The 114607-nt window shown below is 40.9% G+C and carries 114 protein-coding genes (2 of these 114 running past the window's edge); 49 read left to right on the forward strand and 65 right to left on the reverse strand.

Annotated features, from left to right (window positions below; all coding sequences use genetic code 11):
- Positions 1 to 684, reverse strand: the 5' portion of a protein-coding gene (locus tag DYH63_RS02925; protein WP_116787374.1) for a sensor histidine kinase. Its footprint begins 345 nt before the window's first position; only the first 684 of its 1029 coding nucleotides appear in the window; it begins with the start codon at positions 682 to 684; its stop codon lies off the left edge, out of view.
- Positions 685 to 835: 151 nt separating this feature from the next.
- Here DYH63_RS02925 and DYH63_RS02930 point away from each other — a divergent pair, with 151 nt between their 5' ends.
- From DYH63_RS02930 to DYH63_RS02940, 3 genes are read left to right on the forward strand one after another with little or no spacing between them, the layout of a single operon-like run.
- On the forward strand, positions 836 to 2215 hold the full coding sequence (locus tag DYH63_RS02930; RefSeq protein WP_116787375.1) for a TolC family protein: 1380 nt from the start codon (positions 836 to 838) through the stop codon (positions 2213 to 2215).
- Positions 2216 to 2227: 12 nt separating this feature from the next.
- Positions 2228 to 5461 (forward strand): efflux RND transporter permease subunit, encoded by a 3234-nt coding sequence (locus DYH63_RS02935; protein WP_116787376.1) that lies wholly within the window; start codon positions 2228 to 2230, stop codon positions 5459 to 5461.
- Between the two features lies 1 nt (position 5462).
- Positions 5463 to 6548, forward strand: coding sequence for an efflux RND transporter periplasmic adaptor subunit (locus DYH63_RS02940; protein WP_116787377.1), 1086 nt, complete (start codon positions 5463 to 5465; stop codon positions 6546 to 6548).
- Between the two features lie 261 nt (positions 6549 to 6809).
- On the opposite strand, the gene DYH63_RS02945 is transcribed toward DYH63_RS02940, so the two are convergent.
- The 5 genes from DYH63_RS02945 to DYH63_RS02965 all read right to left on the reverse strand — a co-directional run bounded on the left by DYH63_RS02945 (position 6810) and on the right by DYH63_RS02965 (position 11446).
- Entirely contained in the window at positions 6810 to 7196 is a 387-nt protein-coding gene (locus DYH63_RS02945; protein ID WP_116787378.1) for a hypothetical protein, read from the reverse strand.
- A 1-nt stretch (position 7197) separates the two neighbouring features.
- A complete protein-coding gene (locus DYH63_RS02950; protein WP_116787379.1) occupies positions 7198 to 9468 on the reverse strand; it encodes a cation:proton antiporter in 2271 nt (756 codons plus the stop codon).
- A 138-nt stretch (positions 9469 to 9606) separates the two neighbouring features.
- A complete protein-coding gene (locus DYH63_RS02955; RefSeq protein ID WP_116787380.1) occupies positions 9607 to 10338 on the reverse strand; it encodes a LytR/AlgR family response regulator transcription factor in 732 nt (243 codons plus the stop codon).
- Positions 10307 to 11056: a histidine kinase gene (locus tag DYH63_RS02960; protein ID WP_116787381.1), complete on the reverse strand. Its 750-nt coding sequence runs from the start codon at positions 11054 to 11056 to the stop codon at positions 10307 to 10309. The genes DYH63_RS02955 and DYH63_RS02960 overlap by 32 nt, the downstream gene beginning before the upstream one ends.
- A 3-nt stretch (positions 11057 to 11059) precedes the next feature.
- Positions 11060 to 11446, reverse strand: coding sequence for a rhodanese-like domain-containing protein (locus DYH63_RS02965; protein ID WP_116787382.1), 387 nt, complete (start codon positions 11444 to 11446; stop codon positions 11060 to 11062).
- Positions 11447 to 11610: 164 nt separating this feature from the next.
- On the opposite strand from DYH63_RS02965, the gene DYH63_RS02970 reads away from it, so the two are divergent.
- Complete coding sequence (locus tag DYH63_RS02970) at positions 11611 to 12042, forward strand: response regulator (RefSeq protein ID WP_116787383.1); 432 nt, start codon at positions 11611 to 11613, stop codon at positions 12040 to 12042.
- A gap of 27 nt (positions 12043 to 12069) precedes the next feature.
- Here DYH63_RS02970 and DYH63_RS02975 read toward each other — a convergent pair whose 3' ends face one another.
- The 5 genes from DYH63_RS02975 to DYH63_RS02995 form a co-directional block, all read right to left on the reverse strand.
- Positions 12070 to 12861, reverse strand: coding sequence for an alpha/beta hydrolase (locus DYH63_RS02975; RefSeq protein ID WP_116787384.1), 792 nt, complete (start codon positions 12859 to 12861; stop codon positions 12070 to 12072).
- Between the two features lie 30 nt (positions 12862 to 12891).
- On the reverse strand, positions 12892 to 13173 hold the full coding sequence (locus DYH63_RS02980; protein WP_116787385.1) for a GNAT family N-acetyltransferase: 282 nt from the start codon (positions 13171 to 13173) through the stop codon (positions 12892 to 12894).
- Between the two features lie 3 nt (positions 13174 to 13176).
- Complete coding sequence (locus DYH63_RS02985) at positions 13177 to 14073, reverse strand: pirin family protein (protein WP_116787386.1); 897 nt, start codon at positions 14071 to 14073, stop codon at positions 13177 to 13179.
- Positions 14074 to 14268: 195 nt separating this feature from the next.
- A complete protein-coding gene (locus DYH63_RS02990; protein ID WP_116787387.1) occupies positions 14269 to 15204 on the reverse strand; it encodes a ring-cleaving dioxygenase in 936 nt (311 codons plus the stop codon).
- Between the two features lie 86 nt (positions 15205 to 15290).
- Positions 15291 to 15602, reverse strand: a complete 312-nt coding sequence (locus DYH63_RS02995) for a hypothetical protein (protein ID WP_116787388.1) — start codon at positions 15600 to 15602, stop codon at positions 15291 to 15293.
- Positions 15603 to 15722: 120 nt separating this feature from the next.
- Between DYH63_RS02995 and DYH63_RS03000 the strand changes: the two genes are divergently transcribed.
- The 5 genes from DYH63_RS03000 (at position 15723) to DYH63_RS03020 (ending at position 18311) form a co-directional block, all read left to right on the forward strand.
- Positions 15723 to 16292 (forward strand): Crp/Fnr family transcriptional regulator, encoded by a 570-nt coding sequence (locus DYH63_RS03000; RefSeq protein ID WP_116787389.1) that lies wholly within the window; start codon positions 15723 to 15725, stop codon positions 16290 to 16292.
- A 222-nt stretch (positions 16293 to 16514) separates the two neighbouring features.
- Positions 16515 to 17255 (forward strand): SDR family oxidoreductase, encoded by a 741-nt coding sequence (locus tag DYH63_RS03005; RefSeq protein ID WP_116787390.1) that lies wholly within the window; start codon positions 16515 to 16517, stop codon positions 17253 to 17255.
- A gap of 138 nt (positions 17256 to 17393) precedes the next feature.
- The gene (locus DYH63_RS03010) at positions 17394 to 17624 is read left to right on the forward strand and encodes a hypothetical protein (RefSeq protein ID WP_116787391.1); all 231 of its coding nucleotides are present in this window, start codon (positions 17394 to 17396) and stop codon (positions 17622 to 17624) included.
- Positions 17625 to 17716: 92 nt separating this feature from the next.
- Positions 17717 to 17914 (forward strand): hypothetical protein, encoded by a 198-nt coding sequence (locus tag DYH63_RS03015; protein ID WP_116787392.1) that lies wholly within the window; start codon positions 17717 to 17719, stop codon positions 17912 to 17914.
- Positions 17915 to 18050: 136 nt separating this feature from the next.
- Positions 18051 to 18311 carry a hypothetical protein gene (locus tag DYH63_RS03020; RefSeq protein ID WP_116787393.1) on the forward strand — a complete coding sequence of 87 codons (261 nt, stop codon included), beginning with the start codon at positions 18051 to 18053 and terminating at the stop codon, positions 18309 to 18311.
- 72 nt (positions 18312 to 18383) lie between these two features.
- Here the strand turns inward: DYH63_RS03020 and DYH63_RS03025 are convergent, their stop codons facing one another.
- The 5 genes from DYH63_RS03025 to DYH63_RS03045 all read right to left on the reverse strand — a co-directional run bounded on the left by DYH63_RS03025 (position 18384) and on the right by DYH63_RS03045 (position 22888).
- A complete protein-coding gene (locus DYH63_RS03025) occupies positions 18384 to 19064 on the reverse strand; it encodes a carboxypeptidase-like regulatory domain-containing protein (RefSeq protein WP_116787394.1) in 681 nt (226 codons plus the stop codon).
- The gene (locus tag DYH63_RS03030) at positions 19061 to 19738 is read right to left on the reverse strand and encodes a carboxypeptidase-like regulatory domain-containing protein (protein ID WP_116787395.1); all 678 of its coding nucleotides are present in this window, start codon (positions 19736 to 19738) and stop codon (positions 19061 to 19063) included. The genes DYH63_RS03025 and DYH63_RS03030 overlap by 4 nt, the downstream gene beginning before the upstream one ends.
- A gap of 65 nt (positions 19739 to 19803) precedes the next feature.
- On the reverse strand, positions 19804 to 20655 hold the full coding sequence (locus DYH63_RS03035; protein ID WP_162926903.1) for an alpha/beta hydrolase: 852 nt from the start codon (positions 20653 to 20655) through the stop codon (positions 19804 to 19806).
- A 61-nt stretch (positions 20656 to 20716) separates the two neighbouring features.
- Entirely contained in the window at positions 20717 to 21478 is a 762-nt protein-coding gene (locus tag DYH63_RS03040; RefSeq protein WP_116787397.1) for a C40 family peptidase, read from the reverse strand.
- 231 nt (positions 21479 to 21709) lie between these two features.
- Positions 21710 to 22888, reverse strand: coding sequence for an acetyl-CoA C-acyltransferase (locus DYH63_RS03045; RefSeq protein WP_116787398.1), 1179 nt, complete (start codon positions 22886 to 22888; stop codon positions 21710 to 21712).
- A 193-nt stretch (positions 22889 to 23081) separates the two neighbouring features.
- Here DYH63_RS03045 and DYH63_RS03050 point away from each other — a divergent pair, with 193 nt between their 5' ends.
- Both DYH63_RS03050 and DYH63_RS03055 read left to right on the forward strand, forming a co-directional pair.
- The gene (locus tag DYH63_RS03050; RefSeq protein ID WP_116787399.1) at positions 23082 to 23444 is read left to right on the forward strand and encodes a hypothetical protein; all 363 of its coding nucleotides are present in this window, start codon (positions 23082 to 23084) and stop codon (positions 23442 to 23444) included.
- Between the two features lie 19 nt (positions 23445 to 23463).
- Positions 23464 to 23811, forward strand: coding sequence for a hypothetical protein (locus DYH63_RS03055; protein WP_116787400.1), 348 nt, complete (start codon positions 23464 to 23466; stop codon positions 23809 to 23811).
- Positions 23812 to 23915: 104 nt separating this feature from the next.
- Here DYH63_RS03055 and DYH63_RS03060 read toward each other — a convergent pair whose 3' ends face one another.
- From DYH63_RS03060 to DYH63_RS03095, 8 genes are all read right to left on the reverse strand, one after another.
- Entirely contained in the window at positions 23916 to 25406 is a 1491-nt protein-coding gene (locus DYH63_RS03060) for a GyrI-like domain-containing protein (protein ID WP_116787401.1), read from the reverse strand.
- A gap of 77 nt (positions 25407 to 25483) precedes the next feature.
- Positions 25484 to 25855 (reverse strand): hypothetical protein, encoded by a 372-nt coding sequence (locus DYH63_RS03065; protein WP_116787402.1) that lies wholly within the window; start codon positions 25853 to 25855, stop codon positions 25484 to 25486.
- 3 nt (positions 25856 to 25858) lie between these two features.
- Complete coding sequence (locus DYH63_RS03070) at positions 25859 to 27715, reverse strand: COG3014 family protein (protein WP_116787403.1); 1857 nt, start codon at positions 27713 to 27715, stop codon at positions 25859 to 25861.
- A gap of 23 nt (positions 27716 to 27738) precedes the next feature.
- The gene (locus tag DYH63_RS03075) at positions 27739 to 28329 is read right to left on the reverse strand and encodes a penicillin-binding protein activator LpoB (protein ID WP_116787404.1); all 591 of its coding nucleotides are present in this window, start codon (positions 28327 to 28329) and stop codon (positions 27739 to 27741) included.
- Between the two features lie 264 nt (positions 28330 to 28593).
- Complete coding sequence (locus DYH63_RS03080) at positions 28594 to 29205, reverse strand: response regulator (RefSeq protein WP_116787405.1); 612 nt, start codon at positions 29203 to 29205, stop codon at positions 28594 to 28596.
- The gene (locus tag DYH63_RS03085; protein ID WP_162926904.1) at positions 29202 to 30983 is read right to left on the reverse strand and encodes a sensor histidine kinase; all 1782 of its coding nucleotides are present in this window, start codon (positions 30981 to 30983) and stop codon (positions 29202 to 29204) included. The genes DYH63_RS03080 and DYH63_RS03085 overlap by 4 nt, the downstream gene beginning before the upstream one ends.
- A gap of 48 nt (positions 30984 to 31031) precedes the next feature.
- Positions 31032 to 31526, reverse strand: coding sequence for a hypothetical protein (locus DYH63_RS03090; RefSeq protein ID WP_116787407.1), 495 nt, complete (start codon positions 31524 to 31526; stop codon positions 31032 to 31034).
- Positions 31527 to 31623: 97 nt separating this feature from the next.
- The gene (locus DYH63_RS03095; RefSeq protein ID WP_116787408.1) at positions 31624 to 31821 is read right to left on the reverse strand and encodes a hypothetical protein; all 198 of its coding nucleotides are present in this window, start codon (positions 31819 to 31821) and stop codon (positions 31624 to 31626) included.
- A gap of 75 nt (positions 31822 to 31896) precedes the next feature.
- Between DYH63_RS03095 and DYH63_RS03100 the strand changes: the two genes are divergently transcribed.
- On the forward strand, positions 31897 to 32280 hold the full coding sequence (locus tag DYH63_RS03100; protein ID WP_116787409.1) for a pyrophosphohydrolase domain-containing protein: 384 nt from the start codon (positions 31897 to 31899) through the stop codon (positions 32278 to 32280).
- Between the two features lie 80 nt (positions 32281 to 32360).
- Here the strand turns inward: DYH63_RS03100 and DYH63_RS03105 are convergent, their stop codons facing one another.
- Positions 32361 to 33428 (reverse strand): branched-chain amino acid aminotransferase, encoded by a 1068-nt coding sequence (locus tag DYH63_RS03105; RefSeq protein WP_116787410.1) that lies wholly within the window; start codon positions 33426 to 33428, stop codon positions 32361 to 32363.
- Positions 33429 to 33624: 196 nt separating this feature from the next.
- Between DYH63_RS03105 and DYH63_RS03110 the strand changes: the two genes are divergently transcribed.
- The 4 genes from DYH63_RS03110 (at position 33625) to DYH63_RS03125 (ending at position 35771) form a co-directional block, all read left to right on the forward strand.
- Positions 33625 to 34305, forward strand: coding sequence for a DUF4920 domain-containing protein (locus tag DYH63_RS03110; RefSeq protein ID WP_240409056.1), 681 nt, complete (start codon positions 33625 to 33627; stop codon positions 34303 to 34305).
- Entirely contained in the window at positions 34305 to 34769 is a 465-nt protein-coding gene (locus tag DYH63_RS03115) for a hypothetical protein (RefSeq protein ID WP_116787411.1), read from the forward strand. Before DYH63_RS03110 ends, DYH63_RS03115 begins: the two co-directional genes overlap by 1 nt.
- 2 nt (positions 34770 to 34771) lie before the next feature.
- Positions 34772 to 35437 carry a tRNA (5-methylaminomethyl-2-thiouridine)(34)-methyltransferase MnmC2 gene (gene mnmC2, locus DYH63_RS03120; RefSeq protein WP_116787412.1) on the forward strand — a complete coding sequence of 222 codons (666 nt, stop codon included), beginning with the start codon at positions 34772 to 34774 and terminating at the stop codon, positions 35435 to 35437.
- Between the two features lie 130 nt (positions 35438 to 35567).
- Complete coding sequence (locus DYH63_RS03125) at positions 35568 to 35771, forward strand: hypothetical protein (protein WP_116787413.1); 204 nt, start codon at positions 35568 to 35570, stop codon at positions 35769 to 35771.
- A 74-nt stretch (positions 35772 to 35845) separates the two neighbouring features.
- Here DYH63_RS03125 and DYH63_RS03130 read toward each other — a convergent pair whose 3' ends face one another.
- Entirely contained in the window at positions 35846 to 36265 is a 420-nt protein-coding gene (locus tag DYH63_RS03130; protein WP_116787414.1) for an OsmC family protein, read from the reverse strand.
- 128 nt (positions 36266 to 36393) lie between these two features.
- Positions 36394 to 37422 (reverse strand): alpha/beta hydrolase, encoded by a 1029-nt coding sequence (locus DYH63_RS03135; protein ID WP_116787415.1) that lies wholly within the window; start codon positions 37420 to 37422, stop codon positions 36394 to 36396.
- Between the two features lie 132 nt (positions 37423 to 37554).
- On the opposite strand from DYH63_RS03135, the gene DYH63_RS03140 reads away from it, so the two are divergent.
- Positions 37555 to 38535 carry a hydrogen peroxide-inducible genes activator gene (locus tag DYH63_RS03140; protein ID WP_116787416.1) on the forward strand — a complete coding sequence of 327 codons (981 nt, stop codon included), beginning with the start codon at positions 37555 to 37557 and terminating at the stop codon, positions 38533 to 38535.
- Between the two features lie 82 nt (positions 38536 to 38617).
- On the opposite strand, the gene DYH63_RS03145 is transcribed toward DYH63_RS03140, so the two are convergent.
- A complete protein-coding gene (locus tag DYH63_RS03145) occupies positions 38618 to 39085 on the reverse strand; it encodes a DUF6495 family protein (RefSeq protein ID WP_116787417.1) in 468 nt (155 codons plus the stop codon).
- A gap of 221 nt (positions 39086 to 39306) precedes the next feature.
- On the opposite strand from DYH63_RS03145, the gene priA reads away from it, so the two are divergent.
- The gene (priA, locus tag DYH63_RS03150) at positions 39307 to 41760 is read left to right on the forward strand and encodes a replication restart helicase PriA (RefSeq protein ID WP_116787418.1); all 2454 of its coding nucleotides are present in this window, start codon (positions 39307 to 39309) and stop codon (positions 41758 to 41760) included.
- Positions 41761 to 41945: 185 nt separating this feature from the next.
- Here the strand turns inward: priA and DYH63_RS03155 are convergent, their stop codons facing one another.
- Positions 41946 to 42644, reverse strand: a complete 699-nt coding sequence (locus tag DYH63_RS03155; protein WP_116787419.1) for a LytR/AlgR family response regulator transcription factor — start codon at positions 42642 to 42644, stop codon at positions 41946 to 41948.
- Positions 42645 to 42821: 177 nt separating this feature from the next.
- Between DYH63_RS03155 and rpsF the strand changes: the two genes are divergently transcribed.
- From rpsF to rplI, 3 genes are read left to right on the forward strand one after another with little or no spacing between them, the layout of a single operon-like run.
- Positions 42822 to 43163, forward strand: a complete 342-nt coding sequence (gene rpsF / locus DYH63_RS03160; RefSeq protein WP_116790728.1) for a 30S ribosomal protein S6 — start codon at positions 42822 to 42824, stop codon at positions 43161 to 43163.
- Between the two features lie 3 nt (positions 43164 to 43166).
- On the forward strand, positions 43167 to 43463 hold the full coding sequence (gene rpsR / locus DYH63_RS03165; RefSeq protein WP_116787420.1) for a 30S ribosomal protein S18: 297 nt from the start codon (positions 43167 to 43169) through the stop codon (positions 43461 to 43463).
- Positions 43464 to 43478: 15 nt separating this feature from the next.
- Positions 43479 to 43937: a 50S ribosomal protein L9 gene (gene rplI, locus DYH63_RS03170; RefSeq protein WP_116787421.1), complete on the forward strand. Its 459-nt coding sequence runs from the start codon at positions 43479 to 43481 to the stop codon at positions 43935 to 43937.
- 339 nt (positions 43938 to 44276) lie between these two features.
- On the opposite strand, the gene prfB is transcribed toward rplI, so the two are convergent.
- Positions 44277 to 45375 (reverse strand): peptide chain release factor 2 gene (gene prfB, locus DYH63_RS03175; protein WP_116787422.1). Its coding sequence is split into 2 segments (ribosomal slippage): positions 44277 to 45311 and positions 45313 to 45375, totalling 1098 coding nucleotides; the frame shifts between segments, so codons are not numbered across the junction.
- A 55-nt stretch (positions 45376 to 45430) separates the two neighbouring features.
- On the opposite strand from prfB, the gene DYH63_RS03180 reads away from it, so the two are divergent.
- A complete protein-coding gene (locus DYH63_RS03180) occupies positions 45431 to 46453 on the forward strand; it encodes a threonine aldolase family protein (RefSeq protein WP_116787423.1) in 1023 nt (340 codons plus the stop codon).
- A gap of 65 nt (positions 46454 to 46518) precedes the next feature.
- Here the strand turns inward: DYH63_RS03180 and DYH63_RS03185 are convergent, their stop codons facing one another.
- From DYH63_RS03185 to DYH63_RS03200, 4 genes are all read right to left on the reverse strand, one after another.
- Positions 46519 to 47076 (reverse strand): hypothetical protein, encoded by a 558-nt coding sequence (locus tag DYH63_RS03185; RefSeq protein WP_116787424.1) that lies wholly within the window; start codon positions 47074 to 47076, stop codon positions 46519 to 46521.
- A gap of 58 nt (positions 47077 to 47134) precedes the next feature.
- Complete coding sequence (gene trmD / locus DYH63_RS03190; RefSeq protein ID WP_116787425.1) at positions 47135 to 47809, reverse strand: tRNA (guanosine(37)-N1)-methyltransferase TrmD; 675 nt, start codon at positions 47807 to 47809, stop codon at positions 47135 to 47137.
- A gap of 248 nt (positions 47810 to 48057) precedes the next feature.
- The gene (locus tag DYH63_RS03195; RefSeq protein ID WP_116787426.1) at positions 48058 to 48510 is read right to left on the reverse strand and encodes a DUF1569 domain-containing protein; all 453 of its coding nucleotides are present in this window, start codon (positions 48508 to 48510) and stop codon (positions 48058 to 48060) included.
- 104 nt (positions 48511 to 48614) lie between these two features.
- The gene (locus DYH63_RS03200) at positions 48615 to 49415 is read right to left on the reverse strand and encodes a class I SAM-dependent methyltransferase (RefSeq protein WP_116787427.1); all 801 of its coding nucleotides are present in this window, start codon (positions 49413 to 49415) and stop codon (positions 48615 to 48617) included.
- Between the two features lie 98 nt (positions 49416 to 49513).
- On the opposite strand from DYH63_RS03200, the gene DYH63_RS03205 reads away from it, so the two are divergent.
- Complete coding sequence (locus DYH63_RS03205; protein ID WP_116787428.1) at positions 49514 to 50446, forward strand: peptidylprolyl isomerase; 933 nt, start codon at positions 49514 to 49516, stop codon at positions 50444 to 50446.
- Positions 50447 to 50703: 257 nt separating this feature from the next.
- On the opposite strand, the gene DYH63_RS03210 is transcribed toward DYH63_RS03205, so the two are convergent.
- The 6 genes from DYH63_RS03210 to thrA form a co-directional block, all read right to left on the reverse strand.
- Entirely contained in the window at positions 50704 to 52833 is a 2130-nt protein-coding gene (locus DYH63_RS03210; RefSeq protein WP_116787429.1) for an RICIN domain-containing protein, read from the reverse strand.
- 318 nt (positions 52834 to 53151) lie between these two features.
- A complete protein-coding gene (gene thrC, locus DYH63_RS03215; RefSeq protein WP_116787430.1) occupies positions 53152 to 54441 on the reverse strand; it encodes a threonine synthase in 1290 nt (429 codons plus the stop codon).
- Between the two features lie 13 nt (positions 54442 to 54454).
- Positions 54455 to 54868, reverse strand: coding sequence for a type II toxin-antitoxin system VapC family toxin (locus DYH63_RS03220; protein WP_116787431.1), 414 nt, complete (start codon positions 54866 to 54868; stop codon positions 54455 to 54457).
- A complete protein-coding gene (locus DYH63_RS03225) occupies positions 54865 to 55122 on the reverse strand; it encodes a DUF6364 family protein (RefSeq protein WP_116787432.1) in 258 nt (85 codons plus the stop codon). The genes DYH63_RS03220 and DYH63_RS03225 overlap by 4 nt, the downstream gene beginning before the upstream one ends.
- Before the next feature lie 67 nt (positions 55123 to 55189).
- On the reverse strand, positions 55190 to 56116 hold the full coding sequence (locus tag DYH63_RS03230) for a homoserine kinase (protein WP_116790729.1): 927 nt from the start codon (positions 56114 to 56116) through the stop codon (positions 55190 to 55192).
- Between the two features lie 282 nt (positions 56117 to 56398).
- Positions 56399 to 58849, reverse strand: a complete 2451-nt coding sequence (gene thrA / locus DYH63_RS03235; protein ID WP_116787433.1) for a bifunctional aspartate kinase/homoserine dehydrogenase I — start codon at positions 58847 to 58849, stop codon at positions 56399 to 56401.
- Positions 58850 to 59136: 287 nt separating this feature from the next.
- Here thrA and DYH63_RS03240 point away from each other — a divergent pair, with 287 nt between their 5' ends.
- Positions 59137 to 60636 carry an NAD(P)H-hydrate dehydratase gene (locus DYH63_RS03240; RefSeq protein WP_116787434.1) on the forward strand — a complete coding sequence of 500 codons (1500 nt, stop codon included), beginning with the start codon at positions 59137 to 59139 and terminating at the stop codon, positions 60634 to 60636.
- A gap of 68 nt (positions 60637 to 60704) precedes the next feature.
- Positions 60705 to 62213, forward strand: coding sequence for a histidine ammonia-lyase (gene hutH, locus DYH63_RS03245; RefSeq protein WP_116787435.1), 1509 nt, complete (start codon positions 60705 to 60707; stop codon positions 62211 to 62213).
- A gap of 154 nt (positions 62214 to 62367) precedes the next feature.
- On the opposite strand, the gene DYH63_RS03250 is transcribed toward hutH, so the two are convergent.
- The 4 genes from DYH63_RS03250 to DYH63_RS03265 form a co-directional block, all read right to left on the reverse strand.
- Positions 62368 to 63459, reverse strand: a complete 1092-nt coding sequence (locus tag DYH63_RS03250; protein ID WP_116787436.1) for an alkene reductase — start codon at positions 63457 to 63459, stop codon at positions 62368 to 62370.
- Positions 63460 to 63550: 91 nt separating this feature from the next.
- Positions 63551 to 64237 (reverse strand): hypothetical protein, encoded by a 687-nt coding sequence (locus tag DYH63_RS03255; RefSeq protein WP_116787437.1) that lies wholly within the window; start codon positions 64235 to 64237, stop codon positions 63551 to 63553.
- A 44-nt stretch (positions 64238 to 64281) separates the two neighbouring features.
- Positions 64282 to 64761 (reverse strand): hypothetical protein, encoded by a 480-nt coding sequence (locus tag DYH63_RS03260; RefSeq protein ID WP_162926905.1) that lies wholly within the window; start codon positions 64759 to 64761, stop codon positions 64282 to 64284.
- An 86-nt stretch (positions 64762 to 64847) separates the two neighbouring features.
- Positions 64848 to 66317, reverse strand: coding sequence for a TonB-dependent receptor (locus tag DYH63_RS03265; protein ID WP_116787439.1), 1470 nt, complete (start codon positions 66315 to 66317; stop codon positions 64848 to 64850).
- Between the two features lie 86 nt (positions 66318 to 66403).
- Here DYH63_RS03265 and DYH63_RS03270 point away from each other — a divergent pair, with 86 nt between their 5' ends.
- From DYH63_RS03270 to DYH63_RS03280, 3 genes are read left to right on the forward strand one after another with little or no spacing between them, the layout of a single operon-like run.
- Positions 66404 to 67168 carry an MBL fold metallo-hydrolase gene (locus DYH63_RS03270; protein WP_116787440.1) on the forward strand — a complete coding sequence of 255 codons (765 nt, stop codon included), beginning with the start codon at positions 66404 to 66406 and terminating at the stop codon, positions 67166 to 67168.
- 12 nt (positions 67169 to 67180) lie between these two features.
- A complete protein-coding gene (locus DYH63_RS03275) occupies positions 67181 to 67678 on the forward strand; it encodes a PilN family protein (protein ID WP_116787441.1) in 498 nt (165 codons plus the stop codon).
- 38 nt (positions 67679 to 67716) lie between these two features.
- Positions 67717 to 68208, forward strand: coding sequence for a hypothetical protein (locus DYH63_RS03280; protein WP_116787442.1), 492 nt, complete (start codon positions 67717 to 67719; stop codon positions 68206 to 68208).
- Between the two features lie 83 nt (positions 68209 to 68291).
- On the opposite strand, the gene DYH63_RS03285 is transcribed toward DYH63_RS03280, so the two are convergent.
- A complete protein-coding gene (locus DYH63_RS03285) occupies positions 68292 to 69299 on the reverse strand; it encodes a membrane lipoprotein lipid attachment site-containing protein (RefSeq protein ID WP_116787443.1) in 1008 nt (335 codons plus the stop codon).
- A 254-nt stretch (positions 69300 to 69553) separates the two neighbouring features.
- Between DYH63_RS03285 and DYH63_RS03290 the strand changes: the two genes are divergently transcribed.
- Together DYH63_RS03290 and DYH63_RS03295 are read left to right on the forward strand one after the other, a co-directional pair.
- Complete coding sequence (locus tag DYH63_RS03290) at positions 69554 to 70687, forward strand: cysteine desulfurase family protein (protein WP_116787444.1); 1134 nt, start codon at positions 69554 to 69556, stop codon at positions 70685 to 70687.
- 22 nt (positions 70688 to 70709) lie between these two features.
- The gene (locus DYH63_RS03295; protein ID WP_162926906.1) at positions 70710 to 71327 is read left to right on the forward strand and encodes a porin family protein; all 618 of its coding nucleotides are present in this window, start codon (positions 70710 to 70712) and stop codon (positions 71325 to 71327) included.
- Between the two features lie 61 nt (positions 71328 to 71388).
- On the opposite strand, the gene DYH63_RS03300 is transcribed toward DYH63_RS03295, so the two are convergent.
- On the reverse strand, positions 71389 to 72075 hold the full coding sequence (locus tag DYH63_RS03300) for an OmpW/AlkL family protein (protein WP_116787446.1): 687 nt from the start codon (positions 72073 to 72075) through the stop codon (positions 71389 to 71391).
- Between the two features lie 95 nt (positions 72076 to 72170).
- On the reverse strand, positions 72171 to 72422 hold the full coding sequence (locus DYH63_RS03305; RefSeq protein WP_116790730.1) for a hypothetical protein: 252 nt from the start codon (positions 72420 to 72422) through the stop codon (positions 72171 to 72173).
- Positions 72423 to 72614: 192 nt separating this feature from the next.
- Here DYH63_RS03305 and DYH63_RS03310 point away from each other — a divergent pair, with 192 nt between their 5' ends.
- Both DYH63_RS03310 and DYH63_RS03315 read left to right on the forward strand, forming a co-directional pair.
- Positions 72615 to 75110: a M14 family zinc carboxypeptidase gene (locus tag DYH63_RS03310; protein ID WP_116787447.1), complete on the forward strand. Its 2496-nt coding sequence runs from the start codon at positions 72615 to 72617 to the stop codon at positions 75108 to 75110.
- Positions 75111 to 75382: 272 nt separating this feature from the next.
- Positions 75383 to 75898, forward strand: a complete 516-nt coding sequence (locus tag DYH63_RS03315) for an O-acetyl-ADP-ribose deacetylase (RefSeq protein ID WP_116787448.1) — start codon at positions 75383 to 75385, stop codon at positions 75896 to 75898.
- A gap of 72 nt (positions 75899 to 75970) precedes the next feature.
- Here the strand turns inward: DYH63_RS03315 and DYH63_RS03320 are convergent, their stop codons facing one another.
- The 7 genes from DYH63_RS03320 to DYH63_RS03350 all read right to left on the reverse strand — a co-directional run bounded on the left by DYH63_RS03320 (position 75971) and on the right by DYH63_RS03350 (position 81336).
- Positions 75971 to 76759, reverse strand: a complete 789-nt coding sequence (locus tag DYH63_RS03320; protein WP_162926907.1) for a M23 family metallopeptidase — start codon at positions 76757 to 76759, stop codon at positions 75971 to 75973.
- A gap of 36 nt (positions 76760 to 76795) precedes the next feature.
- Positions 76796 to 77194, reverse strand: a complete 399-nt coding sequence (locus tag DYH63_RS03325) for a hypothetical protein (RefSeq protein ID WP_116787450.1) — start codon at positions 77192 to 77194, stop codon at positions 76796 to 76798.
- 4 nt (positions 77195 to 77198) lie between these two features.
- Positions 77199 to 77396 carry a GldL-related protein gene (locus tag DYH63_RS03330; RefSeq protein WP_162926908.1) on the reverse strand — a complete coding sequence of 66 codons (198 nt, stop codon included), beginning with the start codon at positions 77394 to 77396 and terminating at the stop codon, positions 77199 to 77201.
- An 84-nt stretch (positions 77397 to 77480) separates the two neighbouring features.
- Positions 77481 to 78851 carry a 30S ribosomal protein S6--L-glutamate ligase gene (gene rimK / locus DYH63_RS03335; protein WP_116787452.1) on the reverse strand — a complete coding sequence of 457 codons (1371 nt, stop codon included), beginning with the start codon at positions 78849 to 78851 and terminating at the stop codon, positions 77481 to 77483.
- A 181-nt stretch (positions 78852 to 79032) separates the two neighbouring features.
- Positions 79033 to 79536 (reverse strand): hypothetical protein, encoded by a 504-nt coding sequence (locus DYH63_RS03340; protein ID WP_116787453.1) that lies wholly within the window; start codon positions 79534 to 79536, stop codon positions 79033 to 79035.
- 130 nt (positions 79537 to 79666) lie between these two features.
- Positions 79667 to 80449, reverse strand: coding sequence for a hypothetical protein (locus DYH63_RS03345; protein ID WP_116787454.1), 783 nt, complete (start codon positions 80447 to 80449; stop codon positions 79667 to 79669).
- A 56-nt stretch (positions 80450 to 80505) separates the two neighbouring features.
- Positions 80506 to 81336, reverse strand: coding sequence for a UDP-2,3-diacylglucosamine diphosphatase (locus DYH63_RS03350; protein ID WP_116787455.1), 831 nt, complete (start codon positions 81334 to 81336; stop codon positions 80506 to 80508).
- Between the two features lie 161 nt (positions 81337 to 81497).
- On the opposite strand from DYH63_RS03350, the gene aroC reads away from it, so the two are divergent.
- The 6 genes from aroC (at position 81498) to DYH63_RS03380 (ending at position 88567) form a co-directional block, all read left to right on the forward strand.
- Positions 81498 to 82562, forward strand: a complete 1065-nt coding sequence (gene aroC, locus DYH63_RS03355) for a chorismate synthase (RefSeq protein WP_116787456.1) — start codon at positions 81498 to 81500, stop codon at positions 82560 to 82562.
- Between the two features lie 123 nt (positions 82563 to 82685).
- A complete protein-coding gene (locus tag DYH63_RS03360) occupies positions 82686 to 84275 on the forward strand; it encodes a T9SS-dependent choice-of-anchor J family protein (protein ID WP_116787457.1) in 1590 nt (529 codons plus the stop codon).
- A gap of 240 nt (positions 84276 to 84515) precedes the next feature.
- Positions 84516 to 85829, forward strand: coding sequence for a T9SS type A sorting domain-containing protein (locus DYH63_RS03365; RefSeq protein WP_116787458.1), 1314 nt, complete (start codon positions 84516 to 84518; stop codon positions 85827 to 85829).
- A gap of 174 nt (positions 85830 to 86003) precedes the next feature.
- Entirely contained in the window at positions 86004 to 86993 is a 990-nt protein-coding gene (locus DYH63_RS03370) for a T9SS type A sorting domain-containing protein (protein WP_116787459.1), read from the forward strand.
- Positions 86994 to 87088: 95 nt separating this feature from the next.
- Entirely contained in the window at positions 87089 to 87625 is a 537-nt protein-coding gene (locus DYH63_RS03375; RefSeq protein WP_116787460.1) for a C40 family peptidase, read from the forward strand.
- Between the two features lie 54 nt (positions 87626 to 87679).
- Positions 87680 to 88567 (forward strand): OmpA family protein, encoded by an 888-nt coding sequence (locus DYH63_RS03380; RefSeq protein WP_116787461.1) that lies wholly within the window; start codon positions 87680 to 87682, stop codon positions 88565 to 88567.
- 31 nt (positions 88568 to 88598) lie between these two features.
- On the opposite strand, the gene DYH63_RS03385 is transcribed toward DYH63_RS03380, so the two are convergent.
- The 3 genes from DYH63_RS03385 to DYH63_RS03390 are packed head-to-tail and all read right to left on the reverse strand — an operon-like array spanning position 88599 to position 89851.
- Positions 88599 to 88838, reverse strand: a complete 240-nt coding sequence (locus DYH63_RS03385) for a VOC family protein (RefSeq protein ID WP_116787462.1) — start codon at positions 88836 to 88838, stop codon at positions 88599 to 88601.
- Between the two features lie 3 nt (positions 88839 to 88841).
- Positions 88842 to 88970 (reverse strand): hypothetical protein, encoded by a 129-nt coding sequence (locus tag DYH63_RS21675; protein WP_256386726.1) that lies wholly within the window; start codon positions 88968 to 88970, stop codon positions 88842 to 88844.
- Positions 88970 to 89851: an AraC family transcriptional regulator gene (locus DYH63_RS03390; RefSeq protein ID WP_116787463.1), complete on the reverse strand. Its 882-nt coding sequence runs from the start codon at positions 89849 to 89851 to the stop codon at positions 88970 to 88972. The genes DYH63_RS21675 and DYH63_RS03390 overlap by 1 nt, the downstream gene beginning before the upstream one ends.
- 95 nt (positions 89852 to 89946) lie before the next feature.
- Between DYH63_RS03390 and DYH63_RS03395 the strand changes: the two genes are divergently transcribed.
- Positions 89947 to 90306: a DUF983 domain-containing protein gene (locus DYH63_RS03395; protein ID WP_116787464.1), complete on the forward strand. Its 360-nt coding sequence runs from the start codon at positions 89947 to 89949 to the stop codon at positions 90304 to 90306.
- Positions 90307 to 90474: 168 nt separating this feature from the next.
- On the forward strand, positions 90475 to 92127 hold the full coding sequence (recN, locus tag DYH63_RS03400) for a DNA repair protein RecN (RefSeq protein ID WP_116787465.1): 1653 nt from the start codon (positions 90475 to 90477) through the stop codon (positions 92125 to 92127).
- Here recN and DYH63_RS03405 read toward each other — a convergent pair.
- Positions 92119 to 92595, reverse strand: coding sequence for a hypothetical protein (locus tag DYH63_RS03405; protein ID WP_116787466.1), 477 nt, complete (start codon positions 92593 to 92595; stop codon positions 92119 to 92121). The two genes, recN and DYH63_RS03405, sit on opposite strands and share 9 nt — an antisense overlap.
- Positions 92596 to 92697: 102 nt before the next feature.
- On the opposite strand from DYH63_RS03405, the gene fabV reads away from it, so the two are divergent.
- The 6 genes from fabV to DYH63_RS03435 all read left to right on the forward strand — a co-directional run bounded on the left by fabV (position 92698) and on the right by DYH63_RS03435 (position 103767).
- The gene (gene fabV / locus DYH63_RS03410) at positions 92698 to 93894 is read left to right on the forward strand and encodes an enoyl-ACP reductase FabV (RefSeq protein ID WP_116787467.1); all 1197 of its coding nucleotides are present in this window, start codon (positions 92698 to 92700) and stop codon (positions 93892 to 93894) included.
- Between the two features lie 288 nt (positions 93895 to 94182).
- Positions 94183 to 99765 (forward strand): beta strand repeat-containing protein, encoded by a 5583-nt coding sequence (locus DYH63_RS03415; protein WP_116787468.1) that lies wholly within the window; start codon positions 94183 to 94185, stop codon positions 99763 to 99765.
- 104 nt (positions 99766 to 99869) lie between these two features.
- Positions 99870 to 100862 carry a glycosyltransferase family 2 protein gene (locus DYH63_RS03420; RefSeq protein ID WP_116787469.1) on the forward strand — a complete coding sequence of 331 codons (993 nt, stop codon included), beginning with the start codon at positions 99870 to 99872 and terminating at the stop codon, positions 100860 to 100862.
- On the forward strand, positions 100859 to 101446 hold the full coding sequence (coaE, locus tag DYH63_RS03425; protein ID WP_116787470.1) for a dephospho-CoA kinase: 588 nt from the start codon (positions 100859 to 100861) through the stop codon (positions 101444 to 101446). The genes DYH63_RS03420 and coaE overlap by 4 nt, the downstream gene beginning before the upstream one ends.
- A gap of 71 nt (positions 101447 to 101517) precedes the next feature.
- Complete coding sequence (locus DYH63_RS03430) at positions 101518 to 103038, forward strand: sensor histidine kinase (protein ID WP_116787471.1); 1521 nt, start codon at positions 101518 to 101520, stop codon at positions 103036 to 103038.
- A 6-nt stretch (positions 103039 to 103044) separates the two neighbouring features.
- Positions 103045 to 103767: a response regulator transcription factor gene (locus DYH63_RS03435; RefSeq protein WP_116787472.1), complete on the forward strand. Its 723-nt coding sequence runs from the start codon at positions 103045 to 103047 to the stop codon at positions 103765 to 103767.
- A 99-nt stretch (positions 103768 to 103866) separates the two neighbouring features.
- Here the strand turns inward: DYH63_RS03435 and DYH63_RS03440 are convergent, their stop codons facing one another.
- The 4 genes from DYH63_RS03440 to DYH63_RS03455 all read right to left on the reverse strand — a co-directional run bounded on the left by DYH63_RS03440 (position 103867) and on the right by DYH63_RS03455 (position 108136).
- Complete coding sequence (locus tag DYH63_RS03440; RefSeq protein ID WP_116787473.1) at positions 103867 to 104448, reverse strand: YdeI/OmpD-associated family protein; 582 nt, start codon at positions 104446 to 104448, stop codon at positions 103867 to 103869.
- 149 nt (positions 104449 to 104597) lie between these two features.
- The gene (pepT, locus tag DYH63_RS03445; RefSeq protein ID WP_116787474.1) at positions 104598 to 105839 is read right to left on the reverse strand and encodes a peptidase T; all 1242 of its coding nucleotides are present in this window, start codon (positions 105837 to 105839) and stop codon (positions 104598 to 104600) included.
- Positions 105840 to 105908: 69 nt separating this feature from the next.
- Positions 105909 to 107468, reverse strand: a complete 1560-nt coding sequence (locus DYH63_RS03450; protein WP_116787475.1) for a PAS domain-containing sensor histidine kinase — start codon at positions 107466 to 107468, stop codon at positions 105909 to 105911.
- 44 nt (positions 107469 to 107512) lie between these two features.
- A complete protein-coding gene (locus tag DYH63_RS03455) occupies positions 107513 to 108136 on the reverse strand; it encodes an HD domain-containing protein (RefSeq protein WP_116787476.1) in 624 nt (207 codons plus the stop codon).
- 150 nt (positions 108137 to 108286) lie between these two features.
- Between DYH63_RS03455 and DYH63_RS03460 the strand changes: the two genes are divergently transcribed.
- Complete coding sequence (locus tag DYH63_RS03460) at positions 108287 to 109330, forward strand: quinone-dependent dihydroorotate dehydrogenase (protein WP_116787477.1); 1044 nt, start codon at positions 108287 to 108289, stop codon at positions 109328 to 109330.
- A 69-nt stretch (positions 109331 to 109399) separates the two neighbouring features.
- A complete protein-coding gene (locus DYH63_RS03465; RefSeq protein ID WP_116787478.1) occupies positions 109400 to 110224 on the forward strand; it encodes a hydroxymethylglutaryl-CoA lyase-like TIM-barrel protein in 825 nt (274 codons plus the stop codon).
- Here the strand turns inward: DYH63_RS03465 and DYH63_RS03470 are convergent.
- Complete coding sequence (locus DYH63_RS03470) at positions 110221 to 111135, reverse strand: hypothetical protein (RefSeq protein WP_116787479.1); 915 nt, start codon at positions 111133 to 111135, stop codon at positions 110221 to 110223. The genes DYH63_RS03465 and DYH63_RS03470 overlap by 4 nt on opposite strands.
- 170 nt (positions 111136 to 111305) lie before the next feature.
- Between DYH63_RS03470 and guaB the strand changes: the two genes are divergently transcribed.
- The gene (guaB, locus tag DYH63_RS03475; RefSeq protein ID WP_116787480.1) at positions 111306 to 112778 is read left to right on the forward strand and encodes an IMP dehydrogenase; all 1473 of its coding nucleotides are present in this window, start codon (positions 111306 to 111308) and stop codon (positions 112776 to 112778) included.
- Positions 112779 to 113014: 236 nt separating this feature from the next.
- Here the strand turns inward: guaB and DYH63_RS03480 are convergent, their stop codons facing one another.
- Positions 113015 to 114133, reverse strand: a complete 1119-nt coding sequence (locus tag DYH63_RS03480) for a GTP cyclohydrolase (protein ID WP_116787481.1) — start codon at positions 114131 to 114133, stop codon at positions 113015 to 113017.
- A 3-nt stretch (positions 114134 to 114136) separates the two neighbouring features.
- On the reverse strand, positions 114137 to 114607 hold the 3' portion of the coding sequence (locus tag DYH63_RS03485) for a transporter (protein ID WP_116787482.1). 528 nt of this gene lie beyond the right edge of the window; only the last 471 of its 999 coding nucleotides appear in the window; its start codon lies off the right edge, out of view; it ends in the stop codon at positions 114137 to 114139.

Here is a 114607-nt window from a genome sequence, read left to right on the forward strand (position 1 = left end):
TACACGCTCTTTTTCAAGTTCTACATAGCTGCTTAAAAAGTTAACCTCATCTTCCAGGGGTACACATTGCCGTTCATTACTTTCCAGCTGGTAGCGCATAAGTTGCGATACGTGCATTATCAGCTCTGGTGTGCGCTGCGGAAATTGCAGGCTTATACCATATAATGTATTAAAAGTATTAAATAAAAAGTGAGGGTTAAGCTGCTCCTTAAGCGAGTTAAGCTGTGCCTGGTTATAGAGCAGTTTTTCGCTGTCGAGCTTTTTACGGTCCCTGTAAAATTTAAAAATAATGAGTACAGATAGTATGCAGATAAGTGTTGCTACAAGCGTTGCCGCCTGAAAAAGGTAGCTTTGCTGCTCGCTTGATTTGTAAAGGAAACAGTTTTTATAGATCCAGGCGTTTGTAACCTTATACATGACTATGGAAAATACAAACACTAAAGCGCCCGATGCCAGCGCATAAATAACAGGTTTATGTTTTTTTAGCAATATGGGCAGCAGCAGCCAGCGGTTAAGCTGGGCATGGCTGTATAATAAAAGAAAGTAGAAAAAGCCACTCCATACACCCTTCCACGACTTTATTAATATCCAGTCGTTAAGGGTAAAGAGGATAAAGCTGAATACAAGTATCAGCAGCTCCTGCCACCATTTGTTTTCTATGATATTTTTAAAGGTACGCTTCATTTACAGTTTTAAAACTTTACAAAGAAACTATATATTGTTATAACTGTAATAATTTCTCTGACGAATTAAATACGTCATTTTAAACAGTTGTTTAAATATTTGCTGCCTTACATTTGTGCCCACATTAATATCTTACTATAAAACCCATCACATGCACAAAAAATCAACAATGCTGCTGATGTTGCTGTTTGTCCTTCAGGGCTATAGCCAAAATCTCTCACTCAGGGATGCTATAGATACCGGTATGGCAAACTACGGCCTTGTAAAAGCCAAAGGCAAATATGCCGAGGCTGCGCAGGAAACCGTTAAACAAACGCGGCGTGACTATCTGCCTAACCTAAACCTTTCTGCACAGCAGGACTACGGTACCGTAAACGGCCAGAACGGCCCGCTTTATGGTTTTGGAGGTCTTGGTGTAGCCTCTTCAGGATTGCCGCTTGCCGAACAAAACTGGAATGCCGCCTTTGGTGCCCTGTACCTTGCTAACGTTAACTGGGACTTCTTTACCTTCGGGCGGATGAAGCAGCGCATTACCCTGGCTAAAGCCGATGCCGAGCGCCAGCAAAAAGACTTTGAGCAGGAGCAGTTTCAGCAAAAAGTTCGTATAGCGGGTGCTTACCTTAACCTGCTTGCCAGTCAGCGACTTGTAATTTCACAAAAGAAAAACCTTGACCGTACAACGGTAGTGTTAAACAATGCTGCGGTTCGTGTTAAAAATGGCCTGTTGCCCGGGGTAGACTCTACACTGGCATCTGCCGAAGTATCAAGGGCTAAGATAGCACTTAACCAGCTTAAAGAGCAGGTAAAGATGCAAAATGCCGAGCTAATACGACTTATGGGGGTAGAACCCAAAGATTTTGCGGCCGATACCACACTCGTAGCACGCATACCTAAAGCGGCGATTACTGCTGAGGTTAACGACAGCCTTAACCCAATACGCCTTTTTTACCAGAGCAGGGTTAACTACAGTAACCAGCAGGAAAAGCTTTTCCGTCGCGAGTACTGGCCTACGTTCAGCCTGTTTGGTGTGTTCCAGACAAGGGGATCGGGTTTTAACTCTAATTATGCTACAGACCAGACATCGTTTACCCAAAACTATGGCGATGGCATAAGCCCTACGCGCCAAAACTACCTTATGGGTGTAGGCGTTACCTGGAACCTTACCACCATAGCACGTTCGTCTAAAAAAGTAAGTGCGCAGAAGTTAATATCTGAAGGACTAAAAGAAGAATATAAAGCAATTGATACGCAATTAAAAGCACAGCTTGATGCTGCCAATGCCCGCATGGGCTTTGCACTCGAAAATTATCGCGAGGCACCACGCCAGGTTAGCGCTGCACAGCAGGCTTACCTGCAACGCACTACGCTTTACAAGAACGGGCTTACCAATCTTGTAGATGTTACCCAGGCGCTATACACGCTAAACCGTGCAGAGACAGACCGCGATGTTATTTATACCAATGTGTGGCAGGCCCTGCTGATGAAGGCTGCTGCGGTAGGCGACTTTAACCTGTTTATCAACGAATTTTAATCACCACTCAACATGAATTTAATACGTTTTGCGCTTCGCAAACCTATATCGATACTGGTGCTAGTTGCCGGGCTCTTTTTCTTCGGAATCGGGGCTATAAGGGACATTAAGGTAGACATCCTGCCAAAGATGAACCTGCCGGTTATTTACCTGGCCCACCCCTTTAGCGGTTATACGCCAGACCAGATGGAGTCGTATTTCGCAAAGAACTACGTAAACATCATGCTTTTTGCCAATGGTGTAAAAAGCATAGAAACTAAAAACATACAGGGTCTTACCCTGATGAAGATAAGCTACTACGAAGATACGAACATGGCACAGGCCGCCGCAGAAATGAGCGCCCTGAGCAACAGGATACAGGCTGCCTTCCCACCGGGGTCGCAACCGCCGTTTATTATCCGTTTTGATGCTTCGTCACTTCCGGTAGGGCAGTTGGTACTGAGCAGTAAAACGCGCAGTAATAACGAGCTTCAGGATTTGGCTAACGTATATGTGCGTGCCTCGTTTACTAATATTCCCGGTTTGCTTTCGCCACCACCTTTTGGAGGTAGCCCCCGCACGATCGAAATAAACGTAGACCCTGCAAGGCTAAACAGCTTTAACCTTACACCAGACCAGGTGGTAGAAGCCATAAGGCTTAATAACCAGACGGCTCCATCGGGTAACGTAAGGGTAGGAGACAAGAACTACCTGACACCTACAAACAACACCATACATGAAATTAAGGACTTTGAGAAGATCCCTATTTTTAAGGGTGGTGTGCAAAACCTTTATCTTAGCGACGTAGCTACGGTTAAAGACGGAGCTGACGTTACTAATGGTTATGCCCTTGTAAACGGTAAACGATCTGTATATGTAAGTATTGCAAAAGCAGGTGATGCCTCTACTTGGGATGTGGTTAAAAACCTTAAGGCTAACCTGCCTAAAATACAAAGCACCCTGCCGCCGGACGTTTCTATTTCGTATGAATTTGACCAGTCGGTATATGTAATCAACTCGGTTAAGAGCCTTATTACTGAAGGGGTTATTGGGGCGGTTCTTACCGGGCTTATGGTAATACTTTTTCTTGGAGATAAAAGGGCTGCGTTTATTGTTATCCTTACCATACCTATCTCTGTAATATCGGGTGTATTATTCCTTAAATTATTTGGGCAAACCATCAACCTGATGTCGCTTTCCGGCCTTGCGCTTGCTATCGGTATCCTTGTCGACGAAAGTACGGTTACGATAGAAAACATTCACCAGCACCTCGACATGGGTAAACCCAAAGCACTCGCTATTTGGGATGCGTGTAAGGAAATAGCACTGCCTAAATTGCTTATCCTTTTATGTATCCTTGCTGTATTTGCGCCGGCCTTTACCATGGTAGGCATACCGGGGGCACTGTTCCTGCCGCTTGCTATGGCCATTGGTTTCTCTATGATTGTGTCGTTCCTGCTTTCGCAGACGTTTGTACCGGTTATGGCAAACTGGGTAATGAAATCGCACCATGACGATAAGCAACATGGCGAACTTACCACTCCGGCAGAAGAAGTATATGTACATAGGGATGCTTTTGCTGACCGCGAAGATTATAACAACGACGGTAAGATGAGCCGTTTCGAAAAGTTTAGGGTTGGCTTTATGAAGCTTATCGACAGGCTGCTGCCAAAGCGTAAGTTTATTGGTATTGCTTATCTTTTAGTTATTACCGGGCTTGCGGTACTTTTCCTTAATGTAATAGGGCAGGATGTATTCCCGAGGATAAACAGCAGCCAGTTCCAGCTCCGCATCCGTGCGCCGTTTGGTACCCGTATGGAACGTACCGAAGAAAAAACGCTGAAGGTTCTTAAAGAAATAGAAAATACTGTAGGTAAAGAACACATAGGTATATCATCGGTTTATGTAGGTATGCACCCGTCATTGTATTCGGTTTCGCCTATCTACTTATTTATGTCAGGCCCTCATGAAGCGGTGTTCCAGATCGCGCTTAAAGACTACCACCATGACATGGACGACTTTAAAGATGAGCTCCGCAAGCGCATTGCCAAAATAGAGCCGGACCTTAAGGTGTCTTTTGAGCCGATAGAGCTTACCGATAAGGTATTGAGCCAGGGTTCGCCTACGCCAATAGAGATACGTTTTGCAGGCAAGAACAAAAAGATAAATGAGCAATATGCCAATAAGGTAATTGCACAGCTTAATAAAATCGATTACTACCGTGATGTGCAGATAGCACAGCCCATACACTACCCGGCACTCAATATTGAAATAGACAGGGTACGCGCCGCGCAGCTTGGGGTAGACATGAGCGATATTTCGCGCTCGCTTATAGCCAGTACATCATCATCGCGTTATACCGATAAAAATACCTGGATAGACGAGAAGGCAGGCCTGTCTTATAACGTGCAGGTACAGGTACCGCTGGATAAGATGCAAACCGAGCAGGATATTGCTAATATCCCGTTATTGCGCAACTCGGTACGTCCAGTATTGGGCGATGTTGCCACTATTACCCACGTAGATACACGTGGCGAAAACGACAACCTGGGTGCTATGCCATATATATCGGTAACGGCAAACGTAAACCATACCGACCTTGGTACAGCGAGTAAAGACGTGAATAAGATAATTGCCGGATTGGGCGAACTGCCACGTGGCCTTTTTGTAGAGCCTATAGGCCTTAGTAAAGTACTTAGTGAAACTATGAAAAGCCTTGAAACCGGACTGTTAATAGCAGTTGTTGTTATCTTCCTTATGCTAGCGGCTAACTTCCAGTCGTTCCGGGTGTCGCTGGTTATCCTTACGGCTGTTCCGGCGGTGGTACTGGGCTCGCTGCTGTTGCTGCTTGCCACAGGTTCTACGCTAAACTTACAATCGTATATGGGTATCATCATGTCCGTCGGGGTATCTATTGCTAACGCCGTACTGCTTGTTACCAATGCCGAACACCTCCGTAAGGAGAATGGGGGAGACGCACTCAAGGCAGCACGTGAGGCAGCTTCTACGCGACTTCGCCCCATCATTATGACCTCTGTAGCCATGATTGCCGGTATGCTGCCTATGGCTATTGGCCACGGCGAAAGCGGCGAGCAGGTATCGCCACTGGGCCGTGCCGTAATTGGCGGATTATTGTTCTCTACCATTACCGTACTGGTTATTTTGCCTGTTATCTTTGCATGGGCACAGGGCAAGGCAACCATACAGTCGCCATCATTAGATCCTGAAGATGAAGAAAGCAAACATTATGTACCCTCACACCAATAATATGAAAAAGATCACCCTACTATCATCAGCAGCCTTATCCCTGCTGTTACTATACAGCTGCGGCGAAGAAAAGAAAGAAGCGCCTGCAGCACCCGAAACTAAAACAGAAACGTTTGACCTGCAAAAGCAAAAAATGTCGAGCGAGATACGCCTTCCGGCAGAATTGCAGGGCTTTAAGCAAACAGATATTTATGCTAAAGTAAGCAGCTTTGTAAAAGAACTTAAGGTAGACATAGGCAGCCAGGTAAAAGCCGGTCAGTTGCTTATTGTGCTTGAGGCACCCGAGATAAGCTCGCAGCTTGCAGCTGCCGAAAGCCGCCTGCACAGTGCCGAGGCTGTTTATATGGCTACAAACGCTACTTACAACCGAATACTGGAAACCAGTAAGGTAGAAGGTACAATTTCTAAGAACGACCTTGACATAGCGCTTTCGCGCAAAAGCAGCGATTATGCACAGCTACAGGCTGCTAAAGCTGCACACCGCGAAATACAGGTTATGCAAAGCTACCTGCAAATACACGCTCCGTTTGATGGGGTTATATCTGCCCGTAACGTAAATACCGGTGCTTATGTAGGCCCTGCAGGAGCAGGCAGCACCCTGCCGTTATTTACCATACAGGACCAGCAAAAGCTTAGGCTTGCCGTATCGGTACCTGAGCTATATACTGCTTACCTGGGCGATGCTGAGGAAATATCTTTTAAAGTGACGCCGTTACCTAATGATAAGTTTACCGCTAAGATTGCCCGCCGCAGTGGTGCGCTGGATACCCGCCTGCGTAGCGAAAGGGTAGAGATGGATGTGGTTAATACGAACAAGAAACTGCTTCCGGGTATGGTGGCTGAGGTTATACTGCCGCTAAATGCTAAAGACAGTACGTATGTAGTGCCTAAAACAGCCGTGGTAAGCAGTGCCGAACGTATTTATGTAGTAACCGTGCAGGACAATAAATTTAAGCGTACCGGTATTGTTAAAGGCCGTGAGTATGGCGATAATATAGAAATATACAGCGATAGCCTTAAAGTGAACCAAAAACTTGTAAAGGCTGCTAACGAAGAAATGCGAAACGGCGACCCCGCCAATAACTAAGGTATTACTATCCATCATAGTAATTTTTGTTTGGTTTTGAAGCCCTGTTCTTTTTAAAGAGCGGGGCTTCTTTTTTTTAATATTGAAGATTTAAAATTGAAGATATAAGATTTGGAAATTGGGATTTGAAGATTGAAATTTGAGATTTGGAAATTGGGATTTGGAAATTGGGATTTGGTACTTCAAAAAAAAAGGGCCACCATTTACGGCAGCCCCTGACTAAACTCAGAAAGTAAGATAATTATAGTGGTTATTGGATGTCTATATAAACTTGTAGCCTACACCAAACGTCCAGATGGCCTTATCATTGGCATTAAAGCCGTAGTATGGCGTTATGAACATCCAGTTGGTATATTCTATAATGGGCGATACCGCCAGCTTGGGAGTGGCCTTACTGTCTACAATAATAAGTGACGGAAAAGCACCTACACCTACTTTAAACTTTTTAGTAAACTTGTATTTAAGGCTTGGCCCACCCACATTGATGCCTAATGTTTCGGTGCCATAAGATACGGCTATCATACCGTCAAAACCGGCTTCAAACTTTTTCTCGGTAACAGGTAGCGTGGCAGTTGTAGCGGTTACTTCCTGTGCGGTTACATTGCCATACAGCATCAAAGCTGAGGCTAAAAATAAAATGCTCTTCATATTACTTTTTAAGGATAAGCAATGATGGCGTATTGTTTAACCACGGGCTGCGCGATTCCAACAGCTTTTTCCAGCTTTCTACGCTTATTATCATCAAATCCTGGCTTTGCAGGAATTCTTTCTCCAGTTTTTTCTGGCTCAGCAGTTGTATGTGGTTAGGTACTACCTGCTCTACACTGCGTATACTTTCTTTAATATGCGGGTTGTTTTTTACAAATCCGTCAGCATCCAGTATGGTTACCTGGCTGCCTACGTTTGCTATAAGCTTATGCGCATATTCTATAAGAAAAGCATCTTCCTCATCAAATATAGAAACGAATATCTTATCAGTACCCTTAAATTCCTTATCTACCAGTATGCCCACAGGTGTATGGGTCTTGGTAAGTATCTGCTGTGTCTTTTCGTCGAAAGGCGAATTTTCAAACAACTTTTCTTTACCGGTAAAAGTGTTCAGCAGGCTTTCAGGGTTAATGATGCGGGTTGTAAAACCAAGTATCTTACCCAGTAATGTACCCTCAAATATCGACTGGCCTATATCAATAAGCACAAGGTCAAATTCACCTTTATTGGCAACCGTAGGGATATCGCTGTCTACATCGCTGGTGGCTTTAAACAACGTCGTAACCTTTTGCCCTAATACTTCGGCTTCTGCAAGCACCGGTTTAAAGCTTTCTTTTTCGTATTCCTGAAGGTTAAAGGTGTGTATCTCGCTACTTGGTGATACGTGCATAGCGGTAACCATAGCATTGCCGTTCATTTTTGCTACAAAAGCATTTGCAAGGCGCAACAAGGTTTTACCACCATCGGGACTGTCAAAAGAAACAAGTACTTTATAACGGCTTGCCTGGCGTATCTCGGCCGGAATATAGTTTTTCTTGCGGTTAAATATAAACCCAATCAGGTCGAGCGCAGGGCCGGTCATAAATGTAGTGGCTAGTGCCATAATAACCATCATAGAAAATACCTCAGTAGAGAGTACTCCCAGCTCAAGGCCTATGTTAAGTACTATAAGTTCCATAAGGCCACGGGTATTCATCAGGGCACCTATGGTAAGGCTGTCGCGCCAGTTTTGGCCTACAAATTTTGCGGTAATGGCGCTGCCAATAAACTTTCCGGTAACGGCTACAACAATAATAAGTCCGCAAACCTGCCACATATATGGGTCATTCAGCAAACCTATTTGTGTTTTTAACCCGGTAAACACAAAGAATAAAGGCAGTAGCATAACCTGTGCTACATCTTCTACCTTCTCTATAAAAATACTGCGGAAACGCATGTTTTCTGGCATGATGGCACCTGCCATGAAAGCCCCGAATAGTGCGTGTATTCCAATGATTTCTGTTGTGTAAGCAGAAATTAAAAGTGTAAGGAAAAATATGGCTACTACGGGTTTTGTAATGTTCTCTTTATTAGAATACAAGTCGCCAATGCGCTTAAGGAAAGGGCGCACAACCCCAAGCATAAGGCCTACATATAGTATTGATAATCCTATGATATACAATGAACTAACAAACGATCCTGCTTTTACAATGGCAATAACGGCAGCAAGGATACACCATGCGGTAATATCATCTGCGGCGGCGCAGGTAATAACCATAGCACCTATGCGGGTGCGGTGAAGGCCACGCTCCTGAACGATGCGTGCCAGTACAGGAAAGGCCGTAATACTCATGGCAATACCCATAAACAACCCGAATGAGCTAAAGGCAACATCGGCCGGGGCAAACTGGTCGTATATGAAATATGCTAAACCAAGCCCCATGGTAAATGGTATGATAATACTGGCGTGGCTAATAATTACAGCATCTTTAGCCTTGTTTTTTAATACGCTAAGGTCAAGCTCCATACCCACTACATACATAAAGAGTATAAGGCCTACCTGGCTAAAATATTTAAGGTTAGGTAATGATGCTGCCGGGAAAAGCATACCCGAATACTCAGGGAAATAAGTACCTACTAATGATGGCCCTAATACAATACCGGCTATCATTTCGCCTACTACTGATGGTTGCCCAATTTTGCGGCATATCCAACCAAAAAGGCGGGCTACAAATAAAATGGTAATAATCTGCACGAGCAGTAATGCCAATGGGTCGCCCAAATTGTGGTACATTGAATTGATAAAATCCTGCCACTGGCCACGGCCCATGCCTGCTCCTTTTATGGTGCGTCCTGCTTCGAGGGTCTTTCCGTTTTTAAGCGCCATGTAAATAAGCGCCGAAAAAAGGGCGATGACAACCACGTAAAAAATACTGTTTCTAAATTTTTTCATTGTAACTTCTTCTTTAAAAGCAGCACAATATTAGAACGATTTTTAATTGTGGTCTAACCGGGTAAAGGCTTTTGCGCCAAAGTAGGGTAAAATTGTAATGAAATGTGAAAACGCTGTAGTTTATGGCTTTTTAAGCCCTCAAACTTTTACTTTTTTAATAAAATCATTGCGGTAAATCTCGCTTAGCGGAAACGTATAGTGGCTGCCGTCGGGTAAAAGCCTGTCGGCTGTAACAATATCATGGGCATAAAACTGCACGTGTTTTATGGCAATGATTGCTTTTTTGTTGATACGGCAAAAGTCGTTTACCGGCAGCATTTCCATCAGCTTATCAAAAGAGCAGTTCTTTGCCGTAATCTTAGTATTGTCGTTTAGCTTTAGTATTTTGTCTCGGCTGTCTACTTTGCTGGTTACTATGCAAAATATTTTATCTGTACCTATCAGCGCCTTTCCTTTATCGGTATTAAGCTGAATTTGTTTTGGCGTGGCAGGCTCTGCGGGTGCACTTACAGCCATAAGTGCGGCAACTTTGTGCACAGCATGTTGCAGTCTTTCTGCTTTTACGGGTTTTACTACATAGTCTACAGCATCGCGGTCAAAGGCATCAACGGCAAAATTTTTATAGGCTGTGGTAAATATAATGGCTTTGCCCTTAAGCACATCAGCAACCTGCAGGCCATTCATGCCCGGCATTTCTATATCTGTAATAAGCAGGTCATACTCCAGGTTAGGGGCTTCGGCTAAAAGGGTAAGGGGGCTGTTAAATGCCTTTACAACTTCAAGTTCGGGCATTTGCTCGCAAAGCATTTTAAGCAGGGTAAGCCCCGGCAGCTCATCATCAAGCAGTAAACATTTTATTTTTGTGTTCAAGCAGGTTTATTTTTAGTTGTGCTACATATACATCTTCTTCGGTATAGCGATCGAGTTTAAAACAGTTGTTATACAGTATCTTAAGGCGTTGTTCCAGGGTAGAAGATCCCAGGCCGCTGTGTTCTTTTAAGAAAGCCGACTTAGGTGATATCTTATTGTGTACTGTTATAGAGAAGATGTTGTCTTTAAATTCTATAATGATTGATATAAACGCATCGGGGCTTTGCAGGTCTGCGTGCTTAAATGCGTTTTCTATCAGGTCGATGCTTATAAGTGGTGCCAGTATCTTTTGGTCATACAGCGCATCTGTTTCATCAATTTTCTTTTTGACGGAGATAGAGAATAACGGGCTCAGTTTTATTTTATTGATCTCTATAAGGTTCAGCGCAAACTCTATTTCCTCCCGGGGGCTTACAAAGCGGTTCTGGCTTTCATATAAAATATAGTCCAGCACATTACCCAGTTTATCCATCGCAAAATAGGTTTGGTAAGCATGGCTTTGTATACTGTTTAGTATGTTCTTAAAAAGGTGTGGGTTAAGCCTCGATTCAAGCGTTTGCAGTTGTAATGTATTGGTCTTGTTTTCGAGCTCTAAAAAACGTTCTTCCAGTTCTTTCTTAATTTTTTCGGCTTTTGTAAAACGGTAGATCAGCCATGCAACAATAATTAGCAGCAGGCATATGATGCAGGCAAATATAATGTTTAACGGAGTATTCAACGGTTATTGCTTTACGGGTTTACCGGCTTCTTTCCAGGCATCCATGCCGCCTTCCAGCTCTACAATATGTTTAAAGCCTTTGCTTTCTAGTGTTTCTACAGCTTCGGCACTACGGCCGCCTGCCTTGCAGTATATATATACGGTTTCATCTTTATCCAGACTGTCCAGACGGGTTATAAAGTCGTTATCATATATATGCAGGTTTTTAGCACCGTTAAGGTGCCCTTCGCTATATTCTTTTGGGGTACGCACGTCTATAAGCTGCCCGGCATCGGCAGTCATTTCTTTTTCAAACGCTGCAGGAAGAACCTGTTCAGTACCTCTTTTTTGCTCTTTTTTGCAGGCAAAAAGCGCAGTGGCTATTACCAGCGCAGTAAACAATTTTTTCATACACTAAATTTAATGCAAGGTAACAATTTTAGTGTAACGACAAATACCGCACAGGTTGTTGCAAAACATAAAATTGTAAGTATTTTGTAATATGTAGTAACGCCTGTGTTTTTAGAAATACATTAATTTGTACCTTAATAAATTTAACCAAACGAAGCGCGACCATGAAAATGCACAAGGATATTCTTGTAATAGAAGATGATGAAGATGACAGGGATATACTGAAGGAGATATTCAGGGATCTTGGATATAAGAATAAGGTTGTCTTTTTTTCTGACAGTACAGAGGCCCTTGCATATTTCCGCCGTCCGGAAATAGAACCTTTTATTATTATATCTGATATTAATATGCCCAAGCTGGGCGGTTTTGACCTAAGAAATATTATACTGGAGGAAGAGCTGCTGAGTGATAAAGATATACCCTACATATTTATCTCAAACGCGCAGGATGATTATTCTTTAAAACGTGCTAATAAACTATCAATACAAGGTTATATACACAAGGGTACTGACTATAATAAGTATAAAGAGAAGATAAAGAATCTTGTTGATTACTGGCGGGAGAACATTAATACATTCTCAAGTAAAAAAGTATAAAAAAACAGCCGCATTCAGCGGCTGTTTTTAGTTATGTCTCAGGATGTCGAGCCAGGATATAATATAATCTGCTTCATCATGCCAGGAGGGCAGCCCCAGTACAAAGTGGTTTTTGCCGTTAAACTCCTTATAGTCTGTTACAGAGTGGTCTTTGTTGTATTTAGCGTAATTTTCGTAGTTGAGCGAATTTGGCGTTATATGATCTGTAGTGCCTGTAATAAACAACAGGGGAGGGTGTATTTTATCAAAATCTACCTTTGCAGCATCACTCAGCCCATCGCGCAGCACACGTTTAGACTCCGGTATGCAGTAGGTTTCATAGCTAATTACCTGGTCTTCGTTTGTCATGCCGTTTGTAAAACTGTATTTCCACTCGTTAAGGCTCATAAGATGTGTTTTACTTGTTGAGCTTAGAATACCAAGAGGTTTCCATACTGATTTAAGGAATGACCACTCAAAAGAGAATACACCTTTTGGCGGAACGCTGTGTATGGCAATACCTGCGGCAACAAGATCGCGGTTTACCAGTATTTGTGCTATAAGCCCGCCTAATGAATGCCCTATGACTATAGGCTTTTCCGGCAGGGCTGCAATAATTTTTATATAATGGTCAGTCAGTTCCTTAAGGGTTAATTTTGCTAAAGCAGTATCATTTGGCTGCCTGTTCCTGAGCTCCTGTACAGGCGCATCTTTATGAGGCCATGGCGGTGCAGTAGTAGTATATCCTTTGCTTTCAAAATAGGTTTTCCATGCATCCCAAACATTATGGGATACAAAGGCACCTGTTATGAATACAATTGTTTTTGGTATTTTAATCATTTCTATTTATCTGGGGGGTAGTATATATCGTTACGCCGTTGCGAGTACGTCGTGCAATTCGGGTTTGCGGTCAAACATTTTTTTTGCAAACGGGCATTGTGGTATTATTTTCAGGTTTTTTTCGCGTGCAAATGCCACAGCCCTGTCCAGAAGTTTGGTGCCGACTCCTTTGAATTCCGGATTGCCTATGGTGTGCTCTATAGTAAAAGTGCCTTCATCATCCCAGATGTAGGACATGATACCTGCTTCTACTTTTCCTTCAACAGCCTTAAAAGTACCTTTAACGCCGTTATCTATCTGTATAATTTCCATACATTATTTTTTGGTTGTAAAATTCGGGTTGGGTTCCGGTAGTGGTACAAAACCGGTTTCGCCCGGTATCTTAGGAAACTCCTGTGCTGTCCATCGCTCTTTAGCCTCTTCAATAAGCTGCGGGTCGCTCGATACAAAATTCCAGTAAATATGACGTGGCTCTTCAAAAGGCTCGCCGCCAAAAATATAAACGGTAGTATTTGCATCCATGGTAAACTCGCACAGCGAACTGTCTTTAGCCACAAGTAGCTGTTTAGGCCCAAAGGTATGCCCTTCGCCCTCTATACTGCCTTCGAGTATATAGAGCCCACTTTCGCCATACAGGCCACTACCCAGCGTTACTTTTTGTCTTGAGGTGCTTTTTACTTCAATAAAATATAGCGGACTGAATACCGGCACGGGCGATTTTTTGCCGAATGCCTCGCCTGCTATCAATTTTAGGGTAATGCCATCCTGTTCCCATTGCGGTAGTTCATCTTCGGTAACGTGGGCAAACTGGGGTTCCATCTGCTCAAGGTGTTTGGGCAATGCCACCCATATTTGCAGGCCATGCAGGTATTTGTCTGTGGTCCTTAGCCTTTCAGGCGTACGTTCAGAATGCACAATGCCTTTGCCCGATGTCATCCAGTTTACCTGTCCGGGAGTAATTTCCAGGGCGGTACCCAAACTGTCGCGGTGCATAATGGCACCTTCAAAAAGATAGGTAAGTGTAGAAAGGCCAATATGCGGGTGCGGACCCACATCAAGATTTTCGTGGTCGCTAAGCGCGGCAGGCCCCATATGGTCTATAAATGCGAACGGACCCACCGTGCGCTTTTCGCGAAAGGGCAACAGCCTGCCTACAAAAAAGTTTCCAATGTTTGCAGGGCGTTCCTCTATTATCAGGTTAATGTTAGACATTTTTCAATATGCTATTTTGAGTGTTAATTTACAAATAATCCTTAAATTATTTAGATGTTATATGTTAAATCCTCAAATGCAGATAAACAATTGTAAATTGATCGTTGAATTACGCGGCAGAAAAACGTAGTTATTAGCTTGTTAAATAAAATTAAAGGACAAAAAATACCCGCCAATTAAGCGGGTATCCTTTATTTAGTTAAGCGGTGCAAGATGCGCCTCAATTTCTTCCCTTCTCGATTCGTATTGGGCAGGTAACTTAAGTCCCTTGCCTAAATCTTCAAGCTTTTCATCTACGGTAAAGCCCGGATTATCAGTAGCGATTTCGAATAATACGCCTCCCGGTTCCCTGAAGTACAGGCTGTGGAAATAATTGCGGTCTATTTGCGGCGTAATTTGTAAGCCACTGGCCGCTACTTTTTCACGGAAGTGCATCAGTATCTCGTCATTTTTAACCCTGAAAGCTACATGGTGTACAGTGCCGTTTGCAACATGGCCGCGTTTTTCATCTTTCAATTCTACAAGGTCTACAATGGCTGCGGCATTTACGGTATCTGTTGTGTAGCGGTAACGGTTAGATTCCTGTCCGGCAAGTTTATAGCCAAAGATATCTGTAAGTACGCCTGCTGTGCCTGTAATATCATTTAGCGTAATGGTAACGTTATGAAAGCCCCTTGTGGCAATATCTGCCTTAACCTCGTCAGTCTCCCACGGTTTACGGTCGTCTGTTTCTACCTCATAAAGCTCCAGTTTCAACCCATCCGGATCAAGGAAGGTAAGGTAGCGTTGGCCAAACTTTTCGGCAGGTTTATTATAGATAACATTATATTTCTCAAAACGTGCTACCCATTTTTCAAGACTGCCTTTTGGTACAGAGTACCCTATTTCTGTAGCCATGCCACTGCCACGCCTGCCCTGTGGAATCGCATCGCCCCACGGAAAGAATGTAAGTATGGTACCTGCGCTGCCTATCTCATCGCCAAAGTAAAAATGGTAGGTGCCCGGATCGTCAAAATTCACTGTTTTTTTGATGAAGCGAAGGCCTAATATGTTGCTGTAAAAATTAAAATTGCGTTTTGCATCGCCTGCTATTGCAGTAATGTGGTGGATGCCTAAAATTGTATTTTCCATGATGATGTTATTTTTGTTATTTGATAGTGTAAAGGTATAACCTGTTTGTTTTTAAAACATTGAACTAAGACAAGAAGTGAAAATTGCTAAGTGTTGCTATTTAGTGCCATATATATTTCACTCTTTAGCAGGCCGCTACCGCCGCCATAATGTTGTACTATTTTAGCTGCAGGATTATATTCTGCAAAAAAACTGCGGAGTTCTGATTCTTCCTCTTTACTAATGCCATTACCCAGTAGCACAATGGTAATATTGTGTGCTTTAAAAAGTGCCTGAGCCTCATGATCAAGTGTGGTGCATAGCCCGTGCCATTCATCGTTATTGTTGAGCAGCCGGTTAACCGTTTCAGTAATTTCAGGATGCCTGCCTATATAAAGTATGTTTATCTTGCCTGTCATGATATTCCGGTTTATTGTTATGCAAAATTGCGCAATCTAAAATGCCTGCGCATTGAACTGGGATAAGAAAACAAAGTGCATACTATTTTTTAATACACGCCAAGATGCTATATTTACACTATGGTTGATGACTTTATAACATACCTGCAAAACAAGTTTACCTTAACCGATGAGGAAATTGTAATAATAAAAGGTGTATGCCGGCTTAAAAAACTGCGCAAACGCCAGTATTTATTACAGGAAGGCGATATGTGGCGTTATAATGCCTTTGTAACGTCTGGCCTTTTGCGTACCTATAGGGTAGATGATAGAGGACAGGAACACATTATACAGTTTTCATCTGAAAACTGGTGGACCGGCGACCGCTACAGTTATGTATATGATGCACCGGCGCGCAGTAACATTGAAGCACTTGAAGATACCGAAGTAGTTATTATATCCAAAGGAGATTTTGAAATGCTGTACCGTGCTGTGCCAAATTTTAGCGATTTTATGCATGTATTGGTAGAGCGGAGTTTTATAGCATCTCAGGAACGTATACATGCCGGTATAAGCCTTAGTGCCGAAGAAAAATATCATGATTTTATAAAAACCTATCCTTCACTCGTTAGCCGTGTGCCCCAGCACATGATTGCTTCTTTCCTGGGGTTAAAACCAGAAACCCTGAGCCGTATACGCGCTAAGAAATAATTGTTGAGAGCCTTAATATGCGCCGGTATTAGTTCTCAGGCCAGCTTAAAATAGGGTAATAAAACAACCTAATTATCTGTTAATCCGGTTTCATTGATAAATGTCAAGAGTTTTTTCTGCGTTTTATCAATGGATTAAGGTCTGTACCTGTTGCAACTTTGTAACATCAAAACCAAGAGATGGTTTTGCAAAAAAACAAGTTCAATTTTAATAGATTTTATCATGAATACTTTAGAAAACAAAATTGCATTAGTAACAGGAGGCAGCCGCGGTATAGGTGCTGCAATTGTAAAACGTTTAGCAACTGAAGGTGCCGATGTGGCTTTTACCTATGTATCTGCAAAGGCAGAGGCCGATGCGCTGGTTAAGGAAATAGAAAACACAGGGCGCAGGGCACTGGCCATACAGGCAAATGCTGCTGATGCCGTAGCCGTAGCCGCATCTGTAGAAGCTGCTGCTGCGCACTTTGGCAAGATAGATATACTGGTTAACAACGCAGGTATAGGCATAATGGGGCAGTTGGATACTTTTTCTGTAGAAGATTTTGACAAAACCTTTAATATTAATGTTCGTGCCACATTTGTAGCTATTAAAGAGGCTGTTAAGCACATGGCAACCGGAAGCCGTATTATAAACATAGGCAGTACAAACGCTACTCGTATGCCATTTGAGGGCGGTGGTGTATATGCAGCCAGTAAGGCAGCAATACAAGGGCTTACCATGGGCTTATCCCGCGATTTGGGGCCACTGGGCATTACCATTAATAACATTCAGCCCGGTCCGGTAAATACAGACATGAATCCTCAGAATGGGCCGTTTTCTGACTTCCTGAAATCGCAGATGGATCTTGACCGCTATGCGCAACCTGAAGAAATTGCTGCCTTTACCGCTTACCTGGCCGGGCCTGACGCAGGCTACATTACAGGTGCAAGCCTTAATATTGATGGTGGCTTTAAAGGGTGATACTCTTACCGGTGTTTGATTATTTTAAAAAAGACGGCAATTGTACTGCCGTCTTTTTTATGTTTTTTTTAAGTGCGATTTGGCAAAACTATAATACCGGGCTATGTGTTTGACGTGTAACTTTATATAAAAATTGTTATGAAAAAGATTTTTACATATGGCCTCTTATCATTATTTGCAATGCTTACTGGCTGCGGTAGCGGCCAATCGTCAGCGGGGGAGGAGGAGCCAATAAGTACAAGAGCCCCACAAAACATACGCACGAGCAGCGACATGAATATTTCGCCCTCTAACATGACAACCAGCGAACCGGCTATAAAGCCCAGCGACACTTCTAAAACAATGAAGCCCGCAGTTATCGAAGAATAGCGGTTTATTTATGTTTTTTTTAAGATAATTACCTTACTAAATATATCGATATACTGCTATCTTTGAGAAAAGTAAAGCAAAATCAACATAGTATGAAGAAAATTGTATTAGCATTAGTAATGGTTGCAGGCATCGGGATGGTGTCTTGCAAGAGCAACAAAACAGAAGAAGGTACAGAGACTACCGCAGATACTGCCACAGTAGTAACTGATACTGTAATTACAACGCCAGCCGGTACCACTACTGTTACCGACACGACAACGGTAATAACCGACAGTATTCCGAAATAGTAGAAAAATAAAGATATGTATACTGACAGCTGCCATTTGGCAGCTGTTTTTTTATAATACATTTAATAAAATGCTAAGAAAATTTAAAGATTTTACAGGCTAACTTTGAAATACCAACGAATAATAAGAGAGAATTATGAAACTAAATAGAAAATATATAAGAACAGCCTTTTTCAGTGCTTTGGTTTTTGGGGCACTAAGTTTTAGCTCTTGTAAGAACAAAACTGATGAAGGCGATGATGCAGGAACAGACGATATGGTAACTGACACCATTCCTCCTGAAGGGATGTCATCTGTACCCGGAGGCGACACTATAGTAAAAGATAACGACACCGTTGTAAAAATGGGGCCGAAAAACGACTTAAAAGAAAATCCTGTTGGGGAACAGGTTCCTTAGTAGAAATAAGGAGATTATTTAAATTTGGGTAGTTAAGAAAGCAGTCCGCAGATGCGGATTGCTTTTTTTATTTTAGCGGAAAATACGGGTTATTCTAAACCAGGTGCGCTTAAAGAAAGATACTCTTCTTACTGCCCCTACCATTTCTACGTATTCTGAGGTATCTGTTAATTGCAGCGTAAAATCATAACGATTAGATTTTCCAACAATGAAATTCTGGTTTTTAAAACCTGGGAATTGCATCTGTAAGCTATCATTTTCACAACATCTCATTATAAAATTACCATCTACATCAGTGACTACTTTTCTGCCCGTGGTTAAGTTATTTATGTTTGCACCACCTACTTTAATACCTGTCTCATCCATTACATTACCATAAATAACCTTTAAGGACTCACTAATTGTATCGGACTCGACATTGATAGCAGAAGGGACAGTTTCAGTCTGAGGCTCCTGTGCTTTAACTGCTTCGCTTCTAAGTGTGAAAAAACTTACCACGGCAGCGCTCGCAGCTATCCACATGGTATTCTTTTCTTTAGGGATAATAAGGTCACGGTCAAGTTGACTTTCTTTAAACCTGCCGCAGGCAGCCCCGTTTTTTAAGGCTGTAGCAATTTCCCTGTCAGTACTATTGGTAAAATCAAATACCTGCTTTTGGCACGACGCGCAAAACCTACCCTTATCTGTTGGGGTCATATCTGCCCATTTTTCATAGCAGGGCGTTGGGATTGATATTTTTAGTTTACGGCTCATCTGAATATATTTCCTATACGGTGAAAAATACGCCCGAAGAAAGACCTTTGGATGGTACCATATACATCATATTCTATATTTTCTGAAGTTTCTGACTCAAGTTGCAGATTTTGATTACTTGATTTCGCTATAAAGCTATATGTTTTATACCCTTGGTGCTTAATTTCAATAACATCATTTTTAGCATATTTGATTGTAAAATTACCATTAAAATCGCATTTCACGTTTTCCATTGTCCTTGTGTTTGTAACATAAGCCATATGTATAGGGTAATCCATATCATCTGTAACAATGCCTTTCATATTTTCTAAACCATCTTCGATTATATCGATTAATTTGTTTGATTTTTCCGGATTAATTTCTGTAACAGGCGCCTGTGCTTTAACTACTTCGCTTCCAAGTGTAAAAAAACTTACCACGGCAGCACTGGCGGCTATCCACATGGTATTCTTTTCTTTAGGGATAATAAGGTCACGGTCAAGTTGACTTTCTTTAAACCTGCCGCAGGCAGCCCCGTTTTTTAGGGCTATAGAAATTTCCCTGTCAGTGCTATTGGTAAAATCAAATACCTGCTTTTGGCACGACGCGCAGAACCTGCCTTTATCTGTTGGGGTCATATCTGCCCATTTTTCATGGCAGGGCGTAGGGATTGATATTTGTATACGGTTACTCATGCTAAAATCCTTTTATGTAAGGATAACGTTTCAGGGTAAGAGGTTGGGATGCAAGTAAAATTTTATTAGAAATGTACTTCAAAAAAAGCAGTAAGCTTTGCATATACTTCTGCAAAAGTAGCATCATCCCAGTCGCCATGACCACCATTCGGGTAAAAGTTAAACTGATTTACCACGCCCGCCGCATCAAGTGCCGCCTTTAAGCGCGGACCCTGAGTAGCAGGTATAAGCTGATCCTGACCGCCATAAAACGAAAGGGTAGGAGGTGCCTGTGCTGTAATATGTGCAATAGGACTAACTTCTGTTACAGCCTGCTGCGATGGTGTACTGCTGCCTATTACATACAATCCTGCAAGCGGATATAGTGGATGCGATACATAGGCGGGATCAAGAAAATCTGCCGGGCCTACAATATTACAAATGGCCTTTACCTCGTGGCTTGTGTCATATTTATAGCTGTACAACATAGCAATGTGTGCCCCGGCACTGGTGCCTATAAGGCCATAATTACTACTTATGGTGTAGCCACTCTCATTTTTAAGGAAAGCTATGGCTTTTTTAACGTCGTCAATTTGTTTAGGGAAAGCCGCGCTGGTCTCAGTAGCCAGCCTGTAATTAATGTTTACAATGGCATATCCGGGAAATTCGGTTTTTATAAGCGGAATAAAATCTGCAAAATCTTCTTTACTTCCTGCTATCCAGGCACCGCCATGTATAAGGATAATTACTTTAGTTGCAGCAGTGCGTCCTGCGGGCAGGTACACATCCATTATTTGCTGCGGGTCGCTGCCGTAATGTACATCTGTATATTCTTTGGCTACAGCCGTGTCATCAGCAGGAGTCGTGTTGTTATCATCAGAAGAACAGCTTTGCAAAAAGCTGACAAACAGGAATAGTAGTGCGAGTGTCTTTTTCATGTGGTGGTTTTGCATTTTATAAAAGTAACAAACAAAAAGCAAAAAGCAGGCCGAAGCCTGCTTAAATTATTTTTTTGATTACCCTTAGTTTGTGGCTGTGCCTGCCGGTGTCTACGTTGTAAATGCCCAGGTGATCGAGCCTGTCTATACGTACTTTGCCGTGCGCATGGATGATGTAATTATCTTCCATAATAATGCCTACGTGGATAATGCGTCCTTCGTCGTTATCAAAAAAGGCAAGGTCGCCGGGTTCGCTCTCTTCTATAAAGCTTAGTGCTTCGCCCTGAGTGGCCTGCTGGCTGGCATCGCGCAATAAATTGTAGCCGTTTAGCTTATACACCATTTGTACCATGCCGCTGCAATCTATACCAAACGGCGTCTTGCCACCCCATAAGTATGGCGCATTAAGGTATAGATAGGCAGTATCTACAATATTAGCCTTTTCTTTAACACCGGTAGTTTTAAGCCCTTCAAAATGATATTGTTCGGGGTTTAAGCCTTCATTCTCTAAATGGGTAATCGCAGATCCAAGCGATATGGGTAGTAACTGGTTGTTTGGCGAAGCTATAAATTCTATAAGATCGCCATTCATAACAGGATCTGTGTGCTGCAGGGCGCTGTATTCGCTCTCGCTGATGTTGCGAAACTGTTTGTTATCAATCCAGCCATTATAGCCGTCAAAGCCTATTTCTATGCGGCTCCACTTTTCGGTTTGTTCAAGTATTTTAAAATGTTCGCCAAACAACACCTGCGAAGTCATTTCGCTGCGGTCGCTCGGCTCAAGCCGTAATGGTACAATGGCAAGGTTACAAATACCAAACATTCCTTTATTTTATATTTTTTATTTTCTACTGGTTACTTCCCGACAAGTTAGCGATAGTAGCTTTTCTTGTTGCTACAAATATAGCAGGAAATCTCAAGAGATAGGGTATAATTTAGCGCAATGCCTACTATCTTATTCACAAAGTTCTTTACAATTTAAACAAAGAACACCGGACGCAAAACAGCATCCGGTGTTCTCAATATAAGATATAATCTAAAAATAAAAAATTCCTTACGCTCTTTCTATAACAATAGCCGAAGCGCCACCACCGCCATTACAAATAGCAGCTGCACCGGTTTTAGCATTGTTTTGTTCCAGTACGTTAAGCAGGGTAACAATAATACGTGCACCCGAAGCTCCCAGTGGGTGCCCAAGTGATACCGCACCACCGTTTACGTTTACCTTTTCGGCATCAAGGCCAAGGATTTTTGTATTTGCAAGGCCTACTACAGAGAAGGCTTCGTTAAACTCAAAAAAGTCTACTTCTTCTTTAGTAATACCTGCTTTGCTAAGTGCTTTTGGCAATGCCTTAGATGGGGTAGTAGTAAACCATTTTGGTTCCTGCTCAGCATCGGCATACCCTTTTATATAAGCAAGTGGTTTAAGCCCCAGCTCATTTGCTTTGTCTTCGCTCATTATTACCATTGCCGCAGCACCATCATTAATGGTAGAAGCATTTGCTGCTGTTACCGTACCATCTTTCGTAAACACGGCATTAAGCGACGGAATTTTATCCAGCTTTACGTTAGTATATTCTTCGTCTTTGCTTACTATTACAGGTTCGCCCCTGCGTTGTGGTACTGCAACCGCCACCACTTCGTTATCAAACTTACCGGCATCCCATGCAGCGGCAGAGCGCTTGTAAGAGTTTATGGCAAATTCATCCTGCTCTTCGCGGCTTATTTTATATTCTGTAGCACAAAGGTCAGCAAATACGCCCATGGCGTTGTTATCATAAGCATCGCTAAGGCCATCTTTTTGAAGCCCGTCCAGCATTGTTGCAGGGCCAAATTTATAACCGTTGCGCATGTGCACATAGTGCGGTATCTGGCTCATGCTCTCCATACCACCGGCAACAATAATCTCGGCATCGCCGCTTTTAATGGCTTGTGCTGCCTGCATTACGGCTTTCATACCGCTGGCGCATACTTTATTTACTGTTGTGGCAATAACGCTGTCCGGCAGCCCGGCAAGCTTTGATGCCTGGCGTGCGGGCGCCTGGCCCACACCGGCCTGTACTACATTGCCCATAAGAACTTCGTCTACAAGTTCTGGCTTAAGGTTTATTTTTTCGAGTGCGCCTTTAATGGCAGCAGCGCCCAGTTGCGGGGCTGTAAGGGTAGAAAGGCCTCCCATAAAACTGCCTATTGGGGTGCGCACTGCAGATACTATTACAACTTTTTTACTCATGGCTAAAAATGTCTTTGTATTGTTTGTTGTTGCGAATTTAATTAAAAATTATCCACATAAAAACAAATCGTTTAAAAATTATTGTAAATAAATAGGTCTTGTTGAGAATTGATGAAATATATAAGAAGTTGTACTAAAATTGTGCCATATATAATTTTATACGCTAATATTGCAATATACTTATATTTTAACTATGAATGTTTTTGCCGTTTTTATAGCCATCATTGCTATTGTTTATTTGATCAATAAAATATACCGCACACCGGGTAAAGTAGTTTTTACAGAAAATGATAATGCCCATACTTCGGTACTGGCTAATGCAAATACCGAAGCCATAAGCAGGCTTGGCCTTGATGTAAGGGAGCAACTTGTTTTGCAGGAAACCGCCGTTGCCGGAGAGGTGCTTGTAAAAGCGAAAGGTAACGGAACCGGTTACGAAACAATAGGCCAGCTGCATGATATTGAATTATATAAAAAAGTACAACAAAAAAGGGCAAGGGCTAAGATAACCGCCGTGGCCGGCACTGATGTTACTGTAGTGTACAGTTATTCTTAAACCAAAACCACCAACCATTATGTACATACCTATTATTACCATTACCATTATTGTTGTAAAAATAATAATGAAGTTTAGCGATTCCTCTGGCGGAGGCCCTAAAGAATATTCAATCTCGTCTGAACTGGAAGTTAGCGATGAGGTGTTAAGGGCTGTAGACCTTTTTCCGGGCAGGGACCTGATGCTTGTAAATAAGCCGGGAACTCCTGAAGTGCTGGTTAGAGTAAAAGCGGATGATGAACGTTTTTTAGAACTGGGCACTATAGAGAACAGAGAATTGACAGCTAAAGTGATACAAGGCAAGGCTAAGGCAAAAGTGATGTTTGTTACGCCCCGAAGTGTTAAGGTAGAGTTGTCTTACTCATAATAATTATTGTAAAAAACATACCAAAAATGCTGTCTGGTGAGGGCAGCATTTTTGGTATATTATTAAACGGTAAACCTATATAAATAACTGATATAGGTTTTTATTTAGTCATCTGCACGTGGAGGGTTCATATCATCTGCTCTGGGTTCTGCTGGTTTTTTAGCCGCAGGCTTAGGTTTAGCGGTTGTACCGGTACCCGTATTAGTAGCGGGTTTTTTAGTCGTTGTTTCGGCAGGCTTTGTTGCCGTTGCGGTGTTGCTTCCCGTTGATTTTGGCGTATTGCCAGTTGTTGCTGTGCTAGCGGGCTTAGTTGTTGTAGTTGATGCAGCAGGTTTTGCCGATGTACCTGTTTTCGCAGTAGTAGTACCCGAAGGTTTTGGTGTAGTGATGGCACCCGCCGGTTTTTGTGCCGCTGGTGCAGTACCGGATGCGGGTTTAGCTGTCTGGCCTGTATTAGCAGGCTTTGCTGATGTGCCCGCCGGTTTAGGTTGTATGCCTGTGGCGGGTTTCGCTGCGGTGGTGTTGTTTATTGGTGGCAGTGGGGCATCTGTAGCCATTGTATCTGCAGATTCATTAGCTGATGCGCCTATTGGGATATAAATATCTGTTTGCCATTGCGATGGCCTGCGTGTTTGCTTGCTGCCTGTAGCAAAAACCTCGATGTAACTACCGTTTTTGTTTTCTTGTAGCACTTTCTGGTTAATGTAGTCACCTGCTTTTTTCCAAGCCTTTTGCAGATGAGAATAATCGCCCGTAAGTGTGGTTTTAAGTGCAGTATGTGGTATTATTTTACCGCCTTCATATTCACTTCCGGCAGCTGTAAATATTTCGTCCTTAATAGGTATGGCAAAAGTATAGGTAGCGGTTTGTGCCGTTTTATCAAGGTTCTTGTATAATATAAATGGATATCCGGCTGTAGTAATTTTGTTTTGTGCTACAAATGCCTGCAATTTTGCAAAATTTGATGCGGCGGTTTCATTGATGCCTTTAATAGAACCCGTACTTGTGTGGCCTAAGTAAAAAGTTCCGGTTTTTGTTACCAGTCCTTCAACTTCAATATTGTATTTGCGAAGTTCGGTAACCAGAAAAGCATTAAGGTTATCCAGCCCTTTTGATACCGTTGTTTCAAAGCTATTATCAATACCACCGTGCATAAGCGCATTGGCTTTTTCAGAAAATGTAAGCTTACCCGTTAGCTTAACTGTAACTTTAGTGCTATTAAGTGTATCTTTAAATTTCCATGAAATTTGGCTCTCAAGGTCGTTTATAACTGCCTGTTGGCTAATAGAGTCGTTTTCGGCAAGGGCAATAGTGGTTACTTTACCTGTTGTACTGCTTTTTTGCCATTGCATAAAAGCGCCATTGCCACTTGTAGCATTAGAATAATTGTAATTTGCCGTACTGTCAGCATCCTTAAGCAGCCCAAGATTTTCCCAGTTCTTATATTCAGTTATGTAGTTATACAGTACCGGTCGGGGTACGTTTATAACCTTTTGTTCTGTTATGCTATAAGATCCGTTTTGTGTTGCAATAAAAACAGTTATGGCTATCGCAGCCAGTACCAGTAACAGGAACACATATTTTACAATTTTCATTAATGATTTTATATGTCGTAAAATTATAAATAATTCTATTAACAGCCAGTTATCTGCAATTTTTTATGAAAATGATATCATTCACACTCAATATACCCTTGCGGATAGGGAGAAAGGCTCACTTTATCTACAATCAGATAAATGTTTTCGGTAGCGGTATACACTTCCGTATCATTAGTAGTTACCCCCGGATTAAGTATTTTGCGGTGCGTAGTAGTATCATACTGGCCATTTTCATCCTTTATGCTGTAGTTAAAAGATACTACGGTAGTGTAGTCACTTTTAAACTGGGCTTTCCATTTGTGCTGTTCACCATTCTTTCCATCATATTTTAAACGGAATAAAATTTTGCTGTAACAGCTGGTTTTTTGCCATTCGCCCCATTCATTATTGCTTTGCGCAAAGCAAATACCCGAGAACAGCAGTAGCAGTAAAAACAATTTTTTCATGGCTTAAGGTTTTTCTGTTTTTAATATCGTAACATAAAAATCTGGATTTTCCTGTATAAAAGGGTACCACCCCATGGTTTCCTGTCCGGGCTTTAGGTTGTCGCTAAGCTGGTAATACAGCCCGGCAGCCTTACCCTCGTCTTCTGAATGTTCATATTCATCAAGCGATACTACTTTAGTTTGTGTAGTATATGGCTTATCGGTAAGAGTATAAGTAACATTTAGCGGAAATGCCATTGTTGTTTTAAAAGTTATCTTTTTACCCCAATATGTTTTTCCTTCCTTCACTTCTGTATAGCTCGTTACTTTATAAGAAACCCCATCCGGAGTATCTATCCATTTGTCATACTTATCGGCCACTTTTTTATCCATTTTAACCGATGCTACAGCAACAGGAGTAGTTTTAAGGCTATCGGCAGGCTTTTGAGCAGGGAGTAATTGTGTGCGGCCAAGGTCGAAGTAATTTACGATCTGTAACCCTCGCTTGTAAGGAATATGAATTGTATCGGTATCTACCACACCTTGCGGGCCATATTTCTTTATCAGGAATTTATTGTTTCCGGGTACAAGCGATACCCTTGCATAGCTTATTGTAGCAGGCAGCGATTGCCAGTTGCGGGTATCGGCTTTCTCTGTAATAGCGCCTGCTGCATCTGCACCAAGTTTTACAAGTTCTGCCCCGTCATTACCCATGGCCTGTTTAGCAATTTCCTGCAAAAGCAGGCTGCCTCCTTTTTTTGCAGCAAAGCGCACGGCAATATTTACAGCTTCGCGCAGCATGCGGTCTTTAAGGCATTGTTTAGCCACGCTGTAAAAATCCTGTGTGGTTTCAAAGCATTTTTCTTTACCATCTACAACTAATGCCGCTTTGCCATAATAGCTTACACTTTTTGTATATTTAGGTATAGCTATGGCATTTATAGAACCCAGGTTTGTACCCAGGGGTATTGGTAGCAGTATATCATGCACAATGCCATCTTCCATATAGGTGCCATAAAAAAACATTCCTGCGCCGCTGGCTGTTACCACAATCTGGTCTTTTACAGGAGCAAGTCCGTTTTCCCAAAATACAATAGCTTCGCCTGAAGCCTTATCCTGGGCGGGACGGTAACTGGCAGGTAATCCAAATTTTTTGAGATAATCATTGTATTCCTGAGTAAAGCCAAGCGCATATGATGTTCTGAGTAAATCATCTTTTAACTGCTGCGGCATGTTTACGCCAAAGTATGTTCCGTTATTTGCCGAATAAATTTCTTCGGCATTTCGGTAAGCTATAAAAGCATTGTTTATATCGCCGGTACCTTCATACAAAAGTCCCTGTAATATCTGGCTAAAAGCGTCTTTAGTATATTTGTTCTTATTGTTGCGGTATTTGTTGTTGAGTTCTTCGAGCTTTATGTCTATTCGCTTAGCTTCTACCAATGCTTCATCCGGCTGGCCAAGAAAAAAATAGTTAAGCGCTTTATAATAGTGAATGGTTACTTTCTCAAAGTCCTCTCCTTTATATGGCGCAGCCATTGGGTTTGTAAAAGTGGCAGCCAGGGCATGGGCCGCACCGGTAGTAATTTTATCGTCTACCAGTATGTAAGCTTCTTCAAAAAGCTTGTTGCTCTCGGTATAATTGCCCTGTAAGTGCTCCATCTTACCTTTTTCAAGAAGGTAAAGCAGGCGATTGCGTTTTTTGCCCAGAAACTTATTTTTATCTATGGTAGCTGAGGCTTTGGCAAACTGGCCTGTAACCATTTCCTGCTGTATATCGGCAGTTTTCTGGTTATAGGTGCTGCAAGATTGCAGGCTTAGTATAAGGGTAAAAAATACCGCCCCGGTAAGGGCGGCATATAGTTGTCGGGCTTTTTTCATAATACTATAAAAAAGTTGCCTTATTACTTAATAAGTTTCTTGATTTTTTTGTCGCCTATCCACACTTTTTCATTTGTCTGGATGTTTGTAAGTTCAAGGTCTATCTGGTAATAAACTGATTTTTCTTTTTTGTTTTGGTCTACGATAGAGTTTACAGTGCCTTGCAGCATAAAATCGGCACCGTTTTCAAGGCCAAATTTTTTCATTGTGCTTTGCGAAGCATTATTTTGCTGGTCTGCACGTTCTGCCCTTATTTCTTCGCGCATATTACCTGCCTGTACCAGTTTCATACGGCCAGAGTTAATAACGGCTTTTTCTATATCTTTAGAAAACGTTTCGGTAGCAATGTGCTCGTGCGATTTATTAGTTATAAGGCCCACGATTAGTACCGGTTTTTTACCTCCGTTTTCAGATGCGTAAGTACTATACCAGGCATGATCCATAAGTTCTGCGGTTATTTGCTCTGCGGTAAGGCGCGAATCTGTCTCGTTCCAGCGGCCACTAAGGTCTGTAACGGTTGTTTCACTCACACGCTCTACTTTTGGAGCACCACAATTAGATAATGTAAGAGCCAGTGCTAAGGCAGTAAACAATTTTATGGCGTTGTTTTTCATTGGTTTTGTTTTTTGATTGATGTAAAAATACTAATAAATTTTGTTAACACTACTTGTTTTACAAACAGCGTGCCAAAAATATTTTTAAAATAAAATGCCTTCGCAGGGGTGCGAAGGCATTTATTGTCCTAAACCAACTACAAAATAACTAAAATTGAAATTTCAGTTCCCAAAAACGTGTTGAGATTTGTTCGTTGATGCAAAGATTTATAATTCTGACAGATTAAAAAATACCCAACAATAGGTATTTTATAGCTGTGGTATTTAAAAATCATATTTTTTTTCTACAGAGTAACGCATTAGTTCACTTTTTCCCTGTAAATTAAGCTTCTTAAGAATGTTTTTGCGATGTGTGTCTACTGTAGCTTTACCTATAAAAAGCTGATCAGCAATTTCCTGCGAGGTTTTGCCTTCGCCCACCAGCTTTACAATTTCTTTTTCTCTTTTGCTTAATTGTACCTCTCCTGTATCTTCTTTTTGAGGTGTTTTTAGGCCGGTGTCAAAAAAAGTTTCTCCACGGTTTACGGCACGTATGGCTTCGATGACAATCTTTAGGGAAGAGTTTTTAAGGATGTAGCCAGATGCACCTGCTTCCTGCATTTGTGTAATAGCCTCATCTTGTTCAAACATGCTAAACGCAATTATCTTGCAGCCCGGAAATTCCTTTTTTATATGCTTTGCCGCTGTAATGCCATCCATTATAGGCATCCTGATATCTGTGAGTACAATATCAGGTTTCTTGCTTCGCACTATATCCAGCAGGCGGTCGCCATTGTTGGCTTCACCCACCACCTTAAGATCGGGTTCATACTCCAGAAATACTTTCATACCATCTATAAGTGCCTGATGGTCTTCTGCTATGGCTATTGTTATCATAACGGGAGTTCTATTATTATGGTTGCCCCTTTTCCGGGGATTGAATCTATGGTAATTGTTCCTTTTAACTGTGCAATTTTTTGATGTATGGTGGCAATGCCCATGCCGTCGGATTTTATTTGTGCAGGGTCAAAGCCTACACCATTGTCTTCTATAATAATGTTAATACTGTCTTCGTGGTTAGTAAGCTGTACCGTGGCCTCTGTGGCCTGGCTGTGTTTAATTATGTTGGTAGATAATTCCTGTATGAGCCTAAAGATAGCAATTTCGAGTGTGTTATCCAGCGGTTTTGTAAATCCATAAGGTATAAACTGCATCTCAAGCTTGCCGGGTGTAGATATTTTATCTACCAGTTTTTTAACCGCCGGTATCAGGCCTTCAGCTGCCAATACTCCGGCATTATTAGTATGTGCCAGTCTGCGTACTTTGTGGTAAGCTTCTTCTATAAGTTCGTCTGTGCGTTCAAACAGCATAGCTTCTGTAGCATCTACACCATTTTTACGCATTTTAAGATTTTCAAAGTTCATTTTAAGCGTTGCAAGCATACTGCCCAGATTATCGTGCAGGTCGTTAGCTATGCGCTGGCGCTCGCGTTCCTGCCCTTCGAGCAACAGGTCTATGCTTTGCAGCTCATGGTCTTTAAGTACTTTTTCAAGTTTTTGCTGATCAATTATTTTTTCCTGGCGGCTTATCTTTTCTTTTCTGCGAGAGTTTTTAATGATCAGGGCACTTATTGAACCTATTGCTATAGCTATGGCTATGGCGGTGTATAAAAGGATACGGTTAGTTTGCATATCGCCTTTTAACACCTTGTTTTCAAGTTCTTTTTCTTTTGTTTTGTATTTGGTCTCTAAATCGCGAATAACGGCATGCTGTTGCTCTTCTTTAACGCTATCGTGGTATTTATTAGAGAGTTCGAGGTACTGGTATGCGTTTTTATAGTCTTTTAGTTCAGAATAGTAGGTTGATATCCGGTAAGCAAATATCTCTTTTTCTTTATTTCTGTATTTTTTGATGGGTAAATCAAATGCGGTTTTAGAAACTTCTATAGCCTTTTTGTAATCTCCTAAAACAGAGTAGGCTGCTGCCTGGTTAGCATAATTAGAAGATAAATCTGTAAGATCTCCGCTTTTTTCCAGGTAAGGAATGTCTTTTTTAAGGTAGTATAAGGCTGAGTCCGGCATCTTAAGATAATCCGTAAACAGTAACGATAAATTTGTATATACGGCAGATTGAGATACCCTGTCATTTTGTTGATTTGCAAGCAGTAATGCCTTTCTGTAAAACTTAAGGCTTACATTAGCCTTGCCCTCTACCTGATAGTAATCTGCCTGCATTAAAAAGGCATTGATCATTTTTTCCTTATTGCCGGATGCCTCTGCATATTTTAAGTATTCTTCTGCATAAGGCCAGGCATCGGTAGAGGTAGCTTCGCTGTAAAAAATGGTATTAAACAGCATGCGATAAATTTCCATTTCTGCCTCTGTGCTGTCTATAGCATGGTAAATTTTTTGTGCTTCTTTAAGTACTTTAAAAGCATTGGCATCGTTGTTAACGCCTATATAATACTGAGCAAGCGCTCTTTTATATAGCGCCTTATCTGCCGGCCTGGTTATTTTTGATTTTATCCGGGTTAGTTTTTTTAGTAGTACATCAGGGTCATCTTCATAAGCATTTTTTTGAATTTTTGCTAAATCGGGATCATACTGTGCAAATGAATTGCTGATGGCAAAAAATACCATCAGCAATAAAATAGGCTTTATTAAGGCAGCCCTCATGTTTTTTATCATAATCAAAATAAATAATTGCTACCCTTAAATGTATGGTTACATTATACCCAGTTTTTTAGGCATTAATATGCCACGGCCAGATTTTTTAGGCATAAACGGGCTTTCTAAATTGTTTTTATTACTAGTACCGGTTGTAGTTTGCGCTGGCGGTGCTGCATCATAATAATTAAGCCTTGCAAACACTTCGTCTTTATCGTCATCATGCATTATGATAACATTAATATTATCGGTTGCAGTTATTAATGCGCATGATGCGTCTATATTTATAAGGTTTTCCTGTTTTACATTAAATGTTATAACAGTAGCAGGGTCGTTTGTTTCGCCCTTTAAAGCGCTGTTTTTGCCATTTTCTATTTCCATAAAAATAAGCAAAACATTAGGGTAGTTGTTGCTCGAAAAATTGTAAACTTTATTAGTATGAAATTTATAGGTACCTTCTCCTGGTTTTGGGGTAGGTAGATAAACATTGTAGGTAGCTACAAAAGTGTCAGGATTGTAGGTGCCCTCACCGGTGTAAACAGCTTTAGACATTGATTTATATTTTAATGGTTAATAGTACAAAAATCATAAATTATGAACAATAAAAAATCCCCATTTATGGGGATTTTTTATCATACGGTGTGTGCCTTTAATTTGTAGTATCTTTTGTAAGAAACTTAATTACAAACAGTAAGGCTATAAACAGCAAAAAGCATAATAAAATGAGGTAGCTGTTTTTATAATATTTTTTGTGTAAGGGTAGGTCTTTGCGGTACATAAACACCAGTACGGTAGCAAAAACTATAATAAAGGCGATGGCAAAAATGATTTGTCCGGTGGTAAACATGTTGAAATCTTTTTTTACAAAACTACATATTAACGTTCATTAAACCTTATTTTTAAAACGATAAAATAAGCAATTATGAAAAAACAACTTGATGCCGTAACGCAGTTTCATACATCTTTTAAACTGGGTGTAAGCGATGCGCCCCGGGCAAGCTTAGGCGATAGCGTTAACCTGCTGCGTTACAACTTAATGAAGGAAGAAAATGAAGAATATCTTGAAGCCGTACAAAATAGCGACCTTACAGAGGTGGCCGACGCGCTGGGAGATATGCTGTATATATTATGTGGCACCATTATAGAACATGGACTACAATATAAGATAGAAGAAGTATTTGATGAAATACAGCGCAGTAATATGAGTAAGCTTGATGATAACGGCCTGCCGATATATCGCGAAGATGGTAAGGTAATGAAAGGGCCTAAGTACTCTAAGCCAGATTTTACAGCAATTCTTAAGTAGTTTTAAGTGAACAGTGTTCAGTTACATCAGAGATTAATCTGCTAACTGAACACTGTTTACTGTAAACTTATATTGTAAACTTATATCTTCTCCGTCCACCCAAAGGTGTCTTCGGCAAGCTTGTTCTGTATACTAGTAAGTTTTTCTTTTAGCTCCAGTGCCACCGGATTTTCCTGTTTAGGCAGTTCATAATAAACATCCTGGTAGCTAAAGCCTTCAATAGGGCTTATTACAGCTGCAGTACCGGCGCCAAAAATTTCTTTTAGCGATCCGTTTTTCATGCCTTCAATAAGCTCTGCTACTAAAACAGGGCGTTCTTCTACCGTAATACCATCACGTTTTGCAATGTCTATAAGGCTCTTACGCGTTACGCCATCCAGTATCCTTTCGCTGGTAGGAGCTGTGCAAAGTGTATCGTTTATCCTGAAAAATACGTTCATGGTACCGGCCTCTTCAAGCTTGGTATGTGTAGCATCATCCGTCCATATTACCTGCTGGTAACCTTGTTCGTTAGCTAACTTTGTAGGATAAAATTGAGATGAATAGTTACCGGCTGCCTTTGCTGCACCAATACCACCATTGGCCGCACGGCTAAAGTGCTCTGCTATAAGCACCTTAACTTCGCCCTGGTAGTATGACTTAGCCGGAGACATAATAATCATAAACCTGTATTGAGCAGATGGCGATGCTATAACACCGTGACCTGTGGCTATCATGAACGGACGCAGGTATAGCGAGTTGCCTTTACCTTTTTTAACCCATTCGCGGTCTATATTTATAAGTTGCCTAAGGCCTTCTATAAATACCTCTTCAGGTACTTCGGGCATTGCCAGCCTTACTGCAGATTTATTAAAACGTTCAAAGTTTTGGTCAGGGCGAAAAAGCCAGATATCATCTTTTTCATCCTTATAAGCTTTCATGCCTTCAAAAATTGCCTGCCCGTAATGGAACACCCTCGAAGAAGGATCCATAAGCATGGGGGCATAGGGTTCAATAACCGGAGTACCCCATTCGCCATTTTTGTAATCGCAATACAGCATATGGTCTGTAAAAACATTACCAAACGGCAGGTTCTCAAAATCTACCGAGCCAATTTTAGAGGTCTCGGCTTTCTGAACTTTAATAGTAAAAGTAGGGTTTCCGCTCATTAGTATAGTGTAGTTAAGAATTAGTCGCGTATTAGCAAATTTACTAAAAAATCATCTTATAGCCGTTTTTAACAAATAAAAATGAAAAATAAAAAAATAAAATACTGAAACAAAGAATTATAAATAACGATTAAGGCATTGGTACATTTAAAGTTTCTGTATAAATTTGTCACATACAAATGTAATTTAGTTATAAATGAATAAATCAGTGCTTGTAATGGCAGCCCTGCTTTCGCTGGCTGCGTGCAAAAAAAATGAAACCGAAGTAAAGTCTGAAGAGACTGTGATTGAAGGAAAGGCAGATACCGTAAGGGTTGATACAGATACTGTTGTGGCAAATGAGGCAACAGAAGCTGTAGAAAAGCCGGAAATGCCTGAGAAAACGGAGGCTGCCGAGAAACCTGAACAAGCTGAAAAGGCAGAAAAAGCTGAGAAACCTGAAGTTAAGGTAACGGCTGCAAAAACTTTAAAAGTTGATTATGCAGTTTTTGGCGATAAGATAGTAGCAGACAAGGCACTTACAAAAGAAGAAATGTACAGTAAGTATAAAGGCCTTAAGTCTGGCGATACCGTAAACGTAAAGTTTGCTACTAAAATTAATGATGTTTGCAAAAAGAAAGGCTGTTGGATGAGCTTAGAGCTGCCTAATGGCAAAGAATCATTTGTAAAGTTTAAAGACTATGCGTTTTTTGTACCGCTAAACGCCGACGGCCAGCAGGCTGTAGTAAGTGGTAAAGCTTTTGTAAGTGAGGTATCTGTAGCGCAGCTTAGGCATTATGCTAAAGATGGCGGGCAGAGTGAGGCAGACATTGCTAAAATTACCGAGCCAAAGGTTACTTACGGATTTTTAGCCGATGGCGTACTGATAAGCAAGTAATGGGGAGATTTTTATTAGTTGCCCTATGCGGCCTTGTTTTAATGGGATGCAGGCAGGAACCAAAACCTGAAGTTGAAGCGCCCGTAAAAAAAGACACTGCAGATTGTACTAAAACCGCTACAAAAGCGTTTAAAATGTATGAGCTTAGCGAAATGGCATCGCTTATGGAGCGTATGTATGCAGAGAACAGCCAGCTTAAACAGCGTATTGTAAATGGCGATACACTGGGGAAGTTTCCTGAATATATGCTCAAGATACATTCGGCTAAACTGACGGATGAATCTGATAATGATGCTTTTTTTAAAGAGAACGCTGCTAATTTTATAAAGGCGCAGCGCACTATTTATGAAGACCCTAAAACTGCTAAGCAACATTTTAATGATATGGTTACAGCCTGTATTACCTGCCATGAAGGTAAATGTGGCGGGCCTATACAGCGTATTAAAAAGCTTTATATTAAGTAGTTTTGAGAAGAGAAATTATTACAACAGGCGATGGATCTGTAACGATACACCTGCCGGACAAGAATGAAAACTATCATTCTAAGTTTGGTGCCATTACAGAGGCGCGCCATGTATTTATAAACAATGGGCTGGCGCTTACAAAAGGCAGGCCTGTTGCAATTTTAGAAATAGGCTTTGGTACCGGGCTTAATGCGTTTATAACGTATGCCGAGGCACTTAAATCTGGCCAGGTAATAAACTATACCGGGGTAGAAGCATACCCGGTAGCAGAGGAAGAGGCAAAGCAGATGAACTATGCATCTGAACTTGAAACCGGGGAGGAAGGAAAAACAGTGTTTGAGGCAATGCATGCTGCGCCCTGGGGCGAAGCAGTTAGTATAAACGATAAATTTACGTTAACTAAACAGCAAAAATTTTTCCATGAAATAAATGATGCTGAAATTTACGACCTCATTTATTTTGATGCCTTTGGTTATCCTGTGCAGCCGGAACTTTGGAGCGAGGAAATTTTTTCTAAAATGTATAAGGCCTTAAAGCCGGGTGGAATATTGGTTACCTATGCGTGCAGGTCTGTTATTAAAAATAATATGAAAGCTGTGGGTTTTATTACAGAGAAACTTCCGGGGCCTCCTGGCAAACGGGAAATGCTTAGAGGTGTGAAATCATAAATGAATGTTAAAAAATTATCATATTAAAAAATTTAATAGGTTAAAATTATTGCATTCATTTTTTTAATCGATAAATAATTATACCTTTACCACATGTTCTTATAATCATAACCTCAATCATTTTACTATTATGCCTGCATCCATGTTTAACTACACCAAAACAGTGTTGGAAAAAATGAGTTTTGACCCAATATTGTTTTGTAAGGAAGTAGAAAAAGCACTGAAGACGCTGTTACCATATGAACTGGAACAGCTGATAGACTGGCTTTACAACTACACTACCGGCAAGCCTGAACTACAGGTATGCCTTACAGCAGTAGAAAATAAAAAATAACCTTTATTTCTTTTTAGAAAAAATAGGCCCGTAACTAAAAGTTTCGGGCCTATTATATTTAAAGCAGTTTTTAATTAAGCTATCAATGTAGCAGATAATGTAATTTCAGCATTAAGCAGCTTAGATACAGGGCAAATTTCTTTTGCTTTAGTGGCCAGCTCCTGGAAATCCTGATCGCTAAGTCCCGGTACGCTTGCTTCCAGCTTAAGGTGAACTTTTGTAATGGTACCGTCTTCAAAAGTCACCTGAGCCTCTGTGTTAAGGTCTTCGGGTGTAAATCCTTTTTCTGATATAAGGAAGCTTAACTGCATAGTGTAGCAGCCAGAGTGTGCAGCGCCTACAAGCTCTTCAGGATTAGTGCCTACACCGTCTTCAAAACGTGTTTTGAATGATAATTGTGCATTATTAAGGGTAGTGCTTTCTGTGCTTACAGATCCTTTTCCGTCTTTCCCTGTTCCTTTCCAGTTTGTAGATGCTTTTCTTGTAAATTTCATGATGTTTAAATTTTAAGGTTTTAATTATTTAATTATGATGGCTTTTTGTAAGAGTATTATTCGTAAAGTTATTAATTAATAGCCCTTAACGGTTAAGCCTGTATTATATTTATTTGTTAATCTTAGAATTAATTGTGCAATTTGTCTTTCAGCGCGTCTGTAGCCTGTTTTATGGCTGCTCGCGGTGCAGGTGTATTTGTAATAGGGTTTAGCATTACAAAATCGTGAATGGTACCTATGTAGCGTGTGGCAGTAACTTTTACACCGGCAGCATTTAGCTTTTTCGCATAAGCCTCGCCTTCATCACGCAATACATCATTTTCAGCAGTAATGATCAATGCTTCCGGAAGATTTTGCAGTTGCTCAATATCAGCGCGTAGTGGCGATGCGGTAATTTGGTTACGGTCGGCTTTGTTAGGCGCATACTGGTTCCAGAACCATATCATGGCATTGAGGGTTAAAAAGTGCCCGTTAGCAAATTGCTGGTATGATGCGGTATTAAAGTTAGCGTCGGTTACAGGGTAGAACAATAGCTGGTAATCAATCTGCGGACCTTTGCGTTCTTTTGCCATCAGGGTAACGGCTATCGCCATGTTACCGCCTACACTGTCGCCGCCCACGGCTATTTTAGACGTGTTAAAGCCAAGTTTGCTGCCATTTTCTTTAATCCATTTTGTAGCGGCATAAGATTCTTCATTTGCCTGAGGGTAGCGGGCTTCGGGGGTGGGAGTGTAGTTTACAAATACTACGGCAATGTTAGCGCCTACAGCCAGTTCTCTTACCAGGCGGTCGTGGGTAAAGGCGTTGCCCAGTATCCATCCGCCACCATGAAAGTACATAAGTACCGGTAGCTTTTCTTTACTGCCCTGCGGTTTTACAATTCTGATGGACACTGTGCGGCCATCCTGTGTAATGGTTTTTTCTTCAATGTCTACAGGTAGTTTTTTGTAATCGCCCGTTTGTGCATTGATAAGTACATTACGGGCATCCTGTATAGATAGTTCATAAAGTTGCGGGCCTGTGCCGCTGTGTACTGCTTTTAAAAACTCGCGGGTATTTTTTTCTACATTGTAGCTTCCTGCAAGCGATGGATCGGTTTGGGCGTGGGCGGCATTTAATCCTAAAAATGCTAAGGCCATTACTGTTATTTTTTTCATGATATAAAAGATTAACTGAGTTTATAATTTCGGGCTTCTCATTTCCCTTATTTTGATGAGACAAATTTATTCCAGCATCACATATAAATCAAATTAATAATTTTTTACCTTTATAAAATAAAATTATAATTAATGACGCTCCAGCAACTCAAATATATCATAGCTCTTGATGAACACCGCCATTTTGCAAGGGCTGCCGAAGAATGTATGGTGAGTCAGCCAGGACTTACCATTCAGCTAAAAAACCTTGAAGAAGAGATAGGAATAAAGATATTTGACCGTACAAAGGTACCTTTAAAGCCAACTTTAGTAGGGACAGAAATTATCGAAAAAGCAAAAAAACTGCTTCGGGAAGCAGATGCCATCCGTGATTTTGTCGTTAATAAAAAAAATGACCTTAAAGGAAAAGTAACGCTTGGCGTTATAAGTACATTGTCGCCCTACATTATGCCACTGTTTATAAAGGCAATGCGCCAGGCAGTACCGCAAATGCATTTTACCATTAAAGAAATGGGGACGGGCCAGCTGATGCACGGGCTGGAAACCGGAAGTATTGACATTGCGCTTATGGCTACGCCCACAGGGCATCCGGGCTTAAGGGAGTATCCTGTGTTTCAGGAGCCTTTTGTTGCCTACCTTAACGAAGGGCACCCTATGGCAACGGCAACGGAATATGAACTACAACCGCAGGACAGGCCTGAATTGTTATTACTGCAAAGCGAGTATTGCTACAATGCCCAACTGCTGGATATCTGCGGAATAAAAGATGGTGGATATAAAGAAGAGCAGTTTAGCTACGATATTAACTCAATAGAAACACTTAAAAACCTGGTAAGGGCAGGGTTGGGGTTTGCCCTTGTACCACAACTATCGGTGCTTAATGAACAGGAATCAACTTTATATAAGCCATTTAAGGAACCGGTTCCTGTGCGTGAAATAAGCCTGGTGGTGGCAGATACTTTTAACCGTAAGCTGTTACTCGAAAAAATGAATGAAGCCTTATGGAGCTGCCTGCCTGAAAGCATTAAAAAAGACAAGCCATATAAAAAGATTCGCTGGAACGACTCGCCTTACTTTATTGAAAAGGTGAGTGAAGCTATGAAAGGTAAATAATGAGTTAGCCACGAATTACACAAATTGACACTAACAAATTGAAATAATTCTTGAAATTTGTGTAATTCGTGGCTTTGAAATTTTAGAACATGTCTTCCAGCTCTTTATATAAAGTACCGTCGCTAAGCATAGCGCCCTGTTCTATAAGGCTGAAGATTTCGGTATTACGGTCTTCGCCAAAATCTTTTTTGCCGCGGCTCAGGTGTACTTCCTTACTAAAAATATTTTCGTTAAGCCATTGCAATCCGCCTTCGGTCAAAAAGTCGGCCAGTGGGGTATGGGCATGTATTACAATACTTTCCATATTCTCTTTACCCAGTTTAAAAAGAAAAATGTGGTTTTTAGAGTAATGCTCCAGCCATTCGGCTTTATCCATTACGCTTTCCCATATCAGGTCGCTAAAAACATCAATTTCCTGTTCAGCAACTTCTGGTTTTTCCTGTTTCAGGGTATCCCATTCGCCTTTATCTATAGACTGAGAGGCCAGGAAGCGGATGAATTCTTCATGCAATTCTTCAAGCTGTTCCTTAGTAAGTCGGGTATATTTCATAATATATTTTTTTGCAATAGATTACACAAATTGAATCCGTGTAAAATATGCAGGTTAAGATCTTAATTAAATTTGTGCAAATTTGTGTAATTCGTGGCTGAATAACTAATGACCGATAAAAAACTTTTTCATTGGGTAGCAACCTGAGGAAACTTGCGAGAGGACAATCTGCCTAAAAATTGTAAGACTTTCTTCTTATCTTTGCAATACAACACTTATATATGCCTTATTTTATTGAAGTAATCCTGCCGCTTGCTGTGCCGCGTACCTTTACCTATGCGGTAAACGAGGCAGAGTACCAATTTTTGCGGCCCGGTATGCGGGTAGCGGTACCCTTTGGTAAAAATAAGTTATACACGGGCATGGTAAAAACGCTGCACCAAAACCCGCCGCTGCTTTATGCTGCCAAAGAGATTGACCAAATACTCGACGACACTCCCATTGTTACACCTTACCAGTTACAACACTGGCAGTGGATAGCTGAATATTATATGTGTACCATTGGCGAAGTGTATAAGTCGGCATTACCAAGTGGGCTATTGCTTGAGAGTGAAACTATAATATCTGCGCAGCAGGGCTATAGCCCCGATACGGGCGATCTTACCGATGACGAATACCTGATATATGAAGCGCTGCAAAATCAAAGCGCTCTTAAAGTGCAGGAGGTTACAGCCATACTCAATAAAAAAACGATATTGCCCATACTCAACAGGCTGATATCTAAAAATGTAATATCATTACAGGAAGCCGTTTCAGAAAAATATAAGCCTAAGAAAATACGCTATGTGCGCCTGCAGGAAGAGTTTTTAAAAGAAGAACAGTTAAATGAATTGCTGGAACTGCTAAGCCGTGCCCAAAAACAGCGCGAGGTAGTAATGCAGTATTTTCAGTTACAGGCACGCGACCGCAATAAGCCCATTACACATAAGGCATTGCTTGAAGCTTCGGGCAGTACGGCTGCAACCATAAAGTCGCTTGTAGATAAAAATATATTAGAAGAATATTATATTGAAGAAGACCGTGTAAGCTTTACAGGTAGTGCTACCGCAGGTTTTGCGCTAAGCGAAAAACAACAGGAAGCATTTTTAGCCATAAAGGCTGGTTTTGAAACGCATCCGGTTACCTTGCTGCACGGCATTACCAGCAGCGGAAAGACAGAGGTGTATATTAAACTGATCGAAGAATATATAAGTAGTGGTAAGCAGGTGCTGTACCTGCTGCCGGAAATTGCCCTTACTACACAGCTTGTACATCGCCTTACGGCTTACTTTGGTAATAAGGTGGCGGTGTTTCATTCTAAATATACCAATAACGAGCGCGTTGAGGTATGGCAGCAGGTACTACAGGGGTCAGATAAGGCGCAGGTGGTTATTGGTGCGAGGTCAGCACTGTTTCTCCCGTTTGAGAGTTTAGGGCTTATTGTAATTGACGAAGAGCATGAGCAAACTTTTAAACAGCAGGATCCTGCACCGCGTTATCATGCCCGCGATGCTGCTATAGTACTGGCGCATGCCTATGGTGCTAAGGTACTTTTGGGCTCGGCTACGCCAAGTATTGAGAGCTATACCAATGTGCAAAGTGGTAAATATGCACTGGTAGAAATGAAGGAGCGTTTTGGTAAAGTACTGCCGCCGGAGATTGTTCTTATCGACCTTAAGGATAAGTACAAACGCAAGCAAATGACCGGCCACTTTAGCGATACCCTTACCGAGGCCATTGCCGAAACCCTTGTGCTAGGCAAGCAGGTTATCCTGTTCCAGAACCGACGGGGCTTTTCGCCGTGGGTAGAATGTATGACCTGCGGACACGTGCCGCAATGCCCGCAATGCGATGTAAGCCTTACCTATTATAAGTACAAGAACCAGCTGCGCTGCCATTATTGCGCCTACCATATTGCCATGCCCACGCACTGCCATCAGTGCCACAGTACCGATATTAGTACCAAAGGCTTTGGTACAGAACAGATAGAGCAGGAGCTTAAAATGCTGTTTCCCGCTAAAAACTCGTGGCGTATGGACCAGGATACCACACGTGGTAAACATGGCTATGAGAAGATAATCGATGCGTTTAAAAATCGTGAGATAGATATACTCGTTGGTACGCAGATGCTGGCCAAAGGTTTACACTTTGACAACGTGGGGATGGTAGGGATACTAAATGCCGATAATATGTTGTACCAGCCAGATTTTCGTGCCTTTGAAAGGGCGTACCAAATGATGGTGCAGGTTGCAGGACGTGCCGGGCGAAAGAACGATCGCGGCATGGTGTACATTCAAACATACAATCCCTTACATAATGTTATCCGCCAGGTTACCGAGAATGATTATGAAGGTATGTTCAGGGAGCAGCTGTATGAAAGGCATAACTTTAAATACCCGCCTTATTTCAGGATGGTACGCATTATCCTGAAACATAAAGATTATGAAAAGCTGAAAAATGGCGCTATGTGGCTCTACAATGTTTTGGCACAACAGCTCAATATCCCGGTTCTGGGTCCTGAAGAACCTGCCATAAGCCGCATCCGTAACGAGTACATTCGCACCATTATGGTTAAGATACCACTTGGGGCAGCGCTGGGAACTACAAAAAGGCAAATTCAAAAAACACTGGATAGCATGGATGCCATAGCACAGTACCGATCTATAAAAGTTACTGTAAACGCAGATCCATATTAATTTTAGGTATTAAAAATCTCTTTTACTAAGCTGGATAATATATTACTAAGCTTTGCATCTCGGCGCCTTCCTGAGAAATTAAAAAATAAATAATTTTAAGGGATAAATGCTCTTCAAAATAAAAGGCTGCACTAAAATAGTACAGCCCTAAAGTATTTTTTCGTCATAATTTTGAATAGATATTTTTATTGCGGCCTGTTAAGCACCTTTACAAGGTCTTCTTTTTTATTGCGGCTTAGCGGTATTTTTGTGTCGCCTATTTCGGCAAACTTACTATTAAAGCGTTCTACCTTGTCTACATTAATAATGTATGATTTGTGCACGCGCATAAACCTCTCTACAGGCAGTTCAGCTTCAAAAGATTTCATGGTGCTAAGTACCAGGTGGGTTTCTTCTTCGGTATTTATCTTTATGTAATCTCCAAAGGCTTCTACCCAGCGTATCTTGGCTACATATACCTTAAAGTTTTTAAGATTGCTTTTTACAAAGATAAATTCACCTTCTTCTTCTGTGCCTTCTTTCTGGCGCTGCTTCATGTCTATAGCCTTTTGTACCGCTTTATTAAAGCGCTCCTTAGTTACCGGTTTTTGAAGGTAATCCAGTGCGGCATAGTCAAAAGCCTTAAGCGCATAGTCAGATTTAGACGATACAAAGATAATCTGTGGGCGTACCTTAAGGCCGTCCAGAAGATCAAATCCTGTTTGTACCGGCATTTCTATATCCAGGAACAAAAGGTCTACATGTTTGTGCAATATACAATTGCGTGTCTCAGAAGCATTAGAAAAATCGCCAACCAGTGTAAGGTTCGGGTGCTCATTTACAAGCTTGGCTATGGTGATTCTTTGTATTGTGCTATCATCAACAACAACACAGTTAAGTTTCATCAGTGTTCAATTTTTTTTGAAATGTTTAGTAATTGTTGAATGTTTTATTGGGAATGCATACAAATATATATAAAAAAAACGTTTTGTGTAAATAGCGAAAAATTAAAACTTGAATTTGCACATTAAATATAAATGCTTACTTTTGCACCCACTTTTATAACATATAAATATTGTATTATGAATCACTATGAAACTGTTTTCATCTTGAATCCCGTTTTATCTGAAACCCAGGTAAAGGAAACAGTAAGTAAGTTTGAAGATTACCTTACTTCGAGGGGTGCACAGATTGTATCTAAAGAGGATTGGGGCCTGAAAAAACTGGCTTACGAAATCCAGCACAAAAAAAGCGGCTTTTACACATTATTCCAATTTCAGGCGCCAGGCGATATCCTTATCGGATTCGAAACTGAATTCCGTCGTGACGAAAGGGTAATGCGTTTCTTAACCGTTGCACTTGATAAGCACGCTATATCATGGGCTGAGAGAAGAAGGGAAAAACTAAAAACTAAAGCAAACTAAGTTATGTCAACTATAGAGCAATCTGCTAAAGGCAAAAAAGACGGAGATATCAGGTATCTTACGCCTTTGAACATTGAAACTAACAAGCAAAAAAAATATTGCCGTTTCAAAAAATCAGGTATCAAATATGTAGATTACAAAGATCCTGATTTTCTACTTAAATTTGTTAACGAGCAAGGTAAACTACTTCCTCGTCGCCTTACCGGTACATCTCTAAAATACCAGAGAAAAGTATCTGTAGCTGTTAAAAGGGCTCGTCACTTAGCGTTAATGCCATATGTGGCTGATTTACTAAAATAATAAAGAGGCAAGATTATGGAACTTATACTTAAACAAGACGTACAAAATTTAGGTTTTAAAGATGATGTTGTTACAGTTAAGGCAGGTTATGGCCGTAACTACCTTATACCTCAGGGTTTTGGTATCGTAGCAACACCTTCAGCAAAAAAAGTACTTGCTGAAAACCTTAAACAAAGGGCTTTTAAAGAGCAAAAGATCGTTAACGATGCTAAGCAAACTGCTGAAGCTCTTAAGGCTCTTGATATAAAACTTATCGCAAAAGCTGGTGGCGAAAAACTATTTGGTTCTATTACCAATATTGATATCGCTGAAGCTCTTGAGAAAAACGGACAGTCTATCGACAAAAAATTCATCACTAGCGGTATCGTTAAACGTACTGGTAAATACAGTGCAAGCATCAGGCTTCACCGTGATGTAATCGTTGATCTTCCTTACGAAATTGTAGCTGAGCAACCTGTTGCTGCTGCTAACTAATTTTAGTTACATCATATTTGAAAAGCCTTCCGGTAACGGAAGGCTTTTTTTGTTATGTGTTTATGGGGGATAAAAAAGTGATGATTATTAAAATATCCGGGCTTAAATTTATATGATTTTAGGTAAAAATTATATGATACCGAATTTGGAAAAGATATTATTGAGTTCTTAAACAAAAAATCCCGCAGCTTTTTAGCCACAGGATTTTCAGTATTTAGATTTTTAGGATTTGTCCACTACGTTTCACTTCGCTCCAGTCGACCCGAAGGCTATGCCTGAATTGGCGAAGCAAATGTAATAACATCAATAGAAAATAAAAAACAAAAAATAATCAATCAATTACTCCTCAGTTTTCTGTCCCATCATCATCAGGAATGCCTTTAAAAACTCATCGATGTTGCCGTTCATAACGCCATCTACATCGCTGGTTTCATAAGCTGTACGCACATCCTTAACCAGTTTGTAAGGGTGCATAACATAGTTGCGTATCTGCGAACCCCACTCAATTTTCATCTTGTTGGCTTCTATCTCGTCGCGCACCGCCTGACGTTTCTTAAGCTCAATTTCATATAACTGAGACTTTAAGAGCTGCATGGCCTTTGTCTTATTATCAAGTTGCGAACGTGTTTCAGAGTTTTCAATGATAATGCCGGTAGGGTGGTGGCGCAGGCGCACCGCGGTTTCTACCTTGTTAACGTTCTGGCCTCCCGCGCCGCTGCTTCGCATGGTTTCCCAGCTAATATCGGCAGGGCTTATTTCTATCTCTATCGTATCATCTGCAAGCGGATATACATATACCGATGCAAATGACGTGTGGCGCTTGCCATTACTATCAAACGGAGAGATGCGTACAAGCCTGTGTACGCCATTTTCGCCCTTAAGGTAGCCAAAGCTGTAATCGCCTTCAAACTCCAGGGTAACGGTTTTAATACCCGCTACCTCACCCGCCTGAAAGTTAAGTTCCTTAACCTTATAGCCATATTTTTCGCCCCACATAATGTACATACGCATAAGCATTGCGGCCCAGTCGCAGCTTTCGGTACCACCGGCACCGGCCGTTATCTGTACTACAGCACTCAGGGTGTCGCCCTCGTCGCTTAGCATATTTTTAAACTCAAGGTTTTCAATGTGGGTAATAGTGTCTTTGTACTGGGTGTCCAGTTCTTCCTCACTCACATCGCCTTCCTTATAAAAGTCGTACATAACCTGAAGTTCCTCGGCCATGTTGTTACCCTTTTGGTAGTCTTCCACCCACTTTTTCTTGCTGCGCAGGTTGCGCACAATAACCTCCGCTTCCTTGGCGTTGTTCCAAAAGTCGGGTGCATAGGTTTTCTCTTCCTCGTTGGTAATTTCTATTAACTTCCTGTCAACGTCAAAGATACCTCCTCAGCGCACCAAGACGCTCTATAATACCTTTTATTTGTTCGGTATTTGTCATAAAATCTGTAATTTTGCATTTGCTTACGCAAAAATAAGCGATACTTTTCAATTATATGGAAATTAATTTAATAAGCGATACGGTTACCAAGCCTTCTAACGAAATGTTGCAGCATATGTTCCGCGCTAAAGTGGGTGATGATGTTTATAAACAGGACCCTACGGTAAACGAACTGGAAGAATCTGTAGCCGGATTATTTGGTAAAGAGGCCGGATTATTTTTTCCCAGCGGTAGCATGGCAAACCAGACTGCTATTAAATTGCACACCCAGCCGGGTGATGAGCTTATTTGCGACAAGTGGGCGCACGTATACAACTACGAAGGTGGTGGCATGGCGTTTAACAGTGGCGTGCAGGCTAAACTAATTGACGGCAACCGTGGCATGATTACTGCAGCACAGGTAGCTGAGAGCATTAACCCGCCCGATTTTTACCACAGCCCACTTACTACATTAGTTTGTATAGAAAACACAACAAACAAAGGCGGAGGAGCGTGTTACGACCTGCAAACCCTTAAAGATATAAAAGACGTTTGTACCACAAACAACCTTAAATACCACCTTGATGGTGCCCGTATATGGAATGCCCTTGTAGCAAAACGCCAGCACCCTAAGCAGTTTGGCGAGTTGTTCGATACCGTTTCGGTATGTTTAAGCAAAGGCCTGGGCGCACCGGTAGGGTCTTTACTTTTAGGCAGCAAAGCCGATATGGCTAAGGCACTACGCATCCGTAAGGTATTTGGCGGAGGCATGAGGCAGGCAGGTTATCTTGCCGCTGCCGGATTATATGCCCTGCAACACAACGTAGGCCGCCTTGAGGAAGATCATCGCCGTGCAAAGCAACTGGGACAGCTCCTGGCACAATTGCCATGGGTAAAAAGCGTAGAACCGGTAGAAACAAACATTCTTATATTCTCACTAAAGGATGGCTATAGCGAAGCCGGACTTATAGAAAAGCTAAAGCAAAAAAGTATTTTTATAAGTTCATTAGGTAAAGGCAAGTTGCGTATTGTTACCCACCTTGATTACAAAGAGGTAATGCACCAGTATGTAATAGAAGCGTTTAGTAAGCTTGCTTAGTTTAAATTTGTTCAGGTTTAAAGTTTCAGGTTGGTTCGGATAGTGTCAGCCTGCTTACCCAATATTTATAACCAAATAATTTCAGTATTTAGGTGTGAAGGATAAATTATACCAAATTCAGGGAGCAATTTCATGAAGCTTTCCATATCTTTCTTTTTTTGGTTTACTACAGACTGATGAAAAATACCATCAACCTTAAATACTATTTTGTATTCCCGTTTTTTTTGGAAAGTAACATTTTCGCCTAAAGGTAAAATAGTTTGCAGATATTCAGTATCAATGTAATGCAGCTCAAAACGTTGCGGAAGTGGGATAGTTTTCTTTTTGTCCTTATACCATCCGTAATCGTTTATTGAGGTAAACTCGCTGGTAGATATTTCATATATTTCTTTGCCAAAGCTATTCCATAAAAGCAATCTCGAAAGAAACATTACAAATGCACCTATAAACACAGTACCAATAAGTTTACCGAAAGGACTACCATCAGAAACAAAAAAGATACATATGATAAATAGGAAACAGGCAACATTTAGAATCAGCAATAATATCCTGAGGGCAATGTTAGCAGGTTTAACCTTGAGTTCAAGCGTAATCACATTCGGTTTTATTGAAAAATCTATCATAGTCAGTTTGGTTTTAACTATCGTTTGAGTGAGTAACTTGAAACCTGAAACAAAAAAACTATTCTAAAAGATCCGGCCTCCTTGTTTTTGTATGCTCATAGGCCATGTCTTCCCTCCATTTATCAATATTGCCAAAGTTACCACTTAGTAAAATATCGGGCACTTTCCAGCCCTTATATTCTGCCGGACGGGTATAAATAGGCGGAGAAAGCAGGTTATCCTGAAAACTATCGGTAAGTGCCGAAGTCTCATTGCTCAGCACACCCGGTATTAGCCTGATGATAGCATCTGCAACAACAGCCGCCGCAAGCTCACCACCGGATAATACAAAGTCGCCAATAGAAATTTCTTTCGTAATAAAATGGTCGCGCACGCGCTGGTCTACACCTTTATAATGCCCGCAAAGAATGATGATATTTTCGAGTAAAGACATCTGGTTCGCCATGCCCTGGTTCAGCGTTTCGCCATCAGGAGTCATATAGATAATCTCGTCATAATCGCGTTCAGCCTTTAGCTTGCTGATACAAAGGTCTATGGGCTCTACCATCATTACCATACCTGCACCACCGCCAAACTGGTAGTCGTCAACATTTCGGTGCTTGTTAGTACTGTAGTCCCTAAGGTTGTGCAGGTGCACTTCTACAATGCCTTTATCCTGGGCACGTTTAAGGATAGAAGCTTCAAAAGGGCTACGTAATAACTCAGGGAGAACGGTAATGATGTCGATGCGCATGTTTAGTGTATCAATGATTTAATTGATTAATGTACCAATTTCAAGAGTGCAAAGGTAACAATTGAAAAATTAAAAACTGAACATTTTAAACATGACAAAGTACACGCCTCAAATCTAATCGCCAAATTCACGCATCGCTACATCTACCTTTGTTGAGATTTCTCCTTCGTCGAAATGGAAAACCCATACTTAATGCGAATGTAGCTCCCAAATAACCGCATCACCAAATAACCAAATCCACAGGAAAGTTATACTCCAAACTGCTTCAGGTGGTGGTCCAGGTGCTTCCACTGGGCAATGTCTATTTCGGTATGTGTCATTTTACCAAACAGCGGATGTACTGTTACTTTTATGGCATCGTGGCCTTCGCGGCTAAATTTAGTAACCAGCTCTTTAAGCTTTTGCTTTGCCGATTCAAAATCAGGCTCGTGGGTAATTTTAAATTCTTTTGCGGTAGGCATACTCCTCCCAAACGGATGCGCATTGGTAAACTGCTTTTTGGCCTTGTTACCAAACAACAGGCGCATAATCCAGTTAACTTTAATTTCTTTAGTGCCATATACAACCTGTAGCGGCAGCTGGCAGTGCTCCAGCATCTGGCTTACGGTCATTACACCCCACTCGCTAAGAGCTATGGGCGTTAGTTTATCTATGCGGTCTACTATATGTTGATTTCCTTTCGGGTGAAACAGGCTTTCCATAACTGTGTGTGTGTTTATTTTCCGTATCAAAATTAGTAATTATTCCGTAAGATTTTAATAGTGTATTTAACAATGTTAATCTCTCATTACACATTGTCAATCTTTCACTGTTTTATAGCTAAAACCGAGTACACCATTGGGATATCATTACCAAGATGCTTCACGCGGAATTTGCCCAATTCAAATTCTTCCAGATGGTTAAAGCAATTATAAGGCGAATAGTCATATTCCTGAAATTGCGCTATACTAAGGCCGTGGTTGAGCAGCCCTCCCAGCACCTCACTTATGCTGTGGTTCCAGCTTATGGTTTCGTTACGAATGTTGGCCTCCTTGTCAGCATACGTACCTGTCTCTTCTTCAATAATAGCATCAGATTTAAAATAGTTGTAGGTAACCTTTGTAAAATCGTTATCAAACATCCATACCACAGGATGAAATTCTACAAACACAAACCTGCCACCCGGTTTCAGGAAATGTGAAACAACCGCTGCCCATTTGTCTAAATCGGGCAGCCAGGCTATGGTGCCGTAACTCGTGAATACAATATCAAATTCTTCATCTAAAACGTCAGGCAGGCTGTAGACATCGCAACATATAAATTTGGTATCAAGCCCTAATTGCTCATTTAGTTCGCGTGCTTTATTAATAGCTTCTAAAGAGAAATCTACCCCTGTTACTTTAGCACCCATCCGTGAAAGTGAAAGTGTATCCTGACCAAAGTGACATTGCAGATGCAAAATGCTTTTGCCGCTAACATTGCCCAGTAGCTCCAGTTCTATCTCGTTAAGCGTATTGCGCCCGGCGAGGAAGCCCGCCATATCATAAAAGTCAGACGCTGTATGGTGTACAGTTTTGGCATCCCAGGCTTTTTTATTAACGGTTATATAGTTGTCTTCTTTTTTCATGGATGTTTCTATTGGCTTTTACCAAATTTACCGTTTTGTTATGACCTGCCACCACAAATAAATTCGTAAATTTGCCTCTTTCAAACAAAACAAAAACAATGGAAAACGGAATTTACGCAAAATTCAATACTTCTAAAGGTGAGATACTTGTAAAACTTACCTATGATAAAACTCCGGGTACTGTAGGCAACTTTGTGGGCCTTGCAGAAGGAAACCTTGAAAACGATGCTAAGCCACAGGGCAAGCCGTATTATGATGGCCTTATATTCCACAGGGTTATAGCAGACTTTATGATACAGGGCGGCGACCCGCTTGGTAAAGGTACAGGTGGCCCTGGTTACCAGTTTGACGATGAGTTTCATCAGGACCTTAGGCACGATACACCGGGTGTGTTGAGTATGGCTAATGCAGGTCCTGGCTCTAACGGATCTCAGTTTTTTATTACACACGTAGCTACACCATGGCTTGATAACAAGCACACTGTGTTTGGTAATGTAGTGAGCGGACAGGATGTGGTAGATGCTATACAGCAAAATGATAAAATTGAAACACTTGAAATTGTTCGTGTAGGCGAAGATGCTCAAAAATGGAATGCTGTTGAGGCGTTCCGTACCTTTGAAGGTTCTCGTGAAAAAAGGCTTGCTGAGCAAAAGCAACAAGCTGATGCAGCGCTTGATAAAATTGCAGCAGGTTTTGAAAAGACTGAAAGCGGACTTCGTTACCAAATTATCCAAAAAGGTAATGGCAAGCAGGCTGAAAAAGGTAAAACGGTATCAGTACACTATAAAGGTGCCCTTGAAAACGGACAGGAGTTTGACTCTTCTTACAAGCGCAAAAGCCCAATTGACTTTAAACTTGGCCAGGGTCAGGTAATTGAAGGATGGGACGAAGGTATTGCCCTGCTAAAAGTAGGAGACAAAGCCCGTTTTGTTATTCCTTCGCACCTTGGTTATGGTTCTCGCGGTGCAGGTGGCGTTATCCCTCCGGATGCTACACTTGTATTTGACGTAGAACTTATGGACGTTAAGTAGTATTAAGATTTTAGTACAAAATAGTAAGAGCCTTCCGGAAACGGAAGGCTTTTTTTTTGAATAATTGGTAACACAAACTTTCCCGAAGAAGACGCAAAGTAGCACAAAGAAATCTTGTTTTAACTTTGTGAACCTTTGCGAAATTTATCTTGTATAAAACAAAACCCCACCGGAATAATTCCTGATGGGGTTACTAACATAGTCAACCAAATTTTATGAAATGCTAAATGCATTTAAAATTCATCATTTAAAATAATCTATTGTTTTAGCAGCTTCAGCGTTTTACTGTCGCCTTTATCATTATCAAAACGGATAAGATAATATCCTGAAGCCAGGTGGCCTATACTGATGTTATTTTCACCGGTAGCCACATTACCTTTAGAGATGATGTTTCCGGTAAGGCCCATAATGGCATAAGTACCATTCTCTTCGGTTACTAATGTAGCATTAGATGAAGCAGGGTTAGGATATACAGAGAATGACTTAATTGTAGCGTCTTCCTGAGCCACACCCGGTGCAGCATAGCGTGCAGCACTTTCTACCTGGCCTAAAGACCATTGCTCATTGAGCCCGCCACCATAGGTCCATACCTGGATTGCTCCGCCATTTACGGTCGAATTGTCTTTTACGTTTAGGGCTTTGCCGCTGTATACGTTCTCAATTTTGTAATAGCCACTACCCACACTGGTTACCGTCCACTTGTAAGTGTTATTGTTTACAAAACTTTTTTGCTGTACTAAAATACCATCGGCAGTACTGGTGCTTGCCAGGGCAAGGTACATGTTTGTACTTTTTACACGAATGTAGTACTGGTTGTTGCCTGCGCTCTCAAATCTCCAGCGCTGGTTATTGCTACCACCACTGGTTACATCCCATTGTTGTATGGTTGCCCCGCTGGATGTAGATGCCCCGGCAACATCCAGCCCTTTGCCGGTAGAACGTGCAAAGACATTGTAATAGCCTGGGTAACCCTGTGTGCTGCCTTCTGTCCACTTAAAGGTAACGGCAGACGAACCCGGAATGGAATAAGTAAATGCATTACTACCCGAAACAATTTTTGTACTTGTAGCTGATGATGAGCTGTTATAGGCAACGACTACAACAGACCCGTCGTTATTTTTAAACGAAGCCGCTTTTATGGCCGATCCACTTATGCCGGTGCCCACGCGTACAGCACCATTCTTCACAAATTTAGAGATTTGGCCTATCATGTAGTAAGGTGAATTCTTAGTATAGCTGGTACTGCTGTTTATGGTAATAGCTCCCATACAGTTAGTACAACCGCCAGAAGTGCGCGGCCCATAAGAAGTATTTGTGGCAAGATTCCATTCCATGGCTACCTTAGCCCAGTTATTGGCCGAGGCAATGATAACATTTTGCATATGCCAGCCAAAGTCGCCGCTAAAGCTACCAGGGCCACCCACATATTGCTCAGTAAAATAAACGTTCTTGCCGGTATTGTTCCTTACGGTTGTCATGGCAGATATATCGCCTGCATATAGGTGAAACGCCGCACCATCTACATAAGGGCTGTTATTCAAAACATCAGTAGGGTAGGCAGTATTATCGCAATTGTGGTCAAAAGCAATAATTTTTACATAACCAAAACCAGAAGATAACAGTTGCGGGCCAAGGTTGTTATTTATAAAATTCTTCTGCTCGGTAGCATTCATGGTCATGCTCGGCTCGTTGTAGGGGTTCTCGGGTTCATTTTGTGGCGTTATTGCCCATATCTTAATGCCCTGAGCCTGCATGGCCTGTAAATATTTTACAAAATAGTTGGCATATACGCCGTAATTAGCTGATAAAAGGCTACCGCCAATCCAGCCGTTATTGCTTTTCATCCAGTATGGTGCGCTCCATGGAGTGGCCAGTATTTTAATGTTTGGGTTAATAGCCAGTATCTTTTTTAGTATAGGTACAGTATAATCCATAGTAAAGCCATTCAGGCTAAAGTTGGTTAGCGCAGTATCGCCATAGGTGTCGTCGTAGCTATAAGTATATTGGCTTAGGTCTGAAGCACCAATGCTTATGCGTACTACATTAGAGCTAAGCCCGGTTGAAGGGTTAAAAAGGTCTTGTAGTAATGCATTTTGCTGTGTGGCTGCCAAGCCGGCAATAACCTGTGCACTACCATCGGTAAGACTCCATCCATAACCGTCTATGGTTTGGTACGTAGTTCCCGGCGATACTGTAATGGTATTGGCATTGGTACCTGAGTTTGCTGCAAAGTTTACAGTACCCTGTTGTGCCAGGAGAGCGCTTTGGTCGCCTTTAGTAAGCCATGGGGTTACGGTTTGCCCAAACGAGGTAAAGAAACAAAGACCGGCGGCAGTTAGTAAGAGTTGTTTTGCGCGAAAGCGCGAAATGAGTGAATGGTTTTTCATGATCGAAATTTTAGTGAAACAAAATTTTAGATATGTTAAAATTAGGTAACTAAAATTCGTGATATGGTAAATATAGCCCTATCAAAAACTCATCACTATAACGGTTTCGGTATTACAAAAACTTATTTATAATAATATATTGTGTTGATATTCAGTGGTGTTTTGTACGGTGTTAGCACTATCTTATAGAAAGAGTAAATAAGTTGTTTTGGCGGAGATATGTGCTCTTTGTAGAGTAAACAAGCCACGAGTTATACAAATTTACGCTCATTGTTTGTGTATATTCGTGTGATTCGTGGCTTTGAGTTATAGAGAATTCTATTTTTTAAGAAAATCTTTTAGTTCTTCGTAGCTGCTTATTTTTTGTGTGACTTTCTTGCCGTGTAGCACATTTTCTATTTGCTCAGGAATCGCGATTTCTATATCAAGGTTCTGGGTAATGCTATCGGCAAATTTTACCGGGTGGGCAGTTTCCAGGAATACACCGGTATAACCCGGGTTGTCCTCCATGTATTTTTTAAGCCCCAGATAGCCCACGGCACCGTGAGGGTCGCACAGGTATTCGTCTTCAGTATATACTTTTTGCAGGGCAGCAATAGTCTCTGCGTCTGTAAAAGGGTAGGAGGTAAGTTCGCTATCGAGCGCGCCAAACTCTTTACCAAAAAGCTCCAGTATGCGTATAAAGTTGCTTGGGTTGCTTACATCCATGGCATTGCTAAGGGTTTCTACGGTTTGTTTAGGAGTATATTCCTGGCTGTCCATAAAGCGAGGTACAGTATCGTTAGCATTGGTCGATGCTACAAAATGCGCTATGGGCAGCCCGATTTTTTTAGCCATCATACCCGCGCAAATGTTGCCAAAGTTACCACTGGGCACACTTACCACAACGGGCTTACCTTTTGCCTTTAGGTCTTTATAGGCAAAGAAGTAATAGAACATTTGCGGCAGCCAGCGTGCAATGTTTATGGAGTTGGCAGAGGTAAGGCTTATGTCTTTAAGCTCATCATCCAGAAATGCTTTTTTAACCATATCCTGACAATCGTCAAAATTACCCGACACTTCGAGCGCTTTAATGTTCTGCCCTAACGTAGTGAGCTGTTTTTCCTGCACGTCGCTAACTTTTCCTGATGGATACAGTATCACGACATTAATATTCTCTACACCTAAGAATCCGCTTGCCACAGCTCCGCCGGTATCGCCGGAAGTTGCTACCAATATCGTAATCTTTTTATCTTCGCCCTGCGTAAAGTAATTCAGGCAGCGCGACATAAAACGGGCACCCACATCTTTAAACGCCATAGTTGGCCCGTGAAACAATTCAAGTGCATAGACATTTTCCTCAACGTTTACCAATGGAAACGGAAATGATAGGGTCTCTTTTACGATATTTCGTAATTTTTCTTCAGGAATTTCATCACCTACAAACGGCGCAATGGCACGGTAGGCAATTTCTTCGTTGCTGTAGTTTTCAAGGTTTGCTATAAAATCTGCATCCAGTTGCGGAATACTTTCAGGAAAATATAGCCCTTTATCCTGCGCTATACCGGTTATGGCTGCTTCCTTAAAGCTGGTTTTTATATCGTGGTTGTTTAAGCTGTAGTATTTCATGGTGGTTAGTTGCTTAATTTTTATTTAAGTACATCTCTGGTGTAATAACTGCCAATGTACTTTTTTTATAGTCTTTCACATTGCGAGTAATGATCGTACTTATTTTACCATTTTTAACGGCAGAGAAATTTTGAAGCGCATCTTCAAAATCTTTAAAATCAGAATTTACAGCTAGTAGTATTGTATCTTTATTAACCTCAGTAAGATCAAGTATACTTAAAAGACCTTTTATCTGCTCCATAATAGCTATGTGGCTATTACTTCTTTTTAGGATGTAATATACATTTGCAATAATTATAGGTGTCAAATAGCCTTTAATAATTTTTTTTTCACACAATGCTAAAATATGTATGGCGTGCACTGAAAAAGGATGACGATCAACAAGAAAGTCAATAATTACATCACTATCAATAAGTATATGTTTCATCGAAGGTATTTTTCTTCTAACCACTTATAACGGGACTCTTCATAATCAATATCATCGGCAAGCTTTAAAGAGCCTTTTAAAGATTTCGTAATTGGGGGAAGTTCATTCTCCTTAATTTCAGCCTTATTTTTTATAATAGCTTTGAGATAATTTTCAATAATATCAGAAAGGCTTCGGTTTTGCTCTTTAGCAAATTCTTTAGCTCTTTCGATAACATCTTTTTCTTTAATTGTTAAAGTCAGTTTGGTGCTCATAATTAATGTTTTAATATAAACAAAGATATTAAATCTATGAATAATGCACGTGTTGGTTTTTGTTAATTTACACGTGTAGTATTTTTATTCCATCAGCATTTATCGCCGATACATGTACCTCAAACGGCACGCCTGTAGGTTCTAATACCGCAGCCATGGCTTTTGCGGCGGCGTCTGCAACTTTGCGGCCTTTGCTTAGCGCAAATACCGATGGTCCCGATCCTGATATTCCCCCGCCCAGTGCCTCTGCTTCTTTGGCTGCGGCTTTGAGTTCGGCAAATTTTGGTATCAGGATGCTGCGCACCGGCTCTACCAGTTCATCGTGCAATGATCGGCCTATAAGCGCATAATCTTCAGTATATAAGCCGCTGATAAGCCCGGCGATGTTGCCGCACTGTATCGTGGCTTTTTTAAGGCTGATGTTCTCTTTAAGTACAGAGCGTGCATCTTTTGTCTTTAGCTCTATCTGCGGATGGATAACGGTGGCATACAACTCGCCCGGCGCTTTTATGGCAATAATATCAAGCGGATCGTAACTGCGCACCAGCGTAAAACCGCCTAAAAGGGCAGGGGCTACGTTATCGGCATGGGCACTACCGCTGGCCAGCTTTTCACCCTGCATGGCATATTGCACGAGTTCGGTATTCGTTAGCGGGCTGCCCAATAACTGGTTGATGCCAAAAACTGCACCCGCTGCACTGGCCGCACTGCTGCCTATACCGCTGCCTGCTTTTATATTTTTTGTGATGCTGATGTTAAAACCAAAATCAGGGTTAAGCGTTTCAATCAGTGCTAAAGCTGCTACACCTGCCACGTTCTTTTCGGTTTCCAAAGGCAAATCTGCGCCTATGATATTGGTGATGCGAATACCCTTTTCAGCCGTTTTGGCAATGGTCATTTCATCACCCACGCTTTCCAGACACAGGCCCAGTACGTCAAACCCGCAGGAAACGTTAGCAATGGTTGCAGGGCAAAATAGTTTTATCTCGTTCATTGTTTTTCTTATGCCAATCGTATTAATGCTGTCGAACATTATCCTTACTCAACTCTTGTCTCTTAATAAGCTACTCTGCATATCTTTAAATCTAAACACATAGGCACATAGCTTTTTTGTGGTAAAAGGTTCTATAGAAAATAAATTTTACGCATAGCTATGTAAAGCAGAGCTTTTACTATGCAAAACTTTAATTGATTAAGCTCATTATTAGCTATGTATCTATGTGGTATAATTTTTATTTATTCCACGAATTCCACGAATAAAATATCTTTAGATAGCCTATTTATTGCCAATACGTATCACATCTGCAAAAATACCTGATGCCGTTACTGCTGCACCTGCACCTGCACCCTTAATAATAAGCGGCTGGTCGGCATAGCGATCCGTATAAAACAATACGATATTGTCTTTACCTTCAAGATTAAAAAACGGGTGCGACGCCGGAATGAATTGCAGGCCTACATTGGCCTTACCATTCTCAAACGTGGCAACAAACTTTAGCCTGTCACCCTGAGCTGCGGCTTTTGCATAAAGCGCATTAAAATGGGCTGCGTTGTTTTCCAGCGAAACCAGGAAGTCATCGTTATTGGTCGTAGCCATACAATGATCCGGCAGGAACGATACGGTAGCAATATCATCGATCTCAAAATCATAACCGCTTTCACGTATCAGGATCACAAGTTTGCGTTTTACGTCGATACCGCTAAGGTCAATTTTTGGGTCGGGTTCAGTATAGCCCTCCACCATTGCCTGTTTTACCACATCCCTGAACGAAGTGTTCTCGTTAAAGTTGTTAAATATAAAGTTAAGGCTGCCGCTAAGTACCGCCTGTATTTTATGCACACGGTCGCCACTGGCTATAAGGTTTTTTAGTGTATCAATTATTGGTAATCCCGCACCCACATTGGTTTCAAATAGGAACGGAGCATTGTACTGGCGGCTTAGGTTTTTAAGGAATTTATAGTTTTCATATTCAGACGAACAGGCTACTTTGTTACAGGTAACCACGGCAATACTGTTCTTTAAATATTGCGCGTAAGTTGCCGCTACATCATGGCTGGCGGTGTTGTCTACAAAAATACTGTTGCGCAGGTTGAGTTCTTTAATTTTGGCAATAAAACCTTCGGCGCTGGTCGCTTCTCCGTCAGGTAGCAGTTCTTTAAAATTAGCAAGGTCAATACCTTCCTCATCAAAGATCATGGTACGCGAGTTAGAAAGTCCGGCAATACGCACATTAATACGCAGGTTATCCCTCAGGTAGTTATACTGGGTTTGTATCTGGTCGAGGAATTTCTCACCCACATTACCCACACCCATTACAAACAGGTTAAGCTGTACAGTAGCATCTTCAAAAAATGTTTCGTGCAGCGTGTTCAAGGCTTTCTTAACGTCTTTCCTATCAATAACGGCAGAAATGTTACGCTCGCTTGCACCCTGCGCTATAGCCCTGATGTTGATGTTGTTTTTACCCAAAGAGCTGAACATACGTCCGCTAAGCCCTTGGTGGTTCTTCATGTTTTCGCCTACAACGGCAATAATGCTCAATCCGTTTTCTATAATGGCAGGGTAAATTTTGCCCTGTTGAATCTCAAAACCAAATTCGCCGTTTATGGTCGCTTCCGCTTTTTGAGCTTCTGCATCTACAATACCTAAGCAAATGGAATGTTCACTCGATGCCTGCGTGATAAAAATCACATTGATGTTCTCTTTAGAAATTACATCAAACAGACGTTTAGAAAAACCGGACACGCCCACCATACCGGGACCTTCCAGCGTTATGAGCGTAATGTCGTCAACGTTGCTGATGCCGCGTATAGGGTTCTCACTTTTTATTTCGGGCACTTTGCTCACGGTACTGCCGTGGGCTTCGGGTTCAAAGGTATTTTTTATGTGCAGGGTAATATCCTTGCTCAATATGGGCTGTATGGTAGGGGCGTAGAGTACTTTTGCACCAAAGTGCGATAACTCCATCGCCTCCTCAAATGTAATATACGGTATAGGCTCAGCTTGTTTTACAAGTTTAGGGTTGGCAGTATAAATACCGTTCACATCGGTCCATATTTCAAGCGAAGGCACCTCTAAGGCTGCTGCTACAATGGCAGCGGTATAATCGCTCCCGCCACGGCCCAGGGTAGTAGTATGCCCGTCTGCCGCCTGGGATATAAAGCCCGGCATTACGGTAATGCGGTAATTACCCTGCTCAAAGTAATCAAACAACAGGTGGTTGGTCACTTCAAAGTTTACTACGGCCTTACCATAGCGGCTATTGGTTTTTATTAGTTCGCGGCTGTCGGCAAGCCCGGCATCTTCGCCTTGTGCTTTAAGCGTTTCGCTAATGATGTATGATGAAAGTACCTCACCGAATGATAAGATAAGGTCTTTAGTGCGTTCAGATAATTCGCCTAAAAGGTAGCAACCGTCTAGTAAGGTTTCCAGGTGGTTTAGTTCGCGTTTTACATGACTCAGTACCGCGCTTTGTTCCGTTACAGGAATAAGGCTCTTTACAGCGTCGAGGTGGCGTGTTTCGAGCAAAGCCAGGGCTTCTTTATAAACTTCATCTTTTTCTGAGGCAGCTATGGCAGCATTAAGCAGCACATCGGTAACACCGCCCAGCGCAGATACAATAACAATAACAGGTTCTTTTTCTTTTTTTTGTTTTACGATGCCCAGGGCACGTGATATATTTTCGGCGTTGGCTACAGATGTTCCGCCAAATTTGATAACGTTCATTCGTATTGGTTTTACAGTAAAGATAGGATTTAAACACAGGTGCTTATGTTATCTTTCGGTAGAAAAATAACCCTTAAGCTGGCTATATGTAATGATTATAACCCCTATGGGGTAATTGTGGTGGTAATGCCAACAGTGCCAAATGTCCCTGTAAGGGAAATGGAAGTAGTTAAATATTTGTTGCTGTTAACATTCATATACTTACAAATGTAATAATTTTACATAGCTGACCAAGAGGATATTTCGCTTTTGCGAATATCTTAAAAATACAACAAGATACCGGTTAAATGAAGATTTTTGAAACAATAAACATTAGGCAGGCTGACGAAATTACAATTTCAAATCAGGGAATAGGCTATTATGAACTGATGGAACGCGCTGCACATGAGGCTTTTTTGTGGATAAAAAAGCATTTCCCGGATAAGGAAACTACCTTTCATGTTTTTTGCGGACGGGGTAATAACGGTGGCGACGGATTGGTAATAGCACGCCTGCTGCATGAAGATAATTATCCTGTAAAAGCAGATATGGTAAGCGATGCGGGTAAGCCCACACCGGAGTTTGAAACTGCCCTGCAAAAATTGATTGACAGTGGTATAAAAGATAATAAGGGGGCAGACTACCCGTATGAAGAGGACAAACTAATATATATTGATGCGCTTTTTGGTATTGGCCTGAACCGCGAAATGCCGGAGGGTGTAAAAAGCGTGATCGAAAAGATAAACCAATGTAATGGGCACGTTATCTCTATTGATGTGCCGTCTGGGTTATTTATGGATCAAGATACAGAAATTGCCGTAGAGAGCGATTATGTGCTTACCTTCCAGTTCCCTAAACTGGCATTTTACCTGCCCGGTAACAGCCGCTTTGTAAACCGTGTTGTAGTGCTGGACATTGGCCTTGATAAAGATTTTATAAGCAATACCCCCTCATCATATTTTCTTGTAGACCGTAAAGAAATTAAGCACCGTTATAAGCCTGTGGCGCCCCATGCCCATAAAGGTACTCAGGGGCATGCACTTATTATAGGCGGAAGCTATGGCAAAATAGGAGCAGTGTGCCTTTCGGCGAAAGCCGCATTAAAGTCTGGTTGCGGTCTGGTTACAGCCTACATCCCGAAGTGTGGTTATGAAATAATGCAGTCATATTTTCCGGAAGCCATGGCGCTTACCGAAGGGGAGGAGCATATTTCAGCCATTAATTTTGAGTTTAATCCAAATGCTGTTGGGTTAGGCCCCGGCATAGGGCAGCATCCTGAAACGCAGCAGGCGATAAAAAATTTCCTTGAAAAATATAATGGACACCTGGTTATTGATGCCGATGCGCTAAACATCCTGTCGCAAAACAAAGACTTGCTAACCTTGTTGCCACAAAATACAATCCTTACTCCGCACCCTAAAGAGCTGGAACGCCTGATGGGCAGTTGGGACAATGATTTTGAAAAGCTTGATAAGATGAAAACTTTTGCCGCACAATACAAAGTTATACTTGTAGCTAAAGATGCACATACCATGGTAGTGTATGGCGAAAACATCTATGTAAATTCAACGGGGAATGCAGCACTTGCTACAGGAGGTACCGGCGATTGCCTTACCGGAATTATTACCGGATTACTGGCACAGGGTTATAATGCGGTAGATGCAGCTTTGTTTGGTGTATACCTGCACGGGCTTACTGCAGATATTGCCATTTCTGAAACCAGTGTGCAGGCCTTTACAGCGTCTGACATACTACATTATCTGGGTAAAGCTTACCTTAAAATAGAGGCAGAATGCAGACAGAAATGAAAAGTTATCAATAAAGTTGTTTTTTAATTGCATTTTAGTGAATTTTGGTCTTTCAAAATCTGCCACGCATGGACACTATACATTATATCAGCAGTGATATCCTTTCCCTTGAAAACCTAAACACTATCCTTACACAGGATGTAAAACTTGCCCTTAGCGAAGAGGCCCGCGCAAACATAGAAAAATGCCGCGCCTACCTTGATAAGAAAATGGAGACCCATGAGGCACCCATTTATGGTATTAATACCGGGTTTGGGTCGCTGTATAATGTAAAGATAGATAACGAGAACCTGAGCAAGCTTCAGGAAAACCTTGTAAAATCGCATGCCTGCGGTACAGGTGATATTGTGCCGGATGCTATTGTTAAGATTATGCTGTTGCTAAAAATACAGTCGCTTAGCTATGGTAACAGCGGTGTGCAATTAGCCACTGTAGAGCGCCTTATCGATTTTTATAATAACGATATACTTCCCGTAATTTATACCCAGGGTTCGCTTGGCGCTTCGGGTGACCTTGCCCCATTAGCGCACCTTTCATTACCGTTACTGGGTGAAGGCGAAGTTTTTGCTGATGGTTTCCGTCAGCCTGCTGCTAAAGTGCTTAAAAGCTTTGGCTGGGAGCCGCTTGTGCTTAAAAGCAAAGAAGGCCTTGCATTGTTAAACGGTACACAGTTTATGAGTGCTTATGGTGTGTATATTTTACTAAAGGCAACTAAATACAGCTACCTGGCCGATGTTATTGCCGCCGTTTCTTTAGAAGGTTTTGACGGACGTATAGAGCCGTTTAATGAGCATATACACATTATCCGTCCGCATAAAGGGCAAATTGTTACAGCCCGAAGGTTTAATGAACTGCTTGAGGATAGCGAGATCATCGCGCAGCCTAAAAAGCATGTACAGGACCCATACAGTTTCCGTTGTATCCCGCAGGTGCACGGTGCTACTAAGGATACTATTGATTATGTAAAGAAAGTTTTCCGTACCGAGATCAATTCGGTTACTGACAATCCTAATATTTTTGTGGAGAGCGATGAAATTATCTCTGGTGGTAACTTCCACGGGCAACCGTTAGCGCTTACGCTTGATTTCCTGGGGATAGCCTTGGCCGAACTGGGTAGCATCTCTGAAAGGCGTACCTACCAGCTGATTTCCGGCCTGCGTGGCTTGCCACCGTTCCTGGTGAGCAACCCGGGACTTAACTCAGGTTTTATGATTCCGCAATATACAGCCGCCAGTATTGTAAGCCAGAACAAACAACTGGCCACCCCGGCGAGTGTAGACAGCATAGTATCGAGCAATGGGCAGGAAGACCACGTAAGTATGGGGGCGAACGCCGCTACAAAAACACTTCGTATAATAGAGAACCTGGAGCGTATTTTAGCTATAGAACTTATGAATGCTGCACAGGCTATTGAGTTCCGCCGTCCGCTGAGGTCGAGTGATTTCTTAGAGATGTTTGTAAGCTCGTACCGCGAAGAAGTGCCTACTGTAACCGAAGACCGCATTTTGCATTACGATATAGAAAATACGCTTTCATTCCTGCACAACCTTCAGCTGGATGAAAGTGTTTTTGAATAGATTTTTAGAATTTAGACCGTACTACTACCTGCAAGGTCTCTAAGACCTTGTAGGTTTTAAAGTAGTATCAGGTATCCTGAAATTTTAGATGCTTACAAATTCTTCGATATTTTAAAGGAGCTGAAAACATAAAGTCTAAAATCCATAATATAGCTTATGCAAAAGGATAATCCGTGTATCCCTTTTCATCGGCGCTATAAAACGTGCTTTCTTCAGGCTGGGTAAGGTAGATGCCATTTTGCAGGCGATAAGGCAGGTCTGGATTAGCGAGGAATGCCGTACCAAAGGCTACCATGTCTACTTCGTGGCTTTCAATAGCAGTAATAGCTTTGTCTTTAGTAAAGCCACCATTGTCTATCAGTATGCCCTTAAAATAAGCTCTGATTGTTGAAATTAATTCAGCACCACGTGGAGCCTGTTTTGCTGCATTAGAAAAAAGATGGACGTAAAGTAATCCCATTTTATCAATTTCTTTAGCCAGGTATTCGTAGGTTTCAAATACTTCATCGGCATCATAATCCGGCATGCCGTTAAATGTGTTATATGGGGAAAAGCGTATACCTGTTTTTTCTTTGCCTATGGCATCAGCAACAGCTTTGGCAACTTCTAATACAAAACGGGCACGGTTTTCAACACTGCCGCCATACTCATCGGTACGTTCGTTAGATTTTGGATTTAAAAACTGCTCCATCAGGTAGCCATTAGCACTATGCAGTTCTATACCGTCAAAACCGGCTGTAATGGCGTTTTTAGCTGCTGTTACATATTCCTGTATGGTATCTATTACTCCTTCGGGGCTTAGTGCTTCAGGTGTTTCGGTAGGTAGCACCCCGGCGTTATCCGTCCACATCTCTGTACCCGAATTTATAACACTTGGCGCTACAATTTTTGCTCCATCGGGCAGGTTGTCACTATGGGTAACACGGCCAGTATGCATAAGTTGTATAAATATTTTGCTGTCTTTAGCGTGTACGGCATCCGTTATTTTTTTCCATCCCTCTATCTGTACATTGCTAAATATTCCGGGAATACGGCTATAGCCCAGGCCGTTTGGCGATGGCGAGGTGCCCTCTGTAATGATAAGCCCCGCCGAAGCCCGCTGTGCATAGTATTCGGACATCAAATCGTTTGGGATATTGTTAATAGCCCGAGAACGCGTCATGGGTGCCATAACGATACGATTACCAAAAGAAATATTTTGGGTGTCAAAAGGAGTAAAGAGGATAGGTGTTTTATCTGTTGACATTATTGATATAATTTGCAATGAGTATATGCAAATTACAAAAACGTTAAACGGTGTGCGAGCACTTTATGAGTTCTTTACGATTGCCAGGCGTTTACTTAATAAAGAAACCCGCTATTTTAGGATTTTTCTCATCGGTAAAAGTAACTTTGTAATTAACAGAAAGGCTGTCGATAGGAGTATGTGCAAATACATTTACAAAATGCACACCGTTTACTTCCAGAAATTCAAAGCCGTCATCCTGTATCTTATTTGTTTTTGCGAGTATAGTTTTTTGCTTTTCAAAAATATCCCTTACTAATATATCAAATGCTTCTTTTGTTACAAATTCTGGATCTGCCATTGCATACATATTATTGTATTTGCCTTTTTTAATCAGATTGATAACTTTGTTACCGTCTTTAACAAATGCGCCAACACGTTCCATATCTTCCATCTTATAATCGGTGGTTTCGCTTTTTGATTCAGATTTTACCGTAACCCTTATTGTGTTTTTGTCTTTGCGCTGTTCTTTAGTCAAAGCATCAAAAAACAATTTTGCACACTGCGACGAAACCAGGGCGGCAGGATAACCATCTTTAATTGCCTTTATGTTAGCAACTTCAAGAGTGTAAGCATTGATGCTTTCTTTGCCTGATACAGCAGATGCCACACCTACTTGTATGTCTTTAGTTCCGCAGTAGGCTGATATTTCGGGTATTGCTTTTGTAAGTGGTTCTGAGCCGCAGCTGCTAAATAATGATAATGAAAGCGCAAGAACAATATAAATAAGGAATTTCATAATTGGGAGTTTGTTATTCTAACTTCAAAAGTAATTAATTATTGCTAGCATCCACATACACCATAAACAGTTTTTGTAATGGCCTGGCCGTCGCTGCGCTTTACGGTTATTGTGCCGGTTTCTTCCATTACTTCATAATTTATTTTTCTTGTTTGCCTTGTTTCAATACTCATTTCAAGATCTTTAGCCCTGTATGTGGTAAAAGCACTAAGGCTATCTTTTTCCTGATGGCTTACCTGCTTAAACTTTACCATAGTACCGTTTATTTTCATAAAGGCAATCTCGGCAAAGTCGTTAGCATATAAATACCTGTTGTTTTTAAAATCAAGAGAGTCTGATGAAAACAGGCACGAACAGCCGTCAATCTCAGAAGGAACATCAGTAAAAGAGGTAAGCAGTAGTGCCGGCATCTCTGGTATTGCAGTGGTTTTTTCAGGTTCAGTTAAGGTGGCAGGTTCCTGTTTTTCCTTTTGGCAGGATATCAGCAGGCTTGCCGCTGCAAGAATAAGTAATTTTTTTCTCATAAGTAAGGTAGGTTTGCACATCTAAATTTTAGGGCATAAAAAAACCGCCATAAAAATAGGCGGTTTTTTCTTACGATATAAAAATATTATTCCTGTTCAGCAAGCTGGCGTTTAGGGTCGTAGCCAAACAGATGGTTTTCTTTAATAATTTCTGCAATACCGGCAGGCAGCATTGGTTCCCAGCCCGGTTTTCCCTTATTTATCATTTTAAGTACCTCACGGCTAAAGATGTTCAGGTTGTTTACATCTACTTCAGGTATATCTATAACCTTGCCGTTAAACTTAAAGAATTTGTAAAGTTCCTTCATCCTTGGGTGTACCATAAGGTTTTCAGAGTCTATTACGTTGCCCTCTTCATCTTTCATAGGGTACAGGTACACTTTAAGGTCGCGGTAAAATAGTTTACCAAAGGCTTCCAGTATGCCTCCGCTAAGGTGGCGGTAGTACTTTTCATCAAAAATATCTACAAGGTTGCTTACGCCCATGGCAAGCCCCATGCGTGCTTTAGTATAAGCACTAAAGTACTCAACCACTTTGTAGTATTCCTGAAAGTTAGAGATCATTACCGTTTGACCAAGTGAGCAAAGTAGCTCAGCACGATCCATAAAGTCGCGTTCATCAATTTCGCCCTCACTACGCAGGTTGCTCAGGGTAATTTCAAAAACTACAAGTGTTTTCTCAGGGTCTACCTTATTTTCTTTTAAAAAGATCTGATGTGATTTTTCATACATATCCATGTTTACCTTAGTAACAGGACGGAAACTTCCCCTTAGGGCGAGGATGTTCTTTTTATATAGTATGGCGGCAGGTAATACGTTATGCCCCTGCGGGTCAAACATCACCGCATCGGTCATGCCGTTTTTAACAAGTTGCAGGCTCATTAGCCTGTTATCAACATCGGCAAAACGCGGACCGCTAAAATTTATGGTATCTATCTCCAGCTGGTCTTTATCCAGATGATCGTATAGGTAGCGTAGTAATTTTTTAGGGTCATTATATTTGTAGAATGCGCCATAAATAAGGTTTACACCCAGTATGCCCAGTGTTTCCTGTTGCAGGCGGGCATCATTTTCTTTAAAGCGAATGTGCAGGGTAATCTCATTATAGTCTTCATCCGGTTCTACCTGGTAGCGTATACCTACCCAGCCGTGGCCTTTAAACTGCTTGGCAAAATCTATGGTGGCTACGGTATTAGCATAACTAAAAAACACTTTTGTAGGGTGTTTTTCGCGGTTTAGCCTTTCTTCCATAATGCGCACCTCATGGCCCAGCATTTTTTTAAGCCTGCTTTCGGTTACATACCTTCCGTCTTCTTCAGTGCCGTAAATGGCATCGCTAAAGTCTTTATCATAGGCACTCATTGCTTTTGCAATAGTACCTGACGAACCACCCGAACGGAAGAAATGCCTTACGGTTTCCTGCCCGGCGCCTATTTCTGCAAAGGTGCCGTATATATTCGAATTGAGGTTTATACGCAGGGCCTTGTCTTTAATAGAGGGCACGTGGGCTATTATGCGGTCGCCCTTAAGGGTAATTTCGTCTTCTGATAATTTCATTGCGCTGAAAGATATGTTGCAAAGTTAGGAAATCACTGCGTTTTATAAAACAAATAATGCTATTTTTGTATTTAAAATACACTATTTTGAACGTTTGGTTTCTTGGTACCGGTACATCGCAGGGCATACCCATTATTGGCAGTACGCATCCTGTATGTTTAAGCAGCGACCCCAGGGATAAGCGCCTCAGGGTTTCGGTTTGGTTATCCTGGGAAAACTATTCATTTGTAATAGATTGCGGCCCCGACTTCCGTCAGCAAATGCTTACAAGCGGTTGTACAAAGCTTGACGGTATATTATATACACACGAGCATGCAGACCATACTGCAGGGCTGGACGATATACGCCCGTTTTTCTTTCGCCAGGGCGACATACCCATATATGCCCATGAAAGGGTAATTGAGAGCCTTAAAAAACGATTTGACTACATTTTTACCGAAGGCGAAAAGTATCCGGGTGTGCCTACAGTAACCATCAACACGGTACATAATAATATGCCTTTTGTAATTGGCAACAAAATGGTTACCCCTATAAAGGTGCTGCATGGCAGGCTGGAAATTTTTGGTTATCGCGTTGATGATTTTGCTTACCTGACGGATGTAAAAACGGTACCCGATGAAGAGGCTGCTAAGCTGAGTGGACTTAAAGTGCTAGTGGTTAGTGCGCTGCGCATAGATCCTCATGAGTCGCACCTTAACCTGCAGGAAGCGCTGGATTTGATTGCAAAGATAAACCCGGAGAAAGCTTACCTTACCCACATTAGCCATATGCTGGGCTTTCATGAAGAAGTCGAGGCCATGCTACCCAAAAATGTATTTTTAGCTTACGATAACTTACAAATCACTTTATAATTTTTTTATTGTATGAAAAAGAACCTCTTTTTATACCTGTTTGTTTTTGCATTCATCATTTGCATTTTTACCTATATGTTTTATAACGGCCAGCAAAAGCACGACCAGCAGCGCATAGAAACGCTGCAGGGGCAGCTTAAAGCGGCACGTGATAGTGTAAAAAGCAACACTGCCGGAGATGGTTTTACCCTTAAGGATAATGATAACGCAATAGACTATTTTGTTGATAAGGGAATTACTGATATTGATGCGCTGATACTGAAAATAAAAGACGGTATTGCAGATAAAAATACCAACCCACAAGGTAACCCACTTACCGGTTATGAGCCTGTAAACGGACAAAAATTCCTTATTAACAGGGTGCAGATAATAAACAACCGCTGGATTATTGCCGATTTTAGTAACGGTACTGCATGGGGCGATGTGCTTATACGCTATTTTGTAGAAGATAACGGCACCATTACTTATGAGACAATACAGTCTGTACTTTACGGTGGTACCGTAAAATAATTTTTGTAAATTAGAGTTAGTTTTTTAAAGAACAGAACATGAAGAAGCCATTGATATTGCTTGCCTTTTCGCTAAGCCTTTTTTCCTGCGATTATATTTTAAAAAAGCAGGATAAAGGTGCTGATACCGATTCTATAGGCAAAGAAAATGTGGTAATGGGTACCGATAAAGATAAGAATGGTTGTGTGCTGTCTGCGGGCTACCGCTGGAGTGTGCTAAAGAATGACTGCATAAGGCCGCTTGAAGATGGTTACAGGCTAAACTCTGTACAGCAGGTAGAAGATGAAAGTCCTGTAAAGAGTGCTTTTGTAATTTTTGATGAAGATAAAAAACATGCCGAATTATACCTGCCCGATACTAATGCCGGTATTATTATGGATGCCGATGGAAAAAATGTTTTCAGGAAAGGTAAGTGGTCATTACATTCAGATAAAGGTTATTCTCTAAAGCAAAGCGGGCAGTTACTGTTTGTAGGTGCGCAGGCCGTAAAAGAAGGCCAGGTAACCGGCGATGAAGACGAACAGAGCTAACAGTTATATAAATTGACAAATAAAAAAATGTCCGTAATTCATAAAGAGTTACGGACATTTTTATTTATAGTTACGAGCAGCAGTTAGTTTGCTATCCTACCCAGGTAATAATAGTCAGCAAAGTCGCCGGTACTGTCAGGGAAATTAGGCTCAGGATTAAAGAATTCTCCACTACCAATATTAGTTCGGTTATAAAAAGCAATATCCTTTGCTAAATATACATCATAATAGTATGCACCGCTTATAAGGCTTCTTTTTAGCACCACATTTCCAGATGTTGCTACCCAACGCGATTTTTCGGTAGGGGTAACGGGTTTATTTCGGGTACATATTCCTTCAGAAGTCATGCCGTTTCCTGAATAAACGGTTATTGTTATATTATTTGCTGTTGCAGCAGTAAGGTCAGCATTTAAAGGAACTTCTATTACATCTTCTGTGCCTGCATTATTAAGTGTGCCGGGTGCAAATTGCAGTAAGATAGACTGGTTGTTTTTTATCCAGTATTTTAAATTACTGTTATCTTCGCAGATCGAAAGGTTAATTGGGTCACTTTCATTATCATTGGCAAAGTTTAATGTTACTCCCATTGATGTAGTTACTGTATTTAGGTAGTTGTCTTCAATACGTATGGTTTCTCCATCTTTGGTAAAAGTAGCATCGGTAAGCGTTATAGAATGAATAAAGGTTATTACACCTTTAGAATCCGTCTTTTTAGTTGTAATTATACCAAGGTTTCCCGTTCCCTGCCAACGGTCTTTTATGGTTACAGAAGCGTTGCCTGTAGCATTACAAATATTGTCACTTGTAACAGTACTGGTGTAAACCCTGTATTCTAAAGCATTGGCTCCAAGCGCTATGTTTCTGCTTATGGGGTCGCCGGCGCTATTTTTTGCACTTTCTATATTAACCAGCGGGGTGGCAGCCAGGTCTATAATCAGTGCCTCAGTGCCTGTAGTCATTATATAAGTTCCTGTCTTAAGGCTACATTCTTTTAATGTACCCGTAAAGTTAAACTTCTGGAAAGTCATTTCGCCATCATCACAGCCGGTTAATAAAATCAGTGCGACAATAAAGCAGAATATCTTTTTCATGTTGGTATCAATTTTAAGCAAAAATACTATTTTAAACGGTTTGGCGAAAGTTTTTAGCAAATAGCGGGAAAAGGCCTTTGGTGTAGTTTTTAGCTATCAGTTGCATTGATAACGTTAATCTTATAAAGCTATTGTAACAGAACTGTAACTTCAAAAACCAATTTGCTTGATTACCGGTTTGCTTTTATTTTGTTTCTTATGGCAATTAACGCGATAATGGCATAACACATCAAAATTAAGTAACTTTGTACGCAATGAAAAAAGCTTATCTTGATAATGCGTCTACCACAGCGCTGCGCCCCGAAGTTATAACCGAAATAACAGCAGTATTAAATGATGTATATGGTAATGCGTCATCTACCCACAGCTTTGGCCGCACAGCTAAGGTGGTGGTAGAAACAGCACGCAAAACCATAGCCTCGCTTATTAATGCAGAGGCACGCGAAATTATTTTTACGAGTGGCGGTACAGAGAGTAATAATTTTATTTTGAGGAATGCTGTACAGCATCTGGGTGTTAAGCGAATTATTAGTACAAGAACAGAGCATCATTCGGTACTGGTTACCATTCCGCAACTTGCACAGGAGTTTGGGACAGAAATTGTATATCTTAACCTGTTACCGGGCGGACAGCCAGACCTTAGCCAGTTAGCAGCATTACTGGAGCATGAAATCCCTACCCTGGTAAGCCTTATGTATATTAATAATGAAACCGGTGTGGTACTCGACCTGCAAAAAGTGGGGCAGCTTTGCCGTAACAATAAAGCCTATTTTCATAGCGATACCGTACAGGCGGTAGGTAAAATAGAACTTGATCTTAAAAACCTTCCGGTAGATTTTATAACTGCGAGTGCCCATAAATTTCACGGTCCTAAAGGAGTGGGTTTTGCCTATATCAGAAAAAATATACTGATGTATCCTATAATTTTTGGTGGCGAGCAGGAAAAAGGCGTGCGTCCCGGTACTGAGGCAAACCATCAGATAGCAGGCATGGCTAAAGCGCTGGAGCTTTCATATAATAATTTGGAAGCAGAGCGTAAACATATTTTAAGTATAAAGAAATACCTGTTACAACAACTCGATGAAAATTTTACGGGTTATAAAGTAAACGGTGCTGCGGCGGGCGATGAGTTGTTTTACAACCTTGCTAATATACAATTGCCCTTAAGTGAAGATAAAACAGCCATGATACTCTTTCATCTTGATATGCTGGGTATAGCAGTATCAAGAGGTAGTGCGTGCCAGTCCGGCAGTGTGCGGCCATCGCACGTGCTTAAAGAAATTTTGCCCGAAGATGAAATTAAAAAACCATCGCTGCGTATTTCATTAAGCCATTATAATACTTTTGAAGATATAGACCTGCTTATTGCAGCGCTTCAAAAAATATAAGCCTATAATTAAACCAACCCTAATGAAAAGAAAACTACTAACGTTTGTATCAGTCTCATGTATTACAGCAGCTTTTGCACAGCAAAAAGGAAGCTTTGAAATGGGAGCCGGCATTGGCTTTAGCGGCTCAAGTATTTATGGTGATAATTTTGACCCTGAAGTGCGTAATGGCTTTAACACGGCTATTTCCGGCGAATATTATTTCTCAAGAGCATGGGGATTAAAAGCTAAAGTAGCTTATGATCGTAAGGGATATGACCAAGTGCCCTTACAACATGAAGGATACATATATGCTACTAATTACAGTATGGATTATATTACCATACCCGTAATGGCCAACCTGCATTTTGGAAGAACCAAGAACTGGTATCTAAACTTTGGACCTTATGTTGGATTTCTGGTGGCTTCAAAAGAAGAAGGGTTTGATACCCCAACTACCGGTATGTATAATAAAACAGATGCAGGATTAGCTTATGGTATAGGGGTAAAAATACCTGTGGGCAGCTTTGTGAAAATTTTTATAGAATTTGAAGGACAGGGTGGTATGGCCGATGTTTTTAAAAATACAGATGCCTTTTATCGTAATACTACAACCAGCAGGGTAGCCTTTAATACAGGCATAAACTTTTTGCTTCAATAGTAAAAACTAAAAAGCCGCTCCCCATCACAAGAGCGGCTTACTTACACAAACCATCAAAGGCTTAAAACTTCATCCCTACGCCAAAGCCCAGCAGTAATGGGTTAATGTCCACTTTAGCCGGTATGCTAAGGCCGGTGGCAAGGTTAGAAGCATCTACTGTAACATCTGTTTTCAAAAAGATTTTTTTAGCATCGATGTTTATAAAAAATTTATCGGTAAGCTTAATATCAAGTCCTGCCTGAAAAGCATAGCCAAAGGCATTGTCATACTTTACATCTTTTACGGTATTGCCTTCGTCTACACTATAAAAAATGGTATAGTTAATACCGGCACCCACATAAGGTTTAAAGGTTTTACCGGGAAAAAAGTGGTACTGTAGCGTAAGGGTAGGAGGCAGCAGGTACACACTACCCAGGTCTACATTGGTTTTTGTAGGCCCGCCAATGGCAGATATGTCAGACCCTGTAGTGTTTACATCGTGTTTTGTAGTACCCAGTATTAGCTCGGCAGCTATATGTTCTGTAAAAAAATAGGTAAAGTCGACTTCAGGAATAAAAGAGTTAGAAATATCTACACCGCCGCCTATGGTTTTAATGCTTGCGCTTTCATCGGGCAATACCGCTACGCCACGCAGGCGCACCTGCCATTTCTTAAAATCGTTTGTTTTTGTAGTATCATCCTGCTGTGCCGTTGCAAGGTTAATGCTGAATAGTGACAAGGCTAAGGCAACAAAGGTTAATTTTTTCATTTTGAATTTGTGTTTTGAATTACATGTCAAAAGTATGTAAGACAAAAAGCACAAAACCTGATTAAAGTCATGCCGCCTCAATTAATTTTACCATATTATTTCTTCTTTTTCTTTCCGCCTTTTTTGTTACCTTTTTTCTTCTTGGCGGTTTTCTTTTTGCCAGATTTCTTTTTACCCCATTTGTCCTTCATATCCTTATAGGCCTTTTTAGATATCTTAGACTTTTTCTTACTGCGTGCTTTGCCTTTTCGCTTACGGGCATTAATGTTATTTACGAGCGAGTTTTTAACTCCCAGCTTGTTTTTCTTTTTACTGCCTTTTTTTGCTTTCTTTTTAATTTTGCTCATAGCTTCATTCTTAGTAGTAGTCATCAATTATATGAATTACATCAATTAATTGGTAGCTGAGATTCAGGTTATCTTTAAATGTACAAATACCATGTGCTCTATCGCTTAAACTATTGCTAAATAAATTACAAAATTTTGTACAGGGCATTTTGTCTATAATTCTTACATTTGGTTTCCCTTTAATTTCGGTACATGAAATATTTTTTAGCCGCCATTTTATTATTTTTTAGCATAGTACTTAATGCCCAGCTTAAAAGCCCCGAGGGCATTTTACACGACTATGGCAGCCATGTAAGTTACTACCACCAGCTGGAAAGTTACTTTACCTATCTTACACAAAATTCAGACATGATAAAGCCGCAGCCTTATGGACAAACCTATGAGGGGCGCGGGCTTAACGCATATATTATTTCTACTCCCGAAAATCTTAAAAATATCGATGCCATACGCAATGGCCACCTTAACGCCGCAGGTCTTGGGGGCAGTGGGGCAGCGCCCGATAAGATAATTGTATGGCTGAGCTTTAATGTGCATGGCAATGAACCTGCTGCTGCCGAAAGTGCCATGAATGTTGCTTACGAACTTTTAAACCCGGATAATGCAGATACTAAAGAGTGGCTGCAAAATGTTGTAATCATACTGGCTCCGTGCTTAAACCCCGATGGCTATAGCCGTTATGGCAACTGGCTGCATACCGTAACCGGCAAAGAGCTGCACCCGGGCAGGACAGACCGCGAGCACATGGAACCCTGGCCTGGTGGGCGCGAAAACCACTACCAGTACGACCTTAACCGCGACTGGGCATGGCAGGTACAGGCCGAAACACAGCAGCGCATGGTGCTTTATAACCAGTGGATGCCCATGGTACACGCCGATGTACACGAAATGGGATATAACGACCCTTACTTTTTTCCGCCGCCGGCAGAACCCATGCACGATTTTATAACAAAAGGGCAGAAGGATTTTTATGAAGCCATAGGCCAGATGGCCTCAAAAAAGTTTGACAAAAATGGCTGGGGCTATTATACCCGCGAAATATTTGACCTGTTTTACCCTAGTTATGGCGATACCTACCCGTGCTTTAACGGTGCGGTGGGTATGACTTTTGAGCAGGGTGGTATAGGTGCCGGTCGCGCTGTGGAGCTTGATAATGGTAAAGTACTTACCTTGCAGGACAGGATAGACCATCATACCGCTGCTATGCTTACCGTAGTGGAAACAGCCGCCTGGAAAAAGGATATGCTGATACGCAACTTCCGTAATTATTTTAAAGAAAGCCGTGAGAAGCCAAAAGGCAAGTACAAAACCTATGTGATAAAAAGTTCTGGTAAATCGCCGGAGCTGGCGCAGTTGCTTACGCGAAATAAAATAGCGTTTGCCTATGCCGATGAAACTAAAAAAACTGAGGGTTACCATTACCAGACCGATAGGGAAGATGATTTTACAATAGAGCTTAACGACATCATTGTTAGCGCAGACCAGCCAAAGGCAGTTTTAACACAGGTACTTTTTGAGCCGGTGCAGCGCCTTAGCGATAGCCTCTCTTACGATATTACTGCCTGGGATATTCCGCACGCTTACGGTGGCGACGGCTATGCGCTTAAGCGCGACCTGAACATAAAAACCAGAACACAGCCTAAATTTAAAGGCAAGTTTGAAAATGAGGGTGTATATGCTTATTACATTCCGTGGAATGGCAGGGGATCTGTACGAGTACTATCACAGCTACATGGTTCTAAAATTAAAGTACGCAGTGCGCGTAAGGAGTCTCTTTTCAGGGGAATAAAAGTGCATATGGGCGACCTTATTGTTTTAAAAGGCGATAACCCGCACCTTACTGCCTTTGAGCAAACCATGAGTGTAATGCTGGATGGTAAGCCCGATTATGAAGTAATAGAAAGTGGCTACTCACTTTCCGGCGGCGACCTGGGCGGTGAGGGGTATCCGCTACTTAAGGCACCGGATGTGCTGTTGCTATCCGGCAGCGGTGTAAACAGTACCGATTTTGGACAGGTGTGGTTTTATATGGATGAAATTGCAGGATATCCGGTAAGCATAGTAGATGTGCAAAACATAGGCCGTGTAGCATTTGGCGATTTCAATACCATTATACTGGCTAACGGTTATTACAGCCTTTCTGATGCCGATAAGGGACGTATAGATACCTTTATTAATAATGGCGGCAAAGTAATAGCACAGGGTAATGCCATGGATATATTTGAAGACCGTGCGGGTTACAGTCTTAAACATTTTGCTACCGAAAGCGACGAGGCGGCAGACCAGCAACGTGATGCCGATGAAGCTCTTGATGCCCGTTATTATAACTACGATAGCTTTGTGCGTCGCGAGCTTTCATCATCCGTATCGGGTGCTATAATAGAGAACAGGCTTGATAAAACACACCCACTAAGCTATGGCCTGGGTAATGGTTATTATAGCCTTAAAACAAGTGCATCGCATTACCAGCTATTAAAAGATGCATTTAATGTAATTTATGTGCCTAAAGATTACAAGAGCTTTGGCTTTATAGGCAGCAGCCTTAAAAGAAAGCTGGGCAATACCGTAACCTTTGCTGTAGAACCTAAAGGTGAGGGGCAGGTAATTTATATGGTAGATAATCCACTTTTTCGTGGGTTTTGGGAAAATGGCAACCTGCTTTTTAGCAATGCGCTGTTCCAGGTAAATTAATTGTTAAATGATACAACAAATCATGTCGTAAACTGTAACACACGTATAGCATATTAAGAATAGTTTTACAGTACCTAAAATTTGATATGTCAGACTGCTCCCAAGTTGATGACAACTGTAGATTATTTTTTTACAATGAAGCCACCCTTTAACCGGGGTGGATTTTTTGTTTTAAGGATATACCCATTGAAACCCGATTGCGGGTTAAATCACTATGAAATGTTTGTATTTACCGTGAATTTTTCACGAACTTTGGTGCTATAAACCATACCATGAATAGAATCAGGCTTTTTAAAGGCGATATAACAAAAGTACAGGCCGATGCCATTGTAAATGCGGCCAACTCATCGTTGCTGGGCGGCGGTGGGGTAGATGGCGCCATACATCGTGCTGGTGGCGCAAAAGTTCTTGAAGAATGCGTAGCAATACGTAACAGGCAGGGCAAATGCAAAACCGGTGAAGCTGTAATTACCACAGGGGGTAACCTGCCAGCTAGCTATGTAATACATACTGTAGGGCCGGTGTGGAATGGCGGGCATAAAAATGAAGCTGAAGTACTTGCTAACTGTTACCGGAATTCGTTGAGCCTTGCTGTAAAAAATGGGGTTACCACTATTGCTTTTCCAAATATAAGTACGGGTATATATGGCTATCCTAAAGATAAAGCTGCTGAGGTTGCTGTTATTGCCGTTAAAGCTTTTTTAGCTGAAAATGAAAGCATTCAGGAAGTGGTTTTTGTGTGTTTTGATGATGAAAATTTAGCACTGTACCAGGATTTGCTGAGATGATTGATCAGGAGTTATAACAATTGACACGAACAAAACTTGTAGAAATTAGTGTAATTAGTGGCTCAAAAGAATCTATTTCTGTACAATATCCCCCTTCCGCATCGCTTCACCATCATAACCGCCTTTAAACTTTACCGGAACAGATATCATCCCCTGTGGTACTGCCATTTTTACGTTGAAATGCAGGTGGGCGATATCAGTCCAGCCTGTTTTTCCGGCGAGTCCTATAGGTTGGCCTTCGGTAATGGTATCACCTATTTTTACGAATGATCCATTTTGTTTGAGGTGTACGTATTGCGTATACAACCCTGATTTAGGGTGAAAAATTGTTATGTAGTTAGCATAGTCGCTCCACTTTTTGTCAGCCCCACCATACTTATAATCTTTAATAACACCTACCACAATACCATCATCTGCGGCGCATACTGTATCGCCTACTTTAAGGCTAAAATCAATGGCATATTTAGATTGCGCATCGTTGTGGGAATAGCTGCCCTCATATGCCTGTATTATGCGATAGCTTTTTCCTTTAGGGAAGGGCAGGCTTATGCGGTAGCGGTTTATGGGTGTAGCAGGATCGCCCAGGCCGGTATTGAGTAAAAAAGTTTTTACCTCAAGGCTATCGGCGGGTATATTGATGCTGCGTTTTGTTTCAGGCTGCATTACTACGGGTTGGTAAGGTTTTAACCGTAGGTTAAAAAGGCTGTCGCTGCTGGAAAGGTAATACCGCATTGGGCTTTTTAGCGGGTTGTCTAAAGCCAGGTGTATGGTGTCATTACTAATCTTTACTTTAGTAGCGGTTTGTGCCTGGTACAGTTGCTGATGAGGGACTGACTTGCAGCCCAATGCTATAGCAACCAAAATAAGAACTAAAAATTTTGAATGCCGCACTCTTTATTATTTATTATCTGCCACAGCAAACACCTCGTCTATCCTGCGGAATTTAGGGTTGTTAGCCACCGTAACGCGCTGTACATAAGAGCCGTCTTTTACTTTAGTTATTTTCACCGTCATGGTGCCTGATTTTAAAACCTCTTTATTACGGGCAGCCGTGGCAGCCGTAGGGCTTACAGTATAGGTACAGTCGTCTATCCATACAATATCAAAATCGTAGATTTCCTCGGCGTCCTGCATTTTTTCGGTTTGCGTTTTTTCATCGCGGGTTATAAAACAAACCTTTTTAGTGGCAGGATCGGTAACCTTAAAAGTACCGGTTTTAAATTTAGTGCAGTCATTCTGGCTAAAGCCAAATAATGGTAACAGCAACAGTAGTAAAAAAGTAGTTATTCGTTTCATTGGCTTATCTGTTTAAAAAGCTTTTAGCATCATTGTCATTCAATACTTTTATAATGGCACCCACTACCACCACAACCTGAAGGGCAGTGCTTACCCCAAGCATTATGCTTGCGTATGGCCAGTGCATTAATTTAAAAAGTGCACCAATAATGCTTATTGCTGTGCCTGTAAGGTAAAGTGCGATGAGATGCTTGTATTTCATGCTGGTGGCTGATTGTATCTCAAAGATAAAAAAAAAGGTTACCCGAAGGTAACCCTGTATCATAAATTAAAAGCGTAATCCTGATTATTTCCACTTAAAGTTTTTTTCGATGGCTTTGATCATTTCGCTTGCAATGTCTTTATTGGTTGCGCCTTCTATACCTTCAAGGCCCGGAGATGAGTTAACCTCCAGTAGTAGCGGCCCTTTAGATGAACGTATAATATCTACACCGGCTACCTTAAGGTTCATGGCTTTAGCAGCTTTAATGGCTATCCTCTTTTCATCAGGTGTAGCTTTTATTACGCTTGCCGTACCGCCCAGGTGAATGTTTGCACGGAACTCGCCCGGCAATGCTTCACGCTGTATAGATGCCACTACCTTACCGTCTATTACAAAAAGGCGTATGTCTTTACCATTTGCTTCTTTAATAAATTCCTGTACGAGTATGTTGGCATTAAGGCTCTTAAAAGCATTGATAACACTCTCGGCAGCCTTTTTTGTTTCGGCCAGTACCACACCTTTACCCTGTGTACCTTCAAGCAGTTTAACAATAAGCGGCGTACCGCCTACCATGCTTATAAGGTCGTTCGTGTCAAGTGGCGAATTTGCAAACCCCGTAGTAGGTATGTCTATACCGCTGTTTAGCAACAACTGCAATGAATATAGTTTATCGCGGCTTTGTGTTATGGCTGCCGATGAGTTAAGGCAAAATACCTTAAGTGCTTCAAAATGGCGGGTAAGGGCACAGCCATAAAACGTCATACTAGGGCGTATGCGTGGTATAACGGCATCAAAGTCATTAAGTATGCGTCCGCCACGGTAGTGAATTTCCGGTTTATCGGCATCCAGTTTCATATAGCAGTACTTCAGGTTCAGAAAGTGCATTTCGTGCCCGCGTGCTTCGCCGGCTTCTATAATGCGCCTGTTGCTGTACAGCTCAGGATTACTGGCTAAAAGGCCTATGCGCAGGCCACGTTTTTCGCCATCTTCTTTTTTATCGTAGTATTCCTGTAGCTTTTCTTTAGTGGGCTGGCCCAACAGGTATTTTTGTTCAGGGTCTACTAATATGCGTCCACTCATGGCCTCACGGCCCAGCAGCATCCTGAAACCCATTGAGTCGCGGTTGGTAAGTGTTACCTCGACCTCCCAGTCCAGGTCGCCCACGCGAATTTGTGTTTTAATAACATAACGCTGCTCGCGATAGCCGCTGCTGCTTTTTACCACACGCTTGTCTACCAGTGGCGCCTGGCAATGTATAATGGCCTTTGTATTATTTTGTATGGGGTTGATGTCAAATTTTACCCATGCTTCGCCCTCTTTTTCAAAAGGTATGATGTTGACGGCGTGGAGCGCAGATGTCTTGGCTCCGGAGTCTACACGTGCCTTTATTGTTGGGATACCCAGTTCAGGAAAAGCGCACCATTCTTCGCTTCCTACAATTACTTTTTCGAGCATTTTTGATTGAGATTACACAATCTAAATTAGTGTTTTTTTTAAAAGCGTAAATCGATTGGCGCATTTTTATCGAAAAATTAATATTGTATTAAATCGTGGCTATAAGCTGCTGATTATAAATACACGTTGGTTTTTGGATAATAAAAAATCCCGGCTGTAAACCGGGATCTGTATGCTGTAATTAAAATTTGTATCGAATACCAAGTGCGATGTCCGGGCCAAAGTTGTCTCCGCGGTAGTCATCGTTAAAATAAAGTTCTGGCCTAAAGTCTAGCGATAGTTGCAATGGGATATCAAAGTTATATTCAATACCCAGGTCGCCCGCTACAAAAACAAAAGACCCACTGTCATCAAAATTGTTGCCTGGTCCTGGTCCGTTGTAGTCATAGCTCCATGTACCTACACCACCACCTACACCGGCATACCAGTTAAAGCCGCCTTCTATGTTCCATACCCATTGGTATAGTGCAGCAAGTTTAAAAGCATCATAGTCGTTAGAGTTTCTCCATCCTAAGTCAAGCTCCAGCCTGTTGTTGCCAGAAAATGACCTTTGGTAAGAAACCTCACCACCAAAGCCGTCGTTATCACCAAGTCTAAGACCCAGTGCATTTCTTGTACCGTCTTGAGCCTGTGCGCTAAATGCCAGTCCTACCAACATCAAAGCAGATAAAAATAGTTTTTTCATAATGATTAATTAGTTGTTTCAATTTTCCTTTAACAAAAGTAAAAGGTTACGTTTTGTAGGAATATCATTATGTTAAAGTTTTAACAGTTATCGTTTTGTTAAAACCATTATTGCTATTCAAATCAATTATTTACTGAACATTATAGGTGTTAAGTACTTCCTGCTGTGTTTGGGTAGTGGTAGGATCTATGGTAAGAAATGCAGCTATTGCCGGATCTATATTGTATTTAAAAGCTGTTTCAACATTTACCACACCTATGTTTTCTGCATAATACTGGTAAGAAGTTACCACATCTTGTGGAGTAAGCACCGTTACCGGAAACCCTTCAAGGCTATAGGTTATAGAAAGGTTTACTACGGCCTTTACCTTTTTTACATTGGTATAATTATGTCCGCCCACGCTATAAGATGGCAATGTTTGGTCTGCAATTGTGGTAAGCTTATAAGTAAGGGTAAAGGGCTGGCCTTCATATTGCTGCTCTACTGTGCCCGAAACAGCGCCCAGTTCCTGGCCTGCGGTGGCGCTTTCTTTAAATACCACTAAGTCTGTAACGGCTATGCTGAACGGAAATTCGGCACTAAAGTTTACAGCCGTACCACCACTAAGTTTTAAGGCATCACCATCTTTACGAATACCGTTGTTTTTTATAACATTGCTAAAAAAACCTGAGGGTGTTGTGTTGCCTGTTTGTATTTTTTTATATGAGTTAGCGCCTATAATGGTATCATGATTTGTATATACCGAGTCTCGTTCGCTTTGTGCAGCGCTGCTCACATCATAAACCCAGTAATTTCCGGCTTTAAGCGGCAGGAAAGCGGTGTCTCCGGAGTTGCTGTTGCTATCGTCATCTTTAGAGCACGAAATGCTTAATAATGTTACAAAGCCTGCAAGGGTATAAACAAGTTTTTTCATAAGTGTAGCTAAGTTTAAGTTTAGCGGCTAATATAGCTACATTTTAAGAAAATGGCTTACAATTTTTTATCGAAAAACAAAGTTGCAACCAGTTGATGTTCCGGTTGTAATTCGATATCGGTTTCGTCTTCTTCTATAGCTTGTGCCTCATTTTCATAACGGTACAGTTTCCATTGTTTTTTATGATATTCCAGCGCGGTAAGGTTTTCTATCCAGTCGCCGGAATTAAGATAGGTAACACTACCTTTTTTATTTTCTTTTACGGCTATGGCAGGCTCATGTATGTGCCCGCATATTACATAGTCATAATTGTTTTCTATGGCAATATCTGCTGCGGTAGCCTCAAAGTCTGAGATGAACTTAACGGCCTTTTTAACGCTGGCTTTTATTTTCTTAGAAAGAGAATAAGGCTCGCGACCCATTTTTACCAGTATCCAGTTTATAAAACGGTTTAATAATATAAGGTAGTCATAGCCCCAGCCGCCCAGTTTTGCGATCCATTTAGCAGAATGAACAGAACTGTCGAACACATCGCCGTGAAAAAACCAGGCCTGCTTGCCGTCAAGCTCCAGTACTACTTTGTTTACAATGCTTATGTTGCCCATGGTAGTATCTGCAAACTTGCGCAGCATTTCATCATGATTGCCGGTAATGTAATATACCTTAGTACCCTTAGAGGCAAAGTCGAGCAGTTTTTTTACCACCTTAAGATGTGGTTTCGGGAAATATGATTTCCTGAACTGCCAGATGTCGATAATGTCTCCGTTAAGTATCAGGGTTTTAGGCTTAATGGTAGAAAGATAGTGAAGCAATTCTTTTGCATGACAGCCGTATGTGCCCAGGTGTACATCAGATAGTACCACTACATCAACAATCCTTTTTTTCATCAGATATGTTTCTTGCAAATTAAGCCTGTGTGTATAAAATGGTGTTTACCAAAAGGTTATTAAAATGTTTATTGTGCAGGAGGTATACCTGTAAGCAATCAGCAGGTGTTTTTTTATTAAAATAGGGCAGAAGATGTTACATTTGTTTAAAACACATTATTATGGCAGGCAATACTTACGGTACACTTTACAGGCTTACAACATTTGGAGAATCGCACGGGGCGGCAATAGGCGGCGTTATAGACGGTTGCCCTCCGGGTATTGAACTAAATACCGATGCCATACAGTATGAGCTTAACCGCCGCAAGCCGGGCCAAAGTGCTATAGTTACACAGCGTAAGGAGCCGGATGAGGTTCAGTTTCTTTCCGGCATATTCGAAGGGAAAACTACCGGTGCGCCCATAGGTTTTATAGTGCCAAATACCAACCAAAAATCTCAGGACTACTCGCATATAAAAGACGTGTACCGCCCCTCTCATGCTGATTATACTTATGATAAGAAGTATGGCGTGCGCGATTACCGTGGCGGAGGCCGCAGTTCTGCACGCGAAACAATAAGCAGGGTAGTGGGAGGCGCGATTGCAAAACAAATGCTGCCAGGTATTACAATTAATGCATATACATCATCTGTAGGTGATATTGCTCTAAATACACCTTACCAGGATCTTGACTTTAATTTGATAGAAAGCAATGCTGTGCGCTGCCCTGATACGGCACTTGCCGAAAAAATGGAAGATTATATCAAGGAGATACGTAAACAGGGCGATACCGTAGGAGGTACTGTAACCTGTGTTATTAAAAATGTGTCTGCGGGTTTAGGAGAGCCTGTTTTTGATAAACTGCATTCCGAGCTTGGTAAGGCAATGCTGAGTATTAATGCTGTTAAGGGCTTTGAATATGGTAGTGGTTTTGAAGGCTCTAAAATGAAAGGCAGCGAACATAACGATTTGTTTAATGCCGATGGCTCTACTAAAACAAACCTTAGTGGTGGTATACAGGGCGGTATTAGCAATGGTATGGATATTTATTTTAAAGTAGCTTTTAAGCCGGTAGCTACTATTATGCAGGCTCAGGAGACTATAGACAGCCACGGCAACGTTACAGAAATGCACGGTAAGGGCAGGCATGACCCGTGTGTAGTGCCACGCGCTGTACCTATAGTTGAGGCTATGGCGGCACTTGTTTTAGCAGATTTTTATTTATTAAACAAATCTCAGTATATATAGGATAAAATTTATAGTGTCTGTTAGATTATAATTGAATGTGTGTTTATTCTTCATAAATTTAATATAAATAAATTGTAAGGAATTTGAAAATTGTTATTTTTGGTAAAAATTAAAACTATCATCATGAAAAAAATTTTACTTACTGGTGCTATGTTAGCCTCTTTTGGGTTATCATTTGGACAGGTAGCACTTAATGAGAATTTTGAGGGAACAACATTTCCTCCTACAGGCTGGACGATTGAAAGAACTATCTCAGATCCTGACTATACATGGTTTGCTGCTACCGGCGACAACGCAATTAGTGGAAACCAATCTGCAGCGGTTGCCTATAATTCAGATGAAGATTCTGATGAGTCACTTATCAGCCCAAGCTTTAGTCTTGCCGGCTATACAACAGCCTATTTTAACTTTACAGCTTCTTTAGGGTATGACTGGATGGTAGCTCCTGATAATAATGGAGATCTTTTTGCAAAAATATCAACAGATGGAGGAGCAACCTGGACGCAAGTTTGGGTAGAAGAAGATGAAGGTGAATTTGAAAACTATGCTCCGCTTTTAAAGCGTATAGACATAAGCGATTATGCAGGAGAAACAAATGTTAAGATTAAGTTTCAATATGTTGCTTTTGATGCTGACCTTGCCAGGATTGACGATGTTAGTATAACAGCATGTGCACCTATAAGCGGACTTACTCTTGATGATCTTTCAAGTACATCTGCATCATTTACAATAGATGGTACTTCTACAGGATATAGTGTAGAATATGGTGTAACAGGCTTTACATTAGGAAGCGGTACTACAATAAATACTACACAGCCACAATTTTTACTTGATGGTTTAACAGAAGGTACCAGCTATAGCTTCTATATTACAGCAACTTGTGGTGGTACTGCTAACAGCGGTTGGGAAGGCCCTTATTCTTTCTACACGCCACTAATATCAGCTACATCAGTACCATATGCTTATGGGTTTGAAAATACTCCATTAGCAGCCGGTGGTTGGTATACTGAGTTAGTAAATGAAGAAGGAGCAGCGTGGGGCAGATACATGGGAGGCACTGATTTCCCTGCACAGGAGGGTACTTATTTTGCTGCGGCTATAGGTACAGCAGCAGATGGAGATTCTTGGTTGTTTTCTCGCGGCCTTAGGTTAGTAGGTGGTACAGATATCAGCTATTCTTATTTTGTAAAAGAAATTGCGTTAGATACAGCCGGTAACGGTAATGAAAATTACCTTACTGTTACAATTGGTTCAGATAAGACTTCTGATGCGCAAACCATAACTCTTGTGCCTCAGGAGGAGATTACTGATGAAGAGTATGTACAAAAAACAGGTTCTTATACAGTACCTGCAGATGGTATATATTATATAGGTTTTCATTATGAAGGGCCGGCAAACACAGCAGCTGCAAATGGTGCGCTTGTTCTTGATGGCTTTAATGTAACTGGAACTACAGGTGTAAATGAGCAAGTTGCTTCAGCAATTTCAGTATTCCCTAACCCGGCAGTTTCGGTAGTTAATGTTGCAAATACTAATGGTGCACTTATAAATAACATTAAAGTAGCCGATCTTAATGGGCGTACAGTTAAAAATAATAAGTTTGATGGGCTTACAGATGTTCAGGTAAATATTTCAGATCTTGCTTCTGGAGTTTATATGATGACAATTAGTTCTGACAAAGGCACCACGACAAAGAAAATTGTTAAAAATTAAATAACGATTTTTTAATAATTTGAAAATTAAGCCGTTGCAAATGCAACGGCTTTTTTGTAAGAACAATAGGCGAGCGGTTTTTTTTGAATTATTCAACAAATGCGCTGATAATGCATTGTTTTCTAACTTTTAGAAGTATAATTTAATCATTATCGTATTTAAAATTGATAAAAAGTGAAATAATAATTGTTTTGTATTGTAGTTTTTACTAATTTTAGCACCTTTAAAAACTATCATACAATGAAAAAACTTTTACTTACGGGTGCTGCTTTAATGGCACTTTCATTTGGGGCAAGAGCACAATTTAGCTGTGCTGAAGCTCTTGAACTACCTATAGGAATTACTACTGTAGGAACTATTGCTGGTGATTATTATGCAGAAGGATGCTTTGCAACTACAAGTACTACAAATCCTGATGCTGCAACTGCTGCAAACTGGTATAAAGTTACCGCTCCTGCTAATGGTGCTTTTAGGATTAATACAAACGTACAAGGAAATGATCCTGAAGGTGATACACGTGTAGCTGTATATTCTGGTACTTGTGATGCACTTACTTGCTGGACGACTGGTGATGACAAGTATTTTAATATAATTTATGATGATCAGGGAAACCCGATATCTTACGATCCAAATAATGTTCTTTATGCAGATTTTGAATTTCCTGTTGTAGCTGGTCAAACTTATTATATTGCTTTTGATGATGCATATGTAGATACAGGCTTTGATGTTGAATTAACATTCAACGATCCTTCTTGTGTTGATAACAGCCTTCACGAAGACTGGACAAACCTTGCAAACTGGTATTTCTGCTGGGCTAGGCCAAATCCATCTACAACTGTTAGAAACAAGTGGCAGCTAATGACAGACTACGATTTTGGTGGTACTGATTATAATTATGATAACACAGCTGCTATATTCTCAGCTCAGGGTACAGCAAATGATGATTTCCTTATTTCAAGCGAGAAAAATCTTGTAGGTGGTACTGAGTATACTTTAAATGTAACTTACAATGGTGTAAATACTCAAACTCAGGCTGGTGCTGTAGTTGAAGCTGATGAGAGTTTTGAAGTTTATGTGTTTAATATTGTAAATAACTCATATACTCCGGTAGCCTTAATAGGAGAAGAAACTGGTATTGCTCAATCAGGAACAGATCTTAATGTGCTTAAAGAAAACGCTACTTTGGGTTCATATACCTTTACTCCTGATGCTGATGGTGAGTACTTTTTTGGTATTCATTCAACAAGCCAGTCAGGTGGTGCTCTATTAGTATTTGAGGTTAATGTTGATGGTGCAATGGGTACTGTTAAGAATGATGTTTCTAACATTGCTGTATTCCCTAACCCTACATCAAATGTTGTAAATGTTGCAAGCGCTGGCGCACTTGTAAATAATGTAGCAGTTACAGATCTTAACGGGCGTACTGTTAAGTCTGCTAAATTTGATGGTGTAACTAATGCTCAGGTAAATATTTCAGATCTTGCTTCTGGTGTTTACATGATGACTATTTCATCTGATAAAGGTACTTCTACTAAAAAGATCGTTAAAAACTAATTACTTAGTTTCTAAACATACTTTAAGGCCGCTGCATTTTGCAGCGGCTTTTTTATTTGCATTTTTATCTGTTATATGCGGTAAACGCTGCATTTAAAAAGGTAAACACGAATTTTTGCTGCGCTATTTTTTAATGTTTGTGATTAATTTTATCATATTAAAAAACTATCACAAATGAAAAAATTATTACTTACAGGCGCCATGCTATGTGTAGCCTATTTTAGTGCAAATGCCCAATCGCAAACTATTACCTCTTTTGAAGAATCTGAAACAGCTGCTTACATAGTGGGTGATGATATTGGTACTTACACCACACAGTGGAGTACTTACAGCTCTGCTAACGATGATGATGTAGATGCGGGAGTTATTACAATATCTGATGCCTGGGCTTCAGAAGGTACGCAATCGCTCATGTTCTCGCCGTTAAATAACCAGGATGACGAGGCAAATTATGCCATTGGCCCGCTTTATGATTTTTCTACACTTTCCGGTACTGCGTTTGAGCTTACATTTGATACCCGTACAAATGTTGTTAGTACTACAAGCAGTAACCTTGGTTACCAGCTTACAAACTATGATGCTACAGCAAATACCCAGACTACCTTTGCTAAGGTTCAGTTTGATTACTCTGGTACAATCCTGGTTTGGGATTCTACTGAAGACCAGTCTGAAGATAATAACTACGGATATGTAGAAGCTACAGGTTTTTCGGCAGCAACAAACTATACCGTTAAAGTTCGTTTTAACGTAGATCAATCGCTTACTTACATTGTAAACGGCGAAGAGGTTTATACATTTACCCCGGCAGATACAAGTGTACTTAACGGATCTTACTACCCGGTATTCTATACAGACGATTATAATAGTACATGGTATGTAGACAACCTTACAATAGCATTGCCTACAGCTGGTGTAGTTAACCCTTCATTAGCACAGTTTGCGGTTTATCCTAACCCGGCATCTAGTGTAATAAATGTATCTAATACAGATGCCCTTGTAAATAATATAGCACTTACCGATCTTAATGGTCGCACTGTTAAAACTGTAAAATATAGCGGTGCTTCTGACGCACAGGTTAATATTGCAGACCTTGCTTCGGGAGTATATCTTCTAACTATCAGTTCTGATAAAGGAACAACCACTAAAAAGGTTGTGAAAGAATAGCTGATGGTAGTTTTGATTTTTTTTTAAGCCCCTGTTTTTCAGGGGCTTTTTCTATTTGGTAAATTAAAGGGCATAGATTTTGTAAAGTATAAGCCATGCAAAAAATAACATACATACTTATAGCTCTTAGTCTTATGGTTGTGTCCTGCAATAAAGACACATCGCACAAAACAGGTCTTGCTTACAGTGCAACCATATCAACGGCTAATAATACGTTGGTTAAGCAAGAACTTACCTACCGCGAAAAGGTAATTGCTTATGCAAAAAAGTATCTGGGCATACCTTATAAATATGCCACGGCAAGCCCTGCTGTAGGGTTTGACTGTTCTGGTTTTGTAAACTACGTGTATAAAAATTTCGGTATAAATTTGCCACGCAGCTCGTCAGGGTTTAAAAACCTTGGGGCGGCTAAAAAGGCTTCCGATTTTAAAGTAGGCGATATACTTGTTTTTTATGGTTATAAAGACAGTGCATCTGTAGGGCATTTGGGTATTGTATGCGAGGCTAACGGTATGAAAAGTCGTTTTATACATGCTTCTTCCGGTAAAGAAATGGCCGTTACCATTAGCGACTTGGGCAGCGCCATGTATACCCGCCGCTTCTATAAATGTATCGATCCATTTTTGTTATAACCCTTCGGCAATAATAAAATATAAGCTATCTTCGTTTAACTCATTTACAAACTTATGAAGCAGTTATTTTTTATTGGACTTTTTACCATGTTTGCTTTTGGAGCAAATGCGCAGGAGCAGTTCTCAGTATATTTTGATACTAATAAGCATGAGCTTGATGCTAAAGAGCTTGCCAGCCTTAAGGCTTGGGCACTGGCAAATAAAACATCTAAAATTGTAGGTATAAACGGTTATACCGATGAAGATGGCTCTGTAGGCCTTAACGACTCGTTGGGCCAGCGCAGGGTAGACTTTGTTTTTGGTGTAATCCGTGGAAAGGTTAGTATACGGTCTGATTTTTCTACCCGAAATTTTGGAAAACTCCATAAGCACGAAGCTGTAAAAGCCAAAAACCGTAAGGCTACGATATACTATCTTTTAGAAAAAGACATTCCGCGCGAAAATGAGATACTGGGTATTAAAGATGAGCCTAAAACGGTAAAGAAAGAAGATATTGTTTATGCTACAAAGATAAAGGTGCGTAACCCTGATGGTAAAGACGAAGAAATGACGCTGGATCTCGCTTTTATGAAAAAACTGGGCACCGCTAAGGTGGGCGATAAAGTAAAAATACCTAACCTTAATTATTACAGAAATACTTTTGCTCTCGTAAAAGAATCACGGCCTAATATCTACTCGCTGCTTGAGGTAATGAAAATGAACCCGGGTTTAAAAATAAAGCTCCAGGGGCATATTTGCTGTAGCCCTACCGATCGTAATAAGCTTTCTTATGACAGGGCTAAAAGCGTAATGATGTTTCTTACACAAAACGGTATCGAAAAAAGCCGTGTAAATTTTGAGGGGCTTGGCACCACACAACCCATCTATGCCATACCTGAAAATAATGACCAGGAACGTGAAGCAAACCGCAGGGTAGAGGTGCTAGTAATGGCTAATGACTAGCTTTCTTAATTGTGTGCTTTACCATTATAGCCTAATCGCCTATTAAAATAGTATAACCGTTGCAGTCGCGAACTACAAATTCGCGGCTGCCATAAGGGCGCTGTATAATTTCTGTAATTATATCAGCGCCTTTGCTTTTTAGTTCATTGTAAAAAGTATCGATTTCCGGTATCCATAGTATAAAGTCAGTAGTTCCTTTTCTCAGGGTTTCATTCAGGTTAATGTTATCTGCCTTTGCAAAATGTATCTGGAAACCGTCCCGTTGCACCATTGCCTAAACCGGCGGGTCTAAAGCATAGCCTATAACACTAAAACCCAAAACATCGCGGTAATATTCGGCTGTTAGTACTACATTCTTAACAAGTAATTGCGGCGCACTTCCTATAATTTTTGCTGTACTCATTATTGTTTTATATATCGTTTTACAAACTGGCTGGGTGTGCCGCCGGTTTTTATTTTAAACTGTTTAGAAAAGTACCCGTAGTCTTCATATCCCAGCAGGCCTGCAATGCTTTTAAAATTACCACGGTGCAGTACCAGTTCCTTTTTGGCTTCGAGCAGTACGCGTTCCAGTATTACATCGGTGGCGGTTTTGCCCACTACAGCCTGTGTTATCCTATTTAGGTGGCGCAGGGTTACGGCAAGTTTATCGGCATAATAGCCGGGTAATTTCTGGTTGCGAAATTCTTTTTCCAATACATCTTCAAATTCCCTGAATTTTAAGTAGTACGTGTTTTCGGTATTAGCTTCACTCGTAATTAGCGTGTCATATAAGCGTGTAGCCTTTACATATAATAGTGTTATGTGTGCGTGCAGTGCCTGTTTAAACAGGTTGGGCCCATTAAGGTACTCGCGGTATATTTCTTTAAAAGTAGCGGCCAGCTCTTTTTTTGCATCAAGTGTAAGATATATACAGGGGCTGGTGTGCATGCTGTAAAAAAATGGATAGCGAGCTAACTCATTATGAGTATAGTACAACTCATAAAATTCTCGTGTATGAAAAAAGATGTATCCCTTAGTGTCGGGCGAAAGATGCCAGTGGTGCGTTTGTCCGGGTTTTAAGAAAAACAATGCTCCCGGTTTTACATCAAATACCGAAAAGTCTATTTCGTGCGTGCCGGTACCATGGGTAAAAAGTATTGCCAGGTAAAAGTTATGGCTGTGAGGTTCTGCTATGTCTTTATGCCTCGTTTCCAGATGGTTTTCGAGCCTGTTGGCATGAAAATCTTCATGCTGATCATCGTGTTTAAACTGGGCTATATTGAGTACGTTTACCGGCTTCATAAATTTTTAATAATGTCCTAAAAGTACAAATTTCTGCGTAAACCGTCTATTGATATGTGTGTCATAGCGGGGTATCTTTGAATAAAAAAAACACCATGTCTCAAATAGTTAATATCCTCGAAGAAAAGTGCCCTAAATGTGCAGAAGGCAAAGTGTTTGCTACGAAGGGTAATATATTTTTATTGCGTATGCCAAAGATGAATGAAAAATGCAGCTGCTGTGGACATAAGTTTGAAAAAGAGACAGGCTACTTTTTTGGCTCTATGTATGTAAGTTATGCAATGGCCGTAGCTGAGATGGTTGGGGCTTTTTTAATAATGCAGTTTTTTGTAAAAGGTTTTGCCCCCATGATTACTATTATAGCAATACTGGCAGTGCTGCTAAGCACCTTTAATTTCAGGATTTCGCGCATGTTATGGATCTATATGTTTGATGGCCCCGGCCGAACACTGTAACGATTTTAGGTAGATTGTTTCAGCCACGAATTCTGCGAATTTTTACTAATCAATTAGCGAAAATTTGTAGAATTCGTGGCTGTCTTTTTTAATTTGCAATTCACTATTGATAATTCGTAATTGTAAAAAGTGCTATATTTGTACAGCAATCTGCACCCAGAATCCATTATGCTTCAAACACTCCAAATAAAAAACTTTGCTCTTATAGAGCAGCTTCATATAGATTTTACCGGCAGTTTTTCTATCATCACAGGAGAGACCGGCGCAGGTAAATCCATCCTTTTAGGTGCCCTTGGCCTTGTATTGGGTAATCGTGCCGACCTGGGATCACTTAAAGATAAAGAACAAAAATGTGTAATCGAAGCACATTTTAAGATTGCTGATTATAACCTTCAGGAGTTTTTTACGGCAAACGACCTCGATTATGAAGATGTTACCATACTGCGCCGCGAGATATTGCCAAGCGGTAAGAGCCGCGCCTTTATAAACGACAGTCCTGCAAATCTTACCGAGGTGCAGGAGCTTGGCCATTACCTTATAGACATACACAGCCAGCAGCAAACCCGCGAACTTAGCGATGAGTTGTACCAGATGCAGATACTCGACGCAGTTGCAGGAAACAACGCTACGCTTGATACCTTTAAAAAACAACTTTCGGTATTTAAACAGGCGCAGAGTGCCCTTAAAAAACTGGAAGACCAAAAAGCCAATTTGGGTAAAGAGCAGGATTATAATACTTACTTGCTTAATGAGTTGCTTGGTGCAAAACTTAAAGCAGGCGAACAGGCTGAGCTTGAAAGCGAACAGGAAAAGTTAAGCAATGTAGAATTTATAAAAGAGAGTATTGCAAAGGCATTGGCTGTAGCCAATGAAGAGCAGATAGGTGCCGTTCAAAACCTTAAAGAGATAAAAAATGCCCTGCAAAAGATAAGTGGAATCTCTGAAGAATATGCCGCCTTTTATGAAAGGGTAAACAGCCTGCTTATAGAATTAGATGATGTTACAGACGGGATTTCTGAACATTACGAGCAACTGGTAAACGATCCTGAGGCGCTGGAGCAGGTTAACCAAAAACTACAGCTTATTTATAACCTCCAGAAGAAACATAATGTAACAACGGTTGAAGAACTGATTACGATACAAAACGAACTGGAAAGTAATGTTGTTCTTGCCGAAGGACTTGATGAGGCCATAGAAAAGCAGCATCAAAATGTAGCTAAGGCAAAAAAAGAGGTTGATGCAACTGCTGTTATCCTTAACAAGGCAAGACAGAAAGCAATACCGGTACTTACAGAAAAAATTACCGCCATACTTGCCCAGGTGGGTATGCCAAATGCACGTTTTAAATTTGAGGTAATTGCGGGCGATACTTACTACAATAATGGTAAGGATGCAATTAATTTACTGTTTTCGGCTAACAAGGGTACTAACTTTGGGTTGCTTAAAAAGGTAGCATCAGGAGGGGAGATGTCGCGCATTATGCTGGCAATAAAATCGGTACTGGCAAATTACTCAAAACTGCCATCTATAATATTTGACGAAATAGATACCGGTGTGTCTGGTGAGGTTGCCATAAAAATGGGCGATATCATGAAGGGCATGAGTAGCGAAATGCAGGTATTTGCCATTACCCACTTGCCACAGATAGCTGCTAAAGGCGATCAGCACTATAAAGTATATAAGTCTACATCGGGCAATACCACGGTAAGCGAACTCAAGCTGCTTACCCACGACGAGCGCGTGCGAGAAATAGCCGAAATGCTAAGCGGTAAAGATGTAAGCGACTCTGCACTTACACATGCAAAAGCATTATTAGGGTAGGGGATGGTCTTTTATTTTGCGGCTGCGGTTTATCAAAGGCATAATTATTGCCAGCGTAATACCATATAGTATTGTTCTGATGGTTATAGGAATTAAGAGTATCCAAAAATTAGTTATGTCTCCTTCAAATAAATATATTTGAAAGTAATTAGAGACCATGTTAATAAGCCATGGTATAAGGAAGCACATTTGCAGGATAAAGATTCCGGCTATTATTTTACTTTTTTTGGTATCGAGCAAAATTTCCTTTTTTGTAAATATCATTACCATAGACAAGCTCAATGGTAATATAAACCCGGTAAATATCCCTACTGAAATAGACAATGCATTATTGTCTAGTGTTATAAGCCGGGACATTACAATCGCTGTTATTTCAAAAATAAATGCGCCAATGTAGAACCTGCCAAACCAACGGTTAGGGCTGTATACTTTTGGTGAAAATTCATCTTCATTTAAGAGGTCAATCATTGCTTGGTAGTTTATCGGCTAAAATTATATAAAATAAGGGTTAGTTGTTTTTGTTTTTTATCTTTGCTTTCCAAAAAACTAAATACAGGATAATATTACATTATGAAAATAGAACCTAGAATGCGTGGCTTTATATGCCTTACCGCCCATCCGGACGGTGCTGCACAAAGCATAAAGAACCAGATCGAATATGTAAAGTCTAACGGGGAGCTTGCAAACGGGCCTAAAAAAGTACTTGTTATAGGTGCTTCTACGGGTTTTGGCCTTGCATCGCGTATCTCGGCTGCTTATGCCAGTAATGCCGCTACCATAGGCGTATTTTTTGAAAAAGAGCCGAGCGAAGGCAAAACGGCTTCACCGGGTTGGTACAATAGTGCTGCTTTTGAAAAAGAAGCCCATGCTGCCGGCCTGTATGCAAAAAGCATTAACGGCGACGCATTTAGTAAAGAAATAAAGCAACAAACTATAGACCTTATTAAGGCAGATCTTGGCCAGGTAGACCTTGTAGTGTACAGCCTTGCATCTCCGGTGCGCCAGCATCCTGATACAGGTGTGCTGCACCGCAGTGTACTAAAGCCTATAGGTGGTGTGTTTAGTAATAAAACAGTAGATTTTCATACCGGTAAGGTTTCTGAAGTTACCATACAACCAGCTGTTGATGGCGATATAGAAAATACAGTTACCGTTATGGGCGGCGAAGACTGGGCAATGTGGATCGATGCACTAAAAGGTGCCGGTGTTCTGGCCGAAGGAGCACTTACGGTTGCTTACTCATATATAGGACCATCACTTACAGAGGCTGTGTACCGCAAAGGTACTATTGGCCAGGCTAAAGACCATCTTGAGGCTACCGCTTTTGAAATTACAGACAGTCTTAAAGATATAGGAGGGCATGCTTATGTTTCTGTAAACAAAGCGCTGGTTACACAGGCAAGTTCTGCTATACCGGTAATACCACTATATATATCATTATTATATAAAGTGATGAAAGAAAAAGGCCTGCATGAAGGTACTATAGAACAGATAGACCGCCTGTATCGCGAGCGTCTTTATACAGGAGGTAATGTGCCTCTTGATGATAAAGGCCGTATACGTATAGACGACTGGGAAATGCGTGAAGATGTGCAGGCTAAAGTGGCTGCGCTTTGGGATACTGCAACTACAGAAAATCTTGAAGAAATAGGCGATCTTGAGGGATATCGTAAAGATTTTCATAATCTTTTCGGTTTTGGCCTGGCTGGTGTTGATTATGATAAAGATGCTAATGAAATAGTTGGTGTTGAGAGTATTAAAGGCTAATTTGTTTGTTAAGATTTTCTTAACATTTTATTGGCTTTTGTGAGAATAATAATTTAAAACTCCCTTTTTGGGAGTTTTTTTATGTATTTTATTATTAAAGTTAAAAAAAATTGAACTTTATTTTTGGTTGATTTAACATAAAACTGTAAAAAACATTATGTTTTTTGACTGTCAAAATACGAATAGATTAATTTTTTAACTTTAAAATGTTTAATATGTTAAAAAAACTACTAATAAAATACGCTTGTGGTCTTTTTTGTATTTTTAAGAAATTAAATTATTTGTTAAATGAGAAAAATTACTTTACTTATCGCCCTGATGCTATTTGTAGCAACAGGAGGGTATGGGCAGGCCAAGTTTTATGGCTTTGCCTCGTCGAGTGGTGTCTACACGCCCATAACGGGCGGAACGGTCATCACTACGTCAACAAATGGTGATCCTTCATTGGACTCCGTTACGTCTACAGAGCAGGTATTCCCTGCGCCGTTTGAATTTGCAGGTGTCTCTTACACAACGTTTTTTGTTACCAGTAATGGGCAGCTAACGTTAGGAGGTGCAGCTCCTTCAGCTTATGAATACAGAGCCTTAAGCACTAGCTTTGGTAGTAATGTGGTTTTCTCACCTTTTGGTGCAGACCTTAATCAGATTGGTACCGGTACTGCTAACATAAGGGCAGAGCTGGTAGGTTCTGAAATTGTCATTCAGTGGGCTAATTTCAGGAGGTATAATATGGCGGAGTCATTTAGCTTTCAGGTAAGACTTAACACGGTAGATAAGTCGATTAAGTTTGTGTATGATGGCACACCACCATTCGCAACATCTACTTCATACCAGCCTCAGGTAGGTATAAAGTCTGCTGTGGGAGATTACAAAGCGCTAACTTCTGCAAATAGTGGTTCTTGGGCAGCACCTACAGTTATAACAACTGGTGTGACTGGTTCTTCAGTACTACCATTTACAGGGCCAACAGGTTTTACAAGTGGCCTTACTTATACGTTTTCACTGCCACCGGCGTGTGCTACAACTCCTATCGCTGCCACACTTGGTGGTGATGCTGTGCGTTATGTATGTAATGGTGTTGTTCCTGCTGCACTAGTTGCTACAGATACAAACCCGGTCAGCCTGAGTTATCAATGGCAGGAATCTGCAAACGGAACTGACTGGGTTAATGCTGTAGGTGGAACAGGTGCCACTACAAGATCTTTTACACCCCCAGCTTTTGCAGGTACAAGTATTCAATACAGGTTAAGCACTTCATGCCCAAGTGGCGGAGATGCGGTGTATTCATCAGCGGTTACCTTTAATAGCCTACTTGCCCCTACAACGCAGGCAAGCGCACTTGCATTTACGGCTTCATTAAGCTCTGTAACTGCTACATGGACAAATGGTAATGGCGGCCGCAGGGTTGTAATAGCAAGTACATTCCCTCTGGATGACCTTGTTGCTGAATCTGGTATTGATGCTTATGCAGCCAGCAGCGTTTATGCAGGTACTGGGCAGCAAATTGTTTATGATGGTACAGGTACCAGTGTAACAATTACAGGACTAGCATGTGGTACACCTTTATATGTAAAGGTTTTTGAATATACAAGGTGCGGATCTGGTCCGTATGATATGTTGCTTAACACCACAACGGGTACAAATGCAGTTACCGCTACTACAGGTACTCCTGTAACAGCTGTACTTCCTGCTGTTAATAACTTTACAGGTTTTAATGGAGACAACCTTAGTACTGTTGTACCTGGATGGTATGAAGCATCTGTTGCTACAGAGCAAGGAACTGAGCCTTCAGGCCAAAATCCTTCTGGTACAACTTCGTCATGGATAAGCAGTACCGCATTTGGTGCTACAAGAACTGCTAAGATCAATTTATATTATAATACGGCCAATGCCTGGATTATTAGCCCTAAGGTACAGATAACTGAAGCTTCAAGAATTCGTTTTAAAGCTGCTATCACAGGTTATAATAATGCTAATGCTCATACTGTGCGTATGCAGGGTACAGATGACAAAGTTAATGTACTTGTATCTACAGATGGTTGTGGCCTTGTGTGGGCACCGCTATTTACTTTTGATGCGTCTAATACAACAGAGCTTACTAACGTATTGACAGATTACTCTATATTGTTATCTAGTTATGCTGGACAAACTATCCAGATAGCTTTCCAGGGTACTGACGGACCAATTGATAATGATCCTGATTATGATTTCCATATCGCAAATGTTGTTATCGAAACAATCCCAACATGTGATATTCCTGTAACTGTAATTGCTTCAACTACAGGTTATACTACTGCTACGCTAAGCTGGACAGCTCCGGCAAGTGCTCCTGCAAACGGTTATGAGTACTACTACAGTACAACTAATACAGCTCCTGCTGTAACTGCTACTGCTACAGGAAGTGTAGCTGCGGGTGTTACTTCGGTAAACCTAACGCAACTTACTGCTAACACAAATTACTATTTCTGGGTACGTAGTGTTTGTGGAACTGATTCAAAAAGTATTTGGGAGGCTAGTGCTCCTATACTAACAGGGCCATGTATTCCTGCTCCTACAAGTGTAGATGGAATTGGTATTACAAACGTAAAAATTGGTACTATTAACAACACCACAGGTGCTGAGCCTGGTCGTTATGGTAACTATGCTGCACAATCTACAGAGGTATTTGCAGGAAACGTTGTGCCATTCAGCATTACATACGAAACCGGTTATACATATGGTACAAAAATATGGGTAGACTGGAATAACGATACTGATTTTGACGATGAAGGAGAACTTGTTTATACAGGTCTTTCAACAAGTGATTCGCCAAGTGTGCTATCTGGTACATTTACTGTTCCTTCTACTCCTGGTATAGTAGGTAGTCACCTAATGAGGATAGGCGGTACTGATGAAGATGCAGGCGGTACGCCATGTTATAACGGAAGTTATGGCTCTTACGAAGATTATACACTAAATGTAATCTTGCCGGTTGCTCCGTCAATTACAGGATTTACGCCTGCAAGTTACTGTGCGGTTAATGGTGTTATTACTATAACCGGTACATATTTAGGTGAGGCTACACTTACTATAGGTGGTACGGCTGTTGCGCTTACATCTAATACAAATACGCAAATTGTGGCTACTGTACCTGCTGGTGTAAGTGGTGTGGTAAGCGTTACAACTTTTGGAGGTACAGCTACTACAAATACAAGTTTTGCTGTAAATACGCCACCAGCGCTAACGCTTAATGCTACAGCTATAAATGTATGTGCCGGAAGCACTGGTACTGCTACTCTTACATCTGATGCTGCGGCTTACGATACTTATGTATGGAGTCCTGCTACAGGAGTTACCGGTACAGCTGCTGCAGGCTTTGTTTTCTCTCCTGCAGTAACAACTGTTTATACACTTTCTGCTTCTCAATCTGCAGGAAATTGCGCTTTAACAACATCAATAACTGTTAATGTTAATTCGCTTCCTTCGGCTATTACTGTAGCGGCTTCAGGTTCTACAACTTGTCCGGATGCTGTGCTTCCGCTTGTTGCAACAGGAGGCACTATTGTTGCTGATGCTGTTATAGGTACTGGAACTACCCTTTCAGGCGATTATGAACACCCAACAGCATTTATGAACCGCTGGCCTAATTACAGGAGCCAGACAATTTATACTGCCGCAGAACTTCAGGCTGCCGGACTTGCTGCCGGTACCATAACATCTATGGCGTATAATGTAGCTACTTTAGGTAGTGCTGCTACTAACAATAACTTTACAGTTAAAGTAGGTACAGTGGCAGGTTCTAACTTTGCCAACACTACTTTGCTGGCTACTACTGCGTTTACTAATGTTTATGGTCCTGTAACGCATACACATACTGCTACAGGATGGCAGGTAATTACCTTTACTACACCGTACATTTGGGATGGTGTTTCTAACATTGTTGTTGACGTAGAATCTGAAGGTGCAGACTCTGCTAACAATGCGCAAACATATTATAGTACAACTACTGATAATATGACGCTTTATGTTTATAGTACTAATGCACCTGCTCGCACTACGAGAAGGCTAAATGTTAAGTTTGCAGGTTCAGTACCAACAGCCGTTTCATGGTCTCCGGTTGCTAACCTTTACTCTGATGCTGCCGGTACAGTACCTTATGTAGCCGGTGCAGCTGCATCTACAGTTTACTTTAAGTCTGCTGCAACAGGTGCTGCTAATTACACAGCTACAGCTACATCTTCAGCAGGATGTACAAATACTGCTGCTGTTACAGTTACAGTTGGTGCTATTGCTGCTCCTACTGCTGCTGCTCAGGCATTTTGTGGTGGTGCTACTGCAAGCCAGCTTGTGGCTACCGGTACAGCGCTACAGTGGTATGCTGCTGCTACAGGTGGTACTGCAATAGCTGGTACTGTAACTCTTGCTACAGGTACTTACTATGTTACTCAAACACTTAATGGCTGCGAAAGTTCAAGAACTCCTGTGGCTGTTACAGTAAATGTAACTGCTGCTCCTACGGTTGCTGCTCCTGCAATTACTGTATGTAATGCCGGTACTGTTGCAAGCCTACAGGCTACAGGTACAGAGGTAAAATGGTATGCTGCTGCTACAGGTGGTGAAGCTCTTGCTGCTACTACTGCATTTACAGCGGGTACAACTACATACTATGCTTCTCAAACTCTTAATGGATGTGAGAGTGCAACAAGAACTGCCGTTGCTGTAACACTTACAGTAACTGCTGCTCCAACTGCTGTTGCTGCTCAAACATTTTGTAATACTGCTACTGTGGCAAGTTTAGTTGCTACAGGCGAAGGCGTACAGTGGTTTGCTGCTGCTACAGGTGGCGAAGCTCTTGCTGCTACAGCTCCTCTTGTGTCTGGTACTGCTTACTATGCAGCGCAAACAATAGCAGGTTGTACAAGTCTTACAAGAACTGCTGTAACGGCTACAATAACTGTTACTGATGCTCCGGTTGCTGTTGCTCAGCAATCATTCTGTGCTTCAGCTACTGTTGCTAGCCTTGTTGCAGAGGGTACTGCTGTTAAATGGTATGCTGCTGCTACAGGTGGTAACCCACTTACGGCTGACGTTGCCCTTGTTAGTGGTAATACTTACTATGCTACAGCTACAGCTAATAGCTGCGAAAGTGCTGCACGCACTGCAGTAGTTGTTACTATTGTTACAGTAAACGTTGGTCAGTTTGATAATGTTACTTCTTGTGTAAGCTATACGCTTCCTGCTCTTACTACTGGTGCTTACTACACTCAGGAAGGTGGTACAGGAACTGCTGTAGATGCTGGTACTGTTGTTACAACAAATACAACATTCTTTGTATTTGCTCAAACGGGTACATGTACAAGTGAGGCTTCATTTACAGTAACTATTACTACAACTGCTGCTCCTACAGCTGTATCTCCGCAAGTAGTTACAGTTGCACAAGGTACTGGTACGATAGAAGATATAGTTGTTTCAGCTCAGGGTACAGTAACATGGTATCCTACACAAGCTGATGCTGTTGCAGGTACTAACGCTATTGCTCCTGGTACTGCACTTGTTGTAGGTACTTACTATGCTACACAAACTATTGATGGTTGTACAAGTACAGCGGTTCTTGAAGTAGTTGTTTCTGAAGTATTGGGTGATAAGAACTTTAACGCAGCTGCGTTCTCTTACTATCCTAACCCGGTTAATAACATACTTAATGTTCAGTACTCTACAGAAATTTCTTCTATAGCAGTATTTAACCTTGTAGGCCAGCAGGTAATATCTGTACAGCCAAATGCTACAAACGCTAAAGTAGATATGGCTCCGCTTGCAGAGGGTACTTACTTGGTAACTGTTAAAGCAGGTGCAGCAACTAAAACAATTAAGGTTGTTAAGAAACTGCAATAATTAGCATTTTATGTAAGATAACTTCTTATAATATTTATAACTAAGCCACCATTTATGGTGGCTTTTTTATTTATAAAGGTTAACTTTGTTAAAAAATTGCAGTAATGTTTTTTTCGCTAATTATTCCCGTTTACAACAGGCCAGACGAAATAGAAGAGCTACTACATAGTCTTACACTTCAGGATTATAAAGATGGCTACGAAGTTGTTGTTGTAGAAGACGGGTCATCCATACCGTGTAAAGATGTTATAGAACATTTTACAGGGAAACTTACAATATCTTATTATTTTAAACAGAACAGCGGCCCGGGCGATTCCCGCAATTTTGGTATGCGCATGGCTAAGGGCGATTATTTTATAATCCTTGATTCAGATTGTATCCTGCCACCACACTACCTCTCAAGTATAGCTGTTAACCTGTCTGCAAATTATGTAGACTGTTTTGGCGGTGCAGATGCCGCGCTCGATAGTTTTAGTGATGTGCAAAAAGCCATCAACTTTGCCATGACCTCTTTTATGACTACAGGAGGTATCAGGGGGAAAAGTGAAAAGCTCGAAAAATTTCAGCCACGCAGCTTTAACATGGGCATTAGCAAGAAAGCATTTGAGGCTTCTGAAGGTTTTGGACATATACATCCGGGCGAAGATCCGGATCTTTCTATAAGGCTCTGGAAACTGGGCTTTGAAACCCGCCTGTTTGCAAATTCATATGTGTACCATAAGCGACGTATAGATTGGGGCAAGTTTAAAAAACAAGTGTCTAAATTTGGTAAAGCCCGCCCAATACTGGATGCCTGGCACCCGGAATATAAAAAAATAACATTCCTTTTTCCTACTATATTTATTGTAGGGCTTTTCCTTTCGGTAATACTTATGCTAATAGGGGTATGGTATTTCCTGTTTTGCTATTTCTTTTACTTTTTAATGGTGTTAATTACAGCATCTGTAAAAAATGGCATAAAGGTTGGTGCACTATCAGTAGTTGCAGTGTTTATGCAATTTTATGGTTATGGACTTGGGTATTTGCAGTCTTTTATAAAAGTACATCTTTTAAGACAGGATCCTAAAGTTGCTTTTCCTGAATTATTTTTTAAATGAAAACAAAAGTTTTAGGCCTTACCGGTGGTATAGGTAGTGGAAAAACCACTATTGCCCATGTTTTTGAAGAATTGGGTGTGCCTGTATATTATGCCGATGATGAGGCAAAAAAAATACTCTACCTGCCGGAAGTGTTGCCTGAGTTAAAAGAAAACTTTGGAGATGCTGTTTTTGTTGATGGCAGGCCAGACCGTGCTAAGATTGCAGCGGTGGTTTTTGCTGATAAAGAAAAACTACAGGCTCTTAATAACATTATACATCCCAGGGTAGCACAGCACTTTAATAACTGGTTACAGGCACATAATAACTATAAGTTTGTTATAAAAGAAGCTGCAATATTGTTTGAAAGCGGAAGCTATAAGCAGTGTGATGACATTATTTTAGTAACTGCGCCAACAGAAGATAGGGTACAACGCGTTATGCAGCGCGATGGTACTACCAGAGAACAGGTGCTTCAACGAATTGCAAATCAGTGGACTGAAGAGCAAAAAACACGGCTTAGTAAGTACATTATTACAAATATTAACATAGATACTGCACGTTCAGAAGCTGTTAAATTATTTAAATTTCTGAATAATATGTAAAATCAGCTATTGTTGTTAATGTTTGGTTAATACATTTAACCTGTAAATGTTAAAATGTTAATTTTGTAACGATGAACAAGACTCGCTTTAGGTTACTGGTTTTTTTTATGAGCCTATCGCTTTTAGGCATAATACTTGTGCAGTTATACTGGGTTAACTCATCGCTTAAAAACAATGAAGACCAGTTTAAATACCACATACAGCAAGTGCTGGGAAGGGTAGCTGTACAACTGGAACAACGTGAGGCAGAAGAGTTTTATAAAATGTATCAAAAGTTTGCCGATAGTACAGGGAGGAATCCCCACAGGGACGACCTGATAGTTATGTACAAAAGCAGGCAAACCGGGGCAGATTCCCGCCATATTATATATAGCGACCAGGTAACACGCGATTTTGATGATGTTATATTTGATAAAGATGCTGTAGAGGCTTATGTAAAAAGAAAGGCTGCAAAGGCAGATCAGCCAAAGGGTAAACCCGAAAGAGAGCCGGGAGATGACGAGAGGGTGTTTACCTTTAAAATGGAAGGCTATATAAAAGATTTTAGAGAGTACAATGCTCCTGAAAAGTGGCTTAGCACCGCTGCGCTAAAAGATATTATTTCAAGGGAGCTTATTCAGAGCGGTGTAAATACATCTTTTGAGTTTGCCGTTTTTGATGATGGTATCCCTACTAAGATAAACTCGGGTAATCTGGGTTATGAAAGACAGATGAACGACCATACGGTCTTTGAAAATAATGATGGTTATACGAGGTACAGGCTCTTTATGAGCTTTCCGCAAAAAGGAGAATACCTGGTATCCTCTATACTTGGAATAACCTCGCTGTCTATCGTGTTTACGCTTATAATCATTATTGCTTATGTAAGTGCGATAAATCAGTTGATAAAGCAAAAGAATATATCTGAAATTAAAACAGATTTTATCAACAACATGACCCATGAGTTCAAAACGCCCATTGCCACAATAAACCTGGCGCTGGATTCGATAAAGAACCCAAAAATATTTGATGATAAGGCCAGGGTGCAGTATTATCTTCAAATGATTAAAGAAGAGAATAAAAGGATGCACTCTCAGGTAGAGAATGTATTACAAATTTCTAAGCTGGATAAGAAAGAGCTTGATATAATAAAAGAGGCGGCAGATGTAAACGACATCCTTGAAAACGCCGTAGAGCACGTACATTTACTTGTTGAAGCCCGTCAGGGAACCCTTACGACTCATTTTGAAGCACAGCGTACAACGGCTTTACTAAATGATGTGCATTTTACTAACGTTATAGTTAATATTTTAGATAATGCCATCAAATATTCGCCAGATGTGCCCGTTATAGATATACATACTGAGAATGTTAAAGATTTTATACTGATAAAGATTAAAGACCACGGCCTGGGTATGACCAAGCCGGTTCAAAAAAGGATCTTTGAGAAGTTTTACAGAGAACATACGGGCGACAGGCACGATGTAAAAGGGCACGGCTTAGGCCTGGCCTATGTTAAGAGAATTATTGATGACCACAATTGTCATATTTACGTAGAAAGTGAAAGAGGGAAAGGCAGTACCTTTATAATAAAAATGCCACTAATAAATTAAAAAAATATGGAAGAAGTAAACAAAAAGATTCTTTTAGTGGAGGACGACCCAAATTTTGGCGCCGTACTAAAAGACTATTTACTGATTAACGATTTTGACGTTACACTTGCCAAAAATGGGATGGAGGGTTTCGAAAAATTCAAGAAAGATAATTTTGACCTTTGCATTCTTGACGTGATGATGCCTTATAAAGATGGGTACACACTTGCAAGAGAGATAAGGGAGAAAAATAAGGAAGTGCCTATTATTTTCCTTACAGCAAAGTCTATGAAAGAAGACGTGCTTAAGGGCTATAAAGTAGGTGCAGATGATTACCTAAACAAGCCGTTTGACTCTGAGGTGCTTTTAATGAAAATTAAAGCTATAATACAGCGCAAGGCATCTGAAACTAAAACAGACAATTCTAAGTTTGAATTCCAGATAGGCAGGTTCCACCTTAACTCTAAGCTGCGTTTTCTTACGTTTGATAACGATGAGCCAATAAAGCTTTCGCCGAAAGAAAATGAACTGCTTAAAATGCTTGCCCTGCATGAAAATGACCTTATGCCGCGCGAGCTTGCCCTTACCAAAATATGGAGGGATGATAACTATTTTACATCACGTAGTATGGATGTGTATATTGCCAAACTAAGAAAGTACCTAAAGCAGGATGAAGAAGTAGAGATACTTAACATTCATGGTGAAGGTTTCCGTCTTGTGGTAAAAAATAAAGTAGCCGAAGAAAAGTAACAAGAGAAAAAAAATAATTCCTCCTGTAGGTAATAGCATTAGCCGTGCGGGCCGCTATTTTCTCTCAGGAGGAATTTTATATTTTCTGTAAAATTTACTTTACCGGTACTTGTCATTCAGGCCTTTGCCCTGCAGTATCAGCGGCCTGATCTTTTCAAAACGGGTATTCTTTGTTTTGTCCTGTTTTACTTCTGCAATATATTCGCAAAACTCCCTCTGCTTAAAAGGCGTAAACCCCTCAAACGCATTTTTTAAGTCAGGATCGGCATCCAGTTGGGCAGCGAGATATTCCGGGATTATAGTTTCTTTTTTATCAGGTGTAATGGCAAGCCCGGCCTTTTCTACTGCTATGGCTTCATGCACATAAGTCAGTATGCTTTTTTCGTCTATCTCATCAATAGATGTAAACCGCCATTGCCTTAGGCCTTTTGTATTGCCTTCGTTAGCATTTACCAGTATACCGGCTTCATCTTTTAGAAATACCCCTTTAAAAAACCAAATGGTAAAAAAGTGCGTAAACCCTCCTATGCCTAAAACATTTTTGCCGTTATAGGTATACACAGGGCCGCCCCATTTGGTTGTCTCAACAAGCCCGGTAGTGTTTATAATAGCCTTGAGTTTGTCGAGCTCCTGCGGCCATTTAGACGATTTGTCCCAGGCGGTTTTCTTTTGCTCTGCCATAATCCTTAATCTCTAAAAGTTAATGATTCGTTTCTGGTGCTTTCGAACTAAAAAATAATAGCCACGAATTACACCGGTAACACCAATTAAAATTAGTGAAATTTGGGTAATTCGTGGCTTGTATTATTTTATGCCGTTAACGGGCTTATTTACTTTATTTCGGCAGTAAGCTCAGCTATCTTTACAATAACCTCTGTAGCCTTTACCATGCTTTCTACAGGCACATATTCGTACTTGCCATGAAAGTTATGTCCACCCGCAAATATGTTAGGGCAAGGCAGCCCCATATATGATAGCTGGCAACCATCTGTACCACCGCGAATAGGCTTGATAATAGGTTTGATATCCAGTTTTTTCATTGCTTTTTCAGCAATCTTTACAATATGAAATACAGGCTCTACCTTTTCTTTCATGTTATAATACTGGTCTTTTATCTCAGCCACCGCAATATCTTCTTCAAACTGCTTTTTGTATTTACGGTTTATTTTGTCTACAATTTTCTTAACCAGTTTTTTACGTTTTTTAAAACGCCTGCTGTCGTGGTCGCGAATAATTAGCTGTACCGTACTCTCTTCTATACTGCCGGTAATGCCCGTAACATGAAAAAAGCCTTCGTAACCTTTTGTAAGTTCAGGCACTTCGTTTGCCGGTAGCGAAGAAATAAACTTGTTAGCAATAAGCATAGAGTTTATCATTTTGCCTTTTGCATAACCAGGGTGTACACTCTTACCTTTAAAGGTAATTTTTACACCGGCGGCATTAAAGTTTTCATATTCAAGCTCGCCTATCTGACTGCCGTCCATAGTATATGCCCAGTCTGCACCAAATTTAGCCACATCAAACTTATGTGCACCACGTCCTATTTCTTCATCAGGGGTAAAGCCCACGCGAATTTTACCGTGCTTAATTTCAGGATGCTGTACCAGGTATTCCATAGCACTTACAATTTCTGTAATGCCGGCTTTATCATCAGCGCCAAGTAGTGTAGTACCATCAGTAACAATAAGGGTCTGGCCTTTATACTGCAGCATATCTTTAAAATACTTTGGAGAAAGTACTATGTTTTGCTCTTTATTAAGCAATATATCACCACCACCATAATTTTCTACAATTTGTGGGGTAACGTTGGCTCCGGTAAAATCCGGCGTGGTATCAAAGTGCGATATAAAACCTATAACAGGCACCTCATGTGCTACATTAGACGGTAGGGTAGCCATAATGTAAGCATTCTCGTCTATGGTTACCTCTTCAAGGCCTATTTCTTTAAGCTCTTCAACAAGTTTATTGGCAAGGTCCCACTGCTTAGCGGTGCTGGGTGTAGTATCAGAGTTTGGGTCAGATTCGGTATCTACCGTAACATAGCTTATAAAGCGGTTTATTATGTGCTGCATTTTGTTTTTTTATTGTAGTACAAATTTACAATAAATTACAATATATGTAAGCGGTTTTAAAAAAGGGTATTATACGGGTAGTTGTACAGTAAAAGTTGTGCCTTTTCCAATTTCAGATTTTGCGCTGATATTACCATTATGCTGTTCGGTAATTTTTTTACAGATGCTAAGGCCAATGCCGGTACCACTATATTCGCTCTTGCCATGCAGGCGCTGAAAAAGTTTAAATATCTGGTCGCTGTACTGGTCATCAAACCCAATGCCGTTGTCAGCTACAATTATCTCTGCTATTTGTAAATCCTTTACTGTTTTTATTTCAGACTTTATTTCGATAATCGGTGCATTGCTGCTGTATTTTAGCGCGTTGCTTATTAGGTTAGAAAATAACTGGTGCATTTGCGGGGGCACCGCATTTATAATAGGCAGTATTCCCTTTTTTACAACGGCGTTTTTTTCGCTTATTACCAGTTCGTAATCAGATAATACGTTGTCTATAATGATGTTAAGGTCGATGGGTACAAAATGCTTTTCTATTGAAAGCTTGCTATAAGTAAGTACATCAGATATAAGTGCAGACATCCGTTCGGCAGATGTGTTTATCTTATCCATGTAGCCAATCACGGTAGCCTCATCTTTACCGCGCTGTTTTATAAGGGTAAGAAACGTTTGTATTTTTCGCAGAGGTTCCTGTAAGTCATGGCTGGCTATGTAATTAAAAGATTCCAGTTCTTTATTGCTTTTAGCCAGTTCATCTATTTTTTGTCCGAGTATTTCATTTACTTCCTTTAAGCTGCTAGTGCGGTCTTTAACCTCGTTTTCCAGTTTTGTATTAAAGGCATTGAGTTCTTTTTCGGCTGTCTTTCTTAAGGTAATGTCATTAAAAATAACAGCAACGGTTTTGCCATCGTTAGCAACAGAAAATGCAGATACCTCATACCATCCGTTAATTAAAACAGCTTCCTGCTCAAAATATAATGCCTCACCCGTTTGTGCAATCCTGCCATACATGTCAAACCAATGCTGCTCATGTTTAGGGTTTAGGGTTTTGATGGTTTTACCCTTTGCATCCGTAAGTCCTGTTTGTTTTTCAAAAGCAGGGTTGTATTCAATAAACCGATAGTCGTAGGCCTTGCCTTTTTCATCATATATCATTTCGATGATGCAAAACCCAAGGTCTATAGAATTAAATAAGGTTAAGTATTTTTTTTCTGCCTGTTCTGCCAGTTGGTTTTCTAATACTTCATCTGCCAGTTTTCTTTTGGTTATGTTGTCCCAAACCCTTACCAGATAATTTCCTGAACGGGTATCTGTAACTTCAAACCAGTTTCCTTCGTGCTGCCCGACTTCATAAAAACGTGTCCAGCTATGAGTAATGCCGGTTTCAATTACCCGTGCCATATCGGCTATCATGGTATTGCCATCCGGTAATGCCTGGGTAATGGTTTTGCCGGTAAAATCTTTTCCTCCAAAAAAATCGACTGTAGCTTTACTAATAAGCACAAATGTAAAATCTACTATTTCGCCATTTTCATTACGAACAGGCTCATAAACAATCATACGGCTGTTAGGGGCATTAAATGCCAATGCCATAAGTGTTTCGTTCTTAGTAGTGGTATTGTTGCTTATCATTTACAAGTATTGGGACGCTATTTCAAAGATAATAAATTGCGAAATTAATCAATTGTTAAAATTTCTATCTCCCGGTTAATGTTTTCCCTTGCAGTGGCTTCAAACTGATGCCTGAAAGCATCAGTTTTAAAAATAAAATCCATTTCTAAAAAATGAAGCATTGCTTTTTTGCGCCCCGGCTTGTATAAAAAATCAGGGTAGATACAGTATTCTTTACGCACGCTTTTATAGTACTGTTCATATTCAGGCCACGGTGCACCAAGAATACTCAGGTCGGCATCTGTAAATAGGTTGGTGTCGTTATCTACAGCCGGTTGATGGTGCTTCGTGGCACGTATTTGTTCATTGCATAAGGCTATTTGCACAGTGGAGAAATTAATTTGTTCTAAACGCTTAACCGCTAATTCGGCACTTTTTTCTTCGTTATCTCTAGCAGTGGCGCTGTAAATAACGTCATGATAGGCTATGGAAAAAACTATTGTATCCCAGTTATCAATATGATGTTTAAAGGCAAGTAACTGAGCATATAAATTGTCTAAGTGTACCAGCGTATGGTAATGCCTGCCCTTAGCTGTATAGTGTTTTTCAACCTCCATCCAGAAATTACCAGCTGTAGCTGCATTAGCATATTGAGTAACAAGTTGCAGGAAATTTTCTTTTAAATGCATTTAAATAACCTGTGTTTGTTATGTATAATGATGGTCTTATTTGTTGTATAAAGTTATTGTTATTTATGTATAATAGAAAGCCAGATTAAATAATATCGATAAAAATCAGCGGATATTTTTACATTTGCACTAACAACACAACAGCAAACAATGTATAAATCGCTTATTAGGCCGTTATTATTCAGGTTCGATCCTGAAAAGATACACCACTTTACGTTTTCATCCCTGCGTTTCTTAAACCGTGTACCTGTTATGCCGGCACTTATCAGAGGTGCATATAATCTGAACGACCCACGCCTGGAGCGCGAAGTTTTTGGGCTAAAGTTTAAAAATCCTGTTGGCCTTGCTGCCGGGTTAGATAAAGATGCCGTACTGTATAAGCAACTGGGTAACCTGGGCTTTGGCTTTATAGAGATAGGTACCCTTACACCAAAACCGCAGGAAGGCAATCCTAAAAAGAGGCTTTTCAGGTTACGGAAAGACAGTGCCATTATAAACCGTATGGGTTTTAATAACGGTGGAGTACATGCTGCTGTAGAACGGCTTAAAAGTAATCCTGCCGGTAAAGGGCATGTGCTTATAGGTGGTAACATAGGCAAAAATAAGGTAACGCCAAATGAAGACGCGGTTAACGATTACATTATTTGTTTTGATGCGCTGTATGATTATGTAGATTACTTTGTGGTGAATGTGAGTTCGCCCAATACACCAAACCTGCGCGAACTGCAAGATAAAGAGCCGCTAACTAAACTGCTGCAAACGTTACAGGATAAGAACGCGGCTAAGCCTAAGCAAAAACCAATACTGCTTAAAATAGCGCCAGACCTTACTGATGATCAGCTATTGGATATTATAGACATTATAAAAACGACTAAGATAGCTGGGGTTATTGCTACCAATACCACCATATCTCGTGAGGGACTGCTTAGCGAAGATAAAAATGAAACCGGAGGCCTTAGCGGAAAACCTTTAGGCAAACGCTCTACAGAGGTAATACGTTTCCTCTCTGAAAAGAGTGGCAAGGCGTTCCCTATTATTGGCGTGGGCGGCATTCATACGGCAGATGATGCTATAGAGAAGCTGGAAGCAGGTGCAAGCCTGGTACAATTGTATACGGGTTTTATTTATGAAGGTCCACAGCTTATTAAAGATATTAATGAGCGTGTGCTGGACCTTAAATGCTCAAACTGCTAGAATCCCACTATAACTAACAACCCAGAAGCTTTGGAAAAAATAAAAATCATAGAATGTCCGCGCGATGCTATGCAGGGTATAAAACCCTTTATACCCACGCAGCGCAAAATTACCTACATACAGTCGTTGCTGCGTGTAGGGTTTGATACTATAGATTTTGGTAGTTTTGTCTCGCCCAAGGCCATTCCGCAAATGCAAGACACGGCTGCTGTACTGGCAGGGTTAGACCTTTCTGCAACCAAAAGCAAACTGCTGGCTATTATAGCCAATACCCAGGGGGCTATAGAAGCGGCTAAGCATAAAGAGATACAGTATTTAGGTTTTCCGTTTTCAATATCAGAGAACTTCCAGATGCGTAATACGCATAAAACCATTGCGCAGTCTGTAATTACGTTACAGGAAATACTGGATGTTGCCCACAAGGCAGATAAAGAGGTGGTAGCCTATCTTTCTATGGGTTTTGGTAACCCTTATGGCGACCCGTGGAATGTAGAGATAGTAGGGGAGTGGACACAAAAAATGGCCGATATGGGCGTTACCATCCTTTCGCTGTCTGATACTGTAGGGAGTTCTACACCCGATATTATTACGTATTTATTTTCGCACCTTATACCTGCATTTCCGCAGATAGAGTTTGGTGCACACCTGCATACCGTGCCTGATAAGTGGCATGAAAAAATAGATGCGGCCTACAAAGCCGGGTGCCGCCGTTTTGATGGTGCTATACAAGGCTTTGGCGGATGTCCAATGGCTACCGACGAGCTTACCGGAAATATGCCTACCGAAAAAATGCTGTCTTACTTTACCGCTGCCAAGGCAGATGCCGGCAACAACTGGCTGAGCTTTGAGAGCGCTTACAATGAGGCGACTAAATTATTTGGGGAGTTTCATTAAGGTTGTTTGGTTTCCCACTTTAAATTGTTTGTTCTATAATCGGGCTTTAGTTTTGATTGCCATATAATCATTGTCCAGATTAATAGACAGCCTGCCAGTCCCAGAAAAAAGAATAAGCACTGTAAAGCGATTTCACTTTGAAGGCTTTTGTAATGAGGTTCTAATACAATAATGTTTTTTGCATCAGCGCGGTACATTACATCATTTATGGCTTCATAAGTATGATCAGTAACCCACTTTTTGGATATTTTTCTAACATAAGTAATGTCTTTGATATTAAAGGCTGATTTAAAGTTAGCATAGCTTTCAGTCCTGAAATCATTAAATTCGCTTTTGTTAACATTCATATTTTTCTCTTTCCGCGAATATGTCCTGTAAAGCCAGTACCTGAAATTATTATTTCCACCATTCTCAATTATAGGTGCTGCAAGTACCATATTCAGTTCGGTGTAATCTTTTCCATGTTTTCGGTGTTTTCTTTCAGTCCAGAAATCTTCACCAATATGTTGGCGGTCTATATCAAAGGAAGCTATCTTAAAGCACCATTGTGAAGAAGAGTAACCTATTTCAGAAACATTCTTAACCTGTTTAATATTTGAAGTTAACAGGTTGACTAAGGGGAGTGAGAGCAGAACCGGCAGACACATCATAAAAAATGAGAGAAATGTAACCCCAAAACGGTTTTGCTTTTTGTAGAGCCTAAATTTATTTAAAAAAGGAAATATAATGACAAAATTTATAGCAAGTACATAAAAAGCGGGTATAAGTAAATTTGTTACCACTCTGCTATACAAAGGCTCCCTGCCTGCAAATATCACATAATAAATGATGTCTAAAAGCAGGGTAGTAATTAGTGTTATGATTAAATAAGGTAAAATTAGCAGCCTTAATTTTTCTTTTGCGGTCTTCATAGGTTGGGTAATTGTACGGTTGCAAAAGTAGAATAATTTGGTACAAACATTAGGTTGTGTCAATGCCAAGTTTGTGCCTATGTTGCTATAAATTTATTTTATAGGGTTTGTGTAATTAAATTCAGCTAAAAAGTGTTATATTTGCACGCAATTTAACTACAAGTTGCAACATGAAAGCACACACAAATAAAATCATCGGAGAAGGCTTAACCTACGACGATGTTCTTCTTGTTCCAAATTACTCCGAAGTATTACCACGCGAAGTAAACATACAATCTAAATTTTCCCGAAACATTACCCTTAACGCCCCTGTGGTTTCTGCCGCTATGGATACCGTTACCGAAAGTTCTATGGCTATTGCCATGGCTCGCGAAGGTGGTATAGGTGTTTTGCATAAAAACATGACCATAGAAAAGCAGGCTGCTGAGGTTCGTAAAGTAAAGAGGGCTGAGAGTGGTATGATACTGGATCCGGTAACACTTGCACTTACCGCTACTGTTAAAGATGCTAAAAACGCTATGCGCGAATATGGCATTGGTGGTATACCGGTGGTAGATGAAAACGGAACGCTGAAAGGTATTGTTACTAACCGCGACCTTCGTTTCGAGAAAAATTTTGCAAGGCCTATTACAGAGGTAATGACTTCAGAAAATCTTGTTACGGCGCCTGAAGGTACTACGCTTGATGTAGCTGAAGAGATTCTTCAAAACCATAAGATTGAAAAACTTCCGGTAGTTAATGGCGATAATAAACTTGTTGGCCTTATTACCTTTAGGGATATTACGCAGGTTAACAGAAAGCCTATAGCTAATAAAGATAAATTTGGCCGCCTTCGTGTAGCTGCCGCCCTTGGTGTTACTGCCGATGCAGTTGTACGCGCCGAGGCGCTTGTGGCAGCCGGTGTAGATGCTGTGATTATAGACACTGCGCATGGGCATACACAAGGTGTTGTTACGGTGCTAAAAGAAGTAAAAGCAAGATTCCCTGAGCTTGATGTAGTGGTGGGTAACATTGCTACTGCTGAGGCTGCGCTTTATCTTGCCGAAAATGGTGCAGATGCTGTTAAGGTAGGTATAGGCCCAGGGTCTATTTGTACTACGCGTGTGGTAGCCGGTGTAGGCTTCCCTCAGTTTAGCGCGGTACTCGAAGTAGGTGCTGCACTTAAAGGCACAGGTGTTCCTGTTATTGCAGATGGCGGTATTCGTTATACAGGCGATATCCCTAAGGCACTTGCTGCCGGGGCAGATTGTGTAATGCTTGGTTCATTACTTGCCGGTACCATGGAAAGCCCTGGTGAAACCATTATTTTTGAGGGACGTAAATTTAAATCATACCGTGGCATGGGCTCTGTAGAGGCTATGCAGGAAGGCAGTAAAGACCGTTATTTCCAGGATGTGGAAGACGATATCAAGAAACTGGTTCCGGAAGGTATCGTAGGGCGTGTACCTTACAAAGGCGAACTTTTTGAAAGTATGCTGCAGTTTGTAGGCGGACTACGTGCCGGTATGGGCTACTGTGGTGCTAAAGATATAAAAACACTGCAGGAAACATCAAGGTTTGTACGCCTTACCTCAAGCGGTATTGCAGAAAGCCACCCACACAATGTTACTATTACTAAAGAAGCACCTAATTATTCAAGGTAATTTTTTAAAGATATATAAACAAACAAAGGGCTGTCTCACTGAGGCAGCCCTTTGTTTGTTTATGGTTTTTTGTCATTCTGAACGCAGCTTTAGCGAAGTGAAGAATCTAAAAAATATTGTACTGATTAATCTTTATCGAGATTCTTCCTATCGTCGGAATAATAAAGCAGGCCTCTCAGCCTTTCGACTTTAAGCCTTTTGCCTTTCAACTCTTTTGACCTTCGTCTTTAAGACTTTTAAAGGTTCTTTATAAATGTAGCACGCTTTTTATGTACTTTAGGGTCAAAGTTTTTCCACAGGTTATGTATGGCGTGGTTTTCTTCGAGCTCAGGCGTGCGGATGCACTGCTCAATTTTATTTTTACTGAATACATTAAAATATTCTTCAAATACAATGGCAGTTACGCCCTTGTTCTGGTATTCCGGCAATACACCTATCAGGTAAAAAGCAACACCCTTGCTGTGCTTACGTGCCCTTAACAAGTGGTAAAACCCAAAAGGGAAAAGGCTGCCGTTTGCTTTTTTAAGTGCAGGTGCAAAATCGGGCATTACAATACTAAAGGATATTAGCGTATCGTTCTCATCAACAATAAATTTTATGTATTCAGGATTGATGAGCCCAATGTATTTCTTTTTAAAATACTCCTTTTGCCTGTCTGATACCGCCACAAATGATGACAGCCTTGCGTAAGAAGAATTAAACAGGTCAAACATTTTATCTACCCACGGTATTATCTGGGCTGTAGTAGTAAGAGGTAAAACCCTTAGCTTATAACGTTTTTTAACCAGTGCACTGGCTTTCATAAACAGCGCAGGGTCTACATTATTAAAAGAGAAGATACTTTCTATAAATTTCTTTTCAATCTCAAACCCCAGTTGGGTAAGATGATCTACATAATAAGCATTATTATACCAGGTAATGGCGGTTCCCATCTGGTCGTAGCCTTCGGTAAGTATGCCTACCTTGTCTAGGTTGCTAAACCCCATAGGCCCCTCTACGTGTTCTAAATTATGCTTTCTGCCCAGCTCGTATACTTTTTCAAGTAGCGCTTTTGTAACTTCAATATCGTCTATAACATCAAACCAGCCAAAGCGCACTTTGCTTTTTTGTTGTTCGTTAACTTCCTGCCAGTTTATTATTGCGGCTAATTTACCTACTATTTTACCATCGCGGTATGCAAGGTAAAAGTAAGCTTCGGCATTTTCAAAGGCAGGGTTTTCGTTTTTATCAAAACCCGCCAACTCATCATTAATAAGTGGTGGTATCCAGTTAGGGTTGTCTTTATATAGGGTAAAAGAAAATTTAATAAAATCTTTAAGTTCCTGCTTTGTAATGGCTTCCTTTATGGTAATCATGGCTTAGTTTCCGTCTGGTTGCGGCCCTACAGGGGTTTCAAGTTCTTTTAGGCGCGCTTCCTTTTCTTTTTTACGTTTGTCTTTGTCTTTCTTTTGTTTGTCCTGGTCTTCTTTCAGCAGGTCTTCGCGGTCGCCTTTACCGGGCATCATTACATCCTGGTAATTTGCAGTAAACCTCCATGAAAAGCCCACACCGCCATACAGTACAGATGGTGTATCTTTAAAGTTGCCGCTTATGCTTGCATCAAACTGCATATTTTCGGTAAACATATAAGTAGCACCCACACGGCCTACGCCATCGGCATAAAAATCGCTTTTATAAGCCTGAAATTCTAAAAAGCCTGCCCACTTGCCACTAAACCCACGTGTTATGGTGGTAATCCAGCCATAGCTTGGGTATTCTGTGCCTATTTTGTCAGCAATAATATTGTTTGTCCAGGTCCAGCCTGCAAAGTTGTTTTGTAATATTAGCAT

Source organism: Flavobacterium psychrotrophum (genome assembly GCF_003403075.1).
Taxonomy (GTDB): domain Bacteria; phylum Bacteroidota; class Bacteroidia; order Flavobacteriales; family Flavobacteriaceae; genus Flavobacterium; species Flavobacterium psychrotrophum.

What these genes read in the sequence shown, in the direction of transcription:
- DYH63_RS03105 (WP_116787410.1), bottom strand. Translation starts at nt 33,428, where the DNA reads ATGAGCGGAAACCCTACTTTTACTATTAAAGTTCAGAAAGCCGAGACC.
- DYH63_RS02935 (WP_116787376.1), top strand. Translation starts at nt 2,228, where the DNA reads ATGAATTTAATACGTTTTGCGCTTCGCAAACCTATATCGATACTGGTG.
- DYH63_RS03330 (WP_162926908.1), bottom strand. Translation starts at nt 77,396, where the DNA reads ATGAAATACAAGCATCTCATCGCACTTTACCTTACAGGCACAGCAATA.
- DYH63_RS03055 (WP_116787400.1), top strand. Translation starts at nt 23,464, where the DNA reads ATGTACATACCTATTATTACCATTACCATTATTGTTGTAAAAATAATA.
- DYH63_RS03130 (WP_116787414.1), bottom strand. Translation starts at nt 36,265, where the DNA reads ATGAAATTTACAAGAAAAGCATCTACAAACTGGAAAGGAACAGGGAAA.
- DYH63_RS03470 (WP_116787479.1), bottom strand. Translation starts at nt 111,135, where the DNA reads ATGAAGACCGCAAAAGAAAAATTAAGGCTGCTAATTTTACCTTATTTA.
- DYH63_RS03440 (WP_116787473.1), bottom strand. Translation starts at nt 104,448, where the DNA reads ATGGCAGAGCAAAAGAAAACCGCCTGGGACAAATCGTCTAAATGGCCG.
- DYH63_RS02950 (WP_116787379.1), bottom strand. Translation starts at nt 9,468, where the DNA reads ATGAAAAAATTTAGAAACAGTATTTTTTACGTGGTTGTCATCGCCCTT.
- DYH63_RS03415 (WP_116787468.1), top strand. Translation starts at nt 94,183, where the DNA reads ATGAGAAAAATTACTTTACTTATCGCCCTGATGCTATTTGTAGCAACA.
- DYH63_RS03280 (WP_116787442.1), top strand. Translation starts at nt 67,717, where the DNA reads ATGAAGAAGCCATTGATATTGCTTGCCTTTTCGCTAAGCCTTTTTTCC.
- DYH63_RS03255 (WP_116787437.1), bottom strand. Translation starts at nt 64,237, where the DNA reads ATGAAATTCCTTATTTATATTGTTCTTGCGCTTTCATTATCATTATTT.
- DYH63_RS03045 (WP_116787398.1), bottom strand. Translation starts at nt 22,888, where the DNA reads ATGAGTAAAAAAGTTGTAATAGTATCTGCAGTGCGCACCCCAATAGGC.
- DYH63_RS03085 (WP_162926904.1), bottom strand. Translation starts at nt 30,983, where the DNA reads ATGAGGGCTGCCTTAATAAAGCCTATTTTATTGCTGATGGTATTTTTT.
- DYH63_RS03220 (WP_116787431.1), bottom strand. Translation starts at nt 54,868, where the DNA reads ATGAAACATATACTTATTGATAGTGATGTAATTATTGACTTTCTTGTT.
- DYH63_RS03385 (WP_116787462.1), bottom strand. Translation starts at nt 88,838, where the DNA reads ATGGTGCAACGGGACGGTTTCCAGATACATTTTGCAAAGGCAGATAAC.
- DYH63_RS03275 (WP_116787441.1), top strand. Translation starts at nt 67,181, where the DNA reads ATGAAAAAGAACCTCTTTTTATACCTGTTTGTTTTTGCATTCATCATT.
- pepT (WP_116787474.1), bottom strand. Translation starts at nt 105,839, where the DNA reads ATGCAGCACATAATAAACCGCTTTATAAGCTATGTTACGGTAGATACC.
- DYH63_RS03285 (WP_116787443.1), bottom strand. Translation starts at nt 69,299, where the DNA reads ATGAAAAAGATATTCTGCTTTATTGTCGCACTGATTTTATTAACCGGC.
- DYH63_RS03455 (WP_116787476.1), bottom strand. Translation starts at nt 108,136, where the DNA reads ATGCATTTAAAAGAAAATTTCCTGCAACTTGTTACTCAATATGCTAAT.
- fabV (WP_116787467.1), top strand. Translation starts at nt 92,698, where the DNA reads ATGAAAATAGAACCTAGAATGCGTGGCTTTATATGCCTTACCGCCCAT.
- DYH63_RS03015 (WP_116787392.1), top strand. Translation starts at nt 17,717, where the DNA reads ATGAAGAAAATTGTATTAGCATTAGTAATGGTTGCAGGCATCGGGATG.
- DYH63_RS02930 (WP_116787375.1), top strand. Translation starts at nt 836, where the DNA reads ATGCACAAAAAATCAACAATGCTGCTGATGTTGCTGTTTGTCCTTCAG.
- DYH63_RS03060 (WP_116787401.1), bottom strand. Translation starts at nt 25,406, where the DNA reads ATGAAAATTGTAAAATATGTGTTCCTGTTACTGGTACTGGCTGCGATA.
- priA (WP_116787418.1), top strand. Translation starts at nt 39,307, where the DNA reads ATGCCTTATTTTATTGAAGTAATCCTGCCGCTTGCTGTGCCGCGTACC.
- DYH63_RS02980 (WP_116787385.1), bottom strand. Translation starts at nt 13,173, where the DNA reads ATGGAAATTATACAGATAGATAACGGCGTTAAAGGTACTTTTAAGGCT.
- DYH63_RS03370 (WP_116787459.1), top strand. Translation starts at nt 86,004, where the DNA reads ATGAAAAAATTATTACTTACAGGCGCCATGCTATGTGTAGCCTATTTT.
- DYH63_RS03420 (WP_116787469.1), top strand. Translation starts at nt 99,870, where the DNA reads ATGTTTTTTTCGCTAATTATTCCCGTTTACAACAGGCCAGACGAAATA.
- DYH63_RS03195 (WP_116787426.1), bottom strand. Translation starts at nt 48,510, where the DNA reads ATGGAAAGCCTGTTTCACCCGAAAGGAAATCAACATATAGTAGACCGC.
- DYH63_RS02985 (WP_116787386.1), bottom strand. Translation starts at nt 14,073, where the DNA reads ATGTCTAACATTAACCTGATAATAGAGGAACGCCCTGCAAACATTGGA.
- thrC (WP_116787430.1), bottom strand. Translation starts at nt 54,441, where the DNA reads ATGAAATACTACAGCTTAAACAACCACGATATAAAAACCAGCTTTAAG.
- DYH63_RS02995 (WP_116787388.1), bottom strand. Translation starts at nt 15,602, where the DNA reads ATGACAGGCAAGATAAACATACTTTATATAGGCAGGCATCCTGAAATT.
- rpsR (WP_116787420.1), top strand. Translation starts at nt 43,167, where the DNA reads ATGTCAACTATAGAGCAATCTGCTAAAGGCAAAAAAGACGGAGATATC.
- DYH63_RS03095 (WP_116787408.1), bottom strand. Translation starts at nt 31,821, where the DNA reads ATGTTTACCACCGGACAAATCATTTTTGCCATCGCCTTTATTATAGTT.
- DYH63_RS03035 (WP_162926903.1), bottom strand. Translation starts at nt 20,655, where the DNA reads ATGAAAAAGACACTCGCACTACTATTCCTGTTTGTCAGCTTTTTGCAA.
- DYH63_RS03250 (WP_116787436.1), bottom strand. Translation starts at nt 63,459, where the DNA reads ATGTCAACAGATAAAACACCTATCCTCTTTACTCCTTTTGACACCCAA.
- DYH63_RS03115 (WP_116787411.1), top strand. Translation starts at nt 34,305, where the DNA reads ATGGGGAGATTTTTATTAGTTGCCCTATGCGGCCTTGTTTTAATGGGA.
- DYH63_RS02975 (WP_116787384.1), bottom strand. Translation starts at nt 12,861, where the DNA reads ATGATTAAAATACCAAAAACAATTGTATTCATAACAGGTGCCTTTGTA.
- DYH63_RS21675 (WP_256386726.1), bottom strand. Translation starts at nt 88,970, where the DNA reads ATGAGTACAGCAAAAATTATAGGAAGTGCGCCGCAATTACTTGTTAAG.
- DYH63_RS03020 (WP_116787393.1), top strand. Translation starts at nt 18,051, where the DNA reads ATGAAACTAAATAGAAAATATATAAGAACAGCCTTTTTCAGTGCTTTG.
- DYH63_RS03090 (WP_116787407.1), bottom strand. Translation starts at nt 31,526, where the DNA reads ATGTCTAAAGCTGTTTACACCGGTGAGGGCACCTACAATCCTGACACT.
- coaE (WP_116787470.1), top strand. Translation starts at nt 100,859, where the DNA reads ATGAAAACAAAAGTTTTAGGCCTTACCGGTGGTATAGGTAGTGGAAAA.
- DYH63_RS03145 (WP_116787417.1), bottom strand. Translation starts at nt 39,085, where the DNA reads ATGAAATATACCCGACTTACTAAGGAACAGCTTGAAGAATTGCATGAA.
- guaB (WP_116787480.1), top strand. Translation starts at nt 111,306, where the DNA reads ATGAAAGCACACACAAATAAAATCATCGGAGAAGGCTTAACCTACGAC.
- DYH63_RS03305 (WP_116790730.1), bottom strand. Translation starts at nt 72,422, where the DNA reads ATGAGCAAAATTAAAAAGAAAGCAAAAAAAGGCAGTAAAAAGAAAAAC.
- DYH63_RS03205 (WP_116787428.1), top strand. Translation starts at nt 49,514, where the DNA reads ATGGAAAACGGAATTTACGCAAAATTCAATACTTCTAAAGGTGAGATA.
- DYH63_RS03005 (WP_116787390.1), top strand. Translation starts at nt 16,515, where the DNA reads ATGAATACTTTAGAAAACAAAATTGCATTAGTAACAGGAGGCAGCCGC.
- DYH63_RS03460 (WP_116787477.1), top strand. Translation starts at nt 108,287, where the DNA reads ATGTATAAATCGCTTATTAGGCCGTTATTATTCAGGTTCGATCCTGAA.
- DYH63_RS03230 (WP_116790729.1), bottom strand. Translation starts at nt 56,116, where the DNA reads ATGAACGAGATAAAACTATTTTGCCCTGCAACCATTGCTAACGTTTCC.
- DYH63_RS03135 (WP_116787415.1), bottom strand. Translation starts at nt 37,422, where the DNA reads ATGAAAAAAATAACAGTAATGGCCTTAGCATTTTTAGGATTAAATGCC.
- trmD (WP_116787425.1), bottom strand. Translation starts at nt 47,809, where the DNA reads ATGCGCATCGACATCATTACCGTTCTCCCTGAGTTATTACGTAGCCCT.
- DYH63_RS03010 (WP_116787391.1), top strand. Translation starts at nt 17,394, where the DNA reads ATGAAAAAGATTTTTACATATGGCCTCTTATCATTATTTGCAATGCTT.
- DYH63_RS03465 (WP_116787478.1), top strand. Translation starts at nt 109,400, where the DNA reads ATGCAGGGTATAAAACCCTTTATACCCACGCAGCGCAAAATTACCTAC.
- DYH63_RS03300 (WP_116787446.1), bottom strand. Translation starts at nt 72,075, where the DNA reads ATGAAAAAATTAACCTTTGTTGCCTTAGCCTTGTCACTATTCAGCATT.
- DYH63_RS03295 (WP_162926906.1), top strand. Translation starts at nt 70,710, where the DNA reads ATGAAAAGAAAACTACTAACGTTTGTATCAGTCTCATGTATTACAGCA.
- DYH63_RS02945 (WP_116787378.1), bottom strand. Translation starts at nt 7,196, where the DNA reads ATGAAGAGCATTTTATTTTTAGCCTCAGCTTTGATGCTGTATGGCAAT.
- DYH63_RS03125 (WP_116787413.1), top strand. Translation starts at nt 35,568, where the DNA reads ATGCCTGCATCCATGTTTAACTACACCAAAACAGTGTTGGAAAAAATG.
- DYH63_RS02940 (WP_116787377.1), top strand. Translation starts at nt 5,463, where the DNA reads ATGAAAAAGATCACCCTACTATCATCAGCAGCCTTATCCCTGCTGTTA.
- DYH63_RS03140 (WP_116787416.1), top strand. Translation starts at nt 37,555, where the DNA reads ATGACGCTCCAGCAACTCAAATATATCATAGCTCTTGATGAACACCGC.
- DYH63_RS03080 (WP_116787405.1), bottom strand. Translation starts at nt 29,205, where the DNA reads ATGATAACAATAGCCATAGCAGAAGACCATCAGGCACTTATAGATGGT.
- rplI (WP_116787421.1), top strand. Translation starts at nt 43,479, where the DNA reads ATGGAACTTATACTTAAACAAGACGTACAAAATTTAGGTTTTAAAGAT.
- DYH63_RS03405 (WP_116787466.1), bottom strand. Translation starts at nt 92,595, where the DNA reads ATGATTGACCTCTTAAATGAAGATGAATTTTCACCAAAAGTATACAGC.
- DYH63_RS03325 (WP_116787450.1), bottom strand. Translation starts at nt 77,194, where the DNA reads ATGAAACGAATAACTACTTTTTTACTACTGTTGCTGTTACCATTATTT.
- DYH63_RS03430 (WP_116787471.1), top strand. Translation starts at nt 101,518, where the DNA reads ATGAACAAGACTCGCTTTAGGTTACTGGTTTTTTTTATGAGCCTATCG.
- DYH63_RS03100 (WP_116787409.1), top strand. Translation starts at nt 31,897, where the DNA reads ATGAAAAAACAACTTGATGCCGTAACGCAGTTTCATACATCTTTTAAA.
- DYH63_RS03375 (WP_116787460.1), top strand. Translation starts at nt 87,089, where the DNA reads ATGCAAAAAATAACATACATACTTATAGCTCTTAGTCTTATGGTTGTG.
- DYH63_RS03450 (WP_116787475.1), bottom strand. Translation starts at nt 107,468, where the DNA reads ATGATAAGCAACAATACCACTACTAAGAACGAAACACTTATGGCATTG.
- DYH63_RS03185 (WP_116787424.1), bottom strand. Translation starts at nt 47,076, where the DNA reads ATGATAGATTTTTCAATAAAACCGAATGTGATTACGCTTGAACTCAAG.
- DYH63_RS03210 (WP_116787429.1), bottom strand. Translation starts at nt 52,833, where the DNA reads ATGAAAAACCATTCACTCATTTCGCGCTTTCGCGCAAAACAACTCTTA.
- rimK (WP_116787452.1), bottom strand. Translation starts at nt 78,851, where the DNA reads ATGCTCGAAAAAGTAATTGTAGGAAGCGAAGAATGGTGCGCTTTTCCT.
- DYH63_RS03390 (WP_116787463.1), bottom strand. Translation starts at nt 89,851, where the DNA reads ATGAAGCCGGTAAACGTACTCAATATAGCCCAGTTTAAACACGATGAT.
- DYH63_RS03200 (WP_116787427.1), bottom strand. Translation starts at nt 49,415, where the DNA reads ATGAAAAAAGAAGACAACTATATAACCGTTAATAAAAAAGCCTGGGAT.
- DYH63_RS03310 (WP_116787447.1), top strand. Translation starts at nt 72,615, where the DNA reads ATGAAATATTTTTTAGCCGCCATTTTATTATTTTTTAGCATAGTACTT.
- DYH63_RS03225 (WP_116787432.1), bottom strand. Translation starts at nt 55,122, where the DNA reads ATGAGCACCAAACTGACTTTAACAATTAAAGAAAAAGATGTTATCGAA.
- DYH63_RS03380 (WP_116787461.1), top strand. Translation starts at nt 87,680, where the DNA reads ATGAAGCAGTTATTTTTTATTGGACTTTTTACCATGTTTGCTTTTGGA.
- DYH63_RS03040 (WP_116787397.1), bottom strand. Translation starts at nt 21,478, where the DNA reads ATGTTTGGTATTTGTAACCTTGCCATTGTACCATTACGGCTTGAGCCG.
- DYH63_RS03075 (WP_116787404.1), bottom strand. Translation starts at nt 28,329, where the DNA reads ATGAAAAACAACGCCATAAAATTGTTTACTGCCTTAGCACTGGCTCTT.
- DYH63_RS03360 (WP_116787457.1), top strand. Translation starts at nt 82,686, where the DNA reads ATGAAAAAAATTTTACTTACTGGTGCTATGTTAGCCTCTTTTGGGTTA.
- DYH63_RS02970 (WP_116787383.1), top strand. Translation starts at nt 11,611, where the DNA reads ATGAAAATGCACAAGGATATTCTTGTAATAGAAGATGATGAAGATGAC.
- DYH63_RS03265 (WP_116787439.1), bottom strand. Translation starts at nt 66,317, where the DNA reads ATGAAATTATCAGAAGACGAAATTACCCTTAAGGGCGACCGCATAATA.
- DYH63_RS03155 (WP_116787419.1), bottom strand. Translation starts at nt 42,644, where the DNA reads ATGAAACTTAACTGTGTTGTTGTTGATGATAGCACAATACAAAGAATC.
- rpsF (WP_116790728.1), top strand. Translation starts at nt 42,822, where the DNA reads ATGAATCACTATGAAACTGTTTTCATCTTGAATCCCGTTTTATCTGAA.
- DYH63_RS03260 (WP_162926905.1), bottom strand. Translation starts at nt 64,761, where the DNA reads ATGAGAAAAAAATTACTTATTCTTGCAGCGGCAAGCCTGCTGATATCC.
- DYH63_RS03050 (WP_116787399.1), top strand. Translation starts at nt 23,082, where the DNA reads ATGAATGTTTTTGCCGTTTTTATAGCCATCATTGCTATTGTTTATTTG.
- DYH63_RS03350 (WP_116787455.1), bottom strand. Translation starts at nt 81,336, where the DNA reads ATGAAAAAAAGGATTGTTGATGTAGTGGTACTATCTGATGTACACCTG.
- DYH63_RS03240 (WP_116787434.1), top strand. Translation starts at nt 59,137, where the DNA reads ATGAAGATTTTTGAAACAATAAACATTAGGCAGGCTGACGAAATTACA.
- thrA (WP_116787433.1), bottom strand. Translation starts at nt 58,849, where the DNA reads ATGAACGTTATCAAATTTGGCGGAACATCTGTAGCCAACGCCGAAAAT.
- DYH63_RS03025 (WP_116787394.1), bottom strand. Translation starts at nt 19,064, where the DNA reads ATGAGCCGTAAACTAAAAATATCAATCCCAACGCCCTGCTATGAAAAA.
- DYH63_RS03315 (WP_116787448.1), top strand. Translation starts at nt 75,383, where the DNA reads ATGAATAGAATCAGGCTTTTTAAAGGCGATATAACAAAAGTACAGGCC.
- DYH63_RS02965 (WP_116787382.1), bottom strand. Translation starts at nt 11,446, where the DNA reads ATGAAAAAATTGTTTACTGCGCTGGTAATAGCCACTGCGCTTTTTGCC.
- DYH63_RS03340 (WP_116787453.1), bottom strand. Translation starts at nt 79,536, where the DNA reads ATGAAAAAACTATTTTTATCTGCTTTGATGTTGGTAGGACTGGCATTT.
- DYH63_RS03365 (WP_116787458.1), top strand. Translation starts at nt 84,516, where the DNA reads ATGAAAAAACTTTTACTTACGGGTGCTGCTTTAATGGCACTTTCATTT.
- DYH63_RS03480 (WP_116787481.1), bottom strand. Translation starts at nt 114,133, where the DNA reads ATGATTACCATAAAGGAAGCCATTACAAAGCAGGAACTTAAAGATTTT.
- DYH63_RS03110 (WP_240409056.1), top strand. Translation starts at nt 33,625, where the DNA reads ATGAATAAATCAGTGCTTGTAATGGCAGCCCTGCTTTCGCTGGCTGCG.
- DYH63_RS03290 (WP_116787444.1), top strand. Translation starts at nt 69,554, where the DNA reads ATGAAAAAAGCTTATCTTGATAATGCGTCTACCACAGCGCTGCGCCCC.
- aroC (WP_116787456.1), top strand. Translation starts at nt 81,498, where the DNA reads ATGGCAGGCAATACTTACGGTACACTTTACAGGCTTACAACATTTGGA.
- DYH63_RS03000 (WP_116787389.1), top strand. Translation starts at nt 15,723, where the DNA reads ATGGTTGATGACTTTATAACATACCTGCAAAACAAGTTTACCTTAACC.
- DYH63_RS03345 (WP_116787454.1), bottom strand. Translation starts at nt 80,449, where the DNA reads ATGAAAAAACTTGTTTATACCCTTGCAGGCTTTGTAACATTATTAAGC.
- DYH63_RS03070 (WP_116787403.1), bottom strand. Translation starts at nt 27,715, where the DNA reads ATGAAAAAAGCCCGACAACTATATGCCGCCCTTACCGGGGCGGTATTT.
- hutH (WP_116787435.1), top strand. Translation starts at nt 60,705, where the DNA reads ATGGACACTATACATTATATCAGCAGTGATATCCTTTCCCTTGAAAAC.
- DYH63_RS03030 (WP_116787395.1), bottom strand. Translation starts at nt 19,738, where the DNA reads ATGAGTAACCGTATACAAATATCAATCCCTACGCCCTGCCATGAAAAA.
- DYH63_RS03065 (WP_116787402.1), bottom strand. Translation starts at nt 25,855, where the DNA reads ATGAAAAAATTGTTTTTACTGCTACTGCTGTTCTCGGGTATTTGCTTT.
- DYH63_RS03435 (WP_116787472.1), top strand. Translation starts at nt 103,045, where the DNA reads ATGGAAGAAGTAAACAAAAAGATTCTTTTAGTGGAGGACGACCCAAAT.
- DYH63_RS02990 (WP_116787387.1), bottom strand. Translation starts at nt 15,204, where the DNA reads ATGGAAAATACAATTTTAGGCATCCACCACATTACTGCAATAGCAGGC.
- recN (WP_116787465.1), top strand. Translation starts at nt 90,475, where the DNA reads ATGCTTCAAACACTCCAAATAAAAAACTTTGCTCTTATAGAGCAGCTT.
- DYH63_RS03395 (WP_116787464.1), top strand. Translation starts at nt 89,947, where the DNA reads ATGTCTCAAATAGTTAATATCCTCGAAGAAAAGTGCCCTAAATGTGCA.
- DYH63_RS03180 (WP_116787423.1), top strand. Translation starts at nt 45,431, where the DNA reads ATGGAAATTAATTTAATAAGCGATACGGTTACCAAGCCTTCTAACGAA.